The sequence below is a fragment of the Palleronia sediminis genome, assembly GCF_004358695.1.
GTDB lineage: Bacteria > Pseudomonadota > Alphaproteobacteria > Rhodobacterales > Rhodobacteraceae > Palleronia > Palleronia sediminis.
Map to the genome: position 1 here is coordinate 112,984 of NZ_SNAA01000005.1, position 94,079 is coordinate 207,062.

Genomic DNA, 94,079 nt, shown 5'->3' on the forward strand with positions numbered 1-94,079 from the left:
GCCGGTTCTGCGCGCCGTTCACGATCCAGCCCGCCGCGACGAAGGCTCCGGCGATCACCGCCTGCCACAGGCGCGGATCTGACAGGATCTCGCCCAGCGCGGACATGGCCCGCCCCTACTCGAACTCGAGGATGACGGCGTCCACCGCGAGGCTGTCGCCTTCGGCCGCGTTGATCCGGGCGACCGTGCCGCGGCGTTCGGCGCGCAGGATGTTCTCCATCTTCATGGCCTCGATGGTGCAGAGCGCCTGGCCCTGCTGGACCTCATCCCCCTCGCCGACATGCAGTCTGACCACCAGCCCCGGCATCGGGCAGAGCAGCATCCGCGAGGTGTCGGCGTCGGATTTCTCGGGCATGTGGGCCAGCAATTCGGCCTGTCGGGGGGTGTAGACCCGCACATCGAGATCGGCGCCGCGGCTGCGCACCCGGTAGCCGCCGGTGATCTTGCCCACCTTGAGGATCAGCGGCGCGCCGTCCACGTCGAGCCGTGCGAGCGGCTGGCCCGGCCGCCAGTCCGACGCCACGCGATGCGTCGTCCCGTCCTCGAACCGCACGGTCGCCCCGTCGCGGTCGGCGGCGATGGTGACGGGCAGCAGCGCGCCCGCGATGGACACGACCCAGTCATCGCCCACGGTCCGCTCGTGATTGTCCATCCGCCCCGAGATGCGGGCGCGCCGGATCTCGCCCACCCGCGCCATGGCGGCCACGGCGGCGGCGATGCGGCGGCGCGCGGTCTCGTCGGGGGTCACGCCCGCGAACCCGTCGGGATATTCCTCGGCGATGAAGGCGGTCGTGATCTCGCCCGAGACAAAGCGCGGGTGATCCATGACCGCCGAGAGGAACGGCAGGTTATGCCCGATCCCCTCGATCTCGAAGGCGTCGAGCGCCACGCGCATCGCCTCGATGGCCTGCGCGCGGTCGGGCGCCCAGGTGCAGAGCTTGGCGATCATCGGGTCGTAGTAGATCGAGATCTCGCCGCCCTCGAACACGCCGGTATCGTTGCGGATCGCGGCATCCTCGCCCACGGGCGATGCGCCGTCATCCTGCCCCACCCATTTGCCCGAGGCGACCATGGGCCCCGCGGCCGTCTCGGCGGGCGGGCGATACCGCGTGAGCCGCCCCGTGGAGGGCAGGAAGCCGCGATAGGGATCTTCGGCATAGAGCCGCGATTCGATGGCCCAGCCGGTCAGGGTCACGTCGTCCTGGCCAAGCGCGAGTTTCTCGCCCGCGGCCACGCGGATCATCTGCTCGACCAGGTCGACGCCGGTGATGAGCTCGGTCACGGGGTGTTCGACCTGGAGGCGGGTGTTCATCTCGAGGAAATAGAAGTTGCGGTCGCCGTCGACGATGAACTCGACCGTGCCCGCGCTGGTATAGCCCACCGCCTGCGCCAGCGCGACGGCCTGCTCGCCCATGCGGGCGCGGGTCTCGGGGTCGAGAAAGGGCGACGGGGCCTCTTCGATGACCTTCTGGTTGCGGCGCTGGATCGAGCATTCCCGCTCGCCCAGGTAGATGCAGTTGCCATGCCCGTCGGCCAGCACCTGGATCTCGATGTGGCGGGGCTGGGTGACGAATTTCTCGATGAAGATGCGGTCGTCGCCGAACGAGCTCGCCGCCTCGTTCTTCGACGACTGAAAGCCCTCGCGCGCCTCGTCGTCGTTCCAGGCGATGCGCATTCCCTTGCCGCCGCCGCCCGCGCTGGCCTTGATCATCACCGGATAGCCGATCCCGGCGGCGATGCGCGCGGCCTCGTCGGCATCCTCGATCAGGCCCATATGGCCGGGCACGGTGCTGACACCGGCCTCGGCGGCGAGTTTCTTGGACGTGATCTTGTCGCCCATGGCCTCGATCGCGCCCACGGGCGGCCCGATGAAGGCCACGCCCTCGGCGGCCAGCGCCTCGGCAAAGCGGGGGTTCTCGGACAGGAAGCCATAACCGGGATGCACCGCCTCGGCGCCGGTGTCGCGGATGGCCTGCATCACCCGGTCGATGACGATATAGGACTGGTTGGCGGGCGCGGGGCCGATATGCACCGCCTCGTCGGCCATGCGCACATGGAGCGCGCTGCGATCCGCGTCGGAATGGATCGCGACTGTGGCGATCCCCATGCGGCGGGCGGTCTTGATGACACGGCAGGCGATCTCGCCCCGATTCGCGATCAGGATCTTCTTGAACATCGGTCCCTCCCCGGACAGGCGCGTCAGCGCGGGCAGATTTGCGGCGGCACGCCGTTGCACGGATCGTTGGGGTCGACCGGCGGTGCGGTCGCTCGAACCGTGTTGACGCCCGAAACCGGGGTCGCCACGCAGCCCGCCAACAGGCTCGCGCCCAGCATCAATGCAAGAATGGTCGCCGATCTCATCCCGAAGCTCCTTGTCGCCCTGTTGCAGATGGCACGGCCCAAGGGGGCGGAGCAACTGCGTTAGCGGCTCAGCACCGACAACGCGGCGTCAGATCGTGGCGTAAGGGGGGGAGTCCGGCGCGCGGCCGCAGGGGGAGGGACCGGGCGCGCGCCGCATCCCGTGGCCCGGCCGCGATGGCGCGGGCCACGGGGATGTCGATGTCACTCGGCCAGAACACCGGCGGTTCCGCCGACCGCGGCACCGGCCAGCGGCGCATCGGCAGCGATCTCGCCGATCACGGCACCGCCCGCGGCGCCGATGCCGCCCGAGGCGAGTTCGTCGTCGCTGACGCAGCCCGAAAGGACGGCGGCCACGAGAAGGGCGGGGGCGGCAAGGGCGAGACGGGTCATGGTAAAGCTCCGGTTTGTTGACTTACAGCCACCGAACACGGTCCGCCGGGGGCGGGTTCCGGCACGGGGCGGGATCACTCGATCAGAGCGGGAAAAGAGGCGCGGGTCGCCGCCTCGTCGACACGCAGCCGCGCCTCGTAGCTTTCGGGGTCGAACGGGTCGTCGACGGCCACCACCTCGCGGCCCAGAAGCCATGACAGCCGGCCCGCATCGAGATTGCCGCGCTCGAACGGCTCGGGGCCGAAATGGGTCCAGAGCGCCCATAGAAACCCCTCGTCGGCGCGGCGGTCGGCGGGGCGGCGGTCGGCGTGACGCTCGCGCCGGATCAGCGGCGTGGCCCCCTTGGGGTTCGCGCGGCGGATGACGAACTGGTAATCGGTCCCCGGCAGTCGGCCGGGAAATCCGCGATGCTTTTCCATGAACGGGCCTTCGGGTCTGGCGGGCGGACGGACCGCCCGCCAAGCCTGTCGTCTCAGTACTTGGAGTAGGTCGGTTCTTCCATGACCACGGGCGCGGGGGCCACGGGCGCCATCGGCTCGACCTTCTTGGCGCAGGCCGCGGCGACCGACAGGACGCTCAGCGCCAGGGTAATCTTGAGTGCATGTTTCATCTACTGTTCCTCAATCTCGTGTGCAGGGGCCCGTCCATCGCGCGCCCCGATTCTCGTTACAGGGCCGAATCCGACCCTGCGCGGCATTTAGCCCGAAGCGCGGGCGGCGGCAGGTGTTTTTCCGCCGACCGCGCGCCGGACCGGCGGAACCGCGCCGATCAGAACCCCTGCCAGACGCATTCCGTTCCCTGCAGGGCATAGGCCTCGAAGAATTGCACCGCTTCGGGGGCGGTTTCGCCGAAGGGCACCGGCCGGTCGGCAAGCGAGATCATGATGCGGTCGGGCGCCGGGCCGATCTCGGCCAGCCGGGGCAGCGCGAAGGCATGGCAAAGCCAGACCAGGTCGGCCTCGGTCGTGACGTAATCGGCGGCGGGGTCGAGATCGGGCGCGACAAAGCGGAACCGGTAGGCCAGCCCCAGCCCCGGCGCATCCGTCACCACGTCGTGAAACGTGACCGTCAGTCCCGAGGGGGTGCGGATCGCGTCGACCGCGGTGGTTGCGTAAAGCGCGGGGGCGGGCGCCAGGGCGGCGAGGCTGGCGAATGTCGCGGCGGCAAGGCGCATCGGTCGCGGTCCCGTGATATCGGTCGAGCCGAGCCTAGCGCGGCGCCGGGCGGCCGGGCAAGCGGTCCCGCGCCCTGCCCCGCCCGGTGTGGCCGCCGCGCAAGGCGGCGCACCACGCGCCGGGTCGATCAGAGCGGGATGTTGTCGTGTTTCTTCCACGGGTTCTCGAGCCGCTTGCCGCGCAGCGAGGCAAAGGCGCGGCAGACCCGGCGGCGCGTCGACTGGGGCATGATGACCTCGTCGATAAAGCCGCGCTCGGCCGCCTTGAACGGGTTGGCGAAATTGCGCTCGTACTCGGCGGCGCGCGCGGCGATCTTGTCGGGCTCGCCCAGTTCCGAGCGATAGAGGATCTCGGTCGCGCCCCGCGCGCCCATCACCGCGATCTCGGCCGTCGGCCAGGCATAGTTCAGGTCGCCGCGCAGATGCTTGGAGGACATGACGTCATAGGCCCCGCCATAGGCCTTGCGGGTGATGACCGTGACCTTGGGCACCGTCGCCTCGCCATAGGCAAAGAGCAGCTTGGCGCCGTGCTTGATGACGCCGCCGTATTCCTGCCCCGTGCCGGGCAGGAATCCGGGCACGTCCACCAGCGTCAGGATCGGGATCTCGAAGGCGTCGCAGAACCGCACGAACCGCGCGGCCTTGCGCGAGCTGTCGATATCCAGACACCCCGCGAGCACCATCGGCTGGTTGGCCACGACGCCCACCGTCCGCCCCTCGAGCCGGACGAAGCCCGTCAGGATGTTGCGGGCGAACTCGGCCTGTATCTCGAAGAAATCGCCCTCGTCCGCGATCTTGGCGATCAGCTCCTTCATGTCGTAGGGGGTGTTCGGGTTGTCGGGGATCAGCGTGTCGAGGCTGGGCTCGATCCGCTCGGGATCGTCGAAAAAGGGGCGCAGGGGCGGTTTCGCGCGGTTGTTGGCAGGCAACAGGTCGACGAGGCGGCGCACCTCGATCAGCGCCTCGATATCGTTCTCGAAGGCCCCGTCGGCGACCGAGGACTTGCGCGTATGGGTCGTGGCCCCGCCCAGCTCTTCGGCGGTGACGACCTCGTTCGTGACGGTTTTCACCACGTCGGGGCCGGTGACGAACATGTAGCTCGAATCGCGCACCATGAAGATGAAATCCGTCATGGCCGGAGAATAGACGGCGCCGCCCGCGCAGGGGCCCATGATGACGCTGATCTGCGGCACCACGCCCGAGGCCATGATGTTGCGCTGGAACACCTCGGCATAGCCCGCGAGGCTCGCCACGCCCTCCTGGATGCGCGCGCCGCCCGAATCGTTGAGCCCGATCACCGGCGCGCCGTTCTGCATCGCCATATCCATGACCTTGCAGATCTTTTGCGCGTGGGTTTCCGAAAGCGACCCGCCCAGCACGGTGAAATCCTGGCTGAAGACATAGACCTGCCGGCCGTTGATCGTGCCCCAGCCCGTCACCACCCCGTCGCCGGGGATCTTGCTGTCGGCCATGCCGAAATCGGTGGCACGGTGGGTGACGAACATGTCGAACTCTTCGAAGGAGCCGTCGTCGAGCAGCAGGTCGATCCGTTCGCGCGCCGTGAGCTTGCCCTTGGCGTGCTGGGCGTCGACGCGCCGGGCGCCGCCGCCCTGCCGGGCCTCGGCGCGCCGCGCCTCGAGCTGGTTCAGGATATCCTTCATCGCCGCCGACCTCTCCCTGCCGTCCGATTGCGTCGCCCGACCCTAGCGGGCGGCCCTGCGCGGGGAAAGCCCGCAGCGCGTGCCCCGTGCCGCACGCCATCGACATACCCGCGCCGAGGGCGTTAGGTGCCGGCCATGACCCACGCCCCCACCCCTGCGCCGGTGCGCTTTCTCGACCGCTCGACCCCGCCGTCGCTGGCGACGCTGATCCTCGTCACGTCGCTTTCGGCGCTGTCGATGAACCTGTTCCTGCCGTCGCTGCCGAACATGACCGCGTTCTTCGATACCAGCTACGGGATCATGCAGATCTCGGTCGCGGGATATCTCGGCGTGAACGCGGTGCTGCAACTGTTCCTCGGGCCGCTGTCGGATCGCTACGGGCGGCGGAGGGTGCTGTTGATCGCGGTGGCGATCTTCGTGCTGGCCTCGGTGGGCTGCATCCTCGCGACCACGATCGAGGTTTTCCTGGTCTTTCGGCTGATGCAGGCGGCCATCGTCGCGGGTTTCGTGCTGCCGCGCGCGGCGATCCGCGACATGTATGCGCAGAACCGCGCGGCCTCGATGATCGCCTGGGTGACGATGGGCATGTCCGTCGCGCCGATGATGGCGCCGGCGCTGGGCGGCGTGCTCGACGACCTGTTCGGCTGGCGGGCCAATTTCACCGCCTTCGCCGTGCTGGGCGTCGCGGCCTTGGTGCTGATCCGCGCCGATATGGGCGAGACCGCCAAGCCCATGGTCGGAGGGTTCCGCGCGCAGGTGGCCGAGTATCCGGGGCTTTTGCGCTCGCCCCGGTTCTGGGGCTATGCCGCCACCAACGCCGCGGCCTCGGGCGCGTTCTTCGCCTATCTCGGCGGCGCGCCCTATGTCGGCTCGACCGTCTACGGGCTGTCGCCCACGATGCTGGGGCTCTATTTCGGGGCGCCCGCGGTCGGCTATCTCGTCGGCAACGGCGTCTCGGGGCGGTTCTCGGAGCAGATGGGCGTGCCGCGCATGGTGCTTTGGGGCACGCTGGTGACGCTCGCGGGCCTTTCGGTCGCCGTCGCGGTCAAGGCCGCGGGCATCGGCGGGCCGGCGGCGTTCTTCGGGTTCATGAGCTTCGTGGGATTGGGCAACGGGCTGGTCATCCCCAATGCCACGGCCGGGATGCTGTCGGTGCGGCCGCACCTGGCCGGAACCGCCTCGGGGCTGGGCGGCGCGATCATGATCGGGGGCGGCGCCGCGCTTTCGGCGCTGGCGGGGTTCCTGCTGGCGGGCAGCGACACGGCGATGCCGCTCTTGCTGCTGATGACGGCCAGTTCGGCCGCCGCCGTGCTGGCCATCGTGCTGACCCTGCGGCGTGAGCGGCGGGTCGAGCGCCAGCGGCGCGGGTAGCGCGCGCCGCGCGTTGACGCGCCGCCGCGGGCGGCTAGGCTCTGCTCCCTGCCCGCTTGGCGGCAGGCCCATCGGCCGAGGTTTCATGCGCACCTTCATCGCCCTGGAGTTGCCCGACGCGACGCGGGACGCCCTGTCGCGGCTGCAGGACAGGCTGCGCGCCGGGCGGCAGATCGACGAGGACGACCTGCATGTCACGCTGAGCTTTCTGGGCGAGGTGGACCTGCCGCGGCTGACCGATCTCGACCTCGATCTGCAAGCCTTGCGCGTGCCCCACCCCGCGGTCGAGATCGCGGGGCTTGCGACATTCGGCACCGATCCGCCGCGATCGGTTCACGCCGCGGTGCGCGCGACCCCGGAGCTCGTGCATCTCCAGGCCAAGGTCGCGGCCGTGGTGCGGCGCGCCGGCATCGCGCTGCCGCATCGCCGTTTCGTGCCGCATGTGACGCTGGCGCGGTTTTCGCGCAGCGCACCGCCCGAAGAGCTTGCCCGGCTGGGGCGGTTTCTTTCGGCGCATGGGGATTTCCGGCTCGACCCCGTCATGGTGCCCGAAATCACGCTCTTCCGCTCGCGGCTGGATGCCGATGGCGCGATCTACGAGGTGCTCGAGCGTTATCCGATCTGACGCCGCGCCGCCCGGCCGGGGCATGGGGGGCGTCTGCCCCCCGGCGCGCGGTCCGCGCGCCTCCCCCCGAGGATATTTGACCGGAGGAAAATGCCCCGAGCGCCTAGCCTTCGAGCCCGCCGGGATACCATTCGCCCATCCGCACCTCGGTCTCGGCATCCGCCTCGCCCAAGAGCCGCGCGAATTCGGCGGGATCCTGCGTGCCGCCGTCGCGGCCGCGGTAGTGATAGGGATAGACGTAATCGGGCTGGAAGGCGGCCACGGCATCGGCGGCCTGTTCGGCATCCATGGTGAAGGGCAGGTTCATCGACACGAAAGCGATGTGGATATCCTCGAGCGCGCGCATCTCGGGCGTGCCTTCGGTGTCGCCCGAGATATAGACCCGGCGTCCGCCGATGGTCAGCACATAGCCGTTGTCGCGGCCCTCGGGGTGGAAATCGAGCCGCCCCTCGGTGAGATTGTAGGCCGGCACCGCCTCGATGGGCAGGCCCAGCATCTCGGTGGTGCCGCCATTGGCGATCTTGACGGCCTGCGCCTTGAGCTCTTGCGGGAGCATGTCGTAGACGGCCGGGTTGGCGAGGATCTGGGTCCGCATCTCGGTCAGCGCCTGAAGCGTGTCGACCGCGTAATGGTCGCCATGCTCATGCGTGATGAGGATCAGGTCGGGCGCGGGGAAATCGTCATAGGCCGAGGGCTCGCCCACCGGATCGACATAGATCGTGCCCGCCGGCGTCTCGAGCACGAGGCTCGCGTGGCTGACGGGATGCACGACGATCTCGCCGCCATCGACCGGGTAGCGGTCGGCCTCGCCCGCGGCGCGGGCGGCAAAGGGCAGGACGGTGACGGCGCCGAGCGTGGCGGCGCCCGTGGCCAGGAAGGTGCGGCGGGTGGTCATCTGGTCGCTCCTGTTGAGGCCCCGTTCGGGGCGGTCCGCCCCGCGACATAGGGCGCGGGGCCGCGCCGGCATCCGCGGCCGCCATCGGAACGTCCGGCGTCGGCGATCATTGGCCTTTCGTGACGAAGCACAGGCCCGGAGAGCGCATGGCCCAGGACATATCGGACATTCTCGACGATCTCGACGAGCTGGCCGGCCAGGAATCCGAGGTCTCCCTCGGGGATGTGGTCGAGCGGATCGGCCCGCGCGGTCCGGGCGTGATGCTTTTCCTGCCGGGTGCGTTGGGCGCGACGCCCGTGGGCGGCATCCCCGGCATGCCCAGCGTGATCGGGCTGTTCGTCGCGATGCTGTCGGTGCAGATCCTGATCGGGCGCAATCACCTGTGGCTGCCGGGCTTTCTGCGGCGGCGGTCGGTCGGCGACGATCGGCTGAGGGGCTCGGTGGCGCGGCTGCGCAAGCCCGCGGGCTGGATCGACCGCCATTTCGGCCAGCGGCTGGAATGGGCGGCGGGCGAGGTGGCGCGCCGCGTCGTGGCGGGGATCTGCCTCGTGCTGGCCGCGACGCTGCCCCCGCTCGAGGTGGTGCCCTTTGCGGCGCTGGCGCCTTTCGCGGCCATCGGGCTCAACGGGTTGGCGCTGACCCTGCGCGACGGGCTTTTGACGCTGGCGGGCGTCGCCGCCAGCCTCGCCGCGCTGTGGTCGATATGGGCCGTGCTGCCCTTTGGCTGAGCGCCGTCAGACCAGCCGGACCTGCGCGCCCACCGGCGTGATCTCGTAGATCTGGGCGATCAGCTCGTTATAGGTGCCGATGCAGCCCGAGGACGAGCGGCGCCCGATCTTGCGCGTGTCCTGCGTGCCGTGGATCAGGTAGGCGGGCCAGCTCAGATACATGGCATGGGTGCCCAGCGGGTTGAGCGGATCGCCCCCCTCGACCACGCGCGGCAGGGTCGGGTCGCGCTCGAGCATCGAGGCGGTCGGCCGCCACGTGGGCGCCACGGCCTTGCGCACGACCTCGGTATAGCCGCGACGGGTCAGTTCCTCGGTCATCGGCACCGAGGTCGGGTACATGCGGTAATCGCTGCCGTCGGCGCTCCACCAATGCAGGGCGCGGCCCTGGGTATCGGCGACCAGCGTGACGCGGCCGAGCTGTTCGAAGTGATCTTCCCAACGCTGCATCTTGAACGCCGACATGTTGCGCCGCGCGATGTTGCCCGACAGCGACTGCGCGCTGACGATGCCAGGGGCCGCCAGCGCGAAGGCGCCCGCCCCCAGAAGCAGTCCGCGGCGTCCGATCCCGCGGTTGGTCCGATCCGTCATGGGTAATCACTCCTCGTTCACTGCGGCGGCATCCTGCCGATCGCATCGTCTCTAACCGCCGAGATAGCGTTCCACCAACGCCCTGCGCGCTCACATCCGCGCGAGCCGCGGAAAAGCGCCGATCCGGCCACAGCGCGCGCGCCTGCCCCCACGACAAATTGCACGGCCTTCGGGGCTGACTCCGGGCGCGATCCGGCCTACTGCACCTTAACGTCCCGCCAACGGAGCGCCGTCGATGCCCGCCTCCTTTCCACTCCATCCCTTCGCCTCGCGCGACGATGACGATGCGTTGCACGAGGAATGCGGCGTGTTCGGCGTCACCGGCATGGCCGAGGCCGCGAATTTCGTGGCGCTCGGGCTGCATGCGCTGCAACATCGCGGCCAGGAGGCCGGCGGCATCGTCAGCCACGATCTCGCCCACGGGTTCAACTCGGCCCGGCGTTTCGGCTACGTGCGCGACAATTTCACCAAGCAATCGCTGATGGATACGCTGCCGGGGTCGCTGGCCATCGGGCATGTGCGCTATTCCACGGCCGGGTCCAAGGGCCATGCCCAGATCCGCGACGTGCAGCCCTTTTTCGGCGAGTTCTCGATGGGCGGCGCGGCCATCGCGCATAACGGCAACATCGTGAACGCCGAGGCTCTGCGCCGCGAGCTGATCGCGGCGGGCTCGATCTTCCAGAGCTCCAGCGACAGCGAATGCATCATCCACCTGATGGCGCGATCGCTGCAACGGCGCGTGGTCGAACGGATGCAGGATGCGCTGCGCCGGGTCGACGGGGCCTTTTCCATCGTGGCCATGACCCGCACCAAGCTGATCGGCGTGCGCGATCCGCTGGGCGTGCGGCCGCTGGTGCTGGGCCGGCTGGGCGATGGCTGGGCGCTGAGTTCCGAGACCTGCGCGCTCGACATCATCGGGGCCGAGTTCGTGCGCGAGATCGAGCCGGGCGAGATGGTGGTGATCGAGGATGGCGAGGTGCTGTCGCACCGCCCTTTCGCCCCGCAAAAGCCGCGGTTCTGCATCTTCGAGCACGTCTATTTCTCGCGCCCCGATTCGATCCTCGGCGGGCGGTCGGTCTACGAGACGCGGCGCCAGATCGGGGTGGAGCTTGCCCGCGAGGCCCCGGTCGAGGCCGACCTCGTCTGCCCGGTGCCCGATAGCGGCACGCCCGCGGCCATCGGCTACGGGCAGGAATCGGGCATTCCCTATGCCATGGGGATCATCCGCAACCAGTATATGGGGCGTACCTTCATCGAGCCGACCGAGCAGATCCGCAACATGGGCGTGCGGCTCAAGCTCAACGTCAATCGCGCGCTGATCCGGGGCAAGCGCATCGTGCTGGTCGACGATTCGGTGGTGCGGGGCACGACCTCGATCAAGATCCGCGAGATGCTGCTCGATGCGGGCGCGGCGGCGGTGCATTTCCGCATCGCGAGCCCGCCGACCGCCTGGCCCTGTTTCTACGGCGTCGACACCCCCGAGCGCGAGAAGCTACTGGCCGCCAGCATGTCCGAGGACGAGATGTGCGCCCATCTGGGCGTCGATTCGCTGCGCTTCATCTCGCTCGACGGGCTCTATCGCGCGGTGGGCGAGGCCACGGGCCGCGACAACGCCTCGCCGCAATATTGCGATGCCTGTTTCTCGGGCGACTACCCGGTGGCACCCTCGGACCGGATCGCGCAGGGCTTCCGCCTGAAGGAAGCCGCCGAGTAACGCGGCCCGCGAAACGCGAACGCCGCCCCGAGGGGCGGCGCCGCACGGCCTTTCGACGCGTCAGCGGCGGAGGGCGCTGCGCCCGCCCGCCACGATCAGCACGGCCAGCACGGCCTTGACCGCGTCACCCAGCAGGAAAGGCGCCATCCAGCCTGACCAGAGCGCGCCGGCCTGGGTCGAGGCCCAGCCCGCGTCGATCCCCAGCCCCGAGGCCACCGCATAGGGCCATGCCAGCCCCGGCAGATACAGCGCCGCCGCCGCACCCACCGATGCCGCCAGCATCCCCGCAAGGCCCGCGCGCGCGCCGAGAGCCGCGATGTAGGCCATCGCGACGAAGCCCAGCAGGAACCCGCCGGTCGGCCCCGCCATGTATGCCAGCCCGCTCGCGCCATTGGCAAAGACGGGAAGGCCCGCGGCCCCCTGCGCGAGATATGCGGCCAGCGTGGCCGCGCCGAGGCGGGGGCCCATCGACAGGCCCACCACGAGGATCGCGAGCCCCTGCAGCGTCATCGGCACCGGCCACATCGGGATGCTGACCTGAGCGGCCAGCGCGATCAGCACGGTTCCCGCGAGAACCATTGCGCCCTGCTGCCAGAGCGCGCGGTCGCCGGGGCGAAGAAGGGGGGTGTCGTGGGTCATCTCTCACTCCTTGGGGAAGGCTGTCTCGTTGTTTCGCCCCGCGCCTCCGAGGTCAAGCGCCCTTGCCATTCGGGCCGCGCGGACGCATGACGCGCGCCATGACGAAACTCGCTCTCATCACCGGCGCCTCGCGCGGTCTCGGCGCCGCGATGGCCGAGGCGCTCGCGCCCGACTGGCACATCGTCGCGGTCGCCCGCACCACCGGCGCGCTCGAGGAACTCGACGACCGCATCCAGGCGGCGGGCGGATCGGCGACGCTTGCGCCCATGGACGTGACCGACGCGGACGCGATGGCGCATCTGTGCCGCGGCATCCACGACCGCTGGGGCCATCTCGACCTGTGGATGCACACCGCGATCCATGCCGCCCCCCTCGCGCCCGCGGCCCATGTCGCGGCCAAGGACTGGGACAAGAGCATCGCGGTCAACGCCACGGCCACGGCGACGCTCATCCGCATGGTCGAGCCGCTGCTGCGGGCCGCGCCCGAGGGCCGCGCGGTGTTCTTCGACGACGACCGCGCGGGCGCCAAGTTCTTCGGCAGCTACGGGGCCAGCAAGGCCGCGCAGATGGCCATCGCGCGCTCCTGGGCGGCCGAGACGGCGACCACGGGGCCGCGCGTGTCGATCCTCGCGCCCGCCCCGATGCCGACCGCGACCCGCGCGCGGTTCTTTCCCGGCGAGGATCGCGCGCCGCTCGCCTCCCCCGCCGACGAGGCGGCGCGGCTGCTGGCGCTGCTCTGAGCGGGGTTTCTCTGTTTCCCTAAATACTCACTGACCGCCCGCCGCGGGCGCAGCGCGCGCCCTTTGCTTGCCGCCCGTTCGCCCCTCGCCTAACAGGGGCGGGAAACTCGAGAACGGGGCCGTGACGTGCGCATACTCATCACCAATGACGACGGCATCAACGCGCCGGGCCTGACCGTGCTGACCGAGATCGCGCAGGCCGTGGCCGGGCCCGCGGGCGAGGTCTGGACCATCGCGCCCGCCTTCGAGCAATCGGGCGTCGGGCACTGCATCTCCTATACCCGGCCGACGATGGTGGCCGAGCTGGCACCGCGCCGCTACGCGGTCGAGGGCTCGCCGGCCGATTGCGTGCTGGCCGCGGTCCACGACATCATGCCCGAACGACCCGACCTCGTGCTGTCGGGTGTCAATCGCGGCAACAACGCGGCCGAGAACGTGCTCTATTCCGGCACGATCGGCGGCGCGATGGAGGCGGCGCTCCAGGGTCTGCCCGCCATCGCGCTCAGCCAGTATATCGGCCCCGACAATGTCGCGCTCGAGGACATGTTCGACAGCGCGCGCGGGATCGGCGCCGACACGGTGCGCACCCTTCTCAACGGGGCCGAGTGGGACAGCGCCGATTACCGGTTGTTCTACAACGTCAACTTTCCGCCCTGCCCGGCCGCGGCGGTCAAGGGCCTGCGCGTCACCGCCCAGGGGTGGCGGTCCGAGACCGATCACCGCGTGATGCCGCATGTCTCGCCCTCGGGGCGGCGGTTCCTCTACGTCACGGGCGGGCCGCAGAACGTTCCGACCGCGCCCGGCACCGATGTCGCCGCCAATCTCGAGGGTCACGTCTCGGTGACGCCGATGCGCGCCGACCTTACCGCGCATGACCTGATCGCCCCCCTGCGGGAGCGGCTGGAGTGAGCTTCGGCCCGGACGAACGGATGCAGCTCCTCTTTGCGCTGCGCTCGCGCGGGGTGACGGATGGCGCGGTGCTCGACGCGATGGAGCGGGTGGATCGCGGGCTCTTTGTGCGCGGGATATTCGCCGAACGCGCCTACGAGGACACGCCCCTGCCCATCGCCTGCGGGCAGACGATCTCGCAGCCCTCGGTCGTGGGGATGATGACGCAGGCGCTCGAGGTGGGGCCGCGCGACAAGGTGCTCGAGATCGGGACCGGCTCGGGCTACCAGGCCGCGATCCTCGGCCATCTCGCAAGGCGGGTCTATACCATCGACCGCCATCGCAGGCTGGCGATGGATGCGCGGCGGGTGATCGAATCCACCGGCGCGACGAATATCACCGTGATCTGCGCCGACGGCACGCTGGGCCTGCCCGAACAGGCGCCCTTCGACCGTATCCTCGTCACCGCAGCCGCCGAAGACCCGCCCGGCCCCCTATTGGCCGAATTGCGCGTGGGGGGTATCATGGTCGTGCCGGTGGGCCAGTCCGACACGGTCCAGACATTGCTCAAGGTCACGCGCACCGAGGACGGGTTCGACTACCAGGTGATGCGCCCGGTTCGCTTCGTGCCCCTGCTCGAGGGGCTGGGACAGGAATGACGACCGGGGGCCTGCGCAGGACCGGGCCCGCGAACCGCAAGGCGGCAGGGGTCCGGCAAGAGGCCCCGCGCAAGACACGAGGGACGAGCCGATGACGATGCAGGACCCCATCCGCGACGCGCGGCACGGCAGAGGATCGGCGCGCATGGCCCGCGCGGGCACGCTGGCGCTGGTACTGGGTGCGCTTTCGGCCTGCGGGTCGGGGGGCGGGTTCGACATCGACCTGCGCGACCGGCTCGGCAATGCCTTCGACACCTCGCCCGCGGTGGGGCGGGCGGTGGCGCCGCGGCCCGCGGCAGACGATCGCGGGATCATCTCATACCCGAATTACCAGGTGGCCGTGGCCCGGCGCGGCGATACCGTCGCGCAGGTGGCCGCGCGGATCGGCCTGCCCGCCGATGAGCTCGCCCGCCATAACGGGATGCCCGCCGATCTGACGCTGCGCCAGGGCGAGATCATCGCCCTGCCCCGCCGCGTGGCCGAACCCTCGCCCGCGACGGGCGCGCCGACCGCCGGGCCGATCCGGCCGGGTGCCGCCGGTCTTGCCGCGCCGGGGACGGTGGCGACCACCTCGCTCGAGGATCGCGCGCAGGCGGCCATCGCGCGCTCGGGCACGACGCCCGCGCCCACGCCCGCCGCCGCCCCCGCCGCGCCGCCGGCGGCCTCGGGCCGAGAGCCCGAGCGGCACCGCGTCGCGCGCGGCGAAACCGCCTATTCCATCGCGCGTCGCTATGACGTGCCGGTGCGCGCGCTGGCCGAGTGGAACGGGCTCGGCACCGATCTGGGCGTGCGCGAGGGGCAGTTCCTGCTGATCCCCGTCGCCGCCCCCGCCCCGGCCGCCGCCACCGAGACCCAGCCGGGACAGGGCACCGTGGCGCCGCCCCCGCCGTCGGCCGCGACCCCGCTGCCCGAGCGGAACGAGACACAGGCCCCGCCCGAGACGCCCGAGCCCGCCGCCATGGCCGCCGAGACCACGACCGCCAGCCGCGCCGACGAGGCCCGGCTGATCTATCCCGTGACCGGCTCGATCATCCGCGCCTATGCCAAGGGGCGCAATGACGGCATCGACATCAAGGCCCCCGCCGGAACCGAGGTGAAGGCTGCCGATAGCGGCACGGTCGCCGCGATCACGCGCGATACCGACCAGGTGCCGATCCTCGTGCTGCGCCATTCGGACAATATCCTGACCGTCTATGCCGGCGTGACCGATGTGACGGTGGCCAAGGGCGACAGTGTCAGGCGCGGGCAGACCGTCGCGCGGATCCGACCCGGCAACCCTCCCTTCCTGCATTTCGAGGTGCGCGAAGGCTTCGACAGCGTCGATCCGGCCGGATACCTGCCCTGAGCGCCAACGCTCAGCCCAGCCGGACGCCCTCGCGCCCGGCGAGATCGGTAAAGAACTGCCACGCCACGCGGCCGGACCGCGCGCCGCGGGTGGCCTGCCACTCGATCGCCTCGGCGCGCAGGCGCTCGGCCGGGATCGACAGGCCCGCCGCCGAGCAATAGCCCTCGATCATGGCGAGGTAATCGTCCTGCGTGCAGGAGTGAAAGCCGAGCCACAGCCCGAAACGGTCCGACAATGACACCTTTTCCTCGACCGCCTCGGAGGGGTTGATCGCCGACGAGCGTTCGTTCTCGATCATGTCGCGCGGCATCAGGTGGCGGCGGTTCGAGGTCGCGTAGAACAGCACGTTCTCGGGCCGCCCCGCGATCCCGCCGTCGAGAACCGCCTTGAGCGATTTGTAATGCTGGTCGTCATGGCCAAAGCTCAGGTCGTCGCAGAACAGAAGGAACCGCGTCTCGGGGGCCGCGCGCAGCAACGTCAGAAGCCGCCCGACGCTGGGTAGGTCCTCGCGCTGAAGCTCGACGATTCTGAGCGGGGCGTCGCGCGACACCTCGGCATGGACCGCCTTGACGAGGCTCGACTTGCCCATGCCGCGCGCACCCCAGAGCAGCGCGTTGTTGGCGGGCAGGCCGCGGGCGAATTGCCGCGTATTGGCCAGAAGCGTGTCGCGCGCCCGGTCGATGCCCACCAGACGCTCCAGATCGACCCGCGCCACCCGCTCGACCGGGATCAGCGTATCGGGCTCGGTCTGCCACAGCCACGCATCGGCCTGGGCGAAATCGGGGGCCGGCGCTGGCGGCGGAGCCAACCGTTCGAGCGCCGCGGCGATGCGGATCAGCGGATCGGTCACGGGCGCTTGGTCTCGTCCTCGGGCTCGGCATCGTCGAGTTCGGGGTCGTCATCGTCGTCGAGGTCGTAAAGCTCTTCGTCCTCGCCGAGGATGCCCTCGGCCCGGAGGCGGGCGAGGCGTTTCCGCTCGACCCGGCGGACGAGCAGGATCGACACCTCGTAAAGCCCGTAGACCACGACAAAGAGGATGATCTGCGTGATCACGTCGGGCGGCGTGACGACGGCCGCGAGGATCAGGATGCCGACCATCGCGTATTTGCGCACCTCGCCCAGGCCCCGCGCGCTGACCAGCCCCGCCTGCCCCAGCAGCGTGAGAAGCACGGGAAGCTGGAAACACAGCCCGAAGGCCACGATGAACTTGATCGTGAGGTTGAGATATTCCTGCGCCGAGCCCTGGAAGACGACCGAAAGCGGGGCGCCGACATCCGGTGACACCACGGCCTCGCCCTCGGCGCCGAACTGCTGGAACCCGAGGAAGAAATCATAGGCCAGCGGCGTCACGACGTAGAAGGCAAAGGACGCGCCGAGCACGAACATGAAGGGCGACGAGATCAGGAAGGGCAGCATCGCGCCCTTTTCCGACTTGTAGAGCCCCGGCGCGACAAAGCGCCACAACTGCGAGGCGATCACCGGAAAGGCGAGGAACAGCCCGCCCAGCAGCGACACCTTGACCGCGACGAAAAAACCTTCTTGCGGCGAGATGAAGATCAGGTCGCAATCCTGCCCGCGCGCGGCCAGCACCTCGCACAAGGGGCGGGTCAGGAAGTTGAAGATCGGGGTGGCGACGGTGAAACAGATCACCATCCCCACGATGAAGGCGAGGACCGAGCGGATCAGCCGGGTGCGCAGTTCGGCCAGGTGCTCGATCAGCGGGGCCGAGCTGTCTTCGATCTCGTCGGGCGCGCTCATTCGCGCGGCTCCGGCGTGGTCGCGGCGGGCTCGGGGGTCGGCGCAGGCTCGGGCGTTGCACCGGGCGTCTCGGCCTTGGCGGCCTTGGCGGCCTCGGCGTCGCGGCGGGCCTGCGCACGGGCGGCGGCGGCCTCGCGGATGCGCTCGGCCTGGGCGGCGCGCTCTTCGGTCAGGGCCTGGGTGGCAGGCCCCTTGGCGCGGGCCGCGTCAGGACGTTTCGCGGCGTGGCCGGTGGTCTTGCCGGCGCGGTCGGGATCCCAGCTGCGCAGGTCCTTGGTCGCCTCGTCCAGCCGGTCGAGCCCGAGTTTCTTGGGGTTGCTCCAGCCCTTGAGGTCCGAGCGCATGTCCTTGACGCCGGCCTCGTCGGCGGCATCCTCCATCGCGCGCTGGAACTCGCGGGCCATGCCGCGCATCTTGCCCATGGTGCGCCCGAGCGTGCGGAACATGCCCGGCAGATCTTTCGGCCCGACGACGATCAACGCCACGATGCCGATGACCATCAGTTCGGTCATCCCGATATCGAACATTTGGCCCGCCTCCGCGGCTTGGGGCGATCAGCTCTTGTTCGTCTCTTTCTCGGACGTGTGGACGGCCGGGCTTTCGACGTCCTGCGACTCGATCCGCTTGGTCGTCTCGGGCTCGTCTTCCTTGGAGCCTTCGCCGACGCCCTTCTTGAAGGCGGTGATGCCCTTGCCGACCTCGCCCATCAGCGACGAGATCTTGCCCCGGCCGAACAGCACCAGCACCACGATGGCGATGAGCAACAGGCCGGGAAGACCGATATTGTTGAGCATGTTATTCTCCTCGATCGCGGCGGCGCGGCGCCCTCGGCCCCGACCGTCGCCTTTGTCGCCCCCGATGTAGTGGATCGCGCCCCCGAGGTGAAGCGCAATCGGGTCACGTTTGGGCGCGCGACCGTCAGGCGGGGGGTTGAAACCCGGACGATCCGCATACTCTTAGGCGCTTGCGATGGGAACCGGGACGGGGAACGGGATGAGGCGTATTGGGCTCATGGGCGGAACGGAACCGCACCGGATGCGATGCCGTGCGGGACGCGTGAAATCCGGGCGCGCGGCATCATGAGCAACATGTCGCCCTTCACCCCGCGCGAGCTGCGCGACGCGCTGGGACGCTTTGCCACCGGGGTCACGGTCATCACCACCCGCGCCGAGACCGGCCCGCTGGGGATCACCGCCAACAGCTTTGCCTCGGTCTCGCTCGACCCGCCGCTGGTGCTGTGGATGCCGGCCAAGTCCTCGGGCCGCTACGCGCCGTTCACCCGCGCGCAACGCTTTGCCATCCACGTCATGGCGGCCGATCAGCACGAGATCTCGGACGGGTTCGTGCGCGAGGGCAACATCTTCGACCGGCTCGACGTGACATGGGCCGAGGACGGGACGCCGCTCTTGCGCGACTGCCTCGCACGGTTCCATTGCGAAAGGTGGGCCGTGCATGACGCGGGCGACCATGCGATCGTGCTGGGGCGCGTCATGGATGCCGTTCATCGCGACGGCGACCCGCTGGTGTTCTCTTCGGGCCGCTACGGCAGCTTTTCGGGGGATTGAGCCGCTCAGCCCGGCTTGCGCTCGTGGCGCGCGATCCAGTGGATCGCGACCAGCGCGCCGGCCAGCGCCACCACCGCGCCGCCGATGCCCAGCAGAAAGAACCCCGTGGCCTGGTCCATCTCGATGACGATGAGCTTGCGCACCACCGCCAGCATCCCGATGGTCACGACGGTGCGCACCTGCGCCAGCCCGTGATCGCCCGCGACCATCTGGCCGATGGAATGGGCAAGCTCGAGCGCGATGACGGCGGCGAGCACCCGGTCGAACAGGATCTGGAACTGCGGATAGTCGAGCGTCGCATCCGTCGCCACGGTGATCTCGACCAGCGTGACGAGAAAGCTCCAGACCGCGAGCAGGACGACCGCCACCATCCCCACGAGGATGACCGCTGACACCGCCCGCGACACATGGGCATAGATGCGCAGGGTCCGGCTGGGGCTGTCGGTCGAGATATGTTCCATCGGCATCTCCCTGCCGCAGGACCTAGTCCGGGATGCCGCGGGGGAAATGGCGGGCCTTGCGCGCGGTGGGCGCGCTCCATACAGAAGCGCCGGAACCGCGAGCGAGCAGGAAAGGCCGGCATGTCGCGTCTGGTGATGAAATTCGGGGGCACCTCGGTCGCGACGCTCGACCGCATCCGGCGCGCGGCCAAGCGCGTCGGGCGCGAGGTGGCCAACGGGCACGAGGTGATCGTGATCGTCTCGGCGATGGCCGGCAAGACGAACGAGCTCGTCGGCTGGGTGAACGAGACCTCGCCCTTTTACGATGCGCGCGAATACGATGCCGTCGTGAGCTCGGGCGAGAACGTGACCGCCGGGCTCATGGCGCTGACGCTTCAGGAAATGGACGTGCCGGCGCGGTCGTGGCAGGGCTGGCAGGTGCCGGTTCAGACGACGGGCGCGCACGGCGCCGCCCGGATCGAGGCGATCCCGACCGCCAATCTCGACGCGCGGTTCGCCGACGGCATGAAGGTCGCGGTGATCGCGGGCTTTCAGGGGATCAGCCCCGAGGGGCGGATCACCACGCTGGGCCGCGGCGGGTCCGACACCACCGCCGTCGCCTTTGCCGCCGCCTTCGACGCGGTGCGCTGCGATATCTATACCGATGTCGACGGGGTCTATACCACCGATCCGCGCATCACCTCCAAGGCGCGCAAGCTCGACCGGATCGCCTTCGAGGAGATGCTCGAACTGGCGTCGCTGGGGGCCAAGGTGCTCCAGACCCGCTCGGTCGAGCTGGCGATGCGCTATGGCGTCAAGCTGCGGGTGCTCAGCTCTTTCGACGAATACGACGAGACCGCGGGCACGCTGGTCTGCCAGGAGGACGAGATCGTGGAAAATAACGTGGTGAGCGGCGTCGCCTATTCGCGCGACGAGGCCAAGATGACCCTGCTCAACGTCGACGACAAGCCCGGCATCGCCGCCGCGATCTTCGGACCGCTGGCCGAGGCGGGCGTCAATGTCGACATGATCGTGCAGAACATTTCCGAAGGCGGGCAGACGGACATGACGTTCTCCTGCCCCATCGACCAGGTCAAGCGCGCCACCCAGGCCATGGAGGGCGCCAAGGCGTCGGGCGGCATCGCCTATACCGACCTCGTCGCCGATACCGAGGTCGCCAAGGTGTCGGTCGTGGGCATCGGGATGCGGTCCCATACCGGCGTCGCGGCCCACATGTTCAAGGCGCTGCGCGACGAGAACGTGAACATCAAGGTCATCACCACCTCCGAGATCAAGATCTCGGTGCTGATCGACCGCAAGTACATGGAGCTTGCCGTGCAGGCGCTGCACGACACCTTCGGGCTCGAGAAACTGGGCGGCGGGCTCGAATCCTGAGCCGGGCCGGGCGCGCGCGGGCGCAGCTCCGGCCTTGCTCCGCGCCACGCCGCGCCGCAACCTACACCCCAGCACGAACGGGACGGGCCGGATGCCGAACACTTCCGACAGCGCGAGCCGAAAGCTGCTCCAGCGGCTGCGCCAGGCGCTGGCCGAGGACAGCGCGGGCCAGGCGCGGCTCGACAGCATCACCACGATCATCGCGCAGCAGATGGAGACCGAGGTCTGCTCGATCTACCTGTTCCGCGACCCCGAGACGCTCGAACTCTGCGCGACCGAGGGGCTGAACAAGGAAGCCGTACACAAGACGCGCCTGCGCCTCGGCGAGGGGCTGGTGGGCCGCGTCGCGCGGCTGGGGCGCAACATCAACGCCGCCGACGCGCCGTCGGTGCGCGGGTTCCGCTACATGCCCGAAACCGGCGAAGAGGCGTATTCCTCGTTCCTCGGCATCCCGATCCAGCGGCTGGGCGACCGGTTGGGCGTGCTTGTGGTGCAATCGCGCGAGGCGCGCAGCTATTCCGACGACGAGGTCTATGCGCTCGAGGTCGTGGCGATGGTGCTGGCCGAGATGACCGAGCTCGGCGCCTTTGTCGGCGAGGGCAGCGCCCTGTCGGCCCGCCACCAGCACGCCGTGCTGGTCCGCGGCACCGTCGGGCAGGAGGGATCGGCCGAGGGCCATGTCTGGCTGCACGAGCCCCGCGTCGTCGTCACCAACCCCATCGCCGAGGATATCGACGCCGAGATCGTCCGCCTGACCGAGGCCGTCGAGACGCTGCGCGTTTCGGTCGACGACCTGCTCGACGGCGAGGGCATGGGCGACGGCGACCAGCGCGAAGTGCTCGAGACCTATCGCATGTTCGCCCATTCGCGCGGCTGGCTGCGTCGCATGTGCGAGGACATCAAGCGCGGGCTGTCGGCCGAGGCCGCCGTCGAGAAAGAGCAATCCATCGCCCGCCAGCGGCTCGAGAACGCGCCCGATGCCTATATGCGCGAACGGCTGACCGATCTCGACGACCTGTCGCGGCGCCTGCTGCGCATCCTGACCGGACAGGGTCAGGAAACCGGCGCCACAATGCCCGAGGATCCCATCCTGATCGCGCGCGATATCGGGCCGGGCGAGCTGCTGGAATACGGCCGCAAGCTGAAAGGCGTCGTGCTCGAAAACGGATCGGTGGGCAGCCATGCGGCCATCGTCGCCCGCGCGCTGGCGATCCCGCTGGTGATCCACGCCCGCGGCGTGTTGACCGAGGCGCTGAACGGCGATCCGATCCTCGTCGACGGCGAACACGGCGTCGTCCACCTGCGCCCCGAAGACACCGTCTGGGCCGCCTTCCGCGACAAGATGGCGATGCAGGCCGAGGCGCAGAAACGCTATGCCAACCTGCGCGACCTGCCCGCCGAAACGACCTGCGGCACCGTCATCGGGTTGTCGATGAACGCGGGGCTCATGGCCGATCTGCCCAGCCTCGCGGGGTCGGGCGCCGACGGGGTCGGGCTGTTCCGCACCGAGTTGCAGTTCCTCGCCAACGCCAACGTGCCCCGCCGCGGCGACCTGGCCGGGCTTTACGCGCGCGTCATGCAGGCCGCACAGGGCAAGCCGGTGGTGTTTCGCACGCTCGATATCGGCTCCGACAAGGTGCTGCCCTACATGCGGAGGCCGGAAGAGCCGAACCCCGCGCTCGGCTGGCGCGCGATCCGCGTCGCGCTCGACCGGCCGGGGGTGATGCGGATGCAGCTTCAGGCGCTGATCCGCGCCGCGGCGGGGCGGCCGCTGCACATCATGTTCCCCTTCATCGCGCAGCTCGACGAGTTCCGGAACGCCCGCGCCCTGCTCGACGCCGAGATCGAGCGCGAGGACAAGCTGGGCCATGCGCTGCCCGCCGAGCTGCGCGTGGGCGCCATGCTCGAGACGCCCTCCATGGCCTTCGCGCCTCGCAAGTTCTTCGAGCTGGCGGATTTCATCTCGATCGGGGGCAACGACCTCAAGCAGTTCTTCTTTGCCGCCGACCGCGAGAACGAGCTGGTGCGCCGCCGCTACGACACGCTCAACACGAGCTTTCTGACGCTGATCGAGATGATCGTGAACCGCTGCAGTGATACCGGCACGCCGCTGAGTTTCTGCGGAGAGGATGCCGGCCGCCCGATCGAAGCGCTGTGCCTGAGCGCGATGGGCCTGCGCGCCCTGTCGATGCGCCCGGCCTCGATCGGGCCGGTCAAGCACCTGATCCGCCGCGTCGACCTAAGCGAGATCCGGCAGGCCATCCTCGACGCGCGCGACCGCGGCGACCAGAGCGTGCGCGGGGCGGTCAATGCCTGCCTCGCCGACATGCTGAACAACCGCCGCGCCTGACGCGCCGCCTATGGGCGATCCGCCTGGGGGAAGCCGGTCTCAGCCGATCCGCTTGGGGTAAAGCCTGTCTTACGCGATCCGCTTGGGAGGATCGACACGCAGCCGGAACTCCCGCAGCAGCGTCTCGACCGGCACGCCGCTGTCGCGGGCCAGCGCACGCAGGCCGAAATAGACGCGGGCCATTTCCTGGTAATAGCTGGTGAAAGCATAGTTCGTCGCCGCCCCGGCCGCGGCGCCGATCAGCGGCACCGCCTGCGCGGCGAGCTTCTGCCCCAGCACCGTGGCCAGCCGCGGCGCGACCTTCGAGATCACCCCGTGCACCGCCGGGCCCGACAGCGCGACGCGCGTCGACAGGAACGCCATGTCGGTGCCGTCGTCGCGCGCCAGCGGCCCGGCCGCGGCAAAGACCTGCAGGCATTGCGCGCGCACCTTGGGATCGCCCGGGTCGAAATCGAGATCGGCCGCAATCCCCTGGATCGCGCGCAGCAGCACCGTCGTCGTGACCGGCAGTTCGGCCAACGCCGTCGGCAGGCCCCCCGCCCCGCCCGCGGCGCCCATCGCGGTCGTGACCACCCGGTTCAGCCAGTCGGGGCGATCGGCGATCCGGCCGCGGCTGGCCTGCGCCGCGTTCAGCGCGATCTCGAGCGCGCGCCGCGTCGCCCCGTCAAGCCCGCGCCGCACCGGCATCGGCAGTCGCGCCAGCAGATCCTCGGCCTGCCCGCCCAGCATCGACAGCACCTGCATCCCCAAACCGTCGGCGGCATGAAACCGCAGCGCCAGCGCGTCGAGCGCAGCCGAGGTCTCGGGGGAAAGATCGTCCTCGGCCATGGCCGGGGCGGTGTCGTCGGGGCGGGATTGCGTCGATCTGGTCATGCGCAACAGATGGGGTGCCGCGCGGCGACTGCAAGTTCAGATCGCGCGCGTCACCTCTCCGCCGATCCCGTCCCAGGCACCGGGCCTCAGCGCCAGTCCCAGCACGCGGTCGGGATTGGTCGGCGGCGGCATCCGCACGTCGTCCAGCCGCGCGAAACCGAACCGCCCGTAATAGGGCGCGTCGCCCACCAGCATCACGCGCGCATGGCCCGCCCGCGCCGCGCGCCCGAGGCTTTCGCGGATCACGAGCCCGCCCAGCCCCTCGCCCTGGCGCGTGGGATGCACCGCGACCGGCCCCAGCAACAGTGCCGAATGCCCGCCGACGCGCACCGGCCAATAGCGGATCGCCGCGCCCAACGCGTATTCGTCCCGCGCGACGAGGCACAGATCCGCCTCGGGGGCGACGCCCTCGCGCAGCCGGTACGAGGACAGCGCCTCGCGGCCCGGCGCGAAACTGAGGTCGAACAGGGCCTCGACCTCGAGGCTGTCCCGCGGTGTTTCCGGCGCGATGTCGATGACGGCCCCCGTCGTTCAGGCATGGCGGCGCGGCCGCGGGCGGGCCGGCGCTCATGGACTGGCGCGGCGCCTATCACGCGGCTAGACCTGCCGCAAACCCGCATGAACGCCCCTCGGAGGTCGCGATGTTCTACCGCCCCCAAGACGGCCATCCGCTGCCGCACGACCCCTTCGGCGCCATCGTCGCGCCGCGCCCGATCGGGTGGATCTCGACCCGCGGGGCGGACGGGTCCGAGAACCTCGCGCCCTATTCCTTCTTCAACGCCGTGGCCTATCGCCCGCCTCAGGTGATGTTCGCCTCGACCTCGGCCAAGCGCGACCGCGGCGACACCAAGGACAGCGTCGCCAATATCCGCGAAACGGGGGTGTTCTGCTGCAACGTCGTCTCGAGCGCGCTGGCCGAGGCGATGAACGCGACCTCCGGCGCCTTGCCGCGCGACGTGGACGAGTTCGCCCATGCCGGGCTGGAGCGCGCGCCCTGCGAAACCGTCGCCTGTTCGCGCGTCGCATCGGTGCCGGCGGCGCTGGAATGCCGGCTGGTGCAGATCGTCCGCCTCGAAGGCGCGGCGAATTTCCTTGTGATCGGAGAGGTCACGGGCGTGCATCTGGACGACGCCATGATACGCGACGGCCTGCTCGACGTGACCGCCTATCGGCCGGTCGCGCGGCTCGGATACCGCGATTACGCCCGCGTCGAAGAGCTGTTCGAAATGGCGCGCCCCAAGGGCTGAGGCCGGGTAGGGGCGCACTGGCCAGAGACGCGAAAACGCCCCGAACAGCGGTCCGGGGCGCCTGCAACTCCGTCGAACGGTCGGGCGATCAGGCCTGAAGCTGGACCTTGGCGATCTCGCGCTTGACGCGCAGGGCGTTGGGGGACAGCTCGGCATCCTTGGCCTTGGCCAGGTAGCCGTCGAGCCCGCCGCGGTGATCGACCGTGCGCAGCGCCGCCGCCGAAATCCTGAGCTTGACCGTCCGGCCCAGCGTTTCCGACATGAGCGACACGTCGTTCAGGTTGGGCAGGAAACGACGCTTGGTCTTGTTGTTGGCATGGCTGACGTTGAAGCCCGTCATCGGGCCCTTGCCGGTCAATTCGCAAACGCGCGACATGATGTCTTCCTCGTCTTCGGGTCGGGTCCGGGCACGATCTGGGGCGCGCCGGCGGACGTGACTGTATCTCGGGTTGGCGTCGCGTAGTGGATCGCCCGGCCGAGGTCAAGCACCTTCGCCCCCCGTCCCCGCCGCGCCGAGGATCGCGCGCAGGATCTCGTCGGCGGCCGCCGCCGGCGCGACCTGCCCCGCCGCGACCGACCGGCCCAGCGCCGCCATCCGGTCGCGGGTGCCCGGATCGGCCGTGAGATGGCGCAGCAATCCCTGCCGCACCGCATCCTCGAAGGCATGGCGGTTCTGCGCCGCCCGCGTCGCGGCGAACCGCCCCGAGGCCCGGCGATGCGCCGCAAGCGCGGCCATCGCGTCCCAGGCCGCGGCCATCCCCGTCGCATCCAGCGCCGACACGGCGAGGGCTGCGGGATATCCGTCGGGGTCGCCCGCCCGGCGCCGCAAGAGCCGCAGCGCGCCCTGGTACTCGGCGCGCGTCGCTTCGGCCTGGCGGCGCATGTCGCCATCGGCCTTGTTGACGAGGATCAGGTCCGCGATCTCCATGATGCCGCGCTTGACGCCCTGAAGCTCGTCGCCCCCGCCCGGCGCCAGCAGCAGCACGAAGATATCGGTCATCTGCGCCACCAGCGTCTCGGACTGGCCCACGCCCACAGTCTCGACCACGATCAGGTCGAACCCGGCCGCCTCGCACAGGGCAATGACCTCGCGCGTGCGGCGCGCGACGCCGCCGAGCTCGGTCTGCGAGGGCGAGGGCCGGATGAAGGCCGCCGGCGCGCGGGCCAGCCGCTCCATCCGGGTCTTGTCGCCCAGGATCGAGCCGCCGCTGCGCGCCGAGGACGGATCGACCGCCAGAACCGCGACCCTGTGCCCCTCGGCCACGCGGTCCAGCCCGAACCGTTCGATAAAGGTAGATTTCCCGACCCCCGGCGTGCCCGACAACCCCAGCCGCAGCGTGTCGCGGGACGGGTCGGCCACGGCCCCGAGCAATCGCGCCGCCCGCGCGCGGTGATCGGGCCGCGCCGATTCGACCAGCGTGATCGCGCGGGCCAGCGCCCGCCTGTCGCCCCCCAGGAGCCCCGCCTGCAATTCCGCGTCGGTCATGGCACCGTTCTTTCGCGCGGGTCTGGGCTTGTCCAGTGCGCCGCGCTAGGCGGGTGGGATGGAACTGCCCATCGACGAGGTGCTGGACGATCTGCGCGAGGCGCTCGCGCGCGCGGGCCGCGCGGTGTTGCAGGCGCCTCCCGGCGCGGGCAAGACGACCCGCGTGCCGCTGGCGATCCTCGACATGGTGCCGGGCCGGATCGTGATGCTCGAGCCGCGGCGCCTTGCCGCGCGGGCGGCCGCGCATCGCATGGCCGAGACGCTGGGCGAGGCGGTTGGCGGCACCGTGGGCTATCGGATGCGCGGCGAGACCTGCATCGGCCCCGACACGCGGATCGAGGTCATCACCGAAGGCATCCTCACGAGAATGCTGCAATCGGATCCCGCGCTGGACGGGATCGGCTGCGTCATCTTCGACGAGTTCCACGAACGCTCTCTCAATGCCGATCTCGCGCTTGCCCTGACGTGGGAGGCGCGGCAGGCCCTGCGCGACGATCTCGGGGTCATCGTGATGTCGGCCACGCTGGATGCGGCCCCGGTCGCCGCCTTGCTCGACGCGGCCCCGGTCGTGACCAGCGCGGGGCGCAGCTTTCCGGTCGAGAATCGGTGGATCGACCGCGCCGTCGCCCCGCGCGACCGCGCCGCCGCCATGGCCGCGCTGATCCGGCAGGTGCTCGAGGACGAGACCGGCGGCGTGCTGTGTTTCCTGCCCGGCGCACCCGAGATCCACCGCGTCGCCGCCCTGCTGGCCGGCGAGACGCGCGCCGAGATCCGCCCGCTTTACGGTACGCTGCCCTTTGCCGATCAGCGCCGGGCGATCGCGCCGTCGCCGGGGCGCAAGGTGGTACTGGCGACCTCCATCGCCGAGACCTCGCTCACCATCGAGGATGTGCGCATCGTCATCGACATGGGTCTGGCCCGGCGGGCGCGGTTCGACCCCGGATCGGGCATGTCGCGCCTGCTGACCGAACGCGTCAGTCGGGCCGAAGCGGCGCAGCGGGCGGGGCGCGCCGGGCGGGTGGCGCCCGGCATCGCGTGGAAGCTCTGGACCCGCGGCGAGGACGGCGCCCTGCCCGCCTTTCCTCCGCCCGAGATCGAGGCCGCCGACCTCGCCCCGCTCGCGCTCGAGCTTGCGCTGTGGGGCGCGGCCGATGCCGGGGCGCTGCCCTTCCTCACCCCGCCGCCCGCCCCCGCTTTGGCCGAGGCGCGCGCGCTGCTCGACGACCTCGGCGCGCTGCGCGACGGGCGCATCACCGATCACGGGCGGGCGCTGGCGGCGATGCCGCTCCACCCGAGGCTTGCGCATATGCAGGCCATCGCCGGGCGCGGCGCCGCCCCCCTGGCCGCCATCCTGTCCGATCGCAACCCGCTGCGCGACCGCGGTGCGGACCTGGCGCTGCGGCTGCGCGCGCTGGACGATCCGGGGGCCTTCGGCATGGCCCGCGCCACGGCCGAGCGGTTGCGGACCGAGGCGCGGCGGCTGGCGAAACTCGCCCCGGCCGTGCCCAAGCGGGACGCGCTGTCGCCCGCGCAGGCCGTCGCGCTGGCCTATCCCGACCGGATCGGTCTGCGGCGCGCGGGCGAGGCGCCGCGCTGGCTGCTGTCGGGCGGCAAGGGCGCGCGGATGGACGACGCCGACCCGCTGGCCGGTCAACGCCTGCTGGTGGTCAGCGATACCGACGGCAACCCGCGCGAGGCCCGGATCCGCCAGGCCATCGCCATCTCGGACGCCGAGTTGCGCGCCGTGCTGGGCGACCGGATCGCGACGGTCGAGACCTGCGCCTGGTCGCGCCGCACGGGCCGGGTCGAGGCGCGGCGGCAGGACCGGCTCGGGGCCATCGCGCTCGACGACCGCGCCTGGACCGACGCCCCGCCCGAGGCGCTGGCCCGCGCCATGCTGGACGGCGTGCGCGAGCTCGGGCTCGTCCCTTCGGCGGCGGCGCGGCGGTTCCTGTCGCGCGTCCGTTTGCTGGGGCTGTTCGACACCGGTGAAACCGCCCTGCTCGACACGGCCGAAGACTGGCTGCTGCCCTATCTCGGCGGGGTGCGCAGCGCCGCCGATTGGCGGCGGTTCGACCTTTTGCCGCCGCTTCAGGCCCGGCTCGACTGGGCTGCGCGCCAAAGGCTGGATGAAGAGGTGCCCCCCGCGCTCATCACGCCCCTCGGCCGGGCGGTGCCCATCGATTACGACGGCGACGCCCCCGAGGTGGCGCTGCGCGTGCAGGAACTCTATGGCATGACGCGGCACCCCCTTGTCGCGGGGCGGCCGCTCAAGCTCACGCTCTTGTCGCCGGCGGGGCGGCCCGTGCAGGTGACGATGGATCTGCCCGGCTTCTGGGCCGGAAGCTGGGCCGACGTGCGCAAGGACATGCGCGCGCGCTATCCCAAACATCCCTGGCCCGAGGACCCGACCGTGGCCGCGCCGACCCTCAGGACGAAACGAAAGGACTAGCCCCATGACCCTCTTGGAACAGGTCGCCGACGAGCTTGCGCGCGAAACGATCCGCCTGATCGAGGCCGGTGCCGACGAGACGCTCGTCGCCCGCGTGGCCGAGGCCATCGTCAATGCCAGCCAGACCATGGAAGAGGCATACCTGACCGCGGTGCGCGTGCGCCGGGCCGAGGCGCGCGCCCGCGCGGTGCTGGCCGCCGCGGGCTGAGCCGTCAGCCGCGGTCGTCGAGCTTGCGCTCGATCGCGTCGAGCCGCGCCATCACCCCGTCGCGATAGGCATCGCGGCTTTCCACGTCCTCGGCCTCGTGCGCATCCTGCATCGAGTTCACGATCAGGCCCACGATCAGGTTCACCACGGCGAAGGTCGTGATCATGATGAACGGCACGAAGAACGCCCAGGCATAGGGAAACCGCTCCATCACCGGGCGGACGATGCCCATGGACCACGATTCCAGCGTCATGATCTGGAACAGCGTGTAGGCCGACCGGCCGAGCCCGCCGAACCATTCGGGAAAGGCCGCGCCAAAGAGCTTGGTGGCCATGACGGCGCCGATATAGAAGATCAGCGTCATCAGCAGGAACACGCTCGCCATGCCGGGCAGCGCGGTCAGCAACCCCTCGACCACGCGGCGCAGTTGCGGCGCGACCGAGATCACGCGCAGCGCCCGCAGGATGCGCAGCGCGCGCAGCACCGACACCCCTTCGGAGGCGGGCAAGAGCGCGATGGCCACCACGAAGAAATCGAACAGGTTCCAGCCGGATCGAAAGAAGCGCGGCCCGAACGCCACCAGCTTGAGCGCGATCTCGGCCACGAAGATCGTCAGGCACAGCATGTCGACCGCGCGCACCAGCCCGCCGAATCGCGACATGATCGCGGTCGAGGTCTCCATCCCCAGGGTGATCGCGTTCACCACGATGACCGCGATGATCGCGTTCTGCACCCTGGGGCTGGTCAGCCAGGCGCCAAGGCGGGCACGGGCGGTCATGGCAAGCTCCGGTCATGGGTCGCATCCTGAATCGACAATCGCCGCGCCCCCGTCAACGGATCGGATCGCCGGCTTCGACGTCAGGAAACCACGCAAAGGTTTACGATTCGTTCACATCCGTTCCGTATCACCGGACCATGATGCAACGATTTCGACATATCCTGCGATTCGCGTCATACGCCAAGGCAATGGCGCATGATCGCCTTTTGCGCATGCAGACGGTTCTCGGCCTCGTCGAAGATGACCGAATGCGGCCCGTCCATCACCTCGGACGTGGCCTCGTCGTCGCGATGGGCCGGCAGGCAGTGCATGAACAGCGCGTCGGGCGCCGCGCGCGCCATCAGCGCGGCGTTCACCTGGTAGGGGCGCAACTGGTTGTGGCGCCGTTCGCGCGCCGATTGCGGGTCGTGCATCGACACCCACGTATCGGTCACGACGAGATCCGCGCCCGCGACGGCCCGTGCCGGGTCACGCTCGATCGTGATGAAATCGCGCAGCGCCGGCTCGGGGTCGAGCGTTTCGGGCCCGGTAAAGGTCAGGTCGAACCCGAATTGCCGGCTCGCATGGGCGAAGCTGGTGAACACGTTGTTGCCGTCGCCCGACCACACCACCTTGCGTCCGGCGATGGGGCCGCGATGTTCCTCGTAGGTCATCAGGTCGGCCATGATCTGGCAGGGGTGGCTGCGATTCGTCAGCCCGTTGATGACCGGCACGTCGGCATGCTCCGCCATCTCGACAAGCGTCGCCTCTTCGAAGGTGCGGATCATGATGAGATCGACATAGCGCGACATGACCCGCGCGGTGTCGGCGATGGTCTCGCCATGGCCGAGCTGCATGTCCGCCCCCGACAGGACCAGCGTCTCGCCGCCCATCTGCCGGACGCCCACGTCGAAACTGACCCGCGTGCGGGTCGATGGCTTTTCGAAGATCAGCGCGACCATCCGCCCCTCGAGCGGCAGGATATCGTCGGGCGCCCCGCGCGGACGGCCCGCGCGCGCGGCCTTCATCTCGCGCGCGGCGTCCAGGATCCCGCGCAGGGCGGCGGGGTCGGTTTGGTCGATATCGAGAAAATGCTGCATCCTGGCTCCTCGGGTCATGCGCGGATCGGGCCCGACGGCCCGGCTTTCGGTAGGGGGGCGGCGATCTCAGGCCGCGGCGGGGCGCAGGGCCTCTGCCGCGCGGTCGAGCCGGGCGACGGACTCGTCGATCTCGGCGTCGGTGACGGTCAGCGCCGGCAAGAGCCGCACCACGTCGCCGGCGGCCGGCACCGTCAGCACATGCGCGTCGTATCCCGCGCGTACCAGCTCGGCGACCGGCACGCGGCATTCCAGCCCCAGCATCAGGCCCCGCCCCCGGATGCCCGAGAACACGTCGGGATGCGCGTCGACCAGGCCGCCCAGCCGCTGCTGCAGATGCCCCGCCGCCTGCGACACGCGCGGCAGGAACGCCGGGTCGCCCGCCACGATCTCGACCACGCGGGCGCCGACCGCGCAGGCCAGCGGGTTGCCGCCATAGGTCGAGCCATGGGTGCCCGCGACCATCGGCGCCGCGGCGCGCTCCGTGGCCAGCACGGCGCCCAACGGGAACCCACCGCCGATGCCCTTGGCCACCATTATGATATCGGGCGTCACGCCCGCCCATTCATGCGCGAACAGCCGGCCCGTGCGCCCCATGCCGCATTGCACCTCGTCGAGGATCAGCAGCACGCCATGCTCGTCGCAGAGCGCGCGCAGCCCCTTGAGACAGTGATCCGGCAGGACCCGAATGCCCCCCTCGCCCTGGATCGGCTCGATCATCACGGCGGCAGTGCCCGGCCCGATCGCCGTGCGCAGGGCGGCGTGATCGCCCCAGGGCAACTGCCGGAACCCCGGCAGCAGCGGGGCGAAGCCCTCGGTCATCTTCTTCGACCCGCTGGCCGCGATGGCGGCGGCGGACCGGCCGTGGAAACACCCCTCGAAGGTCAGGATCTCGGTCCGATCCTCACCTCGGTCGTACCAGAACCGCCGCGCCATCTTGATGGCGAGCTCGCAGGCCTCGGTGCCCGAATTGGTGAAGAACGCCGTATCGGCAAAGCTGTGTTCGACCAGCAGATCCGCCAGTTTCTGCTGGGCCGGGATCCGGTAGAGGTTCGAGACATGCCACAGCGCCTGCGCCTGGTCGGTCAGCGTCTCGACCAGCGCGGGGTGCGCATGGCCCAGCGCGTTCACCGCGATCCCGGCGCCGAAATCGAGATATCGCTCGCCCTCGGCGGTCCACAGCCAGCTTCCCTCGCCGCGGACGAATTCCAGCGGCGCGCGGTTATATGTCGGAAGGATCGAAGGAATCATGGGTGCGGTCCTGACAGAGACGCGGATCGGAAGGGGGGATGGACGAAAGCCGGTGCGCCGCGCCCGGACGGGGTCCGGCACGCGGCCCGCATGGAGTCAGCGGCGCCGTCGGAGGCGGGTGGATACGGCATCGTGCGTCATGGCAAACGGCATACCCCTGCGTCATGGCCCGCGCAAGACCCCGCCCCTTCAGCCCTTGAGCCGGTAGCCGCGCGCGAGCCACCGCCATCCCACCGCCATCAGCGCGGCGGTGACCCCGACCGACACCAGCGCCCCCAGCACCGGCGACGCGTCCGACGTGCCGAGCGTGCCATAGCGCGCGCCGTCGATGAGGTAGAAGAACGGGTTGAGATGCGACAGCGATACCAGCGGCGGGGGCAGCGCCTCGATCGAGTAGAAGGTGCCCGACAGGAAACTCAGCGGCGTGATGATGAAATTCGTGATCGCCGACATCTGGTCGAACTTATTGGCGACGATTCCCGCCAGCAGGCCCAGCGCGCCCATCATCGCCCCGCCCAGCACGATGAACAGCAGCAGCCACCACGGATGCGCAAGCCCGGTGCCGATCACGGTGACCATGACGAAACCGATGACCATCGCCACAAGCGCACCGCGCGCAAGACCGCCCGCCAGGTATCCCGCCAGCAATTCGAGCGGCGAGAGCGGCGGCATCAGCGTATCGACGATATTTCCCTGCACCTTGGCCGCCAGAAGCGACGAAGACGTGTTGGCAAAAGCGTTCTGGATCACGGTCATCATCAACAGCCCCGGCGCGATGAACTGCACGAAGGGCACGCCCATCACGTCGCCCCGCGTGGGCCCGATGGCGATGGCGAAGACCGCGAGGAACAGCCCCGCGTTGATCAGCGGGCCCAGCACGGTCTGGCTCCAGATCGACAGGAACCGGCGGCATTCCCTTTCGGCCAGGGTGATCGTGCCGCGGGCGTTCCAGCGCCCGAACCGGCGCACGCCCATGTCCGCGGGCCTGCGCGTCCGTTCGATATCCGTCATGCGTTCCCGCTTTCGTTTGGTGCAATCGGGCGCGGCCACCTTGTTTCGGCCGCGCGCGTGATTAGAATAGCGGTCCGACCGAATACTCAAGGCAGGACCCCGGCTTTTCGCCGCTCCTGCCCTGACGACCCCCAGCCGAGCGGAGCTTGTGATGTCCTGGACCGACGAACGCGTCGCGCTTCTCACGAAGATGTGGCACGAGGGGCAATCGGCCTCGCAGATTGCCAAGGAACTTGGCGGCGTGACGCGCAATGCCGTGATCGGCAAGGTGCATCGCCTTGGCCTTTCGGGCCGCGATGCCGAACCGCCCAAGACGGCGGAGCCTGCCGCCCCGCCCCTGGCCGCGGAACCGGCCGCCGCCGAGGCCCCGGCGCCCGACCCAGTGCCCGAGCCGGAACCCGAGGCCGAGCCCGAGCCCGAAGAGGCGCCGGTCCAGATGCCGCCGCGCCGCCAGATCATCCCCGCGGGCCAGCCCCTGCCGCCGCAACCCTCGGCCAACGAGATCGACCCCGAGGCGCTGGCCAATGTGCGCGAGGTCGAAAAGACGGCCAAGCGCATCAGCCTGATGGAGCTGACCGAGCGGGTCTGCAAATGGCCCATCGGCGACCCCGCCACCGAGGATTTCGCCTTTTGCGGCCTCGCGGTGGAGCCGGGCAAACCCTATTGCGAGGCCCATGTCGGCGTGGCCTTCCAGCCGATGTCCTCGCGGCGCGACCGCCGCCGCTAGGATCCGGCGCCGGTCCAGCCCTCGACCTGCTCGCGCAGCGCCTCGACCAGGTCCGCGGCCTCGGTCGGGTGCGAAAACACCGGCACCGTCGGAAAGGTGCGGGCAAGCGCCTGTGCAACGGCGGGGTCGGCCACCGCGACCACGGGCGCGCCGCGATGGTGGAGCGATGCCACCAGCCGTGCCCCCGCCCCGCCGGGACCGGCCAGCGCCAGAATCGCCCCGTCGAGCCGCGCGGCGCGCCATTCGGGCAGAGCCGCGTCGTCGAGCCGGTCGGGCCCGCGCGGCACCGCGCCCGCCGCGCGGATCGCATCGCCCAAGCCTGCCGGCAAAAGCTCTGCGGCGACATCGTCCGCCGCCAGTCCGATGACCCTGTCGGCCGCGTTTTCCATGCTCATGCCCCCTGCGTCTCTTCGATCAGGACCAGCGGCAGGGTGATCGTCACGCGCAGCCCCTCGGGCCGCCAATCCGTCACCAGATCGCCCTTGAGCTGCCCCTCGACCACCGTTCGGACGAGCTGGCTGCCGAAACCGGTGGCGCCCGGCTCCTGCTCGATCGCCGGGCCGTCGCGTTCCTCCCAGATCAGCGACAGGGCGGCGTCGCCGCGCGTCCACGTCACCGATAGCCGGCCGCCCGGTACCGACAGCGCACCGTATTTCGCCGCGTTGGTCGCTAGTTCGTGCAGCACCAGCGCGAGGTTCGTCACCCCGTCGGGGCTGATATGCAGCGCCGGGCCGGACATCGACAGGTGTTCGGTCGCGTGCATGAGGTGCGGCGAGATCAGCGCCGCGACCAGTTCCGACACGGCGATGGCCTGTCTAGGCCCCGCCTCGCCCCCGATCGAGGGGCGGATGAGGTCATGCGCCGTGGCCAGCGCCCGCACCCGGTTGCGCAGCGACTCGGCCATTTCGCGCGGTGTATGGCTGACCCGCGCGGTCATCGAGATCATCCCGCCCACCACGGTGAACAGGTTCTTGACCCGGTGGTTGAGCTCGCGGATCAGCGCCTCGCGGCCTTCGTTCTGGCGGTTTTCCTCGGTAACGTCGCGCAGGAACAGCAAGAGCCGCTCGTCGTCGGGAAAGATGCGGATCTCGAACACCTGGCCCTCGGCCGTGGTCGCCTCGAGCGCGGCGGGGCTGCTGCCGTCGCGCGCGGCGCGGAACGCGCTTTCCAGATCGAGCCCGCTGCCCGCGGGCAGCAGCGAAAAGATGGACGTGCCCTCCAGCCTTTCCGCCCCCCGGCCCAGCTTGTCCAGAACCGCGGCATTGGCAAAGATCACCCTGTTCTCGCCGTCGATCTGCAGGATGCCGTCGCTCGTCAGGTCGTGGAACCGGGCCAGCCGCGCGTCGCGGCGGCGCAGCTCGGCCCGGTCGCGCTTGCGCTCGGTCTGGTCGATGACCACCCCCACGGCCAGGTCCGACCCCTCGACCCGCCGCGCCGTCACGTCAAGCTCGACCGACCTGCCATCGTCCAGGCGGAACACCATCGGCTCGTTCGTCACCGCCTCGCCATGCAGCGCGGCGCGCACGATGGGATAGTCCTCTTCGCGCAGCGGGCGGCCGTCGGGATGCTCGGCGTTGAACCGGACATGGCCCGCGACCCCCTGGGAAGGGTCGGACACGTCGCTTGCGATCTCGCGCAGCTTGCGGTTGCGCATGACGATCTCGGCCGTGCCGCGTCGCGCCACCACCACGCCCACCGGCAGCTCGTTCAGGATCGCGTGGAACGATTCACGCTCGCGCCGCGCGATATCGAGGTTCTGGCGCAGCCGGATCTCGCTTTCGACGCCGGTCGCGATCTCGGTCATCAGCTCGATCTCGTCGTCGCTCCAGTCGCGGGGCCGGTCCGTGATCGCGCAGAGCGAACCCAGCGTGTAGCCATGCACATCGCGCAGAGGCACGCCGAGATAGCCCACCGCGTTCATGTCGGTCACCGCCCCGTTGCCCGCGAGGACCGGGTGCGCGCGGGCATCGCGCACGACCAGCGGCGCGTCGCGCGCGACGACATGCTGGCAGAACGAATGGCTGAGCGGCGTCTCGCGCGTCTGCGACAAGGGCGCCCGCAGGCCGCTTTGCGCCTTGAAGAACTGGCGCCCCGGCTCGACCAGCGACACCAGGCTGACAGGCACGCCGAGGCATCTTTTGACCAGCGACACGGCGCGGTCGAATGCCGGCTCGGCCGGGCTGTCGAGCAGCCCGGTCGCCCGAAGGCTGTCGAGACGCCCGCCGTCATGCAGGGCGGAAAGCTCCGGGCGGTCGGTCATTGCGGGCAATCCTCGGGACATGGCGGGCAAGGCCTCGCGCGGCGAAAGGGTGCCGGGCAGCGGCTCGGGCGCGACGACTGCGAAATAATGGGCAGATCGCCCGATATGCGCAAGCGGGGATCGCGGCGGCCGGCGCGGCAGCCTCTTTCGCGGCCGCATTGAACCGCGCGGCCCCGGCCGGCGTTTTGCCATGCGGCGCAATGGGCCGCGCGGGATTACGGGGGCGGGATGGAACACGGGAAACGGGCTTGGGGCGCGACACGCCGACCGGACGGGGCATGGGATATCGCGACATGGGCCCCCTCGGCCGAAGGCGTCGCGCTGGTGCTGGACGAGGCGCGCCATTCGATGGAACGGGATGCCGAGGGCTGGCACCACATCCGCGTCGAGGCCGCGCCCGGCGCGCGCTATGGTTTCGAGATCGGCGGGCGGGTCTTTCCCGACCCGGCCTCGCGGCGGCAGGATGGCGGTGTCGCCGCCCGCTCGGTGTTGGTCGATCCCGGCGCGCTGATCCACCACGCGACATGGACCGGGCGCGACTGGGCCGAGGCCGTCATCCTCGAACTCCATGTCGGCACCTTCACCGCGCAGGGCACGCTTCGCGCCGCGGCCGAACGTCTGCACGGGCTGGCCGATCTCGGGATCACCGCCATCGGGCTGATGCCGCTCGCCCAGTTCGAGGGCGAGCGCGGCTGGGGCTATGACGGCGTTCTGCCCTACGCGATCCATCCCGCCTACGGCACGCCCGACGACATGGCGGCCTTCGTGCGGATCGCGCATGAGGCCGGGCTGATGGTGCTGATCGACGCGGTCTACAACCATTTCGGCCCCGAGGGCGACGTGCTGGGCCAGGTCTGCCCCGAGTTCTTCGACGCGGAGCGGCACACCCCCTGGGGCGCGGCGATAGATTTCGACCGCCCCGAGGTGCAGGATTTCTTTATCGGCAATGCCGAGATGTGGCTGCGCGACTACCGGGCGGACGGGCTGCGGCTCGACGCGGTGCACCAGATCGGCCGGGCCGAGGATACCTGGTTCCTGACCCGCATGGCCGAGCGGCTCGCCCCGCTCGAGGAAAAGGGCCGGCGCATCCATCTCGTGACCGAGGACGAACGCAACCTCGCAAGCTACGTCTCGGGGGACCATCCTATCCGCGCCCAGTGGAACGACGACTGGCACCACGCGATCCACTGCCTTCTGACCGGCGAAAGCGCGTCCTATTACCGCCCCTTCTCGGTCGATCCCTTCGGCGATCTCGTTACCGCCATGCGCGACGGGCAGGTCGACCAGGGGCAGCCCCGCCCGCATCAGGACACCCCCCGCGGCGAGCCGTCGGGCCACCTGCCGCCCGATCATTTCGTCAACGCCAACCAGACCCACGACCAGGTCGGCAACCGCGCCATGGGCGAGCGGCTGGTGGCGCTGACCGACCCGGCCACGGCGCAGGTCGTCCACGCCATGCTGCTCTGCGCGCCCTTCATTCCCATGCTCTTCATGGGCGAAGAGGTGGGCGCCCGCGCGCCGTTCCAGTTCTTCACCGATTTCCACGGCGATCTCGCCGATGCCGTGCGGCAGGGGCGGCGGTCCGAGTTTCCCGAATTCGCCGATGCCCGCGACGAGATCCCCGACCCCAATGCCCGCCAGACCTTTGCCGATTCGCGCCCCTATGCCCGCGCGGCCGAGGATGCCGAGGACTGGCGCGCGCTGACCCGTCATTGCCTCGGCCTGCGCCACGAGCATGTGATCCCGCTTCTGTCCAGCGGCTGGCACGGCACCGAGGTCGACCGCCTGTCCGACAGGTCGCTGCGCGCGCGCTGGCGTTTCGCCGACGGCACGCTCGAGATCGCCTTCACCATGGAGGGCGAGCCGCCCTCGGGCAGCGACGACATGCGCGAGATCTATTATCACAAGGCGGAGACCGGCGCCGGACTTCGCGTGGGCATCGGAGACCCTCAATGACATTCACAGCCTCCTACCGGGTCCAGCTTCGCGAGGGGATGGATTTCGCGGCCCTGCGCGACCGCCTGCCGCAGATCGCGGCTTTGGGGGTGAGCCATCTCTACCTGCCGCCGATCCTGGCCGCGCAACCCGGTTCGACCCATGGCTATGACGTGACCGACCCGACGCGGATCGACCCCGCGCTCGGCGGGCGCGACGGGTTCGAGGCGCTGTCGCGCGCGGCCCGCGATGCGGGGCTCGAGATCATCCTCGACATCGTGCCGAACCACATGGCCTTCGGGCTCGACACGCCCTGGCTGGTCGATGTGCTGCGCCACGGGCAGCAGAGCGAACACGCCCCCGTCTTCGATATCGACTGGGCGGCGGGGCCGCTGGTCCTGCCATGGGCGATCGAGCCGCTGGCCGAGACGGCAGAGGCGGGCGGCGTCGCGATCGAGGGCGACAGCATGCGCGTCGGCGCGCTGTCGCTGCCCCTCGCCCCCGGTACCGCGGACGACGCGACCGGCCCCCTGTCGCCCGAACAGGCCGAGACCGTAATGGGGCGGCAGGCCTGGCGTCTCCTGCCATGGCAGCTCGAACGCGACAGCATCACGCATCGCCGCTTCTTCTCGGTCACGGGCCTGATCGGCGTGCGGGTCGAGGACGCGGCCGTGTTCGAACGCACCCATGCCGAAGTGCTCGACCTCGCGCGGCAGGGGTTGATCCACGGGCTGCGCGTCGATCACGTCGATGGGCTCGTCGATCCGGGCGGCTATCTCGAACGCCTGGCCGCAAGCCTGCCCGACCTGCCGATCTGGGTCGAAAAGATCCTCGTGACCGGCGAAACCCTGCGGGACTGGCCCGTTGCCGGCACCACCGGCTACGAGGCCGCGGCCGTCATCGCGCAAAGCCTCACCGACCCCGACGGGCTCAAGGTCATCGACGCGCTCTGGCGCGAGGCCACCGGGATCGAGGGCGATTTCCACGCCCAGGTCGAGACGGCCAAGCGCGAGATGCTGACCGACGAGCTTGCCGCCGAGCTGCGTCAGCTTCGCGGTCTCGCCGAGGCGGTGGCCGAGGACGAAGGCCGCCCCACCGGCCCCGAGATCCTGCGCGAGGCGCTGAGCGAACTGCTCACCGCCTTTCCCCGCTATCGCAGCTATATCGGCGCGGGCGCCGATGCCGACGATCGCGCGATCTGGACGGACAGCGCCGATCACGCCGCGCAGAACGTGCGCCTGCGTGACGAGATCGACTGGGTCGTGGCGCGCATCCTCGAGGGCGAAACCGCACCCGCGCGGCGGCTTGCCGTGCGGATGGAACAGGTCTCGGGCGCGCTGCTGGCCAAGGCGCATGAGGACACGGCCGGGTTCCGGTTCAACCGGCTGCTCTCGGCCAACGAGGTCGGCGCCGATCCCGACCGTCCCACAGCCCGAACCGCCGAGATCGCGGCCTTCTGGTCCGACCGCCAGGCGCAATGGCCCCACGCCCTGACGCTCGGCTCGAGCCACGACACCAAGCGCAGCGAAGACGCCCGCGCCCGGATCGCCGCCATCACCCACGCCCCCGACGCCTTTGCCGCGCTCTGGCGCGAGGCCGAGGGGCTGCCCGGCGCGGGGACGCTCGAGGCGAACCGGCGGTTCTACGCCATGCAGGCGGCGCTGGCTCTCTGGGGCGCCCCCGAGGCGGCCGAGCGCGTGGCCGCGCACATGGTCAAGGCGCTGCGCGAGGGCAAGGAGGTCAGCTACTGGATCGCCCCCGACGAGGCGCTCGAGGCGCGGATGCAGGATTGGGTCCGCGCGCTCATGGCCCGCTGGGACGACACCCGCCCGCCCGACCTGCTGCGGCTGGTCGAGATCGGCGAAAGCCTGTCGCTGGCCGAGCTGGCCCTGCGCTGCATCGCGCCCGGAATGCCCGATATCTACCAGGGCGGCGAAGGCGCGATCCTGCACCTGACCGACCCCGACAACCGCCGCCCGCCTGACTGGGCGGCGCTGGCACGCCTGCCCGCGGACGACCGACTCGCCGACCGCAAGGCGCGGCTTGTCCGCCATGCGCTCGCGCTGCGCGCGGATGCCCCCGCGCTGTTCGCCGAGGGCGCGGTGGAGTGGACCGCGCGCGACGGCAGCCGCGCCATGACCCGCCGCCACGAGGGCGCGCGCGTCGCCGTCGAGATCGGGACGGGTGCCGCGCCGGCAGGGATGCGCGAGATATGGGCCGACCCCGGATCGGGGGCGGGATTTCCCGTGCGGCTGCTAAGTGAAAAGACATAGACGCCTGAATTTCGGGCGAAAATCCCCGGTATCGCGGAACCGTATCGGGGGGTGGGGCATTGCGGGGTTAACGCTTCATGAACGGTCGGGAGGCCCGGTTATGCCCCATTCCTGCAACCTGGCCGCCCCCGTTCCCGCCACGTCGGCCGCGGCCGGAACGCGGGTCGCGGCGATCGTGCTGGCGGGCGGACGGGGCACGCGCCTGCACGAGCTGACCGATACGCTGTGCAAACCGGCCGTCCCCTTTCTCGGCGAGAACCGGATCATCGACTTCACCATGGGCAATCTTTGCCGCTCGGGCTTCGGCGCGGCGACGGTGGCCACGCAATACCGCGCCGCGCCCCTGCACGGGCACCTGCGGCGCACGTGGTCGGACCGCATCGCGCTGCGGCTGCGCCATGGCCCGACCGTCACCGGCCGCCGCGAGGGGTCGCGCGGCACTGCCGACGCGGTGCGCATCCTCATGGACGAGATCGACGCTTCGGGCGCGCGCGAGCTGCTGGTCCTCGCCGCCGACCACGTCTATCGCATGGATTACCGCGACCTCATCGCCGATCACCGGCGGCGTCACGCCTCGGTCACGGTCGCCGTGGATCTGGTGCCGCGCGCCACCGCCTCGGCCTTCGGAGTGCTCGCCGCCGATCCGGGCGGGCGGATCTCGCGCTTCGTCGAAAAGCCCGCGAACCCGCCGGGCTGCGCGGGCGATCCGTCGCGCTCGATGGTCAGCATGGGGCTCTATGTCTTCGACTGGGCCTGGCTGCGCGCGCATCTGGCCCAGGTTCCCGAGGCGTTGGATTTCGGACATGACATCCTGCCCGTCGCCGTGACCGAAGGGCGCGCCATCGTCCATGCGCCGGGCCGGGCGCGGCCGTTCTACTGGCGCGACGTGGGCACGCTCGACGGGCTGCTCGACGCGGCGCTCGATTTCGCCTCCGACACGCCGCCCTTTCCCCTGCCCCGGCCGCTGCGCCCCGCGCAGATGCGGCTGCGCGACCGACATCACGGCATCGTCGATTCGCTGCTCATGCCGCGCACGATGGTCTCGGAGGGCGCGCTGCTCAGCCGCTGCATCGTGGCGCCGGGCAGCGTCCTGCCCTTCGGCACGCGGATCGGCGTCGATGCCGGGCGCGACGCGCAGTTCTATCGCTGCAGCGGGCGCGGCACGGTGCTGGTCACGCCCGAGATGATCCGCGACGCCGCCCCCCGCGCGGGCGCGCGGGCCTGATCCGAACTCTTCTCTTTCCAAATACCCGATACCGCGCGCGCCGCCTTGCGCACCGGCCGGGCCCTGCGCGCGCCCTCAGCCAAAGCCCGCCGCGAAACGCGCCGCGTCGCGATAGCGGGCATGTCCGGCGGCGAACGCGTCCGACAACGCTTCGACGGGCTCGATCCGCCGCGCGACGGGGGGGGCGGCGGCCGCGGTGTCGCCCGTGGCGGCCATCCGGCCCAGCCGCGCCGCACCCAGCGCGGCCCCGTATTCGCCCGCCTGCGGCACGTCCACCGGCACGTCCAGCGCCGTCGCGATGGCCTCGAGCCAGTAGTCCGAGCGGCTGCCCCCGCCGACGGCCACGAGGCTGTCGATGGCGGTTCCCGTCTCGGCCAGCGCATCGCGGCAATCGCGCAGTGCGAATGTCACGCCCTCGATCACCGCGCGGGTCGCGGCCGCACGGTCGGTCGCGTGGTCGAGCCCCAAAAAGGCGCCGCGCGCGGTGGCCGAGTTCAGCGGGGTCCGCTCTCCGCCCAGGTAGGGCAGGAAAACGGGGCGCCCCGGCGCCCGCAACTCGTCCAGCCCGGCGGTCAGCGCGGCGGGATCCTCGCCCATCAGGCGCGCCGCCCAGTTCAGCGAATCGGTGGCCGACAGGATCACCCCCATCTGGTGCCACGTCCCGGCCAGCGCGTGGCAAAAGCTGTGCACCGCCGTCTCGGGGCGCGGGCTGAACCCTTCGGTCGCGGCAAACAGCACCCCCGACGTGCCCAGCGACACAAAGGCCTGCCCCCGCGCCACGACTCCCATCCCGATGGCCGAGGAGGCGTTGTCCCCGGCCCCGCCCGCGACCGGCACGCCCTCGGGCAGGCCGTGACGCTGGGCCAGCACGGCCCTGAGCCCGCCAGAAACCTCGGCGCCCTCGACCAGCCGCCCCACCGCCGCGCGGTCGAGCCCCGAACGCGCCAGCAGATCGTCGCTCCAGTCGCGCGCACCGACGTCGAGCCATGCCGTCCCCGAGGCGTCCGACATCTCGGCCACGCGCTCTCCGGTCAGGTAGAGCCGCAGGAAATCCTTGGGCAACAGGCAGGCCGAAACGCGGTCCCAGGTCTCGGGCTCGGTCTCGCGGACCCAGGCGGCCTTGGGCGCGGAAAAGCCCGGAAAGACGATATTGCCGGTGATCTCGCGCCAGCCCGGCTCGGCATCCATGCGCGCGGCCTGGTCGTGGGCGCGCGTGTCGTTCCACATCATGCAGGGCCGCAGCACCCGGTCGACCGCGTCCAGCAGCACGACGCCATGCATGTGCCCCGAAAGCCCGATTCCGGCGACCGCGCCCAGATCGGCGCGCCCACCCAGCGCGGTCAGCACCGTGTCCGTGGCCGCCAGCCAGTCGCCCGGATCCTGCTCGGACCAGCCGTCGCGCGGCCGCGTTCCGGTCAGCGGCACGGTCTCTTCGGCGATCACGCCCTCGTTCTCGTCGATCAGCAGCGCCTTGAGCGACGACGTTCCCAGGTCCAGCCCCAGATACATCATGCCGCCAGGTGCTCGGGCGTCTTGCCGGCGATGATCATGCCCAGCAGATCGTCGGTCGAGACCTTGTCGACCTCGACCACGCCGACGAGCTCGCCGTTCTTCATCACCGCCGCCCGGTCGCAAAGCCGTTTCACCTGGTGCACGTCATGGTCGATGAGAAAGATCCCCAGCCCCTGTTTCTTGAGCTCCTGGATCAGCTCGGCGACCATCTGCGTCTCTTGCGGGCCGAGCGCTGCGGTGGGTTCGTCCATGACGAGGATCTTCGCCTCGAAATAGACCGCGCGGGCGATGGCGACCGACTGGCGCTGCCCGCCCGACAGCGACGAGACGGGGGCCGCGAACTTGCGGAAATTGGGATTGAGCCGCTTGAAGATCCGGCGCGTCTCGGCCTCCATCGCGGCATCGTCGACAAAGCCCAGCGCGGTGGTCAGCTCGCGCCCGAGAAACAGGTTCGACGCGGCGTCGAGATTGTCGGCCAGCGCGAGCGTCTGGTAGATCGTCTCGATATTGTAGGTGCGGGCATCGCGCGGCGTCTGGATATCGGCCTTCTTGCCGTTGACGAAGATCTCGCCCGAATCCTGCCTGTAGGCGCCCGACAGGCACTTGATGAGCGTCGATTTGCCCGCCCCGTTATGCCCCAACAGGCCCACGACCTCGCCGGGGAACAGGTCGACCGAGACGTGATCGACGGCCTTGATACCGCCGAACGAGATCGAGATATCGCGCATCTCGACCAATGGGGTTCCGCTGCGATCGACCATCATTTGGCTCCCGTGCGTTTGCGATAGACGATGTCGACCAGCACGGCGAGCACCAGCACACCCCCCACGACGATGTTCTGGAACGGCGCGTCGACGCCGACCATGGCCATCCCCGATTGCAGCGACTGCATGATGAGCGCGCCGAGGATGGCGCCATAGATCGTGCCCATCCCGCCCGCCAGCGCGGTGCCGCCGATCACGGCGGCGGCGATGACGCGCAGCTCGTCCAGCGTGCCGATATCGTTGGAGTGGAACGACAGCCGCGCGCTCGCCACCAGGGCCGCCAGCGCGCAGAGCGTGCCCATGATGGCGAAAACCTTGACCGTCAGGAGCCGCGTGTTGATGCCCGACAGCTCGGCCGCGTCGGGGTTGCCGCCCGTGGCGAAGATATAGCGCCCCAGCCGCGTGCGCCGCGCCACCACCGTCATCGCCACGGCGACCGCGATCAGCAGCAGCACCGAATAGGGCACGCCATAGCCCTGCGTATAGCCCTCGGGCATGGTGGTGCCCGCGGCCTCGAACTCGCGGGCGAGCACCCGGCCCGGCACGTCATAGGCGTTGAGCACCGCGACGAATCCGAGGATCAGCACCGCCGACACCGCCATCAGCGCGACCTCGGCCCAGACGGGCTTGACCGGGAACTCGTGCGCGATGCGCGCGCGCCGCGCCGACCAGATGGCGATGCAGGCCACGATCACGGCGACGGCGCCCAGGATCCACGACCCGGTTTCGCCCATGGTGCCCGAGATGCCGCCCAAAAGCTGATAGGTCTCGTCCAGCGGGCCGATGGTCTGGCCACTGGTCAGGTACCACGCCACGTTGCGCCAGACCAGGAGCCCGCCCAGCGTCACGATGAAGGCCGGCACCGCGAGATAGCCGATGATATAGCCCTGGAACGCCCCGATCGCCGCACCGGTCAAGAGGCCCACGACGATGGCCACCGGCGCGATCAGCGGGTTGCCGAAATCGAGCCCGAGCCCCGGCAGGATGTTGGTCTGCGTGATCGCCATCATCGCCGAGCAGGTCGCCAGGAGCGAGCCCACCGACAGGTCGATATGGCGCGTGACGATGACGAAAACCATGCCGGTGGCCATGATCGCCACGCTGACGGTCTGGATCGTCAGGTTGAAGATGTTGCGCGGGGTCAGGAAACGCCCGTCGGTCAGGATGTTGAACATCACGCAGACGACGACGAAGGCGCCCACCATGCCCAGCAGCCGGGTGTCGATGCCCAGCGTCTCGAAGATGGATTTGCGCGGCGCTCGCGCGCGGGGGGCACTCGCCTCGGCCATGGGACACCTGTTACCGGGGGTGAAAAGCAGCGGTGGGGCCGGCCCCGGCGCGGGCATCGCGCACGCATCGGGGCCGACCCGGTCGCGCGCCGCCTAGGGCAGCGGCGCGCGGGATGCGGGATCACTCACAGGGCGCGGGGCCGCCCTCGACGCCCTGGCACAGCTCGTCCTGCGAGATCCAGCCGGCATCCACGACCACGTCGAGATTGTCCTGCGTGATCGGCACCGGCGCGAGGAACTCGGCCCAGAGCGTCGTGCCGCCGGGCGAGGTCCATTCCTCGGCGCCCTCGACCTCGCTCATCTCGGTGCCGTTCGCCATCGACACGGCGATATTGGCGGCGTTGCGGCCCAGCTCGCGGCTGTCCTTCCAGACGGAAACGGTCTGCGTACCCTGCGCGATGCGGTTCAGCGCGGCCTTGTCGCCATCCTGGCCCGAGACGGGGATGCCATCCATTCCCTGCGCCGAAAGCGCGGCCACGGCGCCGCCCGCGGTGCCGTCGTTCGAGGCCACGACCGCGTCGACATTGTTGTCGTTGGCGGTCAGGATCTGTTCCATGTTGCGCTGGGCATTGGCCGGAAGCCATTGATCGGTATACGCTTCGCCGACGATGGTGATGTCGCCCGCGTCGATCGCCTCCTGCAATACCTCCTGCTGGCCGCCGCGCAGGAAATCGGCGTTGGGATCGGTGGGCGAGCCCTTGATCATCACGTAATTGCCGGTCGGCTGCTGTTCGAACACGGCGCGGGCCTGCATCCGCCCGACCTCGACGTTGTCGAAGGTCAGGTAAAACGCGCGCGGATCCTCGATCAGGCGGTCATAGCCCACGACCGGGATGCCGTTATTGGCGGCAAGCTCGACGGCGGGGATGATCGCCTGGCTGTCCTGCGCGAGGATGATGAGCGCGTCGGCCCCCTGCGAGATCAGCGATTCGATATCGGAAAGCTGCTTGGACGACGACGATTGCGCGTCGGCCGAGATATAGGTCGCCCCCGCCTCGTCGAGCGCGGCCTTGATCGCCGCCTCGTCGGTCTTCCAGCGTTCTTCCTGGAAATTCGACCAGCTCACGCCGACGGTCGGGCCGTCCTGCGCAAAGGCGGGGGTCAGCGCGGTGGCCGAAAGGGCCGCGGCAAGAAGGGTGCGTCTGTTCATGGTATCCTCCCAAAGGAATGTCGGAGTCGTTCCGCCCCGGACACGGCCATCTTGCGGTTTATAGTTTTCCTGTCAAACTAATCTTTGCATCTTTCGCGACGTTCTTGCAGGATCGACGCAATGCCGTGCCCGTAGCGGGCCGGCGGTGGCGTTCCAGTGCTCCGTGCCGGGGCCTTTTGTTCGAGAGGGAAACGAATTGCAGGGCCCCGAGCCGTCCCGCCCCGCCGTCACCTGCGGCCCGGTCCTGCTGGGCGATCCCGGCGGCGCGCGCCCGCTCAAGCTGCGCATCTTCGACCATATCCGCGCCTCGGGGCCGGTGTCGCGCGCGCAGGTCGCCAAGGATCTGGGCGTCTCGCCCGGCACCGTCTCGACCATGACCGCCGATCTGATCGAGGCCGGCATCCTGCGCGAACACGCCGCCCCGCGCGATCCCGGCGACGTGGTGCGCGGCCGCCCGCCCGTGGGGCTGGCCGTCTGTCCCGAAACCTTCGTCGTTGCGGGCATCAAGATCGCCGCGCGCGAACGCTCGGGCATCCTCGTCGATTTCGCGGGCAACCGCCTCGCCACATCGCGCCAGCCCTGCGCCGATCGCGACATGGCGGCCGAGGCCCATGTCGAGGGCATCGCCGCGATGCTCGACGCGATGCTGGCCGAGGCCGGGCGCGACCGCCGCGACCTCGGGGGGGTCGGCATCGGGCTGCCGGGCTTTGTCGATCATGCCGCGGGGCGGGTCTTCTGGTCGCCGGTGCTGGATGCGCGCGACGTGGACCTCGCCGCGCTGGCGACGGCACGGCTGGGCGTGGCCACGCGCATCGACAACGACGCCAATCTCGTCGCGTTGGCCGAGCTGTGGTTCGGCAAGGGGCGCGAAACCTCGGATTTCGCCGTCGTCACGGTCGAGCAGGGCGTGGGCATCGGCGTCGTGCTGGGCCACCGGCTGTTTCGCGGGGCCAACGGGCTGGGGCTGGAGCTCGGCCATACCAAGGTGCAGATCGACGGCGCGCTCTGCCGCTGCGGCCAGCGCGGCTGTCTCGAGGCCTATCTCGCCGATTACGCCATCGCACGCGAGGCCCCCGCCGCGCTCAATCTCGGCCCCGACGCGGCGCTGGCCATCCCCGAACTGATCGAGCTGCTCTCGCAAGAGGCCGCCGCCGGCAACGAGGCCGCGCGGTCGGTGGTGCGCAACGCGCGCCGCTATCTCGCCACGGGGCTGGCCACGGTCATCAACCTCTTCGACCCCAAGCTGCTGATCCTGTCAGGGGGGCGGATGCGCTATGACTGGCTCGACCGCGACGCGCTGGCGGCCGAGCTGCGCCATGTCGTCATCGACGCGGGACAGGGGCCGACGCCGCTTCTGGTGCATGAATGGGGCGATCTGCTCTGGGCGCACGGGGCGGCGGCGCTGGCGCTCGATCACCTGACCGAGCGTGTCGTGACCGCCCCGCGCGAGGCCGTGGCATGAGCCGCGCGGCGCTGATGCTGGCGCTGCTCGCCGGGCCCGCGCTGGCCGAGGGGCCACGTTTCGACCCCCGGCCCGACGCCTTCCCGGTCGCGCATGTCTATCCCGGCGGGTGGGAGCATTTCGTGGGCGGCGGCGTCGCCGTGCTCGACTGCAACGGCGACGGGCGCCCCGACATCGTCGCCGCCGGCGGCACCGAGCCCGCGCGCCTCTTTGTCAACGCCACCCCCGCCCCCGGTGCGCCGATCCGGTTCGACATGGGCACCCTGCCCGATCTGCGGGGGGTCACGGGGCTCTGGCCGCTGGATATTGACGGCGACGGGGCGCTCGACCTCGCGGTGCTGCGCGTGGGGGCGAACCTGCTCATGCGCGGCGACGGGGCCTGCGGCTTCACCGACGTGAGCGGCGAATGGGGCTTTGCGGGCGGCGCGGCCTGGTCGACGGCCCTTTCCGCGACGTGGGAGGACGGCGCCACGCGCCCGACGCTCGCCATCGGCAATTACGTCGACCGCGCCGATCCGCAGGGCCCGTTCGGGGCCTGCGACGACAACGAGCTGCACCGCCCCCGCGGCGACCGCTACGGCCCGCCTCGACCCATCGCGCCGGGCTATTGCGCGCTGTCGATGCTGATCTCGGATTGGCAGCGCAGCGGCACGCCCGAGCTGCGGATCTCGAACGATCGGCACTACTATGTCCGGGGTGGATACGAAGAGATGTGGCGCCTCGATCCGCTCTCCCCCCGCACCGAGGCCGATGGCTGGGCGCGCGTGTCGCTCTGGGGGATGGGGATCGCCAGCGCCGACCTGACCGGAGACGGCTTTCCCGAGGTGATGCTGACCTCGATGGGCGACCAGCTCTTGCAGTTCAACGACGCGGGCACGATGCGCAACGCGCCCTTCGCCACCGGCGCGGCGGCCCAGCGGCCCTATACCGGCGATGACGGGCGGCCCTCGACCGGGTGGCATGCCGAGTTCGGCGATATCGACAACGACGCCCGGCTCGACCTGTTCATCGCCAAGGGCAACGTGGACCAGATGCCCTCGAACGCCATGCGCGACCCCAACAACCTGCTGATGGGCCGGCCCGATGGTACATTCACCGAGGCCGGGCTTGCCGCGGGGATCGCCGATGACGCGCGCTCGCGCGGGGGCGCGCTGGCCGATTTCGACGGCGACGGGCGGCTCGATCTCGTTGCATCGGCGCGGCGCGCGCCGCTGGCGCTGTGGCAGAACGCGACGCCGGGCGCGGGCAACTGGCTGGCGGTCGATCTGTCGATGCCCGCGCCCAACACCCGCGCCGTGGGCGCATGGATCGCGCTGCGGACCCCGGACGGCCGCACCCATTGGCGCGAGGTCACGGTGGGCGGCGGCCATGGCGGCGGACAGGCCGGCCCGATCCATTTCGGGCTTGGCGACGCCACGCGGGCCGAGATCCGCGTGACATGGCCCGGCGGGCGAACCGGGCCCTGGCACGAGGCGACGGCCGGGCAGGTCGTGACCCTGTCGCCCGATCCCTAGCGCGCCACCGGCAGCCCCGAGGGCACCGTTTCCGGGATGCCCATGCGCCCCGACAGCGAGACCGGATCGCTCAACGCCCCGAGAAACGCCATGAGCGCGTCGAGCGCGTCCTCATCCAGCGTCACCGGCGCCACCGCGACGGCCGCGGCGATGGCGTCGCGGCCCGGCCCCGCGGTCTCGGTCCAGTCCTCGGCGCCCGGCAGGTCGGGCAGCACCGCGCGGGGCTCGAACCGCGCCAGCCCCGCCGCCGGGTCCGCGTGGTCGGCCAGGAACGCGCGCAAATCGTCATGCGCCCCGGCATGGCCCCACGGCCCCGTCTCGACGACATTGCGCAGCATCGGCGTGCGAAAGGCGAACATATCCTCGGCGCGGCCGGTCACGCGCGCCCGCCCCTCGTCGCGATGGTGGCTCTCGAACCGCTCGGCCTTGCCGGGACCGATCTGCGGCGCGCCCATCGCGTGAAAGGACTGGTCCGACAGGAGCGGGCCGGAATGGCACGCGGCGCAACCCGCCGCGCCGTAAAACAGCGCCCGGCCCCGCGCGGCCTCGGGGCCGAGCACCGCCTCGCCCCGGAACGCGCGGTCATGCGGGCTGTCGTCAGCGCGCCATTCATGCGCGATGAAAGCCGCGATGGCGTTCGAGATATCGGTGAACGCGATCGTGCGCCCGCCCGCGATCTCGGGATAGGCGGCGGCGAACCCCTCGCGATAGGCCGGGATCGCGGCGACCCGCGCGGCGATCGCCTCCCACGCGCCGCCCGGCCCCGTCAGCCGGCCCTGCCGCACCAGTTGCGATACCTCGTTCTCGCCGTAATGGCCCGCCATCTCGTCGGGCGAAAGCACCGGAAACATCGTCTGCGCCGACAAGAGCCCCGAGAACCCCGTCACCATCTCGTCCTCGAGCGGCGTGCGCAGCCCCGAGGGGCGGGCGGGGTCGCGCTCGATCCGGCCGTCGGCGAACATCACGCCGACATCGCGATGCCCGAGGTTGAACAGCGGCGGCGCATTGCGCGGGATGCGCTGCTCGGGCGGGTTGTCGGGGTCGACGCGCCGCTCGGGGCCGAGCCCTTCGCCCCCGTCCCCCAGCCCCAGCGCCACGCCATCCCCGGTGGCAAAACGGGGGTGGTGGCAGGTCGCGCAGCTTACCTCGCGATTGCCCGACAGGACGGGATCGTAGAACAGCGCCTGCCCCAGCCGCAGCTCGGCCACGGGGCTTTCGGCGAACCCTGCGGGGTCGAGCGGCACCGCCCCTTCGGGCGCGGTTTGCGCAAGGGCGGCAGGCGCGACAAGCGCGGCGATGGACAGGAGGCGCAACATGCGGCCATGACTTCACCGCGCGCGCGACCGGCGCAAGGACCTCGTCGACCCGGCCGCGCGTTTCCCGCCTCCAATGCCAGAACACCGGAGATCACCGCCGTGACCGAAAGCCCCACCGCCCGCGCCAGACGCATCGTCGATGCCTATCTCGAACGCTCGATGGCCCGCGACCCCGAGGGCGCGCGGCAATACCTGGCTCCCGATTGCAGGATCGTCTTTACCGGCGGGCGCGTGATGGACGGCCCCGAGGATCCGCCCGCCTTCAACGCCAAACGCTATGACTGGGTGAAAAAGACGATCCTCTGGGTCGATGCGGTCGAGAACGCGGAAACGGGCGCGGTCCATGTCTGGACGACCGGGCACCTGCACGGCGCATGGCCCGACGGGACCGCCTTCGATGGGAACCGCTTCGTCGATTTCTTCGAGGTCAGGGACGGGCTCATCACGCGCACCGAGGTCTGGAACGACAGCGCCGAGCGTCTGCTGGCCGCCGCCGGGCTGGCAGAGGCGCCGCTATGAGCGAACTGACCCATCACGGCCGCTTCGACTACAGCGCGATCACGGACCGGCCCGATTTCGACTGGCCGGGCGGCAAGCGCCTCGCCGTCTATTTCGGCATCAATCTCGAGCATTTCGCCTTTGACGAGAAACGCGGCGCGCAGCTTTCGCCCAATGACGGCCCGGCGCCCGATATCCTCAACCATGCCTGGCGCGACTACGGCAACCGGGTCGGCGCGTGGCGCATGATCGAGATGTTCGACGCGCTCGATCTGCCCGCGACGGTGCTGGCCAACAGCACGATGTACGACCACGCCCCCGACCTGATGGCGGCCCACCGCGACCGCGGCGACGAGATCGCCGGGCATGGCCGCACCAACAGCGAGCGTCAGGACACCATGTCGCGCGACGAGGAACGCGCCATGATCGCCGAGGCGACCGGCGTTCTGGCGCAGGCCGAGGGGCAGGCCCCGCGCGGCTGGCTCAGCCCCTGGATCGCCGAGAGCTTTGCAACCCCCGACCTGCTGGCCGAGGCGGGCTATCGCTATAGCCTGAACTGGGCGATGGACGACCAGCCCGTGTGGAAACGCACCGAACACGGGCCGCTCCTGTCGATCCCCTATCCGCAGGAGCTGAACGACATCCCCACGATCATCGCCCGGCAGCACTCGATGGAGGATTTCGCCGAGATGATCGAGGACGATTTCGACGAACGGCTGGAACAGGCGCAGCGCCAGCCCATCGTCATGGGCATCGCGCTGCACCCCTATATCGTCGGCCAGCCCTTCCGCCTGCGCCGCCTGCGCAAGGTGGTCGAACGGATCGCGGAACGGCGCGACGACATCTGGATCACGCGCGCGGGCGACATCCACGACGCCTTTGCGGACCGGGTGCCGCCGCCCGCGGATTGACGCGCGCGGGGGCCGCCGCGATCAGGCGGCGGCCCGTGCCAGGATCCGCTCCAGCGCGTCGGTCATCCGGTCGAGCTCGGCGACGGTGTTGTAATGCACCATCGACACGCGCACGACGCCGTTGCCGCCATCCTCGCCCAGATCCTCGATCAGCCGGCGCGAGTGGAAATCGCCGAAACGGATGGCGATGCCGTAATCGTCCATCGCCCGCGCGACCGCGCCCGAATCCCGGCCCTCGATCTTGAAGGCGACGGTGGGCACCCGTTCGCTGTTGTCATTGGCCGCGACGCCGATCACGCGGCAATCCTCGCGCCCGGCCAGCCAGTCGAGCAGCCGCCCCGTGAGGATATCCTCCTGCCGGGTAATGGCGGCAAAGGCGGCCTCGAGCTGCGCGCGGCGGCTGCCGGTCTCGCCCTGCCGGCGGCCCAGTTCGCACAGGTAGTCGACGACGCCGACGGTGCTGTAGGCCAGTTCGTAATTGGCATTGCCGGGCTCGAGCTTGCCGGGCACTTTTTCCTTGCCGTAGAAATAGTGATACTGCCCGTCCAGCTCGGCCAGCAGGTCGTATTTGCCATACATCATGGCGGTATGCGGCCCGTAGGTCTTGTAAAGGCTGAAGACGTAGAAATCGACATCCCAGGCCTGCACGTCGATCGCGCGATGCGGCGCATAGGCGACCGCGTCCACGCAGATCAGCGCGCCGCGGTCATGCACGAACCGCGCGATATCGGCGATGGGGTTCACCCGCCCGAGGATGTTCGAGACGTGATGCACGCAGACAAGCCGCGTGCGCTCGGTCATCAGCGCGTCGAGATCGTCGAGGTTCATGCGATAGCTGTCGCGGTCGATGGGCCAGAACTTCACCTCGATGCCGAACTCGCGCAGCCGGTCCCAGGGGCCGATATTGCTCTCGTGATCGGCGACGGTCACGATCACCTCGTCGCCGGGGCCGAACTGTCCGCGGATCGCGTTGGCGAGGATCTGCATCAGCGCCGTGGTCGAATGGCCGAACACGATTTCCTCGGGGCGGGCGGCGTTGACCAGCGTCTGCGCGGCATGCCGCCCCATCATCAGCGCCTCGGCCGCGGCCTGCGAGACGGCATAGCTGCCGCCGATCTGGACGTTGCGGGTGAACAGGAACTCGGTGATGCGGTCGACCGCGCCGCGCACGGTCTGCGACCCGCCGGCATTGTCGAAGAACACCCAGTCGGCCTCGAGGCCGGGGAACTGGCTGCGCACGAAGCCCATGTCGAGCGCGTCGGTCGGGGTATCGGTCATCTCGGTTGTCCTTGTCAGTGATTCAGAACGGCGCTGAGGAAATCCCGCGTGCGCGGCTCGCGCGGGGCGCCGAGCACCTGCTCGGGGGTGCCGGTCTCGATGATCTCCCCCCCATCCATGAAGATCACGCGGTCGGCCACCTGCCGCGCGAACCCCATCTCGTGCGTGACCACCACCATCGTGACGCCGGTGCCGGCGAGGTCGCGCATCACGTCGAGCACCTCGCCCACCATTTCGGGGTCGAGCGCCGATGTCGGCTCGTCGAACAGCATCACCTGCGGCTCCATCGCCAGCGCGCGGGCGATGGCCACGCGCTGCTGCTGCCCGCCCGAAAGGTTGCCGGGATACTTGTCGGCCTGCTCGCCGATGCCCACGCGCGCCAGCAGCCTGTCGGCCTGCGCGGCGGCATCGCCACGCCCGGTTCCGCGCACGCGGCGCGGGGCCAGCATGACGTTCTCGCGCACCGTGAGATGCGGGAACAGGTTGAAGGACTGGAACACCATCCCCACCTCGGCGCGCACCTTGGCCAGCGACCGGCCCGGCACGACGGGGATATCGTCGACACGGATCTCGCTGTCGTCGGAAAAGGTCTCCAGCCGGTTGATGCAGCGGATCAGGGTCGATTTGCCCGATCCCGACGGGCCGACGACGCAGACGACCTCGCCCTTGGCGATCTCGAGGTCGATCCCCTTGAGCGCCTGGAAGCTGCCGTAGAATTTCCGAAGATTGCGGATCGAGACAAAGGCGGCCATCAGCGCGCCCCCTGTCCGAAGCGGCGCTCCATCCGCGACACGGCCCAGACGAGCGGCCACAGGAACGCGATATAGATGACCGCCGCGCCGATCAGCGGGCTGGGATTGGCGGCCAGCGCCTGCGCCTGCGTTGCCTGTTTCAGCAGGTCGGGCATGGCCACGACCGAGGCGAGCGCGGTGTCCTTGACCACGTTGATCGAATTGTTGGTCAGCGGCGGGATCACGATCTTGACCGCCTGCGGCAGGATCACGTCGGTCATGGTCTGGCGGTGGTTGAGGCCCAGCGCGGCGGATGCCTCGAACTGGCCCCGCGGGATGGCCTCGATCCCGGCGCGGAAGATCTCGGCGGTATAGGCGCCCGAGACCAGCGTCAGCGCCGACATGGCCGAGGCAAACGGCGACAGCCGCAGCCCGACGAAGGGCAGCGCGTAATAGACGATGATGAGCAGAACCAGCAGCGGGATCGACCGGAAGATGTCGATATAGATGCGCGTCAGCAGACGCACCGGCCCCGGCCCGTAAAGCCGCACCATCGCGAGAAACAGCCCAAGGATCAGCCCCGCCACGATGCTCGCCACGCCGAGCTGCACCGTCACCCACAGCCCCTGCATCAGCAGCGGCCAGGTCCGCAACAAAACCTCGGTGTTGAAGAAGGTCTCGAAGATATCCATGCGGGGCCTTGGCTGGTCGGGAAACGGGAAACACGAAACGGCGGGCCGGGGGTCGCGCCCCGGCCCGCGCCAGACGGTCGGTCGATCAGTCGAGCGACGGCATCGGGCGGACCTGCACGGTCGAGGTCGTGTCCTCGGGGGCCGCGCCAAACCACTTTTCATGCAGATCGGCCACCACGCCCTCTTCCTTGAGGGTGGTGAGCACGTCGTTCACCTGGCTCGCCAGCTCGGAATCCTTGGCGAACATCATCGAATAGGCCTCGCCCGTCTCGATGCGCTGCACGACCTTGAGCTGCGGCTTGTCCTTGACGTAGTAGAGCAGCGCCGGAATGTCCGAGATATAGCCGTCGATCCGCCCCGCCGTCAGGTCGAGCATCGCGGGCGCGAGCCCCTCGTAGCTGCGCACATCGGCGAACCCGTACTGGTCGCGGTTTTCCGACACCCACATGTCCCCGGTCGAGCCGGTATCGACGCCGACGACCTTGCCCTCCATCTCGTCGAGCGAGGCGGGGCCGCCCTCGGCCACGGTCAGCGACTGGTCGCTGTCGTAATAGGGCTGGGCAAAGGACACCGATTCGAGCCGCTCGTCGGTGATGGTGATGGACGAGGTGGCGATGTCGATGCGCCCCGACTGCACCGCCGAGAACAGCCCGTTGAAGGGGATGTTGACGATCTCGACCTCGGCGCCCAGCCGCTCGGCCACCGCGTTCACGAGGTCGATCTCGAATCCCACGACCTCGCCGGTCTCGTCCTGGAACTCCCACGGGACGTTGCCGATATTGGCGCCCACGGTCAGCGTGTCCTGCGCCATCGCGCCCCCGGCCGAGGCCCCGAAAAGGGCGAGCCCCGCCACCGCGGCCTTAAGGTGATTCCCGATCATGTCATGTTCCCCGTTGATTGGTTGGTTGTGTTTATGCGTTGACCGGCCAAACCGGTCTGACCAGTATGCAAGCACCGACGCGCAACAAACGCAACAGTCTTGATCGCCGGGCCTTGCGCGGCCCGCCCCCGCCCGCGAGAAAAAGGCCGCCATGCAGACCAAGATGCCGGTGATCGAGACCGTCGCCCGCCAGATCCAGGACATGATCCGCGACGGCGCCCTGCGCCCCGGCGACCGCATCCCGTCGCAGCGGGTGCTGTCCGAGCGGCTCAAGGTGTCGCGCCCGTCGCTGCGCGAGGCGCTGCTCACGCTCGAGACGCTGGGCCTTTTGCGGACCTATCCCGCGCGCGGCACCTTCGTCGTGGATCGCGACGCCGAACCCGCCGCGCCCGGCGCGTGGCGCTATGGCGACGATTTCGATATCGCCGACGTGTTCCGCACCCGGCTCGTGATCGAGCCCGAGCTTTGCCGCGTCGCGGCCGGGGTCATCACCGACGCGCAGCTCGCCGAGCTCGAGGCCGCGAACGCCCGGTTCGACCGCGCCTGGCGCGACGCCGATCTCGTCACCCATGTCGAGGCCGATCTCGCCTTTCACCGCGTCGTCGTGGATGCCAGCCCCAACCGGCTGCTGCGGCGGCTCTATTATTCGGTCCACGACCTTCTGACCGAAAGCCAGCGCCAGCCCATCCCCAACACCGCGCAGGACCGCATGGCCCAGTCCATTGAGGAACACGCCGCCATCGTGGCCGCGCTGCGCGCGCGCGATGCCGACCGCGCGGCGATGCGGATGCGGGTTCATATCGGCAACACCGCGCTTTGCGCCGGCATCCGGTGAGATCGCCGCGCCCCGCCTTGACACGCCGCGATTTCGCTTAGGTTGAGAAACCTGCGCCAGCAGGACGTCAGCCACACCAAGGAGTGACCCGGATGAAAGTCGCCCCCGCCCCGCTTCATCCCAACGAGGCGCTCGAGCTTTTCGCCCGCACCCGCGCCCGGACCGAGGCGCTGGCCGCGCCGCTCTGCCCCGAGGACACGATGCTGCAAAGCATGGAGGACGCCTCGCCGGTCAAGTGGCACCTCGCGCACACAACCTGGTTCTTCGAGGAGTTCATCCTCAAGCCCCGCCTGCCCGATTACCGTTCGCCTGACGACCGTTTCGCGTTCCTGTTCAACTCGTACTACACGCAGGCCGGGCCGCGTCACGCGCGCGACCGGCGGGGGCTCGTTTCGCGCCCCGAGGGGCAGGCCGTCGCCGGCTATCGCGCCCATGTCGAGGAAAGCCTGTCGGACCTGCTCGACAGCCACCGCGACGACAGCGACGAGATCGCCGAGCTGGTCGAACTGGGCTGCCACCACGAGATGCAGCACCAGGAACTGCTGGTGACCGACCTGCTGCACGGGCTCAGCTTCAACCCGCTGCTGCCCGCCTACAAGGATCCCGAGCCGCTGCCCGTCACCTCCGAGGTGGCGCTGGCCTTTACCCGGCACGCGGGCGGGCTGGTCGAGATCGGACATGCGGGCGGCGGCTTTGCCTATGATTGCGAGGGGCCGCGCCACAAGGTCTGGCTCGATCCTTTCGAGATCGCCGACCGCCCCGTGACCAACCGCGACTGGATCGCCTTCATGGAGGATGGCGGCTACGCCGATCCGCGCCATTGGCTGATGGAGGGTCACGCCACCGCCACGCGCGAAGGCTGGGACCGGCCGCTTTACTGGTGGCAACAGGATGACGAGTGGTGGACCTATACGCTGCGCGGCCCGCAGCCCGTCGCGCTCGACGCGCCGGTGGTCCATGTCAGCTATTACGAGGCCGACGCCTTTGCCCGCTGGGCGGGGGGGCGGCTGCCCACCGAGGCCGAGCACGAGGTCGCGTTCCGCGACCGCCCCATCGCGGGCAACCTGATGGGCGACGCGGGCGCCATCGGGGCGCTGCGGCCCCTGCCCGGTCCGGGGATCTGGGGCGATGTCTGGGAATGGACCGCGTCCGATTTCGCGCCCTATCCGGGGTTCCGCCCGCCCGAGGGGGCGCTCGGCGAGTATAACGGCAAGTTCATGGTCAACCAGCGCGTTCTGCGCGGCGGCTCCTGCGCGACGCCGGCGCCGCAGATGCGCACGACCTACCGGACGTTCTTCTACCCCCACCAGCGCTGGCAGATGTTCGGCCTGCGCCTTGCCAGGGATGCCGCCTGATGGAGGATGCCGCGACGCGGCCTGCCGCCGATCTCAACCGCCCCCTGCTCGAGGACGCGCTGGCCGGGCTGTCCGCCGCGCCAAAGACGCTGAGCCCCAAATGGCTTTACGATGTCAACGGCAGCGCGCTGTTCGAGCAGATTACCGGCCTGCCCGAATACTACCCCACCCGCGCCGAGGCGAGCATCCTGCGCGACCGCGCCGCGACGCTGGTGGGCTTCGTCCCGCCCGGCGGCGCGCTGGTCGAGCTGGGCTCGGGCGCCTCGGTCAAGACGCAGCTTCTGCTCGATGCGGGGCGGCATTTCGGCGCCTATGTGCCCATCGACATCTCGGCCGAGTTCCTGGCCAGCACGGCGGCGGGGCTCGCGCTGCGCTATCCCGATCTGCATATCGCGCCGGTCACGGGCGATTTCTCGGGGCCGCTGAGCCTGCCCGATACGGTGATCGGGCTGCCCAAGACGGCGTTCTTTCCCGGCTCGACCATCGGCAACCTCCCCCCCGCGACCGCCCAGGCGCTGCTGCGCAACATCCGCGGCTGGCCGGGGATCGAGGGGTTCCTGCTGGGCGTCGACCTGGTCAAGGACACCGCGACGCTCGTTGCCGCCTATGACGACGCGCAGGGCGTCACCGCGCGGTTCATCGGCAATATCCTCGCCCGGCTCAACGCCGAGGCGGGGGCGGATTTCGACCTCGCGTCCTTCGACTACCGCGCAAGCTGGAACGCGGATCTCGCGCGGATCGACATGGCGCTGGTCTCGACCCGCGCGCAGACCGTCACGCTGGCCGACACCCGCATCGCCTTTGACGCGGGCGAGGCGATCCATGTCAGCGCCTCGCGCAAATTCACGCGCCAGAGCCTCGCGCGGCTGGTCGAGGCGGCGGGCTGGCGCATCGGCGACTGGTTCACCGACGCGGACGACCTGTTCGCGGTGGCCTGGCTGACGCCGGCGAGGGAAAGCCGCCCCGCGACCTGATCGCGACGGCAAAACGGATCGCGCCATTGACACCGCGCGATCCGTTCATCACGATTGCGCCATGATCGCCCGGCACCTCATACGCGCATAACACCCACCGCCCCCCCGCGGGGCCATTGCCGTATTCCGCCGCAACCGGGGCCGAGCCGCCCCCCACCTTTTCCCGCCATTTTCCCGCCCGCGCCCCCGGCGCAGCCCATACCCGTTTTCCGAGGTCCGACACGCATGGCCAACTGGTACACCGCCGATCTGCATCTCAACCATCAAAACGTCATCCGCTATTGCAACCGCCCCTTCGCGACGGCGGCCGAAATGGATCGCGCCTATATCGAAACGCTGAAATCATGCATCGGCCCGCGTGACGATCTGTGGATCCTCGGCGATGTCGCGATGATCTGGAACGCGCCCCATCGCGAGTATATCGCCGCGCTTTTCCGCGAGGTCGCCGGGCGCAAGCACCTCGTCACGGGCAACCACGACAACCGGCATACCGCGAAACTGGGCTGGGCCTCGGTCCAGCAGATCGCCGAGCTGCGCGATGACGGGACGCGGCTTGTGCTATGCCATTATCCCATGCTGTCATGGCCCCGGATGCATAACGGCGCGGTGCACCTGTTCGGGCATGTCCACACCGAATATCCCGGCTATCGCGGCGCGGTGAACGTGGGCGTCGATCAATGGGACCATCGCCCGGTTCGCATCGACGAGATCCTGGACCGCGAAAGGCATCTGCCCGAACGTCCCCGGATCGTCTGATCCGCGATCCGCAGGAAAGGCCCGCCAATGACCTATGCGCTTTTCATCGACGACGAACGCGACCCGCCCGCGGATGGCAAGCTGTGGCGCATCGCGCGCAGCCTGCCCGAGCTTCGCGCCATGCTCGACCGCCACGGGCCGCCGCATCACGCGAGCTTCGATCACGATCTCGGCGAGGGGATGGAGACGGGGCTGGATATCGCCAAATTCATGGTCGAGCAGGATCTCGAATACCGCGCCGGCGAAAGGGCCACGCCCCTGCCGGTCGGGTTCTCGTTCTACGTCCATTCCCAGAACCCCGTCGGCGCCGAGAATATCCGCAGCTACCTGGGAAATTACCTGGCGGTCAGGAACGGCCTTGCCTGACCGCCCGCCCTAGCCGCATTGCGAATAGCCGCAGGTGAGGCAGGTCAGGCAGCCTTCGTCGGGGCGGGTGTCGTGGCTGCCGCAATTGGGGCAGGCCGCGCCGAGGGCCGCGATGGCGGCGGGCCCGGCCTCGGGGTCGGTCTTGAGCCCCAGCCCCGCACCCGCGATGAAGCCGGTCTCGACCAGGTGCCGCTCGATCACGTTGCCCATCGCGGCGAGGATCGAGGGGATATAGCGCCCGTCCATCCACGCCCCGCCGCGCGGGTCGAACACGGCCTTGAGCTCTTCGACCACGAAACTCACGTCGCCGCCGCGCCGGAACACCGCCGAGATCATCCGGGTCAGCGCGACGGTCCAGGCGAAATGCTCCATGTTCTTGGAGTTCACGAAGATCTCGAAGGGGCGCCGCGCGCCGTCCTGAACGAGGTCGTTGATCGTGATGTACATGGCGTGGGGGCTGCCCGGCCACTTGATCTTGTAGGTCCGCCCCTCGAGCGTATGGGGCCGGTCGAGCGGCGCGCCCCGGTCCGGGCCGTCCTGCGGGGCCGCCGGCGCCTCGGGCGAGACGCTCAGCACGCTGCCGGTGACGGCGTTCGGGCGATAGGTGGTGCAGCCCTTGCAGCCGCTTTCGTAGGCCGCGAGATACACGTCCTGGAACGCCTCGAACCCGATATCCTCGGGGCAGTTGATGGTCTTGGAGATCGACGAATCGACCCATTTCTGCGCCGCGGCCTGCATCCGCACATGCTCGACCGGGGTAAGGGTCTGGGCGCTGACGAAATGATCGGGCAAGGGCGCGTCGCCATGCAGGTCGCGCCAGACCCGGACCGCGTAATCGACGACCTCCTCCTCGCTGCGGGTGCCGTCGCGCTGAAGCACCTTGCGCGTATAGGCATGGGCAAAGACCGGCTCGATCCCCGACGACACGTTGCCCGCAAGCAGGCTGATCGTACCGGTGGGCGCGATCGAGGTCAAAAGCGCGTTGCGGATGCCGTGCTTGCTGACCGCGCGCCGCACGGCGTCGTCAAAGGCCTGCATCTGCGGCGCGGCGAGGAACGCCTCGGCATCGAAAAGCGGAAAGGCGCCCTTTTCCGCAGCGATCCCGGCCGAGGCGAGATAGGCCGCCCGCGCGACGCGGTGCAGCCAGTCCGAGGTGACGCGCGCGGCCTCCTCGCTGCCATAGCGCACCCCCAGCATGGCCAGCGCATCGGCCAGCCCCGTGACGCCCAGCCCGATGCGGCGCTTGGCGGCGGCCTCGCGCGCCTGCGCCTCGAGCGGAAAGCGGGACACGTCGACCACGTTGTCCATCATGCGCACGGCCACGGTCACCAGGTCGTCCAGCGCCTCGGTATCGAGCGCGGCCCTTTCCCCGAAGGGATCGTCCACCAGCCGCGCGAGGTTGATCGAGCCCAGCAGGCAGGCGCCATAGGGCGGCAGGGGTTGTTCGCCGCAGGGGTTCGTCGCGGCGATGGTCTCGGCATAGGCGAGGTTGTTGGCCTCGTTGATCCGGTCGATGAAGATCACGCCCGGCTCGGCATAATCATAGGTCGCGCGCATGATCTGCGCCCAGAGATCGCGCGCCCGGATCCGCCGCACCGCCTGCCCGTCAAAGACCAGATCCCACGGCCCGTCGGTCTTGACCGCCTCCATGAAGGCGTCGGTGACGAGAACGCTCACGTTGAAATTGCGCAGCCGCGCGGGGTCGGACTTGGCGGCGACGAAGGCCTCGATATCGGGGTGGTCGCAGCGCAGCGTGGCCATCATCGCCCCGCGCCGGGCGCCCGCCGACATGATGGTGCGGCACATCGAATCCCACACATCCATGAAGGATAGCGGCCCGCTGGCATCGGCCGCGACGCCCGCGACACCGGCACCCCGGGGCCGGATCGTCGAGAAATCGTAGCCGATGCCGCCGCCCTGCTGCATGGTCAGCGCCGCCTCGCGCAGATGCTCGAAGATGCCCGACAGGCTGTCGGGGATCGTGCCCATGACGAAACAGTTGAACAGCGTCACCGACCGCCCCGTGCCCGCCCCCGCCACGATCCGCCCCGCGGGCAGGAACCGGAAATCCTCGAGCGCGTCGTAGAACCGCCCCTCCCACAGGGCGGGATTGGCCTCGGGCGCGGCGGTGGCGCGGGCGATGCGCCGCCAGGTGTCCTCGATCGTGGCGTCGATGGGCGTGCCGTCGGCGGCCTTGAGGCGGTATTTCATGTCCCAGACGGTTTCGGCGATGGGGGCGGTGAAACGGGACATTGGAAAGCTCCGGCAAATGTGAGGGCGGCGCGGGCTGTCGCATGGCGACTCGGGGGTGGAAAGAGTATATCTCGTGGGCGAATGCTGTGAAGACGCGAGGGGTTGGGGCCGCATGCTGCACATGATGAAACTGTCGGTCGGTTCGGACAGCATCGAAAGCATGGCCGAATGGCAGCGCGCCCAGTCGGGGCAGCGCGTCGATGGCCGCTATTACCACCTCACGCGGATGTGGCCCAAGCGCGGCGACGAGATCCTCGCGCAGGGCGGCTCGATCTACTGGGTGATCCAGGGGGTCATGCTGGCCCGCCAGAGAATCGAGCGGTTCGAGCCGATGGAGGGCGCCGACGGCATCCGGCGCTGCGCGATTTTCCTCGACCCCGAGATCGTGCGCGTCGCCGCCACCCCGCGCCGGCCGTTCCAGGGCTGGCGCTATCTCGACGGCGCCGACGCCCCGCCGGACCTGCGCGGCGATACGGGCGGCGACGACCTGCCGCCCGCCCTGCGAGCCGCCCTGGCCGAGATCGGCGTGCGCTAGAGCCCCAGCCGCCTGCGCAGCCGGGCGAGCGCCGCGCGATCCTCGTCGGTCCAGGGCGCGCTGCGCGAGCGGAACAGCGTCGCCTGGCTCGACAGGATCGGGGGGCCGGACAGCGCGCGCAGGTGGTTGGCGCGCAGGGTCTCGCCGGTGGTGGTGATATCGGCGATGGCCTCGGCGGTCTCGTTGCGCACGGTGCCCTCGGTCGCGCCCTGGCTGTCGACGAGGCGGTAATCGGCGACGCCGTGATGGCGCAGGTAGTCGCGCACGAGCCGGTGGTATTTTGTCGCGATCCGCAGGCGGAACCCGTGGCGGGCGCGGAAATCGGCGGTGACGGAATCCAGGTCGCCGACCGTGCGCACATCGGCCCAGAAGGCCGGCACCGCGACGATCAGATCGGCCTGCCCAAAGCCCAGCCGGGCCAGTTCCTCGACACGGTCCTCCCACGACACGATGCGTTCGCGCACCATGTCCTGCCCGGTCACGCCCAGATGCAGGCGCCCGGCGGCAAGCTCGCGGGGGATCTCGCCCGCGGCCAGCAGGACGAGCTGCACCGCGTCGTCATCGACCGCGCCCAGGTATTCGCGCTCGCCCCCGCCCTTGCCCATCGGCACGCCGCGCGCGCCGAACCAGTCGAAGGTCTTGTCCATCAGCCGCCCCTTGGACGGCACGCCGAGCTTGAGCATCATGCCCTCCCCGACGCGGCGGCAGCGGCGGCGAGCGTTGCGGCCGGGCGGATCACGCCGCCGATGGCCGGGACCGCGCGCCCCTCGCCCAGCTTGCGCGTCAGTGCGTCATAGCGCCCGCCCGTGGCCACGGGGGGCAGGTCGGGACGGCCGGGGCGCGAGAACGAGAACACGAAGCCGTCGTAATATTCCATGGTCGAGCGCCCGTGACTGCCCGAAAAGGGCAGCGTCTCGACCGCGACGCCGGCCGCGTCGAGCGCGCCCAGCCGCGCGTCGAGCCGGTCCACCGCCGGCTCGAGCCCCGGCAGATCGGTCGCGGCATCGCGCAGCCGGCTCAGCGCCTCGGGCGCGGGCGCGTCGAGCGACAGGATCTGGTCGAGCAGCCACACCTGTTCGGACGGGATCGGCGGCTCGGCCGCGGCGCGGGCCAGCATCGCCAGCCGTTCCTCGACCTCGGCACGGCTGCGCAGGCCGATCTCGGGGGCCTCGGCGGCGCCGGGAACGGGTGGATCGAGACGCAGGGTGGACGAGAACCGCTCCATCAGGGCGCGGAACCGGCGCGGCCGCCAGATATGGCGCAGAAGCGCCGCGCGGCGCCGTTCGGACACCGACAGCGCCCCGACCGCCGCGGTCAGGATTCCGATATCGCCGGTGCCCACCCGCAGGCCCAGCGGCGCGAGCAGATCCGAGAACAGCGCGAAGACCTCGGCATCGGCAAGGGCGGGATCGTCGCCGCCGAACAGCTCGAACCCGACCTGGATATATTCCGAAGGCCGTTCGGGCGCCGTTTCCTGCCGGCGGAACACCTCTCCGGCATAGGCGTAGCGCGCCGGATCGCCGCCGCGCGCCATGTGCAACTGCACGATGGGCACGGTGAAATCGGGGCGCAGCATCGCCTCTCCGGCGAGACCCTGGGTGGTGAAGGCGCGGGCGCGGATATCCTCGCCATAGAGGTCGAGCAGCGTCTCGGCCGGTTGCAGGATATCGGCCTCGGCCAGGGTCGCGCCCGCATCGAGGAACGCGCCGAGAAGCCGCGCGGCCTCCGCCCGCTCGGCGGCCTTGCCGGCGCCGTCGCTCATCCCAGCCGCTTTCGGATCTCGGCGACCATATCGGCACGGGGGCATTCGACCTGCGCGGGCTGGTCGCGCCATTCCTCGTGCGTCAGCTCGGCCGCGAGCCGGGCGCCGAGTTTCAGATCCTTGATCTGGACGACCCCGCGCGCGGCCTCGTCCTCGCCCTGGATGATGGCGATGGGGGCGCCGCGTTTGTCGGCATATTTCAACTGGTTGCCAAAATTCCTGGGGTTTCCGAGGTAAACCTCGGCCCGAATGTCGGAATTTCGCAATTCCGCCGCCATCGCCTGATAGTCGGCCATCCGGTCGCGATCCATCACGGTCACGACAACCGGGCCGTCATCGGCATCGGTGAACCGGCCCTGCGCGGTCAGCGCGGCGAGCAGGCGGTCGACCCCGATCGAGACACCGGTGGCGGGCACTTCCTGGCCGGTGAACCGCTTGACGAGATCGTCGTAACGCCCGCCGCCCGCGACCGAGCCGAAGCTGCGCGGGCGGCCGTCCTCGCCCGCGATCTCGAAGGTCAGCTCGGCCTCGTAGACGGGGCCGGTGTAATAGCCGAGGCCCCGCACCACGCCGGGGTCGATCACGATGCGGTCGGGGCCATACCCCTGGGCGCCGAGCAGGGCCGCGATCTCGGCCAGTTCGGCCACGCCCTCGGCCCCCACGGCGCTGTCGCCGACGAGCTCGGTCAGGCGGTCGAGCGTCTCGCGCCCGCTGCCGCGCCGCGCGGCGGTAAAGCCGAGGACGGTTTCGGCGGCCGCGTCGTCCAGCCCCGCGCCACGGGTGAAATCGCCCGAGGCATCCTTGCGCCCCTCGCCCAGAAGCGCGCGCACGCCGTCCTCGCCCAGCCGGTCGAGCTTGTCGATGGCGCGCAGCACGATGCCGCGCCGATCGGCGTTGTCGTCCCCCGCGAGGCCCGCGACCTCGAGCACGCCGTTCAGCACCTTGCGGTTGTTCACCCGCACGACGTAATCGCCGCGCGCGATCCCCACCGCCTCGAGCGTGTCGGCCAGCATGGCGCAGATCTCGGCGTCGGCGGCCATGGAGGCGCTGCCCACCGTATCGGCATCGCATTGATAGAACTGCCTGAATCGCCCCGGTCCCGGCTTTTCGTTGCGCCAGACCGGCCCCATCGCGTAGCGGCGATAGGGGCTGGGCAGGTCGTTGCGATACTGCGCGGCGACGCGGGCCAGCGGCGCGGTCATGTCATAGCGCAGCGCCAGCCAGTCGCCGTCTTCTTCCCAGGCGAAAACGCCCTCGTTGGGGCGGTCGACATCGGGCAGGAACTTGCCCAGCGCCTCGACCGTCTCGACCGCGCTGGTCTCGAGCGCGTCGAACCCGTACAGGCGATAGACGCGCGCGATCTCGGACAGCATGGACTGGCGGCGCGCGACCTCGGCCCCGAAATAGTCGCGGAAACCCTTGGGCGTCTGGGCCTTGGGGCGGGGCTGTTTCTTGGGTTTCGGCATGGGAAACGTCTGGCCTCCTGGACGCGGCTCGTCTAGCCCAGCCCCATCACCATCGCAAGCAAGCCCGGAGGCGCGGATGTCGGACGAGACCGAGGAACGGCTGGCCCACCTGATCCGGGCCAATGACGAGCTGTCGGACGAGGTCGCGCGGCTGGGCCGGATGGTCGAACGGCTCGAGGCGCGGGTGGCGCGGCTGATGGCGCGCGAGGCCGATGGCGGCGCGGCCGTCTTTGCCGACCGCCCGCCCCCGCATTACTGAGGCGCGCGCGGCTGCGCCCCGGTCGCGGGGTCCGCGCCGGGGTGGGTCGTGCCGACCCGTGCCGTTCATGTGATACCGTCCAAAGGAATAGGCGGCGCCGCCCGTGAGGTCGCGAGTTCGGAACGGGGCGTCACCCCCGGCCCGTCGAGTTCACCGGTGAAACCTGCGAAGCGGATGCGTCCGATTGCCAGGCCGAACGCCCCCTTCCGATTTCGCTGTCTCCCTTGCGCGCAGGCCCCTTTTGCCACCCGAGCCATGAAGATCGGGTTAAGCGGGCGCGCTCAAATCGGGCAGAGATAGTCGCCAAAGACAAAGCCCGCGGGCAGGTCGCGCAGGAACTGCTTGCCCGGCCAGCCCAGCACCACGACCGGGAGCCATTTGCCATGGGTCGGGCTGCCGCGCGATTCGACCACCGTGCGGGGCGGCAGGCGCATCAGCATCGGGTTCGACGCGCCCGGCCCGCTGCGCAGCGCGAGGAAATTGTCGCCGCCGGGATCGAGCCGGCAGACCTCGTATCCGCGGCCCGAGACCGCGTGGGCGGCACCGGCAACGGAAAGCGACAGGGCGATGCAGAGAGCGAGGAGTTTCATGGCGCGGCGTCCTTTCCCGGCCAGCCTGCCACATGGTTTCCCCTACGTCACCCCTAGAGATCCTCGACCGTCATCACGCCGCTGAGCGACCGGATCGCACCCTTGACCTGGGGTGTCACCGGCCATGTGCCGCCCAGCTCGACCTCGACCTCGCCGGGCAGCTCGGGGTCGAGCAGGCACAGGCTGACGGGGCCGCGGGCGCGTACCTTGGCGTCGCGCGCGGCGCGGTCGAGCACCGATTGCACCAGCGCCACGGCCTGCGCCTCGTCCACAAAGATGCGCAGCCCCGCGCCATCGACATCCGACACCGCCACGTCGATCGGCGCGACCGATTTGCAGAGCAGCTTGAGCTGTTCGGATTCGACCGTCACCTCGACCTGCATCACGACATTCGTGCCGGGCTCGAGATGGTCGCGGCTGGCCTCGAGCACGTCCGAGAACACCATGCATTCGAAAAAGCCCGACGGGTCGGACAGCCCGACAAAGGCAAAGCGGTTGCCCTTGGCCGACTTGCGTTCCTGCCGATGCGCGACGGTGCCCGCCAGCCGCGCGACATGGGGGGTGGTGCGGGCCTTTTCGTGGGCCTGCTGCACGGTCATCACGCCCTTGCGCTTGAGCGCGCCCATGTAGTCGTCGAGCGGATGCCCCGAGAGGTAGAAGCCGACGGCCTTGTGCTCTTCGGCCAGCCGTTCGGATGGCAGCCAGTCCTCGGAGGGACGCATCCGCGGCTCGGGCAGGTCGTCGCCCGCATCGCCGAAGAGCGACACCTGGCTCGAGGTCTTCTGCTCGTGGATGGCGGCCGAGTAGGCGACCAGCGCATCGAGGCTGTCGAAAACCCGGCGGCGGTTGGCGTCGAGCGCGTCGAAGGCCCCGGCGCGCGCCAGCATCTCGAGCGGGCGCTTGCCGACCCGTTTCATGTCGACGCGGCGGGCCATGTCGTAGAGCGTCGCAAAGGGCCTGTCGCCGCGGCCCTCGACGATCAGGCGCATGGCGTCCATGCCGACCCCCTTGAGCGCACCCAGCCCGTAGAGGATTCGCCCGCCCTCGACCGTGAACCCGGCCATGGAGCGGTTCACGCAGGGCGCCAGCACCTCGATATCGAGGCCGCGCCTCGCCTCTTCGGTATAGACGGCGAGCTTGTCGGTGAGGTGGATGTCGCAATTCATCACCCCGGCCATGAACTCGACCGGGTGGTTCGCCTTGAGCCATGCCGTCTGGTAGCTGACCACGGCATAGGCGGCGGCGTGGGACTTGTTGAAGCCGTAATTGGCGAATTTCTCGAGCAGGTCGAAGACCTCTTTCGCCTTGGCCTCGCTCACGCCGTTCTCCATGGCGCCGCGGGTGAACTTGGGCCGCTCGGCGTCCATGGCTTCCTTGATCTTCTTGCCCATGGCGCGGCGCAGCAGGTCGGCGCCGCCGAGGCTGTAGCCCGCCATCACCTGCGCGATCTGCATCACCTGTTCCTGATAGACGATGATGCCCTGCGTTTCCTCGAGGATATGGTCGATCAGCGGGTGGATCGACGCGATCTCGCGCTGTCCGTTCTTGACCTCGCAATAGGTGGGGATGTTCTCCATCGGGCCGGGGCGATAAAGCGCGACCAGCGCCACGATATCCTCGATGCAGGTGGGTTTCATCCGGCGCAGCGCATCCATCATGCCGGTGGATTCCACCTGGAACACGGCCACGGTGCGGGCGCGGGCGTAGAGCTCGTAGGTCGCGGGATCGTCGAGCGGGATGAGCTCGATCCGGTTCTCGGCCCCCGGCGCGGGATCGTAGAGCGCGCGCCCGTCCGCCGCGCGGTGCAGCGGCCGCGTCGCGGTAACGAGGTTCACCGCGTTCTGGATCATGGTCAACGTCTTGAGCCCGAGAAAGTCGAACTTGACCAGCCCGGCCTGCTCGACCCATTTCATGTTGAACTGCGTGGCCGGCATGTCGGATTTCGGATCGCGATAGAGCGGCACCAGCTCGTCGAGCGGCCGGTCCCCGATGACGATCCCCGCCGCGTGGGTCGAGGCGTTGCGGTTCAGCCCCTCGACCTGCTGGCCATAGGTCAGGAGCCTGTCGACGACCTCTTCGTTGCGGGCCTCGTCGCGCAACCGCGGCTCGTCGCGCAGGGCCTGCGCGATGGACACGGGCTTGACCCCCTCGACCGGGATCATCTTGGACAGCCGGTCCACCCACATGAAGGGCATCTGCAGCACCCGCCCGATATCGCGCACCGCCGCCTTGGACAGCAACGCGCCGAAGGTGATGATCTGCCCCACCCGGTCGCGGCCGTATTTCTGCTGCACGTAGCGGATGACCTCCTCGCGGCGGTCCATGCAGAAATCGATGTCGAAATCGGGCATCGACACCCGTTCGGGATTGAGGAACCGCTCGAAGAGCAGCGAATAGCGCAGCGGGTCGAGATCGGTGATGGTCAACGCATAGGCCACCAGGCTGCCCGCGCCCGATCCGCGCCCCGGCCCCACGGGAATCCCCTGGTCCTTGGCCCATTTGATGAAATCGGCCACGATCAGGAAATAGCCGGGAAAGCCCATGGATTCGATGATCCCGAGCTCGAACTCGAGCCGCGCGTCATAGGTCTCGCGCGGGGCGGCGGGCTCGATCACGGCCAGCCGCGCGTCGAGCCCCTCGCCGGCCTGCCGCTTGAGCTCCTCGACCTCGTCATCGGCGAAACGCGGCAGGATCGGGTCGTGGGTCGACACCGCAAAGGCGCAGCGGCGCGCGATCTCGACGGTGTTCTCGATGGCCTCGGGCAGATCGGCGAACAGCGCGGCCATCTCGGCCGGCGTCTTGAGGTAATGCTCGGGCGTGAGACGGCGGCGCGGCTCGTTCTGGTCGACATAGGCGCCCTCGGCGATGCAGAGCAGCGCGTCATGGGCCTCGTACATGGCGGGGTCGGGGAAATAGGCGTCGTTCGTGGCGACGAGCGGCAGGTCCATCGCATAGGCCATCTCGACCAGCCCGCGCTCGGTCAGGCGCTCGGCCTCGGGGGCGGCGCCGTCCTCGCCGCGGTGACGCTGAAGCTCGACATAGAGGCGGCCGGGAAAGATCCCCGCGAAGCGCGCCAGCAGCGTCTCGGCCTCGGCGCGCTTGCCGTCCTGCAAGAGCCGCCCCAGCGGCCCCTCGGGCCCGCCGGTGAGACAGATCAGCCCCGCGCCATGCGCGGCGAGGTCGTCGGGCGTGACATGCGGCCGGTCGCGGTCGCCCTCGAGATAGAGTTTCGAGTTCAGCTTCATGAGGTTGCCATAGCCCGTGGCATCCTGCGCCAGCAGGACCACCGGCGCGGGCGGGGGCGGACCCTGCCGGCCGGGGCGCGCCACCGCCCCGAAGGCGCCGAGGCCGATCTGGCAGCCGACGATGGGCTGCACGCCCTCTTTCGCGGCGGCGATCGAGAATTCCAGCGCGCAGAACATGTTGTCGGTATCGGTGACGGCGACCGCGGGCATCCCCATGGCGGCCACGCGGCCGGGAAGCTGTTTCAGCCGCACCGCCCCCTCGAGCAGGGAGTATTCGGTATGCACCCTGAGGTGGACGAAGCGGGCATCGGGGGGGGACTCGGACATGCGTGCGATCCTATCGCCGCGTGCCCCCCGCCGCCAGAGCGTCGCGCGCCCCGACGCGGCGTCACCGGCGCCGCGGGCCGTGTCCCGCGCGCCGCGCCCTGCCGCGTCCCGCCCGCGGGGCATTGCGAAAGACGGGGCCGGCGCGCTAACACGGCCCCAAACGCGGGGCGCAAGGGAAAGGGACGGGGCGATGGAGGATGGCACGGCCCCCCTGCTGGCGCTGTCGGGGCTGACGAAATCCTATCCCGGCGTGCGCGCCAACGACGACGTGAGCTTTGCGATCCACGCGGGCGAGGTCCATGCGCTGCTGGGCGAGAACGGCGCCGGGAAATCCACGCTGGTCAAGACGATCTTCGGGCTAGTTGCGCCCGATGCGGGCGAGATGCGGCTTGCCGGGAAACCCTTTGCCCCGGCCTCCCCGCAAGAGGCGCGCGCGGCGGGCATCGGAATGGTCTTCCAGCATTTCTCGCTGTTCGACGCGCTCGACGTGGCCGAGAACGTGGCGCTGGGCATGGACACGCCCCCGCCGCGCCGCGTGCTGCAGGACCGTATCGCCTCGGTCAGCCGCGAATACGGGCTGCCGCTCGATCCGCGCCGGATCGTGGGCGATCTGTCGGCGGGCGAACGCCAGCGGGTCGAGATCGTGCGCTGCCTGCTGGGCGCGCCGCGGCTGCTCATCATGGACGAGCCGACCAGCGTCCTCACCCCGCAGGAGGTCGCGCTGCTGTTCGCGACGCTGCGCCAGCTCACCGCCGAGGGCACGGCGATCCTCTATATCTCGCACAAGCTCGACGAGATCCGCGCGCTGTGCGACCGCGCCACGATCCTGCGTGGCGGGCGCGTCGTCGCCTCGGTCGACCCGCGCGAAAGCTCGGCGCGCGACCTGGCCGAGATGATGGTGGGCGAGGCGCTGAGCGCGCCCGCGCGCAGCGGCGCGGCGGGCGGCGGCGAACTGCTCGAGGTCGACGCGCTGTCGCTGCCGCCCGCCCATGCCTTCGGCACGGCGCTGCGCGAGGTGTCGCTGACGCTGCGCGCGGGCGAGGTGCTGGGCATCGGCGGCGTCGCGGGCAACGGGCAGGACGAATTGCTGGCCGCGCTCTCGGGCGAGATGCGGGCCGATGCGGGCCGCATCCGCCTGCGCGGCACGGGCGTGGGGCGGATGGGGCCGGTGGCGCGGCGCGCGCGCGGGCTGCTGGCCGCGCCCGAGGAACGGTTGGGCCATGCCGCCGCGCCCGACATGAGCCTGACCGAGAACGCGGTGCTCTCGGCGCATACCCGCAAGCGGCTGGCGCGACGCGGCTTCATCGACTGGCGCGCGGCGCGCGCCTTTGCCGACGCGGTCATCGACCGGTTCGACGTGCGCACCCCCTCGAGCCGCACCGCCGCGCGGGCGCTGTCGGGCGGCAACCTGCAGAAATTCGTCATCGGGCGCGAGATCATGCAGGACCCGGTGGTGCTCGTCGTCAACCAGCCGACATGGGGCGTCGATGCCGCGGCCGCCGCCGCCATCCGGCAGGCGCTGATCGACCTGGCGGGGCGCGGCGCGGGGGTGATCGTCATCAGCCAGGATCTCGACGAGCTGATGGAGGTCTCGGACCGTTTCGCCGCGCTCAACGGCGGGCGCCTCTCGGCCCCGCGCCCCGCCGCCGGACTCAGCGTCGACGAGATCGGCCTGATGCTGGGCGGCACCCACGACATGGAGGCCGCCCATGCCCATCCGCATTGAGCCTTCTCTGTTTCCTGAAATACTCATGGCGCGACACGCGCAGGGGCCGCGCCGATGATCCGCCTGGAAAAGCGGCCGCAGCCGTCGCGCGCCTGGTCCTGGGCGACCCCGCTGCTGGCGGTGGCGCTGACGCTGCTGGCGGGCGGGCTGATGTTCGCCGCTCTCGGCAAGGACCCGGTCGCGGCGCTCCGCACGATCTTTCTCGATCCGCTGTTCGACCCGCAATTCGCGGCCTATTCGCGGCCGCAGCTTCTGGTCAAGGCCGGGCCGCTGATCCTGATCGCGGTGGGGCTGAGCCTGGGGTTCCGCGCCGGCGTGTGGAATATCGGGGCCGAGGGCCAGTATATCGTCGGCGCGCTCTGCGGGGCGGGGGCGGGGCTCGCGCTCTATCCGCTCGAGGCGTGGTGGATCTTTCCGATGATGGTGCTGGCGGGCGCCGCTGGCGGGTTTCTCTGGGCGATGATCCCCGCGATCCTGCGCATCCGGTTCAACACCAACGAGATCCTCGTGTCGCTGCTGCTGGTCTATGTCGCCGAGAACCTGCTGGCGTCGATGGCGGTGGGTCGGCTGCGCAACCCCGAAGGCGGCGGCTTTCCCGGCTCGCGCAACCTCGCGCAATGGTCCTCCTCGGCCAATCCCGAGCTGATCCCCGGCACGGGAATGCATTGGGGCGTGGCCGCGGCCTTCATCGCGGTGATCCTCGCCTATGTGCTGCTGCAACGGCACCTGATGGGCTTTCACATCCGGCTTGCCGGGCAGGCGCCGCGCGCGGCGCGGTTTGCCGGGGTGCGCCCGGCGGTGCTGGTGGCGTTCTGCCTCGGGGTGTCGGGGGCGCTGGCGGGGCTGGCCGGCATTTTCGAGGTGACGGGCCCCTCGGGGCAGATCAGCATCGACTTCAACGTGGGCTACGGGTTCACCGCGATCATCGTGGCGTTCCTGGGCCGCCTGCACCCGGTGGGCATCCTCTTTGCCGGGCTGCTGCTGGCGCTGACCTATATCGGCGGCGAGCTCGCGTCCTTCATGCTCAACATTCCCGCCGCCGCGATCCAGGCCTTCCAGGGGATGCTGCTGTTCTTCCTGCTGGCCGTGGACGTGCTGACGAACTACCGGATCCGGCGCGGCCGGACCGTCACCCCCTGAGCGGAGCGCGCCGATGGACCTGACGGCCATATCCCCTGCCCTTCTGGTCGCATCGCTGATGGTGGGGGCGACGCCCCTGCTGCTCGCGGCACTGGGCGAGCTGGTCGTGGAAAAGGCGGGCGTGCTGAACCTCGGGGTCGAGGGCATGATGATCGTCGGCGCGATCTGCGGCTTTGCCGCCGCCGTGCAGACCGGATCGCCGCTGGCGGGCTTTGCCTTCGGGGCGCTTTGCGGGGCGGGGCTGTCGATGATATTCGCGGTGCTGACGCAGGTGATGCTGTCCAACCAGGTGGCGACGGGGCTGGCGCTGACGCTGTTCGGGCTGGGGCTGTCGTCGCTGGTGGGCCAGGGCTATATCGGGATCAAGCCGCCGCCGACGGTGCGGCTCGACCTCGGGCCGCTGTCGGATATCCCGTTCCTCGGCCGCGCGGTGTTCTCGCATGACTGGGTGGTTTACGGCTCGATCGCGCTGACGGCGGCGGTGTGGTGGTTTCTCAACCGCTCGCGCGCGGGGCTGACGCTGCGCGCGGTGGGCGAGAACCACGACGCGGCCCATGCGCTAGGCATCCGCGTGGTGGCGATCCGCTTTGCGGCCATTGCCTTTGGCGGGGCCTGCGCGGGCCTCGGCGGGGCCTATGTCAGCCTTGTGCGCGTGCCGCAATGGACCGAAGGCATGACGGCGGGTGCGGGCTGGATCGCGCTGGCCATCGTCGTCTTTGCCTCGTGGAGGCCGGCGCGCGTGCTGGTCGGGGCCTATCTCTTCGGCGGGGTGACGGTGCTGCAGCTCAACCTCCAGGCGGCCGGGTCCGCCCTGCCGGTCGAGTACCTGTCGATGTCGCCCTATGTCGTCACCATCGTCGTGCTGGTGGTGATGTCGGCGCGGCGCGGCGCGCGTTCGACCGCGGCGCCCGCGAGCCTCGGCAAGCCGTTCCACGCGACGGTGTAAGACGGGCGCCCGCCCCTCGCGCGGCTTGCGGAAATGCCGCCGCGCGCCCATGATCGCGCGAGAGATCAACGCAGATATCAGGGAGTGACCCCCATGCTTCGCAGAACCCTTCTGGGCGCCGCCGCCTCGGCGCTGGCGCTTGCCACGGGCGCCATGGCGCAGGACAGCGACAAGACCAAGGTGGGATTTGTCTATGTCGGCCCGATCGGGGATGGCGGCTGGACCTACGAGCACGACAAGGCCCGGCAGGCCGTCGAGGCCGAGTTCGGCGACACGGTCGAGACGGTCTACCAGGAAAGCGTCCCCGAGGGCGCCGATGCCGAGCGGGTGATGACCCAGATGGCGCTGTCGGGCGCCGACCTGATCTTTTCGACCTCGTTCGGGTTCATGGACCCGACGATGAACGTGGCGGCCAAGTTTCCCGACGTGAAGTTCGAGCATGCCACCGGCTACAAGACCGCCGACAACGTCTCGAACTACTCGGCGCGGTTCTACGAGGGGCGCGCGGTGCAGGGCCTGATCGCGGGCGAGATGACCGAGACGAACAAGATCGGCTACATCGCGTCGTTCCCGATCCCCGAGGTGATCCGCGGGATCAACGCCGCGTGGCTCGCCGCGAAAAAGGTGAACCCCGATGTCGAGTTCAACATCGTCTGGGCCTACACCTGGTTCGACCCCGCCAAGGAGGCCGACGCCGCCAAGGCCCTGATCGAGCAGGGCGCCGACGTCATCCTGCAGCACACCGATTCGACCGCGCCGCAGGCGGCGGCGGCCGAGGCGGGCAACGTGATCACGTTCGGGCAGGCCTCGGACATGAGCGAATACGCCCCGAAACCGCGGGTGAGCTCGATCATCGACAACTGGGCGCCCTATTACATCGACCGCGTCCGCGCGGTGCAGGAAGGCACCTGGGAAAGCCAGTCGGTCTGGCAGGGCATCGGCGAGGGCATGGTCGGGATCGGCGAGATCTCGGACGCGGTGCCCGAGGATGTGCGCGCCGATGCGCTCGACCTGAAGGAACGGCTGGCCAGCGGCGAGACCCACCCCTTTACCGGGCCGATCAACCGCCAGGACGGCACGCCGTGGCTGGCCGAGGGCGAGACCGCCGATGACGAGACGCTGCTCGGCATGGATTTCTTCGTCGAGGGGCTGACGGGCGAGATCCCCAATTGAGCGCCGCGCGCGCGTGACACGACCGCGATGCCCGGCCATGGCGCCGGGCATCCCCCAAGGGCGCCCATATAGGCAAAGCGCCGCCAATCGGGCGATTGGCGGGTGCGCGTTCGACCGAACCATGGCAGGTCTGCGGCATGGATCCGATCACCTCTCCGGACGGCACGCCCGTCTCTCCGCTGGCCTTCGGCACGATGCAGTTCGGCGGCCGCGCCGACCCGGACGAGGCGGCGCTGATGTACCGCGCCTGCCGCGAGCATGGCGTGACGATGTTCGACACCGCGCCGGTCTATGCCGACGGCCGCGCCGAAGAGATCCTCGGCCGCCTGATCGCCGATGACCGCGACGGGCTGATCGTCGCCACCAAGTCCGATTTCACCCGCGGCAACGGCCGCACGGCCATCGCGGAATCGTGCGAGGCCAGCCGGACGCGGCTGGGGATCGACCGGATCGACCTGTTCTACCTGCACCGCTTCGACCCCGAGACGCCCCTGCCCGAGAGTTTCGAGGCGCTGGCCACGCTGAAATCCAGGGGGCATATCCGCCGGATCGGGGTGTCGAACTTTGCCGCGTGGCAGGTGATGAAGGCGCAGGCCGCGGCCACCGCCGTCGGGCTGCGGATCGACGCGATCCAGCCGATGCTTAACCTCGTCAAGCGCCAGGCCGAGGTCGAGCTTTTGCCCATGGCGCGCGACCAGGGAATGTCGGTCTTTCCCTATTCGCCGCTGGGCGGGGGGCTTTTGACCGGCAAGTACCGCGCCGGGATGCAGGGTCGGCTGACCGAGGACGACGCCTATCGGCGCCGCTATGGCGAGGAATGGATGCACAACACCGCCGCCGATCTCAAGACGATCGCGCTGCAATACCGCACCGATCCCGAAACGCTCGCCGTCGCCTGGGCGATGCGCCGCCCCGGCGTGACCGCGCCGATCCTGGGCGCGCGGTCGCTCGAACAGCTCTTGCCGTCGCTGGCCGCGCTGTCGGTCAGGCTCGACGATGCGCTCTATGCCCGGATCACGGCGCTGGGCCGCAGCCCCGCCACCGCCACCGATCGCAGCGAGGAGGCCTGAGCGCCGCCCCGCCCCGTTCCCGTTCCGCCCGTTCCGCTTTCCGAGGATCGCCATGACGCTGACCCGTTTCCCCGCAATCTGCGCCCTCTCGGCCCTGCTGGCGCTGGCCGCCTGCGGCGGCGGCCGCACCGTCGGACTGCCCTCGCCCGATATCGGGGCGGCCACCGTGACGCGCGCCGATTTCGGCGACAGCGATCCGACCGACTGGGGCGGGCCGGGCCCGGCCGCCTACGCGGTGCACGGGATCGACCTGTCCAAGTTCCAGAGCCGCGTCGACTGGCGCCGTGCCCGCGCGGCGGGAGTGAATTTCGCCTTCATCAAGGCGACCGAGGGGGGCGACCGGCTCGACCCCTATTTCGCCGAGAACTTCCGCGGCGCGACCGAGGCCGGGATCGCCCCCGGCGCCTATCATTTCTACTATTTCTGCACCGATGCCGAACGGCAGGCGCGGTGGTTCATCGAGAACGTGCCGCGCACGCCCGGCGCCATGCCGCCCGTGGTCGACCTGGAGTGGAACCCGTTCTCGCCCACCTGCACCTATCGCCCCCCCGCCGAAGAGGTGCGGGCCGAGGTGACGAAGTTCATGGACATCATCGCGCGCCATTACGGCCAGCGCCCGATCATCTACACTACCCCCGATTTCTGGGAGCGCAACGAGATCGCGCGCCTGGGCGGCGAGACGTGGCTGCGCGCCGTGGCCGAGACGCCCGACAAGGTCTATCCCGGCGCGCGCTGGACCTTTTGGCAATATACCGGGACGGGGATCATCGACGGCATCGCGGGGCCTGTCGATATCAACGTCTTTGCCGGGTCGCCGGCCGAGTGGCGCGCCTGGCGGGCGGCCCGCGCGATCTGAGACCGCGCGCCGGCGGCGGCCGGAGCGTTCGGGGTATTTGCAAAGAGAAGACGGGGGCGGCGCCGCATCGGCCGCGCCCCCGCGCCCCTGTCAGCCGTCGGCGCGGATGCGCGCGTTCTGCGGATCGTACGGGCTGTCCTCGGTCACTTGCGCGTCGTGGAGGTCGCGGAACATCCGCACCTTGAGCCGCGTGCCCGGCGCGGCGAGATCGGGGCGGACATAGCCCATGGCGATCGGGCGGTCATGCGCGACCGAATAGCCGCCCGAGGTCAGGCGCCCGACCGTTTCGCCGTCATGCAGGATCGCCTCGCGGCCCCAGGGGTCGGCATCGCCCGGCCCCGCATCGAGCAGGAGCGTCACGCAGCGCGCACGGATGCCGGTGTCCTGCATCGCATACTTGCCGTGGAACTCTTTCGAGAGATCGACGAAGCGGTCGAGCCCCGCCTCGAGCGGGGTGGCGTCGCGGCCGAGTTCGTTGCCGAAGGCGCGGTAGGATTTTTCCTGCCGCAGCCAGTTCTGGGCGCGCGCGCCGACGGGTTTGAGCCCGTGCGGCGCCCCGGCCTCCATCAAGCGGTCGAAGAGGTGGTTCTGCATCTCGACGGGGTGATGAAGCTCCCACCCGAGCTCGCCCGTATAGGCAACGCGGATGGCGGTCACGGGCACCATGCCGAGCTCGATCTCGCGGGCCGAGAGCCACGGAAAGCGCGCATTGGACAGCGCGGTGTCGGGATCGGGATCGCGGATCAGCGCCTTGAGGATGTCGCGCGCATTGGGGCCGGCCAGCGCGAAGACGCCGTATTGCGTGGTCACGTCCTGAAGCACCATCGCGCCGAAGCGCGGCGCCATGTCCTCCATCGCGCGGCGCAGGTAGTCGGCGTCATAGGCCGCCCATGCCCCGGCGCTGACGAGGTAATACTGGTCCTCGGCCTGGCGCAGGATGGTGTATTCGATGCGCGTCGTGCCCGCGCCGGTCAGCGCGTAGGTGAGGTTGACGCGCCCGACACGGGGCAGGCGGTTGGTGGTGAACCAGTCGAGAAACGCGGTCGCGCCCGGCCCTTTCAGCACATGCTTGGCAAAGGCGGTGGCGTCGATGAGCCCGGCCGCCTCGCGGATCGCGCGGGCCTCGTCGCGGGCATGGGGCCACCAGCCGCCGCGGCGGAAACTGCGCGCCTGCGCGTCGTCGAACCCCTGGGGGGCGAAGTAATTGGGACGTTCCCACCCGTTCACCGCGCCGAACTGCGCCCCCAGCGCGGCCATGCGGTCGTAGCAGGGCGCCGTCCGCAGCGGGCGCGTGGCGGGCCGTTCCTCGTCGGGGTGATGGAGGATGAAGACGTGTTCGTAGGCCTCTTCGTTCTTGGCCACGGACCAGTCGGTGGTGATCCAGTCGCCGAAGCGGCGCGGATCGAGCGAGGCCATGTCGATCTCTGCCTCGCCCTCGACCATCATCTGCGCGAGGTAATGCCCCGCGCCCCCGGCCGCCGTGATGCCGAAGCTGAACCCCTCGGCCAGCCACATGTTGCGCAGCCCCGGCGCCGGGCCGATCAGCGGGTTGCCGTCGGGCGTATAGCAGATCGGGCCGTTGAAATCGGCCTTGAGCCCCACCTCTTCGGAGGAGGGGATGCGGTGGATGAAGGACATGTACTCGGCCTCGATCCGGTCGAGATCGAGCGGAAAGAGATCGGCGCGGAAACTGTCGGGCACGCCATAGCGGAACCGCGCCGGCGCGTTGCGTTCATAAGGGCCGAGGATCCAGCCGCCGCGTTCCTCGCGGACATACCACTTGGCATCGGCATCGCGCAGCACGGGATGCTCGGCATGGCCCTCGGCGCGCCAGGCCTGCAACGCGGGATCGGGTTCGGTGACGATATACTGGTGTTCGACCGGGATCGCGGGGATCTTGATGCCCAGCATCCGCGCGGTGCGCTGCGCGTGGTTGCCGGTCGCGGTGACGACATGCTCGGCGCGGATGACCTGCCGCTCGTCGGTGGGCACGAGGTTGCCGCCCCGCTCGGCCATCCGGGTCACGCTGACGCGCCAGTGATCGCCCGCCCAGTCATAGCCGTCGACCTGCCAGCGGCGTTCGATCGTGGCGCCGTGCTGGCGCGCGCCCTTGGCCATGGCCATCGAGACGTCGGCGGGGTTGATGTAGCCGTCGGTGGGGTGAAGGATCGCGCCCACGAGATCGTCGGTGCGCACCAGCGGGAAACGCTCGGCGATATCGCGCGGCGTCAGCCATTCGAAGGGCACGCCCACCGTCTCGGCCGTGGCCGCGTAGAGCATGTATTCGTCCATGCGGGCCGTGGACTGGGCCATGCGCAGGTTGCCCACCACCGAGAACCCCGGATCGAGATCGGTCTCGGCCTTGAGGGTCTTGTAGAACCGGATCGAGTAGTCGTGAATCCATGTCGTCGCGTAGGACATGTTGAAATAGGGCAGAAGCCCCGCCGCATGCCATGTCGACCCGGCGGTCAGCTCGTCGCGTTCGAGCAGCATCACGTCGCGCCACCCCGCGCGGGCGAGGTGATAGGCGATCGAGGTCCCCACCGCGCCACCGCCCACGACAAGGGCCTTTACGTCCGTTTTCATCATGTCACTCCGTCCCGGCCCGCCCCGCATATCGCATCCGGGCGCCCGTCACGGCGCAGGGCCGACTTGTGAGGGGAAAAAAACGACGCGCCTGCCGGGGGGAGTCCCCCGTCACCCCCGTCCTTTCCATGGCACCAGCCAGCGTTCGGCGCGGCGCATCAGCATATCGATGCCGAAGCCGATGATGCCGATAAGCACGATGCCCATGATGACGATGTCGGTGGACTGGAACTTGGAGGCGACCATGATCATCATGCCTGCGCCCTTTTCGGCGGCGACGAGCTCGGCCGCGACGACGGTGCCCCAGCACACGCCCATCGCCACGCGCGCGCCGGTGAATATCTCGGGCAACGAGTTGGGGATGATGACGTGGCGCAGCACCTGCCATTTCGACGCGCCCAGCGAATAGGCCGCGTGGACCTTGGAGATCGCCACGCCCGAAACGCCCGAGCGGGCGGCGATGGCCATGATCCAGAGCGCGGCGAGAAACAGCAGGATGATCTTGCCGACCTCGCCGATGCCCGCCCAGATGATGACCAGCGGGATCAGGGCCAGCGGCGGCACGGGGCGCATGAACTCGACGATGGGGTCGAACCAGCCGCGGAACCAGTCCGACAGCCCCATCGCGTAGCCCAGCGGGATGCCGACCATGGCGCCCAGCGCGAAACCGACGATGACGCGGAACAGCGAATAGCCCAGATGCTCCCACAGGGTCGAGTTGCGGTAGCCGGTCGAGGCGATCTCGGTCAGGCGCTGCCACACGGTTTCGGGGGCGGGCAGCCAGATCGGCTCCATCTGCATGCCGGTGGCGGGGATGATGTTGGGCGTGCCCTTGCCCGACAGCGCGACGCGGCCGAACCCCACGCGCACGCTTTCGCCGGGCGCGACGGGCTGGCCGTCGATGGCCGTGATCTCGGCGCCCTCGTCGCGGCCGAGCTCGTCGTTGCGGTCGACGCGCAAGAGCTCGCTGCGGTATTCGGCGATGGCGATGGAGTCGTTCTTTGCAAAACCCTCGCCCGGCGCGACCTCGGGGGCCTCGGCCTCGCTTTCGCGGGGATAGACCAGCACCTCGACCGTGGCGTCGTCGGACCGCCCGTCGGGCAGGGTGACGGTGTAGGTAAAGCTGCCGGTCCCGGTAAAGGCGCCCGGCGCGTGCAGCCATGACGGCAGCAGGGCCGAGCCGGTGAAGGCCGCCCAGAGCACGAAGATCAGAACCACGGACACGACCGAAGCGACCCCGTTCGAGCGCACCGCGCTTTCGTCGCCGAAGGTCACCGTCTTGAGCGACCGGAAATCGCTGGCCGGGCGCAGGATGCGGCGCGCCAGCGAATAGAGCGCGAGCGCGGCGAGGATCAGCAGGATATAGCCGAGGATATAGGGCGCGGCGTAGAGGATCGTCCGCAGCACCGACACGAACTCGGCCGCGAGATCGCCCAGCAGGAACGGCGTCATGCGTGCGCCCCCTCGTTGCGACCCATGATTTCCTCTTCCATTTCCCAGATCATCGACAGGATCTCTTCGCGGGTCTTGGCGAAATCGGGGTGTTTCTTGACCTCGCGCAGGTCCTGCCCGACGCCCATCTCGGCAAAGGGCAGCTCATAGGTCTGGTGGATGCGGCCCGGACGCGGCGCCATGACAATCAGCCGCTCGCCCAGCAACAGCGCCTCTTCGACGGAATGGGTGATGAGGATCACGGTCTTGCCGGTCTCTTTCCAGAGCTTGAGCACGAGGCCCTGCATCTTTTCGCGGGTGAGCGCGTCGAGCGCGCCAAGCGGCTCGTCCATCAGCACGACATCGGGATCGTTGGCGAGGCAGCGCGCCAGTGCCACGCGCTGCTGCATCCCGCCCGACAGCTCGTAGACGGCCTTTTCCTTGAACTGCGCGAGCCCCACCACGTCGAGCAGATGATCGACGGTCTCGCGCCGTTCGGCGGCCTTGACGCCCGCCATGCGGGGGCCGAAGCCCACGTTCTCGCGCACGCTCATCCATTCGAACAGGGCGCCTTGCTGAAAGACCATGCCGCGCTCGGCATCGGGGCCGGTGACGCGGTGATCGCCCAGCATGATCCTGCCCTCGGTCGGCGCAAGAAACCCCGCGAGGATGTTGAGAAGCGTGGTCTTGCCGCATCCCGACGGCCCCAGGACGCTGAGAAGCTCGCCCTCCTTGAGGTGCAGGGTGACGTTCTTGAGCGCCTCGACGATGCCGCCTCCGGGCAGGTCGAAGCGCATCGAGATGTCGTCGATCAGCAGATCGGGCATCGGCAGGTGGCTCTCGTTTCGGGAAGAATCGTTGCGGTCCGTCTGGTCGGGCCGGCCCTCGGGGGGCCGGCCCGCGCATCAATCACATATCCGCGGCGGCCTGCAACGGGTCGGTATTGATCGCGTCGGCATAGCTCTCGCGCGCGGACTGGATCGAGCCCGCCTCGACAAAGACCTGTGCCACGCCGCTCATGAACTCGGGCGCGCCGCGGCCCAGCCATTTCTCGGAAAGCTGTTCCTCGGCCGGCGGAAAGACGAAGGTCTCGAGCGTGCTTGCGGCCACCGACGGCTCCATGCCGGCATCCTTGGCGATGACCTCGATCATCTCGTCGCGGTTCTCGCCCGAGTTCCACATCTCGTTGGCCTCGGCCGTGACCGACAGGAACTGCGCGACCAGGTCGGGATTCTCGCTGACGAAGGCCGCCGGGGCCGAGGTCAGGTCGAAGACGAGGATGCCCAGATCCTCCTTTTCGGGGCCGGTGAGCAGGACGTTGCCATGTTCCTTCATGCGGCGCAGCGCCCCGCCCCAGCCGCAGGCCATGTCGACGCTGCCCTGCGCCAGCGCCGCCGCGCCCTCGGCGGGGGCCATGTCGACGATCTCCATGCCCGAGGTATCGACTCCGAAATGCTCCATCTGCCGCAGGAACCCGTAATGCGCGGCGGTGCCCAGCGGCACGGCGGCCTTCTTGCCGGCCAGCTCGTCCGCGCTGTCCTTGTCGATCTCGAGCGAGGATTGCACGACGCAGTTGTCGTTTTCGGAATAGCTCACCGCCACGTCGAGCGCCTGGAGATCCTGGCCCGCGCTGGTGGCCACCACGAAGGGCGGCACGCCCTGGCTGACGGCAAGCTGCACGTCGCCGCTGGCCATCGCCGCCGACATCGCGGTGCCGGTGTCGAAGCTGACCCAGTTGATCGGGATGCCCATCGCCTCTTCGTACATGCCTTTCTGCTTGGCGTACTGGAACGGCATGGGCCATTCGAGGAAATAGGCCACGGTCAGCTCGTCCACCTGGGCCTGCGCCGTTCCGGTCGCGCCGGCAAAGGCCAGCGCCGCGGCGACGCCGCTCAAAAGGGTGGTTCTGGTCATGCTAGGTCTCCCTGTTCTTGCATCCGGTCCCGGATATTGGAGATCGCGCCGGACGGCTCCGGCACGCTCGATCCCGACTGAACCACAGGGTTTCCCGCGACGAAAGGGTTAACGTGCCCTCTCGACGCGGGGCGGGATTGTAGCGCATCATGCGCCATCTCATGGCCCCTAGGGGGCCGGGTCCGCGATACGGGAGCCTTCGCCATGACCATGCCGCTGAACGTGAACGACCCCCGCGCCGTGATCGAGGCCGACCGCGCCCATGTCTGGCACCACCTCACCCAGCACGCGCCCTTTACCGCGACCGACCCCCGCATCATCGTCGAGGGCAAGGGCCTCAAGCTCTGGGACATCACCGGCAAGGAACATCTCGACGCGGTGTCGGGCGGCGTCTGGACCGTGAATGTGGGCTACGGCCGCGCGCGCATCGCCGACGCCGTGCGCGACCAGCTCGTGCGGATGAACTTCTTCGGCGGGTCGCTGGGCTCGGTCCCGGCGGCGATCTTCGCCGAGCGGCTGATCGGCAAGATGCCGGGGCTCAGCCGCGTCTATTACGCCTCCTCCGGGTCCGAGGCGAACGAGAAGGCCTTCAAGATCGTGCGCCAGATCGCCCACAAGCGGCATGGCGGGCGCAAGCACAAGATCCTGTTCCGCGACCGCGACTATCACGGCACGACGATCGCCTGCCTCTCGGCCGGCGGCCAGCAGGAGCGCAACGCGCAATACGGCCCCTTCGCGCCGGGCTTCGTGCAGGTGCCGCACTGCATGGAATACCGCAAGCACGAGCTGGGGCTGGGCCACCTCTCGGGCGAGGCCTTCGGCGTGGCCTGCGCCGACATGATCGAAGAGGTCATCCTGCGCGAAGGCCCCGACACGATCGGCGCGATCTGCCTCGAGCCGATGACGGCGGGCGGCGGCATCATCCCCGCCCCCGAAGGCTACTGGCCGCGCCTCTCCGAGATCTGCCGCAAGCACGACATCCTCATCCATATCGACGAGGTCGTCTGCGGCATGGGGCGCACGGGCGAATGGTTCGGCTACCAGCATTACGGCATCGCGCCCGATATCGTGACGATGGCCAAGGGCGTGGCCTCGGGCTACGCGGCGATCTCGTGCTGCGTCACGACCGAGGCCGTCTTCGAGATGTTCCGCGACGATTCCGACGATCCGCTGAACTATTTCCGTGACATCTCGACCTTCGGCGGCTGCACCGCGGGACCGGCGGCGGCGATCGAGAACATGGCCATACTCGAGGAAGAGGACCTGCTGGGCAACACCCGCGCCATGTCCGGGCGTCTGCTGGGCAACCTGCGCGAGCTGGCCACGCGGCACGCGGCGGTGGGCGACGTGCGGGGGCTGGGGCTTTTCTGCGGCGCCGAGCTCGTCTCGGACCGCGAGACCCGCGACCCCCTGCCCGAGAAGCAGGTCGTGGCCATCGTCGGCGACTGCATGGAACAGGGCGTGATCGTCGGGGCGACCAACCGCTCGGTGCCGGGGCGCAACAACACGCTGTGCTTCTCGCCGGCGCTGATCGCCACCGCCGACGACATCGACCGCATCACCGACGCGGTGGACGGGGCGCTGACCCGCGTGCTGGGCTAGGGGCTCCGCCCCCGCGGCGACCCCGGCGGGCCGCCGCTCCCCCGGGGTATTTCGGCAAGAGAAGACAGGGGGGCGCGGCACCCTGTCTCTTCTCTTTGCAAATACCCATGCCCGCGTGCCGAAAGCGCCCCGGCCGGGCTTGATTGCGGGGACGGGCTTGTCCAATGTCCGCCTGCATCGAACGAGGGGCCAGACCATGCAGATGACGACCGAAGAAGCCTTCGTGAAGGTTCTCCAGCGCCACGGGATCGGCCATGCCTTCGGCATCATCGGATCGGCCTTCATGCCCATTTCGGACCTGTTTCCGCAGGCCGGCATCACTTTCTGGGATTGCGCGCACGAGGGGTCGGGCGGGATGATGGCCGACGGCTATACCCGCGCGACCGGTAGGATGAGCATGATGATCGCCCAGAACGGGCCGGGCATCACGAACTTCGTCACCGCGGTCAAGACCGCCTACTGGAACCACACGCCGCTCTTGCTGGTCACGCCGCAGGCCGCGAACCGCACCATCGGACAGGGCGGTTTCCAGGAGGTCGAGCAGATGGCCCTGTTCGAGGACATGGTCGCCTACCAGGAAGAGGTGCGCGACCCCGCGCGCATCGCCGAGGTGCTGACCCGCGTCATCGCCAAGGCCCATCGCGCCTCGGCCCCCGCGCAGATCAACGTGCCGCGCGACATGTGGACGAAGGTTATCGACATCGAGATCCCCGAACCCATCGCGCTGGCCCCGGCATCGCCGGCGCCGCAGGCGCTCGACCGCGCGGCCGAATTGCTGGCGGGCGCATCTTTCCCGGTCATCCTGAACGGGGCGGGCGTGGTGCTTGCGGGGGCCATCGGCGACACCGTGGCGCTGGCCGAGCGGCTGGATGCGCCGGTCTGCTGCGGATACCAGCATAACGACGCCTTTCCGGGCGGGCACCCGCTGGCCGCGGGGCCCTTGGGCTATAACGGGTCCAAGGCCGCGATGGAGCTGATCGCCAAGGCCGACGTGGTGCTGGCGCTGGGCACGCGGCTCAACCCCTTTTCGACCCTGCCGGGCTATGGCATCGACTACTGGCCCAAGGACGCGAAGGTGATCCAGGTCGACATGAACGCCGACCGCATCGGGCTGACCAAGCCGGTGACGGTCGGCATCGTCGGCGACGCGCGCGAGGTGGCCCGCGGCCTGCTCGAGCGTCTCGGCGACAAGCCCGGCGAGGATCGCGCCCGCCGCGACCTGATCGCCGAGACCAGGAGCCGCTGGCGCCAGCAGCTCGCCTCGATGGATCACGAGGAGGACGATCCCGGCACGACCTGGAACGAGCGCGCCCGCGCCGCCCATCCCGACCGCATGAGCCCGCGCCAGGCCTGGCGCGCGATCCAGCAGGCCTTGCCGCGCGAGGCGATCATCAGCAGCGATATCGGCAATAACTGCGCCATCGGAAACGCCTATCCCGATTTCGACGAGGGGCGGAAATACCTCGCCCCCGGCCTGTTCGGGCCCTGCGGCTACGGTCTGCCGGCCATTGTCGGCGCCAAGATCGGCTGCCCCGATGTGCCGGTCGTGGGCTTTGCCGGCGACGGCGCCTTCGGCATCGCCGTGACCGAGCTGACCGCCATCGGTCGGCCGGAATGGCCGGCGGTGACGATGGTGGTGTTCCGCAACTACCAGTGGGGCGCGGAAAAGCGGAACTCGACCCTGTGGTACGACGACAATTTCGTCGGCACCGAGCTCGACCTCAAGGTGAGCTATGCCGGGATCGCGCGGGCCTGCGGGCTCGAGGGGGTGCAGGTCACGACGATGGAGCAGCTCACCGATGCCCTGCACGAGGCGGTGCGCGCGCAGATGGAGGACGGGCGCACCACGCTTCTGGAGGTGATCCTGAACCAGGAGCTGGGCGAGCCGTTCCGCCGCGACGCCATGACCCGCCCCAACGTGGTCGCGGGCGTCTCGGGCGCCGACATGGCGGCGGAGTGAGCGCGCGCGGGGCGCGGCATCGACAGGCCGGCCCCCGGCGAAAGGGAGATCGCAGGCGTGGAACAGGCGATCCTCATCCTCAATTGCGGGTCGTCCTCGGTCAAGGCGGCGGTCTTTGACGACGCGCTGCGCGAGGTCTCGCGCATGGAGGTGACCGAGATCGGCGGCGGCGCCCGGATGGACGGGCGCCCCGTCGCCGCGCCCGATCACCGTGCGGCCATCGAGGCCCTGCTGGGTCGCCTGCCCGCGCGACCGGTCTGCGCGGCGCATCGCGTGGTGCATGGCGGCGCGGGGCTGGTCGCGCCCTGCGTGATCGACGCCCAGACGCGGGCGGCCATCGCCGATGCCGCCGCGCTGGCCCCGCTGCACAACCCCGCGGCCCTCGCGGGGATCGACGCGGTGGCGGCCGCCGCGCCCGGCCTGCCTCAGGTGGCCTGTTTCGACACCGCCTTCCACGCCACCAACCCGCCCGAGGCGGTGGATTACGCGCTGCCCGCGCGATGGCGCGCGGCGGGGCTGCGCCGCTATGGCTTTCACGGGATCAGCTATGCCGGGTTGGTCGAGACGCTCGATCCGCTGCCCGCGCGGCTGCTGGCCTGTCACCTCGGCAACGGCGCCTCGCTTTGCGCCATCGCCGGGGGGCGCTCGGTCGCCACGACGATGGGGTATTCGCCGCTTTCGGGGCTCGTCATGGGCAGCCGCACCGGCGATATCGACGGCAACGCGGTGCTGGCGCTTGCCGCGGCCGAGGGGATCGCGGGGGCGTCGCGCATCCTCAATCGCGAAAGCGGGCTGCGGGCGCTGGGGGGCGGGTCGGACATGCGCGCGCTGCATGCCAGCCCCGAGGGGCGCGCGGCCATCGACCGGTTCGTCTATTGGGCGGTCCGTCACGCGGGCTCGATGATCGCGGCGATGGGCGGGCTCGACGCCATCGCCTTTACCGGCGGCATCGGCGAGAACGACGCGGCCGTGCGCGGGCGCATCGTGGCGGGGCTGGCCTTTGCCGGGGCGGTGCCGGTCCATGTCGTGCCCGCCCGCGAAGAGGCCTGGATCGCGCGCGCGGCGCGGGCATGTCTTTGCCCGAAGGGCGCGGCCGAGGCGGGGGCGGCTTTCGCGCCCGCCCGCGATGGGCCATGATCGCGCCATGACACGAGACCCCCGCCCCGACCTGTCGCCCCGGCCCGGCGACGAGACGCGCAAGACGACCTGTTACATGTGCGCCTGCCGGTGCGGCATCGACGTGCATCTCAAGGCGGGCGAGGTCGCTTATATCGAGGGCAATCGCGATCACCCCGTCAATCGCGGCGTGCTCTGCGCCAAGGGCTCGGCGGGGATCATGCAGCATACCTCGCCCGCGCGGCTCAAGGGGCCGCTGATCCGCACCGGCCCGCGCGGGACCGGCGAGATGCGCGAGGCAACTTGGGACGAGGCGCTGGGCATCGTGACCGAGCGGCTGGGCCGGTTGCGCCACGAGGCGCCCGAAAAGCTTGCCTTTTTCACCGGGCGCGACCAGAGCCAGAGCTTTACCGGTTTCTGGGCGCAGGCCTTCGGCACGCCGAACTATGCCGCGCATGGGGGGTTCTGCTCGGTCAACATGGCCGCGGCGGGCATCTACACGATGGGCGGCGCATTCTGGGAGTTCGGTTCGCCCGATTGGGAACGGACCGAACTCTTCATGCTGTTCGGCGTGGCCGAGGACCATGACAGCAATCCGATCAAGATGGGTCTTGCCCGGCTCAAGGAACGCGGCGCGCGGATCATCGCGGTCAACCCGATCCGCACCGGCTATAACGCCATCGCGGACGATTGGGTGGGGGTGACGCCCGGCACCGACGGGTTGCTGATCCTGTCGCTGGTGCATTGCCTGATGCGCGCGGGCCGGATCGACCTCGATTACCTGGCGCGGTGGACGAACGCGCCGATGCTGCTCGATGCCGACGCGAAATCGGACAATCACGGGCTGATCCTGCGCGACGAGGCGGGGCGCCCCCTGGTCATGGATCGCGCGACCGGCAAGGCCATGCCCTTTGACGCGCCGGGCGTGCGGCCCGACCTGAACGGGCGGCTGCGCCGGGCGGGCTGGACGCATCGCACCGTCTTTCACGCCATGGCCGAGCGTTACCTCGACCCCGGCTATGCCCCCGAGGCGATCGGGCCGCGCATCGGCCTGCCGCCCGCGCGCATCCACGCCATCGCGGCCGAACTGGCCCATGCCGCCTTCGACAAGGCGTTCGAGGTGGCGCAGGACTGGACCGATTTCCGGGGCGAGCGGCACGAGACCGTCACCGCCCGGCCGGTATCGTTCCACGCCATGCGCGGGATCTCGGCCCATTCCAACGGGTTCCAGACCGCGCGCGCGCTGCACATGCTCCAGATCCTGCTGGGCGCGGTCGAGCGACCGGGCGGCTTTCGGTTCAAGCCGCCCTATCCCAAGCCCCCCGAGGCCCATCCCCGGCCCCACGCGAGCGCGCAGCCCGACCGCCCGCTCGACGGGCCGCATCTTGGGTTCCCGCAGGGCCCGGCCGATCTTCTGGTCGACGAGGCGGGACGGCCGCTCAGGATCGACAAGGCGTTTTCGTGGGAAAACCCGCTGAGCGTTCACGGGCTCATGCACATGGTGATCTCGAACGCCCATGCGGGCGATCCCTATCCCATCGACACGCTGTTTCTCTACATGGCCAACATGGCCTGGAACTCGTCCATGAATACCTCGGGCGTGATGGAGATGCTGGCCGATACCGACGAGGACGGCGCATATCGCATCCCCTTTGTCGTAGTGTCCGACAGCTATTCCTCCGAGATGGTGGCCTATGCCGATGTCGTGCTGCCCGACACGACCTATCTCGAGCGGCACGATTGCATCTCGCTGCTGGACCGGCCGATTTCCGAACCCGACGCCGCGGCCGATGCGATCCGCTGGCCGGTGGTGACGCCCAAACGGCCCGGCCACGAGGGGGTGCGCGGGTTCCAGTCGGTGCTGATCGACCTCGGCGCGCGGCTCAAGCTGCCGGGATTCGTCGACGACGCGGGCAAGCCGCTTTACGCGGATTACGCCGATTACATCCAGACCCACGAACGCCGCCCCGGCATCGGCCCGCTGGCCGGGTTCCGGCTGGGCGAGGACGGCCTGACCGACGGGCGCGGCGCGCCCAACGAGGCCCAGCTCGACAGCTATATCCGCGCCGGGGGGTTCCGCGTGTTCGAGGTGCCCGAGGGCGCGCGCTACATGAAGCCGTGGAACCGCGCCTACCAGGACTGGGCCGTGTCGATGGGCTTTTACGACACGCCGCAGCCCTACCTGTTCCAGCTTTATGTCGAGCCCCTGCGTCGGTTCCAGCTTGCCGCCGAGGGGCGCGGCCCGCATCGCGCGCCCGAGCATCTGCGCGCGCGCATGGCGCTGACCCACGATCCGCTGCCGATCTGGTACGCGCCGCTCGAGGACGGCCATGCCGACCCGGTGGGCTACCCGTTGCACGCCCTGACCCAGCGCCCGGCGGCGATGTATCACTCGTGGGGCGGGCAGAACGCCTGGCTGCGCCAGATCCACGGCGACAACCCGCTTTTCTTGCCGATCCCGGTCTGGGAGGACGGTGGCTTCGCGCCCGGCGACTGGGCGCGGGTGAGCTCGATCCATGGCGAGATCGCCGTGCCGGTGGCGCCGATGGCCGCGCTCAACCCCGAGACGGTCTGGACCTGGAACGCCATCGGCAAGCGCCGCGGGGCCTGGGCGCTGGACCCGCGCGCGCCCGAGGCGGTCAAGGGGTTCCTGCTCAACCACCTGATCCACGAGCTCCTGCCGCCCAAGGGCGACGGGTTGCGCTGGGCCAATTCCGACCCGATCACGGGACAGGCCGCGTGGTTCGATCTGCGCGTCAAGGTCGAGCGCGTCCGCCGCCCGGCGATGAGCTATCCCGCCCCGCCCGCGCAGCGCAGCCCCGTGGGGCGCGCGCCGAAACTGCTGCGCCGGCAGACCCGCGCGGCCGCCTCCGCCTCTGCCGCCGCCGATGCCGATGCCGATGCCGAGAAGGACGAGACGCCATGACCGCGCTTCCCGAACGCACCGATCGCAAGCTGGGGCTGGTGATCGACCTCGATACCTGCGTCGGCTGTCATGCCTGCGTCATCGCATGCAAGGGCTGGAACACCGAGAATTACGGCGCCCCGCTGGCCGATGCCGACCCTTACGGCGCCAGCCCCGAGGGCGCGTTCCTGAACCGCGTCCACAGCTACGAGGTGAGGCCCGCGGGCGGCGACGCGGCGCAGATCTTTCACTTTCCCAAATCATGCCTGCATTGCGAGGACGCGCCCTGCGTCACGGTCTGCCCCACCGGGGCCAGCTACAAGCGCGGCGAGGACGGGATCGTTCTGGTCAACGAAGATGCCTGCATCGGCTGCGGGCTCTGCGCCTGGGCCTGCCCCTATGGCGCGCGCGAGATGGACCCCGCCGAGAAGGTGATGAAGAAATGCACCCTTTGCGTCGACCGCATCTATAACGAGCACCTCCCCCAGGAGGACCGCGTGCCCGCCTGCGTGCGCACCTGCCCCGCCGGGGCGCGCCATTTCGGCGATCTCGGCGATCCCGACAGCGCGGTGTCGCGCCTCGTCGTCGAACGGGGCGGCATCGACCTGATGCCCGAGCAGGGGACGCGGCCGGTCAACAAGTACCTCCCCCCCCGCCCCCGCGACGAGATCGACGTGCTGGCGCCGTTCCTCGACCCGGTGGACGAGGCGCCGGGCGGCTTTCTCGGCTGGCTCGACCGCACGCTCGAGCGGATGGGCTGATGCACCCCGCGCCGTCGCTGATCGTCTTTTCCACGCTGTCGGGGCTGGGCTTCGGCCTTCTCGCCATGATGGGGCTGGGCGTGGGCGATACCGACGGCTGGGCGGGGCTCTTGCGTTTCGCGCTGGGCTTCGCGCTGGCGGGGGGCGGGCTGCTCAGCTCGACCCTGCATCTGGGCCACCCCGAACGCGCGCTGCTGGCCTTTACCCAGTGGCGCACGAGCTGGCTCAGCCGCGAGGCATGGGCCGCGGTCGGCGCCCTGGCCCTGTCGGGTCTCTATGCCGCGCTGACGCTGGCGGGCACGCGCATCGCCCCCCTGGGCTGGCTGGCTGCGTTGGCCTGTTTCGGCACGGTGGCGTCCACGGCGATGATCTACGCCCAGCTCAGGACCGTGCCGCGCTGGCATCACTGGTCGGTGCCGGTGCTGTTCCTGGCCTACGCGGCAACGGGCGGGCTGGTGCTTTCGGGCGCATGGGCACCGGCGCTGCTGATGCTGGGGCTCACCGGGTTGGGCCAGTTCGCCGCCTGGCGCGGGGCCGATGCGCGGGTGGCGCGCGACCCGTCGACGGTGGGCACGGCGACGGGGCTGGGCGGGCGCGGCGCGGTGCGCCCCTTCGAGAACCCGCATACGGGGCCGAACTACCTGACCCGCGAGATGGCGTTCCGCGTGGCGCGCAGGCATGGGCTGCGGCTGCGGTCGCTCGCGCTGGTTTTCGGCTTTGTCGCCCCGGCGCTGCTTCTGGTGTTGCCGGGGCCCGCCGTCGTCATCGTGCCGCTCGCCACGCTGGTCCATATCGGGGGCGTGATGCTGCAACGCTGGCTGTTCTTTGCCGAGGCCGAGCATGTGATGGCGCTGTATTATGGACCCTGACGCCACCCCCCGCGGCACCACGCGGATCGGCCGGACCCGCGACGGGCACGCCGTTCACCGCGCGGTGATCTCGAACGGGGTGCTCACCGTGTCGCTGCTCGACATGGGCGCCATCGTGCGGGACCTGCGGCTTGCCGGCGTGGCGCATCCGCTGTGCCTCGGGGCGCGGGATTTGGGATCTTATGACGGGCTGATGTCGCATTTCGGCGCGGTGATCGCCCCGGTCGCCAACCGCATCGGCCACGGACAGGCGACGATCGACGGGGTGCCGCATCGCTTCGAGCGCAATCAGGACGGGCGGCACACGCTGCATTCGGGCGCGGCCTCGACCCAGCACGCGATCTGGCGGGTCGCCGATCTGGCCCCCGACCGCGCCGCGTTCGAGATCGACCTGCCCGATGGCCAGGGCGGATTTCCCGGCAATCGGCATGTGCGCGTGGACTATGGCCTCGACGGCGCGTCGCTTTCGGTCGAGATCACCGCCCGGACCGATGCGCCCACGCTGATGAACCCCGCCTGGCACCCGTATTGGAGCCTGCACCCCACCCCCGGCGAGGCACCGATGACCCTGCAGGTCACCGCCGAGCGTTACCTGCCCGTCGACGAGGACACGTTGCCGCGCGGCGGCCCCGTCCCGGTCGAGGGCACGGCCTTCGATTTCCGCACGCCCCGGAGGCTCGTGCCGGGCGACGTGCCCGATCTGGATCACAATTTCTGCCTGTCCGACGCCCCGCGCGCCCTGACCCATGCCGCGCGCCTGACGTCGGATGGGGGGCTGCGGCTCGATCTCGAGACGACGGCGCCGGGGCTTCAGGTGTTCGACATGCACCCGTTCGGAATCGGATCGCGCCGCACCAACCACGCCCGCCCCTACCCGCCCCGCGCGGGCGTGGCGCTCGAGGCGCAGAACTGGCCCGACGCCCCCGGCCGCGCCGGATTTCCGGGCATCGACCTCGCGCCGGGCGAGACATTCCAGCAGGCGACGCGCGTCACCTTCGGCAAGGCATGATCGGATCGGTCGGAGGGGGTCCGCTGGTGCAGCTAGGGTCAGGATGCATTGATTGGTGCTGTTCGGCGTGATTCACGGCCCGAAAAGCGGAGCGGTGACATGGACGACCTCTACTGGCTGAGCGACGAGCAGATGGCCAAGCTTTCCCCTTTCTTTCCGAAGTCGCACGGGAAGCCACGGGTCGATGACAGGCGGGTGCTGAGTGGGA

General features: G+C 69.8%; 87 protein-coding genes and 1 pseudogene (1 of these 88 running past the window's edge). 43 read left to right on the forward strand and 45 right to left on the reverse strand.

Translation table 11 applies throughout. The features are described 5' to 3' along the window. The 8 genes from E2L08_RS06490 to E2L08_RS06515 form a co-directional block, all read right to left on the reverse strand. On the reverse strand, nucleotides 1-106 hold the 5' portion of the coding sequence (locus tag E2L08_RS06490) for a hypothetical protein (RefSeq protein WP_133396257.1). Its footprint begins 473 nt before the window's first position; 106 of the gene's 579 nt are visible here — the first part of the coding sequence; the start codon lies at nucleotides 104-106; its stop codon lies beyond the left edge, outside the window. Nucleotides 107-115: 9 nt separating this feature from the next. Beyond that, nucleotides 116-2,176 (reverse strand): acetyl-CoA carboxylase biotin carboxylase subunit, encoded by a 2,061-nt coding sequence (locus tag E2L08_RS06495; RefSeq protein WP_133396258.1) that lies wholly within the window; start codon nucleotides 2,174-2,176, stop codon nucleotides 116-118. Between the two features lie 23 nt (nucleotides 2,177-2,199). Beyond that, complete coding sequence (locus E2L08_RS16965) at nucleotides 2,200-2,361, reverse strand: hypothetical protein (RefSeq protein WP_168771067.1); 162 nt, start codon at nucleotides 2,359-2,361, stop codon at nucleotides 2,200-2,202. A 201-nt stretch (nucleotides 2,362-2,562) separates the two neighbouring features. Next, nucleotides 2,563-2,751: a hypothetical protein gene (locus E2L08_RS06500; protein ID WP_133396259.1), complete on the reverse strand. Its 189-nt coding sequence runs from the start codon at nucleotides 2,749-2,751 to the stop codon at nucleotides 2,563-2,565. A gap of 74 nt (nucleotides 2,752-2,825) precedes the next feature. Continuing rightward, nucleotides 2,826-3,170, reverse strand: coding sequence for a hypothetical protein (locus E2L08_RS06505; RefSeq protein WP_133396260.1), 345 nt, complete (start codon nucleotides 3,168-3,170; stop codon nucleotides 2,826-2,828). Nucleotides 3,171-3,223: 53 nt separating this feature from the next. Continuing rightward, a complete protein-coding gene (locus E2L08_RS16970; protein ID WP_168771068.1) occupies nucleotides 3,224-3,361 on the reverse strand; it encodes a hypothetical protein in 138 nt (45 codons plus the stop codon). Nucleotides 3,362-3,519: 158 nt separating this feature from the next. After that, nucleotides 3,520-3,924, reverse strand: a complete 405-nt coding sequence (locus tag E2L08_RS06510; protein WP_240758136.1) for a DUF6497 family protein — start codon at nucleotides 3,922-3,924, stop codon at nucleotides 3,520-3,522. Between the two features lie 128 nt (nucleotides 3,925-4,052). After that, complete coding sequence (locus tag E2L08_RS06515) at nucleotides 4,053-5,585, reverse strand: acyl-CoA carboxylase subunit beta (RefSeq protein WP_133396261.1); 1,533 nt, start codon at nucleotides 5,583-5,585, stop codon at nucleotides 4,053-4,055. Nucleotides 5,586-5,720: 135 nt separating this feature from the next. Between E2L08_RS06515 and E2L08_RS06520 the strand changes: the two genes are divergently transcribed. Next, a complete protein-coding gene (locus E2L08_RS06520) occupies nucleotides 5,721-6,956 on the forward strand; it encodes a multidrug effflux MFS transporter (RefSeq protein ID WP_133396262.1) in 1,236 nt (411 codons plus the stop codon). Nucleotides 6,957-7,041: 85 nt separating this feature from the next. Continuing rightward, complete coding sequence (gene thpR / locus E2L08_RS06525) at nucleotides 7,042-7,581, forward strand: RNA 2',3'-cyclic phosphodiesterase (protein WP_133396263.1); 540 nt, start codon at nucleotides 7,042-7,044, stop codon at nucleotides 7,579-7,581. A gap of 103 nt (nucleotides 7,582-7,684) precedes the next feature. On the opposite strand, the gene E2L08_RS06530 is transcribed toward thpR, so the two are convergent. Then, nucleotides 7,685-8,476 (reverse strand): MBL fold metallo-hydrolase, encoded by a 792-nt coding sequence (locus E2L08_RS06530; RefSeq protein WP_133396264.1) that lies wholly within the window; start codon nucleotides 8,474-8,476, stop codon nucleotides 7,685-7,687. A gap of 146 nt (nucleotides 8,477-8,622) precedes the next feature. Here E2L08_RS06530 and E2L08_RS06535 point away from each other — a divergent pair, with 146 nt between their 5' ends. Further along, on the forward strand, nucleotides 8,623-9,204 hold the full coding sequence (locus tag E2L08_RS06535; protein ID WP_133396265.1) for an exopolysaccharide biosynthesis protein: 582 nt from the start codon (nucleotides 8,623-8,625) through the stop codon (nucleotides 9,202-9,204). Nucleotides 9,205-9,210: 6 nt separating this feature from the next. Here E2L08_RS06535 and E2L08_RS06540 read toward each other — a convergent pair whose 3' ends face one another. Further along, nucleotides 9,211-9,792: a L,D-transpeptidase gene (locus E2L08_RS06540; RefSeq protein ID WP_133396266.1), complete on the reverse strand. Its 582-nt coding sequence runs from the start codon at nucleotides 9,790-9,792 to the stop codon at nucleotides 9,211-9,213. 235 nt (nucleotides 9,793-10,027) lie between these two features. On the opposite strand from E2L08_RS06540, the gene purF reads away from it, so the two are divergent. Then, a complete protein-coding gene (gene purF / locus E2L08_RS06545; RefSeq protein WP_133396267.1) occupies nucleotides 10,028-11,506 on the forward strand; it encodes an amidophosphoribosyltransferase in 1,479 nt (492 codons plus the stop codon). Between the two features lie 60 nt (nucleotides 11,507-11,566). On the opposite strand, the gene E2L08_RS06550 is transcribed toward purF, so the two are convergent. After that, nucleotides 11,567-12,145, reverse strand: a complete 579-nt coding sequence (locus E2L08_RS06550) for a biotin transporter BioY (protein WP_133396268.1) — start codon at nucleotides 12,143-12,145, stop codon at nucleotides 11,567-11,569. Nucleotides 12,146-12,243: 98 nt separating this feature from the next. Between E2L08_RS06550 and E2L08_RS06555 the strand changes: the two genes are divergently transcribed. From E2L08_RS06555 to E2L08_RS06570, 4 genes are all read left to right on the forward strand, one after another. After that, the gene (locus tag E2L08_RS06555) at nucleotides 12,244-12,885 is read left to right on the forward strand and encodes an SDR family NAD(P)-dependent oxidoreductase (protein ID WP_133396269.1); all 642 of its coding nucleotides are present in this window, start codon (nucleotides 12,244-12,246) and stop codon (nucleotides 12,883-12,885) included. A gap of 126 nt (nucleotides 12,886-13,011) precedes the next feature. After that, nucleotides 13,012-13,794, forward strand: coding sequence for a 5'/3'-nucleotidase SurE (gene surE / locus E2L08_RS06560; RefSeq protein WP_133396270.1), 783 nt, complete (start codon nucleotides 13,012-13,014; stop codon nucleotides 13,792-13,794). Nucleotides 13,795-13,814: 20 nt separating this feature from the next. Beyond that, entirely contained in the window at nucleotides 13,815-14,432 is a 618-nt protein-coding gene (locus tag E2L08_RS06565; RefSeq protein WP_133396340.1) for a protein-L-isoaspartate(D-aspartate) O-methyltransferase, read from the forward strand. Nucleotides 14,433-14,523: 91 nt separating this feature from the next. Further along, nucleotides 14,524-15,777: a peptidoglycan DD-metalloendopeptidase family protein gene (locus tag E2L08_RS06570; RefSeq protein WP_338069518.1), complete on the forward strand. Its 1,254-nt coding sequence runs from the start codon at nucleotides 14,524-14,526 to the stop codon at nucleotides 15,775-15,777. Nucleotides 15,778-15,787: 10 nt separating this feature from the next. Here E2L08_RS06570 and E2L08_RS06575 read toward each other — a convergent pair whose 3' ends face one another. The 4 genes from E2L08_RS06575 to E2L08_RS06590 are packed head-to-tail and all read right to left on the reverse strand — an operon-like array spanning nucleotide 15,788 to nucleotide 18,329. Further along, nucleotides 15,788-16,627, reverse strand: coding sequence for an ATP-binding protein (locus E2L08_RS06575; protein ID WP_133396271.1), 840 nt, complete (start codon nucleotides 16,625-16,627; stop codon nucleotides 15,788-15,790). Continuing rightward, a complete protein-coding gene (gene tatC / locus E2L08_RS06580; protein ID WP_133396272.1) occupies nucleotides 16,624-17,535 on the reverse strand; it encodes a twin-arginine translocase subunit TatC in 912 nt (303 codons plus the stop codon). Before tatC ends, E2L08_RS06575 begins: the two co-directional genes overlap by 4 nt. Then, entirely contained in the window at nucleotides 17,532-18,062 is a 531-nt protein-coding gene (tatB, locus tag E2L08_RS06585) for a Sec-independent protein translocase protein TatB (RefSeq protein ID WP_133396273.1), read from the reverse strand. The genes tatC and tatB overlap by 4 nt, the downstream gene beginning before the upstream one ends. 27 nt (nucleotides 18,063-18,089) lie before the next feature. Next, on the reverse strand, nucleotides 18,090-18,329 hold the full coding sequence (locus tag E2L08_RS06590; RefSeq protein WP_133396274.1) for a twin-arginine translocase TatA/TatE family subunit: 240 nt from the start codon (nucleotides 18,327-18,329) through the stop codon (nucleotides 18,090-18,092). A gap of 285 nt (nucleotides 18,330-18,614) precedes the next feature. Here E2L08_RS06590 and E2L08_RS06595 point away from each other — a divergent pair, with 285 nt between their 5' ends. After that, nucleotides 18,615-19,100: a flavin reductase family protein gene (locus E2L08_RS06595; RefSeq protein ID WP_133396275.1), complete on the forward strand. Its 486-nt coding sequence runs from the start codon at nucleotides 18,615-18,617 to the stop codon at nucleotides 19,098-19,100. A gap of 5 nt (nucleotides 19,101-19,105) precedes the next feature. Here the strand turns inward: E2L08_RS06595 and E2L08_RS06600 are convergent, their stop codons facing one another. Beyond that, a complete protein-coding gene (locus E2L08_RS06600; RefSeq protein ID WP_168771069.1) occupies nucleotides 19,106-19,561 on the reverse strand; it encodes a phosphate-starvation-inducible PsiE family protein in 456 nt (151 codons plus the stop codon). 120 nt (nucleotides 19,562-19,681) lie between these two features. Between E2L08_RS06600 and E2L08_RS06605 the strand changes: the two genes are divergently transcribed. Further along, nucleotides 19,682-20,935 (forward strand): aspartate kinase, encoded by a 1,254-nt coding sequence (locus E2L08_RS06605; protein WP_133396277.1) that lies wholly within the window; start codon nucleotides 19,682-19,684, stop codon nucleotides 20,933-20,935. A gap of 91 nt (nucleotides 20,936-21,026) precedes the next feature. Continuing rightward, nucleotides 21,027-23,285, forward strand: coding sequence for a phosphoenolpyruvate--protein phosphotransferase (gene ptsP, locus E2L08_RS06610; RefSeq protein WP_133396278.1), 2,259 nt, complete (start codon nucleotides 21,027-21,029; stop codon nucleotides 23,283-23,285). A gap of 69 nt (nucleotides 23,286-23,354) precedes the next feature. Here the strand turns inward: ptsP and E2L08_RS06615 are convergent, their stop codons facing one another. Together E2L08_RS06615 and E2L08_RS06620 are read right to left on the reverse strand one after the other, a co-directional pair. Further along, nucleotides 23,355-24,113 carry an EcsC family protein gene (locus tag E2L08_RS06615; protein ID WP_133396342.1) on the reverse strand — a complete coding sequence of 253 codons (759 nt, stop codon included), beginning with the start codon at nucleotides 24,111-24,113 and terminating at the stop codon, nucleotides 23,355-23,357. An 81-nt stretch (nucleotides 24,114-24,194) separates the two neighbouring features. After that, nucleotides 24,195-24,674: a GNAT family N-acetyltransferase gene (locus E2L08_RS06620; protein WP_133396279.1), complete on the reverse strand. Its 480-nt coding sequence runs from the start codon at nucleotides 24,672-24,674 to the stop codon at nucleotides 24,195-24,197. 125 nt (nucleotides 24,675-24,799) lie between these two features. Between E2L08_RS06620 and E2L08_RS06625 the strand changes: the two genes are divergently transcribed. Continuing rightward, the gene (locus E2L08_RS06625) at nucleotides 24,800-25,405 is read left to right on the forward strand and encodes a flavin reductase family protein (protein ID WP_133396280.1); all 606 of its coding nucleotides are present in this window, start codon (nucleotides 24,800-24,802) and stop codon (nucleotides 25,403-25,405) included. Between the two features lie 88 nt (nucleotides 25,406-25,493). Here the strand turns inward: E2L08_RS06625 and rpmB are convergent, their stop codons facing one another. Then, nucleotides 25,494-25,781: a 50S ribosomal protein L28 gene (gene rpmB / locus E2L08_RS06630; protein ID WP_133396281.1), complete on the reverse strand. Its 288-nt coding sequence runs from the start codon at nucleotides 25,779-25,781 to the stop codon at nucleotides 25,494-25,496. A gap of 105 nt (nucleotides 25,782-25,886) precedes the next feature. Then, nucleotides 25,887-26,891, reverse strand: coding sequence for a methylmalonyl Co-A mutase-associated GTPase MeaB (gene meaB, locus E2L08_RS06635; protein ID WP_133396282.1), 1,005 nt, complete (start codon nucleotides 26,889-26,891; stop codon nucleotides 25,887-25,889). Nucleotides 26,892-26,949: 58 nt separating this feature from the next. Here meaB and hrpB point away from each other — a divergent pair, with 58 nt between their 5' ends. Both hrpB and E2L08_RS06645 read left to right on the forward strand, forming a co-directional pair. Beyond that, nucleotides 26,950-29,343: an ATP-dependent helicase HrpB gene (gene hrpB / locus E2L08_RS06640; RefSeq protein WP_133396283.1), complete on the forward strand. Its 2,394-nt coding sequence runs from the start codon at nucleotides 26,950-26,952 to the stop codon at nucleotides 29,341-29,343. A gap of 4 nt (nucleotides 29,344-29,347) precedes the next feature. Beyond that, nucleotides 29,348-29,551 carry a hypothetical protein gene (locus E2L08_RS06645; protein WP_133396284.1) on the forward strand — a complete coding sequence of 68 codons (204 nt, stop codon included), beginning with the start codon at nucleotides 29,348-29,350 and terminating at the stop codon, nucleotides 29,549-29,551. Nucleotides 29,552-29,555: 4 nt separating this feature from the next. Here E2L08_RS06645 and E2L08_RS06650 read toward each other — a convergent pair whose 3' ends face one another. From E2L08_RS06650 to E2L08_RS06665, 4 genes are all read right to left on the reverse strand, one after another. Next, nucleotides 29,556-30,329 (reverse strand): ion transporter, encoded by a 774-nt coding sequence (locus E2L08_RS06650; protein ID WP_133396285.1) that lies wholly within the window; start codon nucleotides 30,327-30,329, stop codon nucleotides 29,556-29,558. Between the two features lie 173 nt (nucleotides 30,330-30,502). Then, nucleotides 30,503-31,408: an ornithine carbamoyltransferase gene (argF, locus tag E2L08_RS06655; RefSeq protein WP_133396286.1), complete on the reverse strand. Its 906-nt coding sequence runs from the start codon at nucleotides 31,406-31,408 to the stop codon at nucleotides 30,503-30,505. 66 nt (nucleotides 31,409-31,474) lie between these two features. Further along, a complete protein-coding gene (locus tag E2L08_RS06660) occupies nucleotides 31,475-32,656 on the reverse strand; it encodes an aspartate aminotransferase family protein (protein ID WP_133396287.1) in 1,182 nt (393 codons plus the stop codon). Between the two features lie 189 nt (nucleotides 32,657-32,845). Then, nucleotides 32,846-33,667 (reverse strand): ABC transporter permease, encoded by an 822-nt coding sequence (locus E2L08_RS06665; RefSeq protein WP_240758137.1) that lies wholly within the window; start codon nucleotides 33,665-33,667, stop codon nucleotides 32,846-32,848. A 151-nt stretch (nucleotides 33,668-33,818) separates the two neighbouring features. Here E2L08_RS06665 and E2L08_RS06670 point away from each other — a divergent pair, with 151 nt between their 5' ends. Continuing rightward, nucleotides 33,819-34,394, forward strand: coding sequence for a GcrA family cell cycle regulator (locus tag E2L08_RS06670; protein ID WP_133396288.1), 576 nt, complete (start codon nucleotides 33,819-33,821; stop codon nucleotides 34,392-34,394). Here E2L08_RS06670 and E2L08_RS06675 read toward each other — a convergent pair. After that, nucleotides 34,391-34,789: a hypothetical protein gene (locus E2L08_RS06675; protein ID WP_133396289.1), complete on the reverse strand. Its 399-nt coding sequence runs from the start codon at nucleotides 34,787-34,789 to the stop codon at nucleotides 34,391-34,393. The two genes, E2L08_RS06670 and E2L08_RS06675, sit on opposite strands and share 4 nt — an antisense overlap. After that, nucleotides 34,786-36,654, reverse strand: a complete 1,869-nt coding sequence (locus E2L08_RS06680; protein WP_168771070.1) for an HWE histidine kinase domain-containing protein — start codon at nucleotides 36,652-36,654, stop codon at nucleotides 34,786-34,788. Before E2L08_RS06680 ends, E2L08_RS06675 begins: the two co-directional genes overlap by 4 nt. Nucleotides 36,655-36,882: 228 nt before the next feature. Between E2L08_RS06680 and treZ the strand changes: the two genes are divergently transcribed. The 3 genes from treZ (at nucleotide 36,883) to E2L08_RS06695 (ending at nucleotide 42,087) form a co-directional block, all read left to right on the forward strand. Continuing rightward, complete coding sequence (gene treZ / locus E2L08_RS06685) at nucleotides 36,883-38,610, forward strand: malto-oligosyltrehalose trehalohydrolase (protein ID WP_133396291.1); 1,728 nt, start codon at nucleotides 36,883-36,885, stop codon at nucleotides 38,608-38,610. Continuing rightward, entirely contained in the window at nucleotides 38,607-40,862 is a 2,256-nt protein-coding gene (gene treY, locus E2L08_RS06690; RefSeq protein ID WP_133396292.1) for a malto-oligosyltrehalose synthase, read from the forward strand. The genes treZ and treY overlap by 4 nt, the downstream gene beginning before the upstream one ends. Before the next feature lie 100 nt (nucleotides 40,863-40,962). Continuing rightward, nucleotides 40,963-42,087, forward strand: a complete 1,125-nt coding sequence (locus E2L08_RS06695; protein WP_133396293.1) for a sugar phosphate nucleotidyltransferase — start codon at nucleotides 40,963-40,965, stop codon at nucleotides 42,085-42,087. 75 nt (nucleotides 42,088-42,162) lie between these two features. Here the strand turns inward: E2L08_RS06695 and xylB are convergent, their stop codons facing one another. The 4 genes from xylB to xylF form a co-directional block, all read right to left on the reverse strand. Beyond that, nucleotides 42,163-43,596, reverse strand: coding sequence for a xylulokinase (gene xylB / locus E2L08_RS06700; protein ID WP_133396344.1), 1,434 nt, complete (start codon nucleotides 43,594-43,596; stop codon nucleotides 42,163-42,165). Next, nucleotides 43,596-44,360: an ATP-binding cassette domain-containing protein gene (locus E2L08_RS06705; RefSeq protein WP_133396294.1), complete on the reverse strand. Its 765-nt coding sequence runs from the start codon at nucleotides 44,358-44,360 to the stop codon at nucleotides 43,596-43,598. Before E2L08_RS06705 ends, xylB begins: the two co-directional genes overlap by 1 nt. Further along, nucleotides 44,360-45,652, reverse strand: coding sequence for a sugar ABC transporter permease (locus tag E2L08_RS06710; RefSeq protein WP_133396295.1), 1,293 nt, complete (start codon nucleotides 45,650-45,652; stop codon nucleotides 44,360-44,362). The genes E2L08_RS06705 and E2L08_RS06710 overlap by 1 nt, the downstream gene beginning before the upstream one ends. Before the next feature lie 121 nt (nucleotides 45,653-45,773). Continuing rightward, nucleotides 45,774-46,802 carry a D-xylose ABC transporter substrate-binding protein gene (gene xylF, locus E2L08_RS06715; protein WP_133396296.1) on the reverse strand — a complete coding sequence of 343 codons (1,029 nt, stop codon included), beginning with the start codon at nucleotides 46,800-46,802 and terminating at the stop codon, nucleotides 45,774-45,776. Between the two features lie 196 nt (nucleotides 46,803-46,998). Between xylF and E2L08_RS06720 the strand changes: the two genes are divergently transcribed. After that, nucleotides 46,999-48,264 carry an ROK family transcriptional regulator gene (locus tag E2L08_RS06720; protein ID WP_240758138.1) on the forward strand — a complete coding sequence of 422 codons (1,266 nt, stop codon included), beginning with the start codon at nucleotides 46,999-47,001 and terminating at the stop codon, nucleotides 48,262-48,264. Next, nucleotides 48,261-49,778, forward strand: a complete 1,518-nt coding sequence (locus E2L08_RS06725) for a CRTAC1 family protein (protein WP_133396297.1) — start codon at nucleotides 48,261-48,263, stop codon at nucleotides 49,776-49,778. Before E2L08_RS06720 ends, E2L08_RS06725 begins: the two co-directional genes overlap by 4 nt. Here E2L08_RS06725 and E2L08_RS06730 read toward each other — a convergent pair. Next, a complete protein-coding gene (locus E2L08_RS06730; RefSeq protein WP_133396298.1) occupies nucleotides 49,775-51,094 on the reverse strand; it encodes a cytochrome-c peroxidase in 1,320 nt (439 codons plus the stop codon). The two genes, E2L08_RS06725 and E2L08_RS06730, sit on opposite strands and share 4 nt — an antisense overlap. Nucleotides 51,095-51,193: 99 nt before the next feature. On the opposite strand from E2L08_RS06730, the gene E2L08_RS06735 reads away from it, so the two are divergent. Both E2L08_RS06735 and E2L08_RS06740 read left to right on the forward strand, forming a co-directional pair. Continuing rightward, on the forward strand, nucleotides 51,194-51,613 hold the full coding sequence (locus tag E2L08_RS06735; RefSeq protein WP_240758139.1) for a nuclear transport factor 2 family protein: 420 nt from the start codon (nucleotides 51,194-51,196) through the stop codon (nucleotides 51,611-51,613). Beyond that, nucleotides 51,610-52,503 (forward strand): polysaccharide deacetylase family protein, encoded by an 894-nt coding sequence (locus tag E2L08_RS06740; RefSeq protein WP_133396300.1) that lies wholly within the window; start codon nucleotides 51,610-51,612, stop codon nucleotides 52,501-52,503. Before E2L08_RS06735 ends, E2L08_RS06740 begins: the two co-directional genes overlap by 4 nt. Before the next feature lie 21 nt (nucleotides 52,504-52,524). Here E2L08_RS06740 and E2L08_RS06745 read toward each other — a convergent pair whose 3' ends face one another. The 4 genes from E2L08_RS06745 to E2L08_RS06760 form a co-directional block, all read right to left on the reverse strand. Then, on the reverse strand, nucleotides 52,525-53,781 hold the full coding sequence (locus tag E2L08_RS06745; RefSeq protein ID WP_240758140.1) for a cysteine desulfurase-like protein: 1,257 nt from the start codon (nucleotides 53,779-53,781) through the stop codon (nucleotides 52,525-52,527). Nucleotides 53,782-53,795: 14 nt separating this feature from the next. Then, a complete protein-coding gene (locus E2L08_RS06750) occupies nucleotides 53,796-54,533 on the reverse strand; it encodes an amino acid ABC transporter ATP-binding protein (protein WP_133396301.1) in 738 nt (245 codons plus the stop codon). Further along, entirely contained in the window at nucleotides 54,533-55,204 is a 672-nt protein-coding gene (locus E2L08_RS06755) for an amino acid ABC transporter permease (protein WP_133396302.1), read from the reverse strand. Before E2L08_RS06755 ends, E2L08_RS06750 begins: the two co-directional genes overlap by 1 nt. Nucleotides 55,205-55,289: 85 nt before the next feature. After that, nucleotides 55,290-56,084 carry a basic amino acid ABC transporter substrate-binding protein gene (locus E2L08_RS06760; RefSeq protein WP_133396303.1) on the reverse strand — a complete coding sequence of 265 codons (795 nt, stop codon included), beginning with the start codon at nucleotides 56,082-56,084 and terminating at the stop codon, nucleotides 55,290-55,292. Nucleotides 56,085-56,235: 151 nt separating this feature from the next. Here E2L08_RS06760 and E2L08_RS06765 point away from each other — a divergent pair, with 151 nt between their 5' ends. The 5 genes from E2L08_RS06765 (at nucleotide 56,236) to E2L08_RS06785 (ending at nucleotide 60,370) form a co-directional block, all read left to right on the forward strand. Then, nucleotides 56,236-56,919 (forward strand): FadR/GntR family transcriptional regulator, encoded by a 684-nt coding sequence (locus E2L08_RS06765; protein WP_133396304.1) that lies wholly within the window; start codon nucleotides 56,236-56,238, stop codon nucleotides 56,917-56,919. Between the two features lie 92 nt (nucleotides 56,920-57,011). Then, on the forward strand, nucleotides 57,012-58,274 hold the full coding sequence (gene egtB, locus E2L08_RS06770; protein WP_133396305.1) for an ergothioneine biosynthesis protein EgtB: 1,263 nt from the start codon (nucleotides 57,012-57,014) through the stop codon (nucleotides 58,272-58,274). Beyond that, on the forward strand, nucleotides 58,274-59,248 hold the full coding sequence (gene egtD, locus E2L08_RS06775) for an L-histidine N(alpha)-methyltransferase (protein WP_133396306.1): 975 nt from the start codon (nucleotides 58,274-58,276) through the stop codon (nucleotides 59,246-59,248). Before egtB ends, egtD begins: the two co-directional genes overlap by 1 nt. A gap of 225 nt (nucleotides 59,249-59,473) precedes the next feature. Then, entirely contained in the window at nucleotides 59,474-60,004 is a 531-nt protein-coding gene (locus E2L08_RS06780; RefSeq protein WP_133396307.1) for a metallophosphoesterase, read from the forward strand. 27 nt (nucleotides 60,005-60,031) lie between these two features. Then, nucleotides 60,032-60,370 carry a cyclic-phosphate processing receiver domain-containing protein gene (locus E2L08_RS06785; protein ID WP_133396308.1) on the forward strand — a complete coding sequence of 113 codons (339 nt, stop codon included), beginning with the start codon at nucleotides 60,032-60,034 and terminating at the stop codon, nucleotides 60,368-60,370. A gap of 9 nt (nucleotides 60,371-60,379) precedes the next feature. Here E2L08_RS06785 and E2L08_RS06790 read toward each other — a convergent pair whose 3' ends face one another. Further along, entirely contained in the window at nucleotides 60,380-62,623 is a 2,244-nt protein-coding gene (locus E2L08_RS06790; RefSeq protein ID WP_133396309.1) for an adenosylcobalamin-dependent ribonucleoside-diphosphate reductase, read from the reverse strand. A 112-nt stretch (nucleotides 62,624-62,735) separates the two neighbouring features. On the opposite strand from E2L08_RS06790, the gene E2L08_RS06795 reads away from it, so the two are divergent. Next, nucleotides 62,736-63,158: a DUF1489 family protein gene (locus E2L08_RS06795; RefSeq protein ID WP_133396310.1), complete on the forward strand. Its 423-nt coding sequence runs from the start codon at nucleotides 62,736-62,738 to the stop codon at nucleotides 63,156-63,158. Here E2L08_RS06795 and hisG read toward each other — a convergent pair. Genes hisG through hisS form a run of 3 tightly spaced genes read right to left on the reverse strand, consistent with a single transcriptional unit; the run spans nucleotide 63,155 to nucleotide 66,386 of the window. Further along, complete coding sequence (gene hisG, locus E2L08_RS06800) at nucleotides 63,155-63,844, reverse strand: ATP phosphoribosyltransferase (RefSeq protein ID WP_133396311.1); 690 nt, start codon at nucleotides 63,842-63,844, stop codon at nucleotides 63,155-63,157. The two genes, E2L08_RS06795 and hisG, sit on opposite strands and share 4 nt — an antisense overlap. Then, nucleotides 63,841-64,920: an ATP phosphoribosyltransferase regulatory subunit gene (locus E2L08_RS06805; RefSeq protein WP_133396312.1), complete on the reverse strand. Its 1,080-nt coding sequence runs from the start codon at nucleotides 64,918-64,920 to the stop codon at nucleotides 63,841-63,843. The genes hisG and E2L08_RS06805 overlap by 4 nt, the downstream gene beginning before the upstream one ends. Further along, entirely contained in the window at nucleotides 64,917-66,386 is a 1,470-nt protein-coding gene (gene hisS / locus E2L08_RS06810; protein ID WP_133396313.1) for a histidine--tRNA ligase, read from the reverse strand. The genes E2L08_RS06805 and hisS overlap by 4 nt, the downstream gene beginning before the upstream one ends. A 76-nt stretch (nucleotides 66,387-66,462) precedes the next feature. Here hisS and E2L08_RS06815 point away from each other — a divergent pair, with 76 nt between their 5' ends. Then, entirely contained in the window at nucleotides 66,463-66,645 is a 183-nt protein-coding gene (locus E2L08_RS06815; RefSeq protein ID WP_133396314.1) for a SlyX family protein, read from the forward strand. 281 nt (nucleotides 66,646-66,926) lie between these two features. Here E2L08_RS06815 and E2L08_RS06820 read toward each other — a convergent pair whose 3' ends face one another. Then, entirely contained in the window at nucleotides 66,927-67,235 is a 309-nt protein-coding gene (locus tag E2L08_RS06820; protein WP_133396315.1) for an SH3 domain-containing protein, read from the reverse strand. A 53-nt stretch (nucleotides 67,236-67,288) separates the two neighbouring features. Beyond that, the gene (gene dnaE / locus E2L08_RS06825; protein WP_133396316.1) at nucleotides 67,289-70,807 is read right to left on the reverse strand and encodes a DNA polymerase III subunit alpha; all 3,519 of its coding nucleotides are present in this window, start codon (nucleotides 70,805-70,807) and stop codon (nucleotides 67,289-67,291) included. A 190-nt stretch (nucleotides 70,808-70,997) separates the two neighbouring features. Here dnaE and E2L08_RS06830 point away from each other — a divergent pair, with 190 nt between their 5' ends. The 6 genes from E2L08_RS06830 (at nucleotide 70,998) to E2L08_RS06855 (ending at nucleotide 77,718) form a co-directional block, all read left to right on the forward strand. Then, nucleotides 70,998-72,533: an ABC transporter ATP-binding protein gene (locus E2L08_RS06830; protein WP_133396317.1), complete on the forward strand. Its 1,536-nt coding sequence runs from the start codon at nucleotides 70,998-71,000 to the stop codon at nucleotides 72,531-72,533. 54 nt (nucleotides 72,534-72,587) lie between these two features. After that, on the forward strand, nucleotides 72,588-73,673 hold the full coding sequence (locus E2L08_RS06835) for an ABC transporter permease (RefSeq protein ID WP_133396318.1): 1,086 nt from the start codon (nucleotides 72,588-72,590) through the stop codon (nucleotides 73,671-73,673). A 13-nt stretch (nucleotides 73,674-73,686) separates the two neighbouring features. Then, nucleotides 73,687-74,619 (forward strand): ABC transporter permease, encoded by a 933-nt coding sequence (locus tag E2L08_RS06840; RefSeq protein WP_133396319.1) that lies wholly within the window; start codon nucleotides 73,687-73,689, stop codon nucleotides 74,617-74,619. 93 nt (nucleotides 74,620-74,712) lie between these two features. Continuing rightward, complete coding sequence (locus E2L08_RS06845) at nucleotides 74,713-75,792, forward strand: BMP family ABC transporter substrate-binding protein (protein WP_133396320.1); 1,080 nt, start codon at nucleotides 74,713-74,715, stop codon at nucleotides 75,790-75,792. Nucleotides 75,793-75,929: 137 nt separating this feature from the next. Next, nucleotides 75,930-76,862 (forward strand): aldo/keto reductase, encoded by a 933-nt coding sequence (locus E2L08_RS06850; RefSeq protein ID WP_133396321.1) that lies wholly within the window; start codon nucleotides 75,930-75,932, stop codon nucleotides 76,860-76,862. A gap of 58 nt (nucleotides 76,863-76,920) precedes the next feature. Then, entirely contained in the window at nucleotides 76,921-77,718 is a 798-nt protein-coding gene (locus E2L08_RS06855) for a glycoside hydrolase family 25 protein (RefSeq protein ID WP_370450659.1), read from the forward strand. Nucleotides 77,719-77,808: 90 nt separating this feature from the next. Here the strand turns inward: E2L08_RS06855 and E2L08_RS06860 are convergent, their stop codons facing one another. The 4 genes from E2L08_RS06860 to E2L08_RS06875 form a co-directional block, all read right to left on the reverse strand. Further along, nucleotides 77,809-80,304 (reverse strand): GcvT family protein, encoded by a 2,496-nt coding sequence (locus E2L08_RS06860; RefSeq protein ID WP_133396347.1) that lies wholly within the window; start codon nucleotides 80,302-80,304, stop codon nucleotides 77,809-77,811. Between the two features lie 111 nt (nucleotides 80,305-80,415). Further along, nucleotides 80,416-81,756 (reverse strand): ABC transporter permease, encoded by a 1,341-nt coding sequence (locus E2L08_RS06865; protein WP_133396323.1) that lies wholly within the window; start codon nucleotides 81,754-81,756, stop codon nucleotides 80,416-80,418. After that, entirely contained in the window at nucleotides 81,753-82,562 is an 810-nt protein-coding gene (locus tag E2L08_RS06870) for a taurine ABC transporter ATP-binding protein (RefSeq protein ID WP_133396324.1), read from the reverse strand. The genes E2L08_RS06865 and E2L08_RS06870 overlap by 4 nt, the downstream gene beginning before the upstream one ends. 82 nt (nucleotides 82,563-82,644) lie before the next feature. Continuing rightward, entirely contained in the window at nucleotides 82,645-83,649 is a 1,005-nt protein-coding gene (locus E2L08_RS06875; protein WP_133396325.1) for a taurine ABC transporter substrate-binding protein, read from the reverse strand. Between the two features lie 204 nt (nucleotides 83,650-83,853). On the opposite strand from E2L08_RS06875, the gene E2L08_RS06880 reads away from it, so the two are divergent. The 8 genes and pseudogenes from E2L08_RS06880 to E2L08_RS06915 form a co-directional block, all read left to right on the forward strand. Next, nucleotides 83,854-85,251, forward strand: coding sequence for an aminotransferase family protein (locus tag E2L08_RS06880; RefSeq protein ID WP_133396326.1), 1,398 nt, complete (start codon nucleotides 83,854-83,856; stop codon nucleotides 85,249-85,251). 196 nt (nucleotides 85,252-85,447) lie between these two features. Beyond that, entirely contained in the window at nucleotides 85,448-87,211 is a 1,764-nt protein-coding gene (xsc, locus tag E2L08_RS06885; protein WP_133396327.1) for a sulfoacetaldehyde acetyltransferase, read from the forward strand. 57 nt (nucleotides 87,212-87,268) lie between these two features. After that, nucleotides 87,269-88,348, forward strand: a complete 1,080-nt coding sequence (locus E2L08_RS06890; protein WP_240758141.1) for an acetate/propionate family kinase — start codon at nucleotides 87,269-87,271, stop codon at nucleotides 88,346-88,348. A gap of 7 nt (nucleotides 88,349-88,355) precedes the next feature. Continuing rightward, entirely contained in the window at nucleotides 88,356-91,253 is a 2,898-nt protein-coding gene (locus tag E2L08_RS06895) for a molybdopterin oxidoreductase family protein (RefSeq protein WP_133396329.1), read from the forward strand. After that, nucleotides 91,250-91,993: a 4Fe-4S dicluster domain-containing protein gene (locus tag E2L08_RS06900; RefSeq protein WP_133396330.1), complete on the forward strand. Its 744-nt coding sequence runs from the start codon at nucleotides 91,250-91,252 to the stop codon at nucleotides 91,991-91,993. Before E2L08_RS06895 ends, E2L08_RS06900 begins: the two co-directional genes overlap by 4 nt. Beyond that, nucleotides 91,993-92,862: a dimethyl sulfoxide reductase anchor subunit family protein gene (locus tag E2L08_RS06905; protein ID WP_133396331.1), complete on the forward strand. Its 870-nt coding sequence runs from the start codon at nucleotides 91,993-91,995 to the stop codon at nucleotides 92,860-92,862. Before E2L08_RS06900 ends, E2L08_RS06905 begins: the two co-directional genes overlap by 1 nt. Continuing rightward, entirely contained in the window at nucleotides 92,852-93,871 is a 1,020-nt protein-coding gene (locus tag E2L08_RS06910; protein ID WP_133396332.1) for an aldose epimerase family protein, read from the forward strand. Before E2L08_RS06905 ends, E2L08_RS06910 begins: the two co-directional genes overlap by 11 nt. A 99-nt stretch (nucleotides 93,872-93,970) precedes the next feature. Next, nucleotides 93,971-94,079, forward strand: a pseudogene (locus E2L08_RS06915) (IS5/IS1182 family transposase); the annotation flags it as partial.

Coding starts and splice junctions, on each gene's coding strand:
- E2L08_RS06495 (WP_133396258.1), bottom strand. CDS start 2,176: ATGTTCAAGAAGATCCTGATCGCGAATCGGGGCGAGATCGCCTGCCGT.
- E2L08_RS16965 (WP_168771067.1), bottom strand. CDS start 2,361: ATGAGATCGGCGACCATTCTTGCATTGATGCTGGGCGCGAGCCTGTTG.
- E2L08_RS06500 (WP_133396259.1), bottom strand. CDS start 2,751: ATGACCCGTCTCGCCCTTGCCGCCCCCGCCCTTCTCGTGGCCGCCGTC.
- E2L08_RS06505 (WP_133396260.1), bottom strand. CDS start 3,170: ATGGAAAAGCATCGCGGATTTCCCGGCCGACTGCCGGGGACCGATTAC.
- E2L08_RS16970 (WP_168771068.1), bottom strand. CDS start 3,361: ATGAAACATGCACTCAAGATTACCCTGGCGCTGAGCGTCCTGTCGGTC.
- E2L08_RS06510 (WP_240758136.1), bottom strand. CDS start 3,924: ATGCGCCTTGCCGCCGCGACATTCGCCAGCCTCGCCGCCCTGGCGCCC.
- E2L08_RS06515 (WP_133396261.1), bottom strand. CDS start 5,585: ATGAAGGATATCCTGAACCAGCTCGAGGCGCGGCGCGCCGAGGCCCGG.
- E2L08_RS06520 (WP_133396262.1), top strand. CDS start 5,721: ATGACCCACGCCCCCACCCCTGCGCCGGTGCGCTTTCTCGACCGCTCG.
- thpR (WP_133396263.1), top strand. CDS start 7,042: ATGCGCACCTTCATCGCCCTGGAGTTGCCCGACGCGACGCGGGACGCC.
- E2L08_RS06530 (WP_133396264.1), bottom strand. CDS start 8,476: ATGACCACCCGCCGCACCTTCCTGGCCACGGGCGCCGCCACGCTCGGC.
- E2L08_RS06535 (WP_133396265.1), top strand. CDS start 8,623: ATGGCCCAGGACATATCGGACATTCTCGACGATCTCGACGAGCTGGCC.
- E2L08_RS06540 (WP_133396266.1), bottom strand. CDS start 9,792: ATGACGGATCGGACCAACCGCGGGATCGGACGCCGCGGACTGCTTCTG.
- purF (WP_133396267.1), top strand. CDS start 10,028: ATGCCCGCCTCCTTTCCACTCCATCCCTTCGCCTCGCGCGACGATGAC.
- E2L08_RS06550 (WP_133396268.1), bottom strand. CDS start 12,145: ATGACCCACGACACCCCCCTTCTTCGCCCCGGCGACCGCGCGCTCTGG.
- E2L08_RS06555 (WP_133396269.1), top strand. CDS start 12,244: ATGACGAAACTCGCTCTCATCACCGGCGCCTCGCGCGGTCTCGGCGCC.
- E2L08_RS06565 (WP_133396340.1), top strand. CDS start 13,815: ATGCAGCTCCTCTTTGCGCTGCGCTCGCGCGGGGTGACGGATGGCGCG.
- E2L08_RS06570 (WP_338069518.1), top strand. CDS start 14,524: ATGACGATGCAGGACCCCATCCGCGACGCGCGGCACGGCAGAGGATCG.
- tatC (WP_133396272.1), bottom strand. CDS start 17,535: ATGAGCGCGCCCGACGAGATCGAAGACAGCTCGGCCCCGCTGATCGAG.
- tatB (WP_133396273.1), bottom strand. CDS start 18,062: ATGTTCGATATCGGGATGACCGAACTGATGGTCATCGGCATCGTGGCG.
- E2L08_RS06590 (WP_133396274.1), bottom strand. CDS start 18,329: ATGCTCAACAATATCGGTCTTCCCGGCCTGTTGCTCATCGCCATCGTG.
- E2L08_RS06595 (WP_133396275.1), top strand. CDS start 18,615: ATGAGCAACATGTCGCCCTTCACCCCGCGCGAGCTGCGCGACGCGCTG.
- E2L08_RS06600 (WP_168771069.1), bottom strand. CDS start 19,561: ATGGAACATATCTCGACCGACAGCCCCAGCCGGACCCTGCGCATCTAT.
- E2L08_RS06605 (WP_133396277.1), top strand. CDS start 19,682: ATGTCGCGTCTGGTGATGAAATTCGGGGGCACCTCGGTCGCGACGCTC.
- ptsP (WP_133396278.1), top strand. CDS start 21,027: ATGCCGAACACTTCCGACAGCGCGAGCCGAAAGCTGCTCCAGCGGCTG.
- E2L08_RS06615 (WP_133396342.1), bottom strand. CDS start 24,113: ATGGCCGAGGACGATCTTTCCCCCGAGACCTCGGCTGCGCTCGACGCG.
- E2L08_RS06625 (WP_133396280.1), top strand. CDS start 24,800: ATGTTCTACCGCCCCCAAGACGGCCATCCGCTGCCGCACGACCCCTTC.
- rpmB (WP_133396281.1), bottom strand. CDS start 25,781: ATGTCGCGCGTTTGCGAATTGACCGGCAAGGGCCCGATGACGGGCTTC.
- meaB (WP_133396282.1), bottom strand. CDS start 26,891: ATGACCGACGCGGAATTGCAGGCGGGGCTCCTGGGGGGCGACAGGCGG.
- hrpB (WP_133396283.1), top strand. CDS start 26,950: ATGGAACTGCCCATCGACGAGGTGCTGGACGATCTGCGCGAGGCGCTC.
- E2L08_RS06645 (WP_133396284.1), top strand. CDS start 29,348: ATGACCCTCTTGGAACAGGTCGCCGACGAGCTTGCGCGCGAAACGATC.
- E2L08_RS06650 (WP_133396285.1), bottom strand. CDS start 30,329: ATGACCGCCCGTGCCCGCCTTGGCGCCTGGCTGACCAGCCCCAGGGTG.
- argF (WP_133396286.1), bottom strand. CDS start 31,408: ATGCAGCATTTTCTCGATATCGACCAAACCGACCCCGCCGCCCTGCGC.
- E2L08_RS06660 (WP_133396287.1), bottom strand. CDS start 32,656: ATGATTCCTTCGATCCTTCCGACATATAACCGCGCGCCGCTGGAATTC.
- E2L08_RS06665 (WP_240758137.1), bottom strand. CDS start 33,667: ATGACGGATATCGAACGGACGCGCAGGCCCGCGGACATGGGCGTGCGC.
- E2L08_RS06670 (WP_133396288.1), top strand. CDS start 33,819: ATGTCCTGGACCGACGAACGCGTCGCGCTTCTCACGAAGATGTGGCAC.
- E2L08_RS06675 (WP_133396289.1), bottom strand. CDS start 34,789: ATGAGCATGGAAAACGCGGCCGACAGGGTCATCGGACTGGCGGCGGAC.
- E2L08_RS06680 (WP_168771070.1), bottom strand. CDS start 36,654: ATGACCGACCGCCCGGAGCTTTCCGCCCTGCATGACGGCGGGCGTCTC.
- treZ (WP_133396291.1), top strand. CDS start 36,883: ATGGAACACGGGAAACGGGCTTGGGGCGCGACACGCCGACCGGACGGG.
- treY (WP_133396292.1), top strand. CDS start 38,607: ATGACATTCACAGCCTCCTACCGGGTCCAGCTTCGCGAGGGGATGGAT.
- E2L08_RS06695 (WP_133396293.1), top strand. CDS start 40,963: ATGCCCCATTCCTGCAACCTGGCCGCCCCCGTTCCCGCCACGTCGGCC.
- xylB (WP_133396344.1), bottom strand. CDS start 43,596: ATGTATCTGGGGCTGGACCTGGGAACGTCGTCGCTCAAGGCGCTGCTG.
- E2L08_RS06705 (WP_133396294.1), bottom strand. CDS start 44,360: ATGGTCGATCGCAGCGGAACCCCATTGGTCGAGATGCGCGATATCTCG.
- E2L08_RS06710 (WP_133396295.1), bottom strand. CDS start 45,652: ATGGCCGAGGCGAGTGCCCCCCGCGCGCGAGCGCCGCGCAAATCCATC.
- xylF (WP_133396296.1), bottom strand. CDS start 46,802: ATGAACAGACGCACCCTTCTTGCCGCGGCCCTTTCGGCCACCGCGCTG.
- E2L08_RS06725 (WP_133396297.1), top strand. CDS start 48,261: ATGAGCCGCGCGGCGCTGATGCTGGCGCTGCTCGCCGGGCCCGCGCTG.
- E2L08_RS06730 (WP_133396298.1), bottom strand. CDS start 51,094: ATGTTGCGCCTCCTGTCCATCGCCGCGCTTGTCGCGCCTGCCGCCCTT.
- E2L08_RS06740 (WP_133396300.1), top strand. CDS start 51,610: ATGAGCGAACTGACCCATCACGGCCGCTTCGACTACAGCGCGATCACG.
- E2L08_RS06745 (WP_240758140.1), bottom strand. CDS start 53,781: ATGACCGATACCCCGACCGACGCGCTCGACATGGGCTTCGTGCGCAGC.
- E2L08_RS06750 (WP_133396301.1), bottom strand. CDS start 54,533: ATGGCCGCCTTTGTCTCGATCCGCAATCTTCGGAAATTCTACGGCAGC.
- E2L08_RS06755 (WP_133396302.1), bottom strand. CDS start 55,204: ATGGATATCTTCGAGACCTTCTTCAACACCGAGGTTTTGTTGCGGACC.
- E2L08_RS06760 (WP_133396303.1), bottom strand. CDS start 56,084: ATGATCGGGAATCACCTTAAGGCCGCGGTGGCGGGGCTCGCCCTTTTC.
- E2L08_RS06765 (WP_133396304.1), top strand. CDS start 56,236: ATGCAGACCAAGATGCCGGTGATCGAGACCGTCGCCCGCCAGATCCAG.
- egtB (WP_133396305.1), top strand. CDS start 57,012: ATGAAAGTCGCCCCCGCCCCGCTTCATCCCAACGAGGCGCTCGAGCTT.
- egtD (WP_133396306.1), top strand. CDS start 58,274: ATGGAGGATGCCGCGACGCGGCCTGCCGCCGATCTCAACCGCCCCCTG.
- E2L08_RS06780 (WP_133396307.1), top strand. CDS start 59,474: ATGGCCAACTGGTACACCGCCGATCTGCATCTCAACCATCAAAACGTC.
- E2L08_RS06785 (WP_133396308.1), top strand. CDS start 60,032: ATGACCTATGCGCTTTTCATCGACGACGAACGCGACCCGCCCGCGGAT.
- E2L08_RS06790 (WP_133396309.1), bottom strand. CDS start 62,623: ATGTCCCGTTTCACCGCCCCCATCGCCGAAACCGTCTGGGACATGAAA.
- E2L08_RS06795 (WP_133396310.1), top strand. CDS start 62,736: ATGCTGCACATGATGAAACTGTCGGTCGGTTCGGACAGCATCGAAAGC.
- hisG (WP_133396311.1), bottom strand. CDS start 63,844: ATGATGCTCAAGCTCGGCGTGCCGTCCAAGGGGCGGCTGATGGACAAG.
- E2L08_RS06805 (WP_133396312.1), bottom strand. CDS start 64,920: ATGAGCGACGGCGCCGGCAAGGCCGCCGAGCGGGCGGAGGCCGCGCGG.
- hisS (WP_133396313.1), bottom strand. CDS start 66,386: ATGCCGAAACCCAAGAAACAGCCCCGCCCCAAGGCCCAGACGCCCAAG.
- E2L08_RS06815 (WP_133396314.1), top strand. CDS start 66,463: ATGTCGGACGAGACCGAGGAACGGCTGGCCCACCTGATCCGGGCCAAT.
- E2L08_RS06820 (WP_133396315.1), bottom strand. CDS start 67,235: ATGAAACTCCTCGCTCTCTGCATCGCCCTGTCGCTTTCCGTTGCCGGT.
- dnaE (WP_133396316.1), bottom strand. CDS start 70,807: ATGTCCGAGTCCCCCCCCGATGCCCGCTTCGTCCACCTCAGGGTGCAT.
- E2L08_RS06830 (WP_133396317.1), top strand. CDS start 70,998: ATGGAGGATGGCACGGCCCCCCTGCTGGCGCTGTCGGGGCTGACGAAA.
- E2L08_RS06835 (WP_133396318.1), top strand. CDS start 72,588: ATGATCCGCCTGGAAAAGCGGCCGCAGCCGTCGCGCGCCTGGTCCTGG.
- E2L08_RS06840 (WP_133396319.1), top strand. CDS start 73,687: ATGGACCTGACGGCCATATCCCCTGCCCTTCTGGTCGCATCGCTGATG.
- E2L08_RS06845 (WP_133396320.1), top strand. CDS start 74,713: ATGCTTCGCAGAACCCTTCTGGGCGCCGCCGCCTCGGCGCTGGCGCTT.
- E2L08_RS06850 (WP_133396321.1), top strand. CDS start 75,930: ATGGATCCGATCACCTCTCCGGACGGCACGCCCGTCTCTCCGCTGGCC.
- E2L08_RS06860 (WP_133396347.1), bottom strand. CDS start 80,304: ATGAAAACGGACGTAAAGGCCCTTGTCGTGGGCGGTGGCGCGGTGGGG.
- E2L08_RS06865 (WP_133396323.1), bottom strand. CDS start 81,756: ATGACGCCGTTCCTGCTGGGCGATCTCGCGGCCGAGTTCGTGTCGGTG.
- E2L08_RS06870 (WP_133396324.1), bottom strand. CDS start 82,562: ATGCCCGATCTGCTGATCGACGACATCTCGATGCGCTTCGACCTGCCC.
- E2L08_RS06875 (WP_133396325.1), bottom strand. CDS start 83,649: ATGACCAGAACCACCCTTTTGAGCGGCGTCGCCGCGGCGCTGGCCTTT.
- E2L08_RS06880 (WP_133396326.1), top strand. CDS start 83,854: ATGACCATGCCGCTGAACGTGAACGACCCCCGCGCCGTGATCGAGGCC.
- xsc (WP_133396327.1), top strand. CDS start 85,448: ATGCAGATGACGACCGAAGAAGCCTTCGTGAAGGTTCTCCAGCGCCAC.
- E2L08_RS06895 (WP_133396329.1), top strand. CDS start 88,356: ATGACACGAGACCCCCGCCCCGACCTGTCGCCCCGGCCCGGCGACGAG.
- E2L08_RS06900 (WP_133396330.1), top strand. CDS start 91,250: ATGACCGCGCTTCCCGAACGCACCGATCGCAAGCTGGGGCTGGTGATC.
- E2L08_RS06905 (WP_133396331.1), top strand. CDS start 91,993: ATGCACCCCGCGCCGTCGCTGATCGTCTTTTCCACGCTGTCGGGGCTG.
- E2L08_RS06910 (WP_133396332.1), top strand. CDS start 92,852: ATGGACCCTGACGCCACCCCCCGCGGCACCACGCGGATCGGCCGGACC.